The 115,343-nt window shown below is 50.0% G+C and carries 109 protein-coding genes, 2 tRNA genes and 3 rRNA genes (2 of these 114 cut by a window edge); 72 read left to right on the top strand and 42 right to left on the bottom strand.

Features of this window, described 5'->3' with window-relative positions; genetic code table 11:
• The 3 genes in view from dxs to AJ81_RS03545 are tightly spaced (at most 23 nt apart) and all read left to right on the top strand, a layout consistent with a single transcriptional unit that may run on beyond the window.
• On the top strand, positions 1–699 hold the 3' end of the coding sequence (gene dxs / locus AJ81_RS03555; RefSeq protein WP_161687852.1) for a 1-deoxy-D-xylulose-5-phosphate synthase. It extends 1,179 nt beyond the left edge of the window; only the last 699 of its 1,878 coding nucleotides appear in the window; its start codon lies off the left edge, out of view; its stop codon occupies positions 697–699.
• On the top strand, positions 668–1,000 hold the full coding sequence (locus AJ81_RS03550; protein WP_031502211.1) for an Asp23/Gls24 family envelope stress response protein: 333 nt from the start codon (positions 668–670) through the stop codon (positions 998–1,000). Before dxs ends, AJ81_RS03550 begins: the two co-directional genes overlap by 32 nt.
• A gap of 23 nt (positions 1,001–1,023) precedes the next feature.
• Positions 1,024–2,616 (top strand): DAK2 domain-containing protein, encoded by a 1,593-nt coding sequence (locus tag AJ81_RS03545; protein WP_306452430.1) that lies wholly within the window; start codon positions 1,024–1,026, stop codon positions 2,614–2,616.
• Here AJ81_RS03545 and tdh read toward each other — a convergent pair whose 3' ends face one another.
• The gene (tdh, locus tag AJ81_RS03540) at positions 2,617–3,648 is read right to left on the bottom strand and encodes an L-threonine 3-dehydrogenase (protein ID WP_031502214.1); all 1,032 of its coding nucleotides are present in this window, start codon (positions 3,646–3,648) and stop codon (positions 2,617–2,619) included.
• A gap of 97 nt (positions 3,649–3,745) precedes the next feature.
• Here tdh and AJ81_RS03535 point away from each other — a divergent pair, with 97 nt between their 5' ends.
• From AJ81_RS03535 to AJ81_RS03500, 8 genes are all read left to right on the top strand, one after another.
• The gene (locus AJ81_RS03535) at positions 3,746–4,984 is read left to right on the top strand and encodes an aminotransferase class I/II-fold pyridoxal phosphate-dependent enzyme (protein ID WP_031502216.1); all 1,239 of its coding nucleotides are present in this window, start codon (positions 3,746–3,748) and stop codon (positions 4,982–4,984) included.
• A 72-nt stretch (positions 4,985–5,056) separates the two neighbouring features.
• The gene (locus AJ81_RS03530) at positions 5,057–6,889 is read left to right on the top strand and encodes an ABC transporter substrate-binding protein (RefSeq protein WP_031502218.1); all 1,833 of its coding nucleotides are present in this window, start codon (positions 5,057–5,059) and stop codon (positions 6,887–6,889) included.
• A 78-nt stretch (positions 6,890–6,967) separates the two neighbouring features.
• Positions 6,968–8,119 carry an ABC transporter permease gene (locus tag AJ81_RS03525; RefSeq protein ID WP_031502220.1) on the top strand — a complete coding sequence of 384 codons (1,152 nt, stop codon included), beginning with the start codon at positions 6,968–6,970 and terminating at the stop codon, positions 8,117–8,119.
• A gap of 23 nt (positions 8,120–8,142) precedes the next feature.
• On the top strand, positions 8,143–9,114 hold the full coding sequence (locus AJ81_RS03520; RefSeq protein WP_031502221.1) for an ABC transporter permease: 972 nt from the start codon (positions 8,143–8,145) through the stop codon (positions 9,112–9,114).
• Positions 9,114–10,118, top strand: coding sequence for an ABC transporter ATP-binding protein (locus AJ81_RS03515; RefSeq protein WP_031502222.1), 1,005 nt, complete (start codon positions 9,114–9,116; stop codon positions 10,116–10,118). The genes AJ81_RS03520 and AJ81_RS03515 overlap by 1 nt, the downstream gene beginning before the upstream one ends.
• Entirely contained in the window at positions 10,108–11,280 is a 1,173-nt protein-coding gene (locus AJ81_RS03510) for an ABC transporter ATP-binding protein (protein WP_031502223.1), read from the top strand. The genes AJ81_RS03515 and AJ81_RS03510 overlap by 11 nt, the downstream gene beginning before the upstream one ends.
• Entirely contained in the window at positions 11,267–11,686 is a 420-nt protein-coding gene (locus tag AJ81_RS03505) for a hypothetical protein (protein WP_144316872.1), read from the top strand. The genes AJ81_RS03510 and AJ81_RS03505 overlap by 14 nt, the downstream gene beginning before the upstream one ends.
• The gene (locus AJ81_RS03500) at positions 11,683–12,045 is read left to right on the top strand and encodes a hypothetical protein (RefSeq protein ID WP_031502226.1); all 363 of its coding nucleotides are present in this window, start codon (positions 11,683–11,685) and stop codon (positions 12,043–12,045) included. Before AJ81_RS03505 ends, AJ81_RS03500 begins: the two co-directional genes overlap by 4 nt.
• Here the strand turns inward: AJ81_RS03500 and AJ81_RS03495 are convergent.
• Genes AJ81_RS03495 through nagA form a run of 11 tightly spaced genes read right to left on the bottom strand, consistent with a single transcriptional unit; the run spans position 11,974 to position 24,430 of the window.
• Positions 11,974–12,588 carry a CPBP family intramembrane glutamic endopeptidase gene (locus AJ81_RS03495; RefSeq protein WP_161687849.1) on the bottom strand — a complete coding sequence of 205 codons (615 nt, stop codon included), beginning with the start codon at positions 12,586–12,588 and terminating at the stop codon, positions 11,974–11,976. The two genes, AJ81_RS03500 and AJ81_RS03495, sit on opposite strands and share 72 nt — an antisense overlap.
• Complete coding sequence (locus AJ81_RS03490; protein ID WP_031502230.1) at positions 12,572–14,362, bottom strand: TIGR03960 family B12-binding radical SAM protein; 1,791 nt, start codon at positions 14,360–14,362, stop codon at positions 12,572–12,574. The genes AJ81_RS03495 and AJ81_RS03490 overlap by 17 nt, the downstream gene beginning before the upstream one ends.
• The gene (locus AJ81_RS03485) at positions 14,359–16,011 is read right to left on the bottom strand and encodes a penicillin-binding transpeptidase domain-containing protein (protein ID WP_081708875.1); all 1,653 of its coding nucleotides are present in this window, start codon (positions 16,009–16,011) and stop codon (positions 14,359–14,361) included. Before AJ81_RS03485 ends, AJ81_RS03490 begins: the two co-directional genes overlap by 4 nt.
• Complete coding sequence (locus AJ81_RS03480) at positions 15,998–16,411, bottom strand: hypothetical protein (RefSeq protein WP_031502233.1); 414 nt, start codon at positions 16,409–16,411, stop codon at positions 15,998–16,000. Before AJ81_RS03480 ends, AJ81_RS03485 begins: the two co-directional genes overlap by 14 nt.
• Complete coding sequence (locus AJ81_RS03475; RefSeq protein WP_031502234.1) at positions 16,399–17,370, bottom strand: 2-hydroxyacid dehydrogenase; 972 nt, start codon at positions 17,368–17,370, stop codon at positions 16,399–16,401. Before AJ81_RS03475 ends, AJ81_RS03480 begins: the two co-directional genes overlap by 13 nt.
• A gap of 10 nt (positions 17,371–17,380) precedes the next feature.
• Positions 17,381–18,220: a GNAT family N-acetyltransferase gene (locus tag AJ81_RS03470; protein WP_031502235.1), complete on the bottom strand. Its 840-nt coding sequence runs from the start codon at positions 18,218–18,220 to the stop codon at positions 17,381–17,383.
• Between the two features lie 12 nt (positions 18,221–18,232).
• Positions 18,233–18,637: a flagellar export chaperone FliS gene (gene fliS / locus AJ81_RS03465; protein ID WP_031502237.1), complete on the bottom strand. Its 405-nt coding sequence runs from the start codon at positions 18,635–18,637 to the stop codon at positions 18,233–18,235.
• Entirely contained in the window at positions 18,634–19,215 is a 582-nt protein-coding gene (locus AJ81_RS03460) for a hypothetical protein (protein ID WP_031502239.1), read from the bottom strand. The genes fliS and AJ81_RS03460 overlap by 4 nt, the downstream gene beginning before the upstream one ends.
• 5 nt (positions 19,216–19,220) lie before the next feature.
• Complete coding sequence (locus AJ81_RS03455; RefSeq protein WP_031502241.1) at positions 19,221–19,748, bottom strand: NUDIX domain-containing protein; 528 nt, start codon at positions 19,746–19,748, stop codon at positions 19,221–19,223.
• Positions 19,729–23,280: a chromosome segregation protein SMC gene (gene smc / locus AJ81_RS03450; protein ID WP_031502242.1), complete on the bottom strand. Its 3,552-nt coding sequence runs from the start codon at positions 23,278–23,280 to the stop codon at positions 19,729–19,731. Before smc ends, AJ81_RS03455 begins: the two co-directional genes overlap by 20 nt.
• Before the next feature lie 16 nt (positions 23,281–23,296).
• Positions 23,297–24,430, bottom strand: coding sequence for an N-acetylglucosamine-6-phosphate deacetylase (gene nagA / locus AJ81_RS03445; RefSeq protein ID WP_031502244.1), 1,134 nt, complete (start codon positions 24,428–24,430; stop codon positions 23,297–23,299).
• Between the two features lie 87 nt (positions 24,431–24,517).
• Here nagA and thrS point away from each other — a divergent pair, with 87 nt between their 5' ends.
• Both thrS and AJ81_RS03435 read left to right on the top strand, forming a co-directional pair.
• Entirely contained in the window at positions 24,518–26,437 is a 1,920-nt protein-coding gene (thrS, locus tag AJ81_RS03440; protein WP_031502246.1) for a threonine--tRNA ligase, read from the top strand.
• 3 nt (positions 26,438–26,440) lie between these two features.
• Positions 26,441–27,319, top strand: a complete 879-nt coding sequence (locus AJ81_RS03435) for an HD-GYP domain-containing protein (protein ID WP_031502248.1) — start codon at positions 26,441–26,443, stop codon at positions 27,317–27,319.
• On the opposite strand, the gene AJ81_RS03430 is transcribed toward AJ81_RS03435, so the two are convergent.
• From AJ81_RS03430 to AJ81_RS03405, 6 genes are read right to left on the bottom strand one after another with little or no spacing between them, the layout of a single operon-like run.
• Positions 27,296–27,775, bottom strand: coding sequence for a hypothetical protein (locus AJ81_RS03430; RefSeq protein WP_031502250.1), 480 nt, complete (start codon positions 27,773–27,775; stop codon positions 27,296–27,298). The two genes, AJ81_RS03435 and AJ81_RS03430, sit on opposite strands and share 24 nt — an antisense overlap.
• A 2-nt stretch (positions 27,776–27,777) precedes the next feature.
• A complete protein-coding gene (gene ruvA, locus AJ81_RS03425; protein WP_051368797.1) occupies positions 27,778–28,344 on the bottom strand; it encodes a Holliday junction branch migration protein RuvA in 567 nt (188 codons plus the stop codon).
• 4 nt (positions 28,345–28,348) lie between these two features.
• Positions 28,349–29,671 (bottom strand): bifunctional folylpolyglutamate synthase/dihydrofolate synthase, encoded by a 1,323-nt coding sequence (locus AJ81_RS03420; RefSeq protein ID WP_031502252.1) that lies wholly within the window; start codon positions 29,669–29,671, stop codon positions 28,349–28,351.
• Positions 29,668–32,256, bottom strand: a complete 2,589-nt coding sequence (locus tag AJ81_RS03415) for a valine--tRNA ligase (RefSeq protein WP_031502255.1) — start codon at positions 32,254–32,256, stop codon at positions 29,668–29,670. The genes AJ81_RS03420 and AJ81_RS03415 overlap by 4 nt, the downstream gene beginning before the upstream one ends.
• Positions 32,257–32,306: 50 nt before the next feature.
• Positions 32,307–32,687, bottom strand: a complete 381-nt coding sequence (locus AJ81_RS03410) for a hypothetical protein (protein ID WP_031502256.1) — start codon at positions 32,685–32,687, stop codon at positions 32,307–32,309.
• Between the two features lie 16 nt (positions 32,688–32,703).
• Entirely contained in the window at positions 32,704–33,225 is a 522-nt protein-coding gene (locus tag AJ81_RS03405; protein WP_031502258.1) for a hypothetical protein, read from the bottom strand.
• A gap of 263 nt (positions 33,226–33,488) precedes the next feature.
• On the opposite strand from AJ81_RS03405, the gene rplU reads away from it, so the two are divergent.
• The 16 genes from rplU (at position 33,489) to AJ81_RS03325 (ending at position 46,841) form a co-directional block, all read left to right on the top strand.
• Positions 33,489–33,812, top strand: coding sequence for a 50S ribosomal protein L21 (rplU, locus tag AJ81_RS03400; protein WP_031502260.1), 324 nt, complete (start codon positions 33,489–33,491; stop codon positions 33,810–33,812).
• On the top strand, positions 33,809–34,144 hold the full coding sequence (locus AJ81_RS03395; RefSeq protein WP_031502262.1) for a ribosomal-processing cysteine protease Prp: 336 nt from the start codon (positions 33,809–33,811) through the stop codon (positions 34,142–34,144). The genes rplU and AJ81_RS03395 overlap by 4 nt, the downstream gene beginning before the upstream one ends.
• Entirely contained in the window at positions 34,113–34,385 is a 273-nt protein-coding gene (gene rpmA, locus AJ81_RS03390; RefSeq protein WP_031502264.1) for a 50S ribosomal protein L27, read from the top strand. Before AJ81_RS03395 ends, rpmA begins: the two co-directional genes overlap by 32 nt.
• A 13-nt stretch (positions 34,386–34,398) precedes the next feature.
• A complete protein-coding gene (rplM, locus tag AJ81_RS03385) occupies positions 34,399–34,842 on the top strand; it encodes a 50S ribosomal protein L13 (RefSeq protein WP_031502266.1) in 444 nt (147 codons plus the stop codon).
• Between the two features lie 14 nt (positions 34,843–34,856).
• The gene (gene rpsI / locus AJ81_RS03380) at positions 34,857–35,270 is read left to right on the top strand and encodes a 30S ribosomal protein S9 (RefSeq protein ID WP_031502268.1); all 414 of its coding nucleotides are present in this window, start codon (positions 34,857–34,859) and stop codon (positions 35,268–35,270) included.
• 88 nt (positions 35,271–35,358) lie between these two features.
• Positions 35,359–37,035: a DNA primase gene (gene dnaG, locus AJ81_RS03375; RefSeq protein WP_031502269.1), complete on the top strand. Its 1,677-nt coding sequence runs from the start codon at positions 35,359–35,361 to the stop codon at positions 37,033–37,035.
• 91 nt (positions 37,036–37,126) lie between these two features.
• Positions 37,127–38,230 carry an RNA polymerase sigma factor RpoD gene (rpoD, locus tag AJ81_RS03370; protein WP_288052432.1) on the top strand — a complete coding sequence of 368 codons (1,104 nt, stop codon included), beginning with the start codon at positions 37,127–37,129 and terminating at the stop codon, positions 38,228–38,230.
• A gap of 101 nt (positions 38,231–38,331) precedes the next feature.
• On the top strand, positions 38,332–39,549 hold the full coding sequence (locus AJ81_RS03365; RefSeq protein ID WP_039658575.1) for an RNA-guided endonuclease InsQ/TnpB family protein: 1,218 nt from the start codon (positions 38,332–38,334) through the stop codon (positions 39,547–39,549).
• Between the two features lie 118 nt (positions 39,550–39,667).
• Positions 39,668–40,582 carry a PhoH family protein gene (locus AJ81_RS03360; protein WP_051368994.1) on the top strand — a complete coding sequence of 305 codons (915 nt, stop codon included), beginning with the start codon at positions 39,668–39,670 and terminating at the stop codon, positions 40,580–40,582.
• A complete protein-coding gene (locus AJ81_RS03355) occupies positions 40,566–41,990 on the top strand; it encodes an HDIG domain-containing metalloprotein (protein WP_038059691.1) in 1,425 nt (474 codons plus the stop codon). Before AJ81_RS03360 ends, AJ81_RS03355 begins: the two co-directional genes overlap by 17 nt.
• A complete protein-coding gene (ybeY, locus tag AJ81_RS03350) occupies positions 41,920–42,342 on the top strand; it encodes an rRNA maturation RNase YbeY (RefSeq protein ID WP_038059689.1) in 423 nt (140 codons plus the stop codon). Before AJ81_RS03355 ends, ybeY begins: the two co-directional genes overlap by 71 nt.
• The gene (locus tag AJ81_RS03345) at positions 42,332–43,576 is read left to right on the top strand and encodes a DUF1015 domain-containing protein (protein WP_031504061.1); all 1,245 of its coding nucleotides are present in this window, start codon (positions 42,332–42,334) and stop codon (positions 43,574–43,576) included. The genes ybeY and AJ81_RS03345 overlap by 11 nt, the downstream gene beginning before the upstream one ends.
• Before the next feature lie 54 nt (positions 43,577–43,630).
• On the top strand, positions 43,631–44,320 hold the full coding sequence (locus AJ81_RS03340; RefSeq protein ID WP_031504060.1) for a zinc metallopeptidase: 690 nt from the start codon (positions 43,631–43,633) through the stop codon (positions 44,318–44,320).
• Between the two features lie 316 nt (positions 44,321–44,636).
• Complete coding sequence (locus AJ81_RS03335) at positions 44,637–45,467, top strand: DMT family transporter (RefSeq protein WP_031504059.1); 831 nt, start codon at positions 44,637–44,639, stop codon at positions 45,465–45,467.
• A gap of 5 nt (positions 45,468–45,472) precedes the next feature.
• On the top strand, positions 45,473–45,973 hold the full coding sequence (locus AJ81_RS03330; RefSeq protein WP_031504058.1) for a nitroreductase family protein: 501 nt from the start codon (positions 45,473–45,475) through the stop codon (positions 45,971–45,973).
• Between the two features lie 4 nt (positions 45,974–45,977).
• Positions 45,978–46,841, top strand: coding sequence for a pseudouridine-5'-phosphate glycosidase (locus tag AJ81_RS03325; protein ID WP_031504057.1), 864 nt, complete (start codon positions 45,978–45,980; stop codon positions 46,839–46,841).
• Positions 46,842–47,125: 284 nt separating this feature from the next.
• On the opposite strand, the gene pyk is transcribed toward AJ81_RS03325, so the two are convergent.
• Positions 47,126–48,547, bottom strand: coding sequence for a pyruvate kinase (pyk, locus tag AJ81_RS03320; RefSeq protein WP_031504056.1), 1,422 nt, complete (start codon positions 48,545–48,547; stop codon positions 47,126–47,128).
• Between the two features lie 9 nt (positions 48,548–48,556).
• Entirely contained in the window at positions 48,557–49,516 is a 960-nt protein-coding gene (pfkA, locus tag AJ81_RS03315; RefSeq protein ID WP_031504055.1) for a 6-phosphofructokinase, read from the bottom strand.
• A 59-nt stretch (positions 49,517–49,575) separates the two neighbouring features.
• Between pfkA and AJ81_RS03310 the strand changes: the two genes are divergently transcribed.
• The 6 genes from AJ81_RS03310 to AJ81_RS03285 are packed head-to-tail and all read left to right on the top strand — an operon-like array spanning position 49,576 to position 54,740.
• On the top strand, positions 49,576–49,806 hold the full coding sequence (locus AJ81_RS03310; RefSeq protein ID WP_031504054.1) for a putative signal transducing protein: 231 nt from the start codon (positions 49,576–49,578) through the stop codon (positions 49,804–49,806).
• Complete coding sequence (gene gcvT, locus AJ81_RS03305; protein ID WP_231845399.1) at positions 49,781–50,878, top strand: glycine cleavage system aminomethyltransferase GcvT; 1,098 nt, start codon at positions 49,781–49,783, stop codon at positions 50,876–50,878. The genes AJ81_RS03310 and gcvT overlap by 26 nt, the downstream gene beginning before the upstream one ends.
• Positions 50,879–50,891: 13 nt before the next feature.
• Positions 50,892–51,263, top strand: coding sequence for a glycine cleavage system protein GcvH (gene gcvH / locus AJ81_RS03300; RefSeq protein ID WP_031504049.1), 372 nt, complete (start codon positions 50,892–50,894; stop codon positions 51,261–51,263).
• Between the two features lies 1 nt (position 51,264).
• Complete coding sequence (gene gcvPA / locus AJ81_RS03295; RefSeq protein ID WP_031504047.1) at positions 51,265–52,596, top strand: aminomethyl-transferring glycine dehydrogenase subunit GcvPA; 1,332 nt, start codon at positions 51,265–51,267, stop codon at positions 52,594–52,596.
• Positions 52,593–54,029, top strand: a complete 1,437-nt coding sequence (gcvPB, locus tag AJ81_RS03290) for an aminomethyl-transferring glycine dehydrogenase subunit GcvPB (RefSeq protein WP_031504045.1) — start codon at positions 52,593–52,595, stop codon at positions 54,027–54,029. The genes gcvPA and gcvPB overlap by 4 nt, the downstream gene beginning before the upstream one ends.
• 51 nt (positions 54,030–54,080) lie before the next feature.
• Positions 54,081–54,740, top strand: coding sequence for an HAD family hydrolase (locus AJ81_RS03285; protein ID WP_051368798.1), 660 nt, complete (start codon positions 54,081–54,083; stop codon positions 54,738–54,740).
• A gap of 150 nt (positions 54,741–54,890) precedes the next feature.
• Here AJ81_RS03285 and pfp read toward each other — a convergent pair whose 3' ends face one another.
• A complete protein-coding gene (gene pfp, locus AJ81_RS03280) occupies positions 54,891–56,150 on the bottom strand; it encodes a diphosphate--fructose-6-phosphate 1-phosphotransferase (protein WP_031504041.1) in 1,260 nt (419 codons plus the stop codon).
• A 361-nt stretch (positions 56,151–56,511) separates the two neighbouring features.
• On the opposite strand from pfp, the gene dapD reads away from it, so the two are divergent.
• The 18 genes from dapD to rrf all read left to right on the top strand — a co-directional run bounded on the left by dapD (position 56,512) and on the right by rrf (position 75,713).
• The gene (gene dapD, locus AJ81_RS03275; protein ID WP_031504040.1) at positions 56,512–57,234 is read left to right on the top strand and encodes a 2,3,4,5-tetrahydropyridine-2,6-dicarboxylate N-acetyltransferase; all 723 of its coding nucleotides are present in this window, start codon (positions 56,512–56,514) and stop codon (positions 57,232–57,234) included.
• Between the two features lie 5 nt (positions 57,235–57,239).
• A complete protein-coding gene (locus tag AJ81_RS03270) occupies positions 57,240–58,421 on the top strand; it encodes an aspartate aminotransferase family protein (protein ID WP_031504038.1) in 1,182 nt (393 codons plus the stop codon).
• Positions 58,378–59,469 (top strand): amidohydrolase, encoded by a 1,092-nt coding sequence (locus tag AJ81_RS03265; RefSeq protein WP_031504036.1) that lies wholly within the window; start codon positions 58,378–58,380, stop codon positions 59,467–59,469. Before AJ81_RS03270 ends, AJ81_RS03265 begins: the two co-directional genes overlap by 44 nt.
• Positions 59,470–59,521: 52 nt before the next feature.
• Positions 59,522–61,465 carry a sodium-translocating pyrophosphatase gene (locus AJ81_RS03260; RefSeq protein ID WP_031504035.1) on the top strand — a complete coding sequence of 648 codons (1,944 nt, stop codon included), beginning with the start codon at positions 59,522–59,524 and terminating at the stop codon, positions 61,463–61,465.
• A 6-nt stretch (positions 61,466–61,471) separates the two neighbouring features.
• Complete coding sequence (locus AJ81_RS03255; RefSeq protein ID WP_031504033.1) at positions 61,472–62,482, top strand: 6-phosphofructokinase; 1,011 nt, start codon at positions 61,472–61,474, stop codon at positions 62,480–62,482.
• 1 nt (position 62,483) lies between these two features.
• Positions 62,484–63,152 (top strand): L-serine ammonia-lyase, iron-sulfur-dependent subunit beta, encoded by a 669-nt coding sequence (gene sdaAB, locus AJ81_RS03250; RefSeq protein ID WP_306452427.1) that lies wholly within the window; start codon positions 62,484–62,486, stop codon positions 63,150–63,152.
• Between the two features lie 2 nt (positions 63,153–63,154).
• On the top strand, positions 63,155–64,039 hold the full coding sequence (sdaAA, locus tag AJ81_RS03245) for an L-serine ammonia-lyase, iron-sulfur-dependent, subunit alpha (protein WP_031504029.1): 885 nt from the start codon (positions 63,155–63,157) through the stop codon (positions 64,037–64,039).
• On the top strand, positions 64,020–65,036 hold the full coding sequence (locus AJ81_RS03240; RefSeq protein WP_031504027.1) for a DUF2804 domain-containing protein: 1,017 nt from the start codon (positions 64,020–64,022) through the stop codon (positions 65,034–65,036). Before sdaAA ends, AJ81_RS03240 begins: the two co-directional genes overlap by 20 nt.
• Positions 65,037–65,245: 209 nt before the next feature.
• Positions 65,246–66,364, top strand: a complete 1,119-nt coding sequence (locus AJ81_RS03235; RefSeq protein ID WP_031504025.1) for an ABC transporter substrate-binding protein — start codon at positions 65,246–65,248, stop codon at positions 66,362–66,364.
• Positions 66,365–66,411: 47 nt separating this feature from the next.
• Complete coding sequence (locus tag AJ81_RS03230) at positions 66,412–67,290, top strand: branched-chain amino acid ABC transporter permease (protein ID WP_031504024.1); 879 nt, start codon at positions 66,412–66,414, stop codon at positions 67,288–67,290.
• A 5-nt stretch (positions 67,291–67,295) separates the two neighbouring features.
• Complete coding sequence (locus AJ81_RS03225; protein ID WP_031504022.1) at positions 67,296–68,351, top strand: branched-chain amino acid ABC transporter permease; 1,056 nt, start codon at positions 67,296–67,298, stop codon at positions 68,349–68,351.
• A gap of 9 nt (positions 68,352–68,360) precedes the next feature.
• Positions 68,361–69,131: an ABC transporter ATP-binding protein gene (locus tag AJ81_RS03220; RefSeq protein ID WP_096325198.1), complete on the top strand. Its 771-nt coding sequence runs from the start codon at positions 68,361–68,363 to the stop codon at positions 69,129–69,131.
• On the top strand, positions 69,118–69,822 hold the full coding sequence (locus AJ81_RS03215; protein ID WP_031504018.1) for an ABC transporter ATP-binding protein: 705 nt from the start codon (positions 69,118–69,120) through the stop codon (positions 69,820–69,822). Before AJ81_RS03220 ends, AJ81_RS03215 begins: the two co-directional genes overlap by 14 nt.
• Before the next feature lie 245 nt (positions 69,823–70,067).
• A 16S ribosomal RNA gene (locus AJ81_RS03210) occupies positions 70,068–71,615 on the top strand.
• 46 nt (positions 71,616–71,661) lie between these two features.
• A tRNA-Ile gene (locus tag AJ81_RS03205) sits at positions 71,662–71,738 on the top strand.
• Positions 71,739–71,742: 4 nt separating this feature from the next.
• A tRNA-Ala gene (locus AJ81_RS03200) sits at positions 71,743–71,818 on the top strand.
• A 37-nt stretch (positions 71,819–71,855) separates the two neighbouring features.
• Positions 71,856–75,555 (top strand): 23S ribosomal RNA (locus tag AJ81_RS03195).
• Positions 75,556–75,596: 41 nt separating this feature from the next.
• A 5S ribosomal RNA gene (rrf, locus tag AJ81_RS03190) occupies positions 75,597–75,713 on the top strand.
• The 16S, 23S and 5S rRNA genes sit together here with 2 tRNA genes alongside, the layout of an rRNA operon.
• A 251-nt stretch (positions 75,714–75,964) precedes the next feature.
• Here rrf and AJ81_RS03185 read toward each other — a convergent pair.
• Genes AJ81_RS03185 through AJ81_RS03145 form a run of 9 tightly spaced genes read right to left on the bottom strand, consistent with a single transcriptional unit; the run spans position 75,965 to position 84,223 of the window.
• Positions 75,965–76,567, bottom strand: coding sequence for a V-type ATP synthase subunit D (locus AJ81_RS03185; protein WP_031504016.1), 603 nt, complete (start codon positions 76,565–76,567; stop codon positions 75,965–75,967).
• Positions 76,568–76,572: 5 nt separating this feature from the next.
• Positions 76,573–77,949: a V-type ATP synthase subunit B gene (locus tag AJ81_RS03180; RefSeq protein WP_031504013.1), complete on the bottom strand. Its 1,377-nt coding sequence runs from the start codon at positions 77,947–77,949 to the stop codon at positions 76,573–76,575.
• Entirely contained in the window at positions 77,942–79,711 is a 1,770-nt protein-coding gene (locus AJ81_RS03175; protein ID WP_031504012.1) for a V-type ATP synthase subunit A, read from the bottom strand. Before AJ81_RS03175 ends, AJ81_RS03180 begins: the two co-directional genes overlap by 8 nt.
• Positions 79,701–80,021: a V-type ATP synthase subunit F gene (locus tag AJ81_RS03170; RefSeq protein ID WP_031504011.1), complete on the bottom strand. Its 321-nt coding sequence runs from the start codon at positions 80,019–80,021 to the stop codon at positions 79,701–79,703. Before AJ81_RS03170 ends, AJ81_RS03175 begins: the two co-directional genes overlap by 11 nt.
• Positions 80,014–80,880 (bottom strand): V-type ATPase subunit, encoded by an 867-nt coding sequence (locus AJ81_RS03165; RefSeq protein ID WP_031504009.1) that lies wholly within the window; start codon positions 80,878–80,880, stop codon positions 80,014–80,016. The genes AJ81_RS03170 and AJ81_RS03165 overlap by 8 nt, the downstream gene beginning before the upstream one ends.
• Positions 80,880–81,446 carry a V-type ATP synthase subunit E family protein gene (locus tag AJ81_RS03160; protein ID WP_031504007.1) on the bottom strand — a complete coding sequence of 189 codons (567 nt, stop codon included), beginning with the start codon at positions 81,444–81,446 and terminating at the stop codon, positions 80,880–80,882. Before AJ81_RS03160 ends, AJ81_RS03165 begins: the two co-directional genes overlap by 1 nt.
• Complete coding sequence (locus tag AJ81_RS03155) at positions 81,446–81,919, bottom strand: V-type ATP synthase subunit K (protein WP_031504006.1); 474 nt, start codon at positions 81,917–81,919, stop codon at positions 81,446–81,448. The genes AJ81_RS03160 and AJ81_RS03155 overlap by 1 nt, the downstream gene beginning before the upstream one ends.
• 17 nt (positions 81,920–81,936) lie before the next feature.
• On the bottom strand, positions 81,937–83,886 hold the full coding sequence (locus AJ81_RS03150; protein WP_031504005.1) for a V-type ATP synthase subunit I: 1,950 nt from the start codon (positions 83,884–83,886) through the stop codon (positions 81,937–81,939).
• Between the two features lie 10 nt (positions 83,887–83,896).
• Entirely contained in the window at positions 83,897–84,223 is a 327-nt protein-coding gene (locus tag AJ81_RS03145) for a hypothetical protein (RefSeq protein ID WP_031504002.1), read from the bottom strand.
• A gap of 171 nt (positions 84,224–84,394) precedes the next feature.
• On the opposite strand from AJ81_RS03145, the gene AJ81_RS03140 reads away from it, so the two are divergent.
• The 6 genes from AJ81_RS03140 to AJ81_RS03115 all read left to right on the top strand — a co-directional run bounded on the left by AJ81_RS03140 (position 84,395) and on the right by AJ81_RS03115 (position 90,949).
• Positions 84,395–85,693, top strand: a complete 1,299-nt coding sequence (locus AJ81_RS03140) for a DUF1576 domain-containing protein (RefSeq protein ID WP_257008752.1) — start codon at positions 84,395–84,397, stop codon at positions 85,691–85,693.
• Complete coding sequence (locus AJ81_RS03135) at positions 85,693–86,028, top strand: hypothetical protein (protein WP_031503999.1); 336 nt, start codon at positions 85,693–85,695, stop codon at positions 86,026–86,028. The genes AJ81_RS03140 and AJ81_RS03135 overlap by 1 nt, the downstream gene beginning before the upstream one ends.
• Positions 86,029–86,081: 53 nt before the next feature.
• A complete protein-coding gene (locus tag AJ81_RS03130; protein WP_031503998.1) occupies positions 86,082–87,197 on the top strand; it encodes a DUF3798 domain-containing protein in 1,116 nt (371 codons plus the stop codon).
• Between the two features lie 69 nt (positions 87,198–87,266).
• Positions 87,267–88,859, top strand: coding sequence for a sugar ABC transporter ATP-binding protein (locus AJ81_RS03125; RefSeq protein WP_031503997.1), 1,593 nt, complete (start codon positions 87,267–87,269; stop codon positions 88,857–88,859).
• Complete coding sequence (locus tag AJ81_RS03120; RefSeq protein ID WP_031503996.1) at positions 88,852–89,892, top strand: ABC transporter permease subunit; 1,041 nt, start codon at positions 88,852–88,854, stop codon at positions 89,890–89,892. Before AJ81_RS03125 ends, AJ81_RS03120 begins: the two co-directional genes overlap by 8 nt.
• A gap of 1 nt (position 89,893) precedes the next feature.
• On the top strand, positions 89,894–90,949 hold the full coding sequence (locus AJ81_RS03115; RefSeq protein WP_031503994.1) for an ABC transporter permease subunit: 1,056 nt from the start codon (positions 89,894–89,896) through the stop codon (positions 90,947–90,949).
• A gap of 28 nt (positions 90,950–90,977) precedes the next feature.
• Here the strand turns inward: AJ81_RS03115 and alaS are convergent, their stop codons facing one another.
• From alaS to AJ81_RS03075, 8 genes are all read right to left on the bottom strand, one after another.
• Positions 90,978–93,584, bottom strand: coding sequence for an alanine--tRNA ligase (gene alaS, locus AJ81_RS03110; protein ID WP_031503992.1), 2,607 nt, complete (start codon positions 93,582–93,584; stop codon positions 90,978–90,980).
• An 11-nt stretch (positions 93,585–93,595) separates the two neighbouring features.
• Entirely contained in the window at positions 93,596–94,411 is an 816-nt protein-coding gene (locus tag AJ81_RS03105; protein WP_031503990.1) for a phosphatidate cytidylyltransferase, read from the bottom strand.
• Positions 94,408–95,085 carry a polyprenyl diphosphate synthase gene (gene uppS, locus AJ81_RS03100; protein WP_031503987.1) on the bottom strand — a complete coding sequence of 226 codons (678 nt, stop codon included), beginning with the start codon at positions 95,083–95,085 and terminating at the stop codon, positions 94,408–94,410. Before uppS ends, AJ81_RS03105 begins: the two co-directional genes overlap by 4 nt.
• On the bottom strand, positions 95,082–95,636 hold the full coding sequence (gene frr, locus AJ81_RS03095) for a ribosome recycling factor (protein ID WP_031503985.1): 555 nt from the start codon (positions 95,634–95,636) through the stop codon (positions 95,082–95,084). The genes uppS and frr overlap by 4 nt, the downstream gene beginning before the upstream one ends.
• A gap of 62 nt (positions 95,637–95,698) precedes the next feature.
• The gene (locus tag AJ81_RS03090) at positions 95,699–96,625 is read right to left on the bottom strand and encodes an ABC transporter ATP-binding protein (RefSeq protein ID WP_038059682.1); all 927 of its coding nucleotides are present in this window, start codon (positions 96,623–96,625) and stop codon (positions 95,699–95,701) included.
• Between the two features lie 10 nt (positions 96,626–96,635).
• Positions 96,636–97,406, bottom strand: coding sequence for an ABC transporter permease (locus AJ81_RS03085; RefSeq protein WP_031503981.1), 771 nt, complete (start codon positions 97,404–97,406; stop codon positions 96,636–96,638).
• A 66-nt stretch (positions 97,407–97,472) separates the two neighbouring features.
• Positions 97,473–99,116, bottom strand: coding sequence for an Rqc2 family fibronectin-binding protein (locus AJ81_RS03080; RefSeq protein ID WP_031503978.1), 1,644 nt, complete (start codon positions 99,114–99,116; stop codon positions 97,473–97,475).
• Positions 99,117–99,965, bottom strand: a complete 849-nt coding sequence (locus tag AJ81_RS03075; RefSeq protein ID WP_031503975.1) for a deoxyribonuclease IV — start codon at positions 99,963–99,965, stop codon at positions 99,117–99,119.
• Between the two features lie 44 nt (positions 99,966–100,009).
• Here AJ81_RS03075 and AJ81_RS03070 point away from each other — a divergent pair, with 44 nt between their 5' ends.
• Positions 100,010–100,804, top strand: coding sequence for a DUF72 domain-containing protein (locus tag AJ81_RS03070; RefSeq protein ID WP_031503973.1), 795 nt, complete (start codon positions 100,010–100,012; stop codon positions 100,802–100,804).
• Between the two features lie 171 nt (positions 100,805–100,975).
• Positions 100,976–101,218 (top strand): acyl carrier protein, encoded by a 243-nt coding sequence (gene acpP, locus AJ81_RS03065; RefSeq protein ID WP_031503970.1) that lies wholly within the window; start codon positions 100,976–100,978, stop codon positions 101,216–101,218.
• Here the strand turns inward: acpP and AJ81_RS03060 are convergent.
• The 4 genes from AJ81_RS03060 to AJ81_RS03045 are packed head-to-tail and all read right to left on the bottom strand — an operon-like array spanning position 101,202 to position 105,841.
• The gene (locus AJ81_RS03060) at positions 101,202–102,203 is read right to left on the bottom strand and encodes a YncE family protein (protein ID WP_031503968.1); all 1,002 of its coding nucleotides are present in this window, start codon (positions 102,201–102,203) and stop codon (positions 101,202–101,204) included. The two genes, acpP and AJ81_RS03060, sit on opposite strands and share 17 nt — an antisense overlap.
• The gene (gene mraY / locus AJ81_RS03055) at positions 102,200–103,105 is read right to left on the bottom strand and encodes a phospho-N-acetylmuramoyl-pentapeptide-transferase (RefSeq protein ID WP_031503966.1); all 906 of its coding nucleotides are present in this window, start codon (positions 103,103–103,105) and stop codon (positions 102,200–102,202) included. The genes AJ81_RS03060 and mraY overlap by 4 nt, the downstream gene beginning before the upstream one ends.
• Entirely contained in the window at positions 103,102–104,367 is a 1,266-nt protein-coding gene (locus AJ81_RS03050) for a UDP-N-acetylmuramoyl-tripeptide--D-alanyl-D-alanine ligase (protein ID WP_031503965.1), read from the bottom strand. Before AJ81_RS03050 ends, mraY begins: the two co-directional genes overlap by 4 nt.
• A complete protein-coding gene (locus tag AJ81_RS03045) occupies positions 104,360–105,841 on the bottom strand; it encodes a UDP-N-acetylmuramoyl-L-alanyl-D-glutamate--2,6-diaminopimelate ligase (protein ID WP_031503964.1) in 1,482 nt (493 codons plus the stop codon). The genes AJ81_RS03050 and AJ81_RS03045 overlap by 8 nt, the downstream gene beginning before the upstream one ends.
• A gap of 101 nt (positions 105,842–105,942) precedes the next feature.
• Here AJ81_RS03045 and hrcA point away from each other — a divergent pair, with 101 nt between their 5' ends.
• The 11 genes from hrcA to AJ81_RS02990 form a co-directional block, all read left to right on the top strand.
• Positions 105,943–106,965, top strand: a complete 1,023-nt coding sequence (hrcA, locus tag AJ81_RS03040; protein WP_031503961.1) for a heat-inducible transcriptional repressor HrcA — start codon at positions 105,943–105,945, stop codon at positions 106,963–106,965.
• Positions 106,962–107,501 carry a nucleotide exchange factor GrpE gene (locus AJ81_RS03035; protein ID WP_407636272.1) on the top strand — a complete coding sequence of 180 codons (540 nt, stop codon included), beginning with the start codon at positions 106,962–106,964 and terminating at the stop codon, positions 107,499–107,501. The genes hrcA and AJ81_RS03035 overlap by 4 nt, the downstream gene beginning before the upstream one ends.
• Positions 107,485–108,600: a molecular chaperone DnaJ gene (dnaJ, locus tag AJ81_RS03030; RefSeq protein WP_031503957.1), complete on the top strand. Its 1,116-nt coding sequence runs from the start codon at positions 107,485–107,487 to the stop codon at positions 108,598–108,600. Before AJ81_RS03035 ends, dnaJ begins: the two co-directional genes overlap by 17 nt.
• A gap of 145 nt (positions 108,601–108,745) precedes the next feature.
• A complete protein-coding gene (locus AJ81_RS03025) occupies positions 108,746–109,408 on the top strand; it encodes a DUF4912 domain-containing protein (RefSeq protein ID WP_038059679.1) in 663 nt (220 codons plus the stop codon).
• On the top strand, positions 109,408–111,012 hold the full coding sequence (locus AJ81_RS03020) for a glycoside hydrolase family 57 protein (protein ID WP_081836282.1): 1,605 nt from the start codon (positions 109,408–109,410) through the stop codon (positions 111,010–111,012). The genes AJ81_RS03025 and AJ81_RS03020 overlap by 1 nt, the downstream gene beginning before the upstream one ends.
• Position 111,013: 1 nt before the next feature.
• Positions 111,014–111,586, top strand: coding sequence for a 2-oxoacid:acceptor oxidoreductase family protein (locus AJ81_RS03015; RefSeq protein ID WP_031503951.1), 573 nt, complete (start codon positions 111,014–111,016; stop codon positions 111,584–111,586).
• Positions 111,579–111,881: a pyruvate synthase subunit PorD gene (porD, locus tag AJ81_RS03010; RefSeq protein WP_031503949.1), complete on the top strand. Its 303-nt coding sequence runs from the start codon at positions 111,579–111,581 to the stop codon at positions 111,879–111,881. Before AJ81_RS03015 ends, porD begins: the two co-directional genes overlap by 8 nt.
• A gap of 3 nt (positions 111,882–111,884) precedes the next feature.
• Entirely contained in the window at positions 111,885–113,060 is a 1,176-nt protein-coding gene (gene porA, locus AJ81_RS03005; protein WP_031503948.1) for a pyruvate synthase subunit PorA, read from the top strand.
• Positions 113,061–113,072: 12 nt separating this feature from the next.
• Entirely contained in the window at positions 113,073–114,047 is a 975-nt protein-coding gene (locus tag AJ81_RS03000; RefSeq protein WP_031503947.1) for a thiamine pyrophosphate-dependent enzyme, read from the top strand.
• Between the two features lie 28 nt (positions 114,048–114,075).
• A complete protein-coding gene (locus AJ81_RS02995; protein WP_031503944.1) occupies positions 114,076–114,600 on the top strand; it encodes a cysteine hydrolase family protein in 525 nt (174 codons plus the stop codon).
• Positions 114,600–115,343: the 5' portion of a nicotinate phosphoribosyltransferase gene (locus AJ81_RS02990; RefSeq protein WP_031503942.1), read on the top strand. Its footprint extends 558 nt past the window's final position; 744 of the gene's 1,302 nt are visible here — the first part of the coding sequence; its start codon is at positions 114,600–114,602; its stop codon lies off the right edge, out of view. Before AJ81_RS02995 ends, AJ81_RS02990 begins: the two co-directional genes overlap by 1 nt.

Below are 115,343 nucleotides of genomic sequence, written 5' to 3'. Positions count from 1 at the left end.
GATGTGGCGCTTCAAGATCTGAACGTGATCTTCGCCGTGGATCGTGCGGGGTTGGTCGGTGAGGATGGTCCGACGCACCATGGGGTTTTCGATATCGCTTTGTTCAGAACGGTCCCGAACAGTAAAATATTTGCTCCGCGCAGCCTGCAAGACCTTGTGAACGTGCTGAGATCCGTGGTTGAAATGAACGTGAACGGAACTGTGGCGATCAGGTACCCAAAACAGACGGAAGCAGGGATTTTCGAAGAACTTTGGAACCAATCGAAGTTGATCGATCCGTTCCAGTGGGAGATCATCAAAGAGGGAAAGGACGTGGCTGTTCTCGCTGTCGGAACGATGGTGCAGAACGTTCTCAGTGCAAACTTGAACGCCACGGTTGTTCATGTGCGTTGTGTCAAGCCTCTGGACGAAAAAACGCTCTTGAGGATCGCTGAGACTCACGAATCGATCGTCACCGTGGAAGAGGGTGTGATCAATGGAGGTTTTGGGGAATCTGTCTTGAATTTTCTGAACGACAGGGGCTTGGTCAAAAAGGTTCTTCTCATGGGGATCGAGGATGATTTCGTACCGCACGGTAGTAGGGAGGAACTCTTGAAGTTGCAAAAGCTTGATCCAGAGAGCATTCGCGATCGTGTGGTATTATTTTTGAGAAAGGAGGTAGGAACCTATGGTGATCAAGTTGGAATGCGGAGATCTTGAAGTGAGTTTGAAAGCACTCAAGAAACTCGCGTACATAGCCACGCTTCAGAGCTATGGGCCTGTGAACATTTCATCGGAAAGCTTTTTTGGAAAGCTTTTTGGCGAGAAAGAAGAAGAAAGGATCAAAGTCGAGGAACATGACAGCGGAAAGGTCGTTGTGGACATCTACATAGAGGTGGAGTACGGGGTGAAGGTCACAGAGGTGGCCAAGAACATCATGGAAAACGTGTCTCACGTCATGCAGAATGTTGGTGGTTGCGAGGACGTTGAGGTTAACGTGCACGTTACGGGAGTTCGTTGAGGAGGTGTGCTGACTTGCCAAAAGTGAATGGCAAATTCATGAAGCTCGCGTTCGAGAAAGGGACAGAGGAACTCGCACTCCACGTGGATGAGTTGAACGCCCTCAACGTCTTTCCCGTTCCCGATGGTGACACCGGATCGAACATGCTCGCAACCATGCGCGAGGGTTGCAAGTACTTGGAGCAACTGACGAAGACCGATCTTTGTTCTGTCATGGAAGCAATAAAGAATGGTACATTGATGGGAGCACGTGGAAATTCCGGAGTGATACTTTCACAAATTTTCAGAGGTTTTGCGATTTACTGTGAGAAAAAGAAATCCTTAGAGCCCCGAGATATCCTGGGAATGATAAAGGAAGCAAAGAACGTGGCGTACAAAGCCGTCATGAAACCGGTTGAAGGTACGATCCTCACCGTGTTGAGGAGAATCGTCGAACGTTCCGAAGAAGCTGCAAACTTTCAAGATTTTCCGGAAGTCTTGAAGTGGATAGTCCAAGTTGCCGAAGAAGCAGTCAAAGAAACTCCGAAACTTTTGCCGGTTCTCAGAGAGGCAAATGTGGTGGACGCCGGTGCGAAGGGATTGCTCTACATATTCAAAGGTTTCTACGCCGCTGCGCTCGGGGAGAAAGCAAATTTGGAGCTACTCACGAGCAAGGATGGTGAAGTGACGGTCGAACTTCCAATCGAGGAGCTGACCTTTCAGTACTGTACAGAGGTGATGATAAAGAGAGAGAACAACTTTTCCGATGTGGAAGTGGAACTGTTCAGGAGTTTCCTTGAAGGTATGGGAGACTCTGCTGTTGTGGTGCACGACTCGGCCATTCTGAAAACGCACGTGCACACGAACAATCCCGGTCTGGTCATAGAAGAGGCACTGAAGTACGGAGAGATCTTGAAGGTGAAGATAGACAACATGAAACTGCAGCATGAGCACGTTGTGCAACAAGCCGAGCAGAGAAGAAAGTACGGTTTCGTCGCCGTCTCACCGGGCCAGGGTATCAGCACGATACTGAGGAATCTCGGCGTGGACCAGATCGTTCGCGGTGGACAAACTATGAACCCCAGCACGGCGGATTTGAAGATCGCGATCGAGAGGGTCAACGCCGACGTTGTTTTCGTGTTTCCGAACAATCCCAACATCCATATGGCTGCCAAGCAGGCGGCGGAGCAAATCAACGACAAGAAGGTGATCATCATACCGACGAACACCGTCCAAGAGTGTATCTCAGCCATGATGGCCTTCGATCCGAACGAATCGGAAGAAGCGTTGACAAGAAAATTCAAGGAGGCCGCGAGCTACATAATCGCCTTGAGCATCACGCGTGCCGTCAGAGACGCAAAGCACAACGGCACGAAGATCAAGAAAGGTGAATACATGATCTTGAAAGGCAAAGCGCTGATCGCACACGGTCAATCGTTGAAGCAGGCGCTGCACAGAGCGTTGCTCGCACTGGATCTGAGAGGAAGAGAGATCGTCACGATATTCAAGGGTCAAGACGCCAGAGACGACGATGTGGCCATCTTAGAAAATGTTTTCAAGAACGTTATGGACAATCCTCAGATAGATGTTCAAGAGGGAGGTCAACCACACTATCCGTACCTTCTGATGATCGAATGATCAGAGCCTCATGACAACCTTTCCACACTCTCCCTTCATCATCAGTTCGAAACCGTATTTCCATTCATCGAATCTGATAACGTGTGTCACGACCTTCGAGAGGTCCACTTTTTTGTGCTTCAGGAGTCTGTCCGCCACATACCATGTTTCGAACATTCTTCTTCCCGTGATACCGAAGAGTCTGAGAGATTTGAAGGTGATGAGTTCGTCGATGTTGATGGAAACCTCCTTCCCGTAGAGTCCAAGGATCGAGACGGCTCCTCCGTTCGTCGTTACCTTCAGACCCTGTTTGAGCGCTTCCACGCTTCCGGACATTTCCAGGAACACGTCGACACCGTTTCCATCGGTCAGCTGCATCACTCTACTTTCAAGGTTTTCCTTCGTGGGATCTATGACAATGTCCGCACCGTTGGCGAGTGCGAGAGATTTTCTGAATTCCTTTATTTCCGAAGCGATTATGAAAGCCGCACCCGAAGCCTTCGCCACCTGTATCGCCATGGCACCTATGGGTCCGACGCCACTGATCAAAACGATCTTACCCGTGAGGTCCTCGACGCTTGCCGTGTGGACGGCATTACCGAAAGGTTCCATCACCGATGCGAAGGTCGGATCGATTTCTTTCGACAACTTCCACACCACGGTCTGAGGAACCTTCACGTACTCGGCAAACGCCCCGTTGACATCAACACCGAGTATCTTCATGTCCCGACAGACATGCATTCTGTTCGTTCGGCACTGTGCACAACTCAAACAGGGTATGTGCGTCTCACAAGCGACGTAGTCTCCAACTTTCACCGTCTGGACGGCTTCACCAACCTTCTCCACGATTCCTGAGAACTCGTGTCCGATTATGAGTGGTGGTTTTATTCGGCTTTGCGCCCAACTGTCCCATCTGTAGATGTGCACGTCCGAACCACATATGGAAGCCGTTTTTACCTTGATGAGAACCTCCGTCGGACCCGGTTCATCCGGATCCGGCACCTGCATCATCGTGAGACCTTCCGCCATGGATGTCTTCACCAAAGCCTTCATGTGTCATCCTCCTTTCTGTCTCTTCCAAATCACAGTGTACAACAAAGCACTACAAAAACAAAACATTGTATAATGACCATGGAAGGGGGCGACAACGGTGGCGATAGACAGACTGGAAAACGCTTTGTTCCAAGAGCTGGAACAGCTCAAGAGGGAGGGAAGGGCGAAGGGAAAGGAATTCATCATCGTCGATGTGAAGAAACCGTCCGATGGTAAGGGTCCAAGGTATTTGTTGAAGGGCTTCGGCAACAAAGAATTCATAAGGATGAACTCGAACTCGTATTTGGGGATGTCTCTGAGGGAGGACATCATAAAGGTGGAGGAGGAAACCGCGCGCAAGTTCGGTGTCGGACCGGGCGCCGTGAGGTTCATAAGCGGGACATTTCAACCCCACAGAGAGCTTGAGAAAGCCCTCGCGAGGTTTCACGCGAGAGAAGAGGCGATGATCTACAGTGCCGCGTACGTGACGGTGATAGGTGTCATCGCCTCGCTCGTAACTCCAGAGACTATAGTCATCAGTGACGAGTTGAACCACAACTGCATCATAAATGCGGTGAGGCTCGCACGACCGAAGGAAAGGTTCATATACAGACACCTCGACATGAAGGATCTCGAGGAAAAGATCGTTCAAAGCGTCGGTAAGGCAGAGAGGCTGATCATCGTCACGGACGGTGTGTTCAGCATGAGAGGAGATTACGCTCCTTTGAACGTGATACAGAGCCTGGCGGAAAAGTACGATCGACATTTTCCTCAGAACATCGTCACCATCGTTGACGATTCGCACGGCGTTGGAGCCTTCGGTCAGACGGGGAGAGGCACCGAAGAAGTCACAAACGCTAAGGCGGATCTTTTGATTGGAACTCTTGGGAAAGCCTTCGGTGTCAACGGAGGATACGTCGTTTCGAGTGAGATACTGATCACTTACCTCAGAGAGAAGGCGATCACGTACATCTATTCCAATCCCATCACTCCGGCCGAGGCCGCCTGTGCTTTGAAAGTGTTGCAAATCCTGGACAGTCAGGAGGGAAGAGAAAAGCTCTCTTACCTGAGAGGCTTGGCGAGAAGATTCCGCGAAGGTTTGGTCAGGCTGGGTTATGAGACGATCGAGAGCGAACATCCTATTGTCCCACTTCTGGTGAGAGACACGAAAAGGACGGCAGATTTGGTGAACTATCTGATCGAACATGGCGTGCTCGCCACTGGGTTGAACTATCCTGTTGTGCCGAAGGGTGATGAAACGATAAGGTTCCAAGTGAACGCAGACCACACACCCGCTGACATAGACTACGTCTTGAACGTTTTGGAAAAATACAAAAGGGAACGATGGAACGGCTGAAACACTTGTCAAGTCACGATTTTATGATAGTATAATATGAAATGCCAAAACCCAAGAAGGGAGGTAGAGGGAATGAGAAAGCTGTTCGTGTTTGTCAGCATCCTGGTTGTGCTCTCAGTCTTCGCACAGACTATCAACTGGGCGCTGTTGGAGGAACCTAAGACGCTGAATCCATGGAATCACTACGGTCCAAACGCCACAGTGTGGAACTCGTACGTGCTCGGAACTTGGTACGGAGCGCTGTACAGTTATTCTGACGTGAGGTTCGACTGGATTCCAAGCCTTGCAGCGGATCTTCCAAAGATCGAGCAGGAAGGGAATCTGTGGGCGTACACGGTACCTCTGAGAAAGGATGTGTTTTGGTCTGACGGGACGCAGTTCACCGCGGACGATGTTGTCTGGACAATGAACACCGTTATGAAATTGATCAAGGAATACGGTCTTGGTGGAAACTGGGCAAGCATGATCGATCCTGACTACTTCGTCAAAGCAGAAAAAATCGATGATTTCACGGTGAAGATCTACTTCACTCAGCCGAGTCTGGCGAAGGCGAACTTCGGAGCCCTGATGGCCCCCATTCTGTCCAAGAAATACTGGGAACCAAAAGTTGAAGAAGCGTTGAAGACGGGAGCTCCCTTGCAGACTCTCTACAACTACGACAACTTTGATGAACCCATCATAGGCCCGTTCAAGTTGGTCAAATGGGAAAAGGGAGCGTTCGTCCAGCAGAAGGCCAGGCCAGACTACTTCGACAAAGGAAGCACTCTCATCCTCTACAAGAACGGTGCGGTTGAGATCAAGAACCCCAATACCGGTTTCTATTGGGCTGGCTACGGTGAACCCACGGGTGAAAAGATGCTCGAGCTCGTCACTGGTCCCTACGTGGAAGACATCATTTACAGGATATACCTGAACAGGGCGGCTGCGATCACTGCGTTGATAAACGGCGATGTGAGCTTCGTGTTCAACTCTCTCGGTCTGCAGAAGGGTGAGGCAGACCAGCTTGCCAAGGCCAGTGGCGTGAAGGTCATCAGCAACACGACGAACGGCTTCAGGTACATGTGCTTCAACATGAGAAGATACCCGATGAGCATCAAGGAATTCAGACAGGCCATAGCTGCGCTCATCGACAGAGAGTTCCTCTGCTCAAGGGTCCTTGGTGGTCAGGCCTTCCCGCAGTACAGCGTCGTGCCCGTTGGAAACGCCTTCTGGTACAACCCGAAGGTTCCGGAAATCACACCAGGTTACGGTATGAGCTACGGTGAGAGAAGAAAACTCGCGATAGATCTTCTGAAGAAGGCTGGTTTCAAATGGGTTGTCGAACCGAAGATCGAAGGTAACAACGTCGTGAGACAGGGTAGAGGTCTCATCGCTCCGAACGGTCAGAGGATCGAACAGATCGAGTTGCTCGCTCCGGGCACCGGATACGACCCAATGAGAGCCACGATGGCGCTCTACATCGAAAGATGGGCGAACGAAATAGGCATACCCATCAAGGCCAACCTGGTGGACTTCAACTACATCGTCCAGAGGGTCTGGGACGAGCCGTTCAACTTCGACATCTACATGCTCGGTTGGAGTTTGGGCTACTATCCAGACCACATGGCCGACTTCTTCCACAGCAAACGCGCCGGTGTGGGCGACTTCAATGCGGCCGGTTACAACAACCCAGAGTTCGACAAACTCGCCGATGAATTCTTAGCAGCTTCCGACATAAACAAGGCGAAGGAGCTCGGCTTCAAGCTTCAGGAAATCTTAGCAGAGGACCTTCCGTACATCGTTCTGTTCGACACACCAATCGTGGAAGCCTACAGGGTCGATCAAATCGTATTCCCGTACGAACAAACGCTGTCTGGTTTGCAATATGTGGGCGGAGTGCCTGCACTCGTCAAGACTGCTCAATGAAGATGATTTCGTAGCGCTGTAAATGTGCCCAACCGCCCGTCTGGGCGGTTGGGTTTTTCACAAAGGAGGAGATCGAGCGTGCTGAAGTTTCTCGGAAAGAGAGTGCTGCAAATAGTCATACTACTGTTCATCTACGTGACGGTGGTGTACTGGTTGATCGAAGCGATGCCGGGCAGTTTCGTCGATCAGTACCTTCTCAATCCGAAGCTGACGCCGGAGATCAGGGAGAATTTGAAACGACAGTTTGGCTTCGACAAGCCCGCACATATCAGATATCTGATCTATATGAAAAACTTTCTAACGCTGGACCTGGGGATCTCCTTCTCTTACTTTCCCACCAGGGTGACGACGATCATAGCAGAAAGGTTACCGAGGACAGTTTTCCTTTTCGTCACTTCCACGCTTGTTTCTTATCTGCTTGGATACAACCTCGGAAAAAGGGCAGCGTGGAAAAGGAGTGGTTTGCTCGATAAAACGACCACGTTCGTTGGGATCGTCTTTTGGACGATTTTCTTACCATTGCTTGCAATTTTCAACATCTGGTTGTTCGGTGTGATTCTGAAGATCTTGCCCCTCAACCAGTTCATTGACCCGAACCTGTGGAAGACCGCACCTTTATCGGCACAAACGATCTTCATCAGGCTTCTCTTGACGGCCTTGGTGTTTCTCGTAGTTTTTCTGATCGCCCTACTGATCTCAAACAGACTCAAAACGATTCCCGCTAAGAAAGCCGTGCTTTACACTTCTTCAGCTATTACTGTCGTTATTTCAATCGTGATATGGATCCTCTCGGGCTATTCTGTTTACGCCTGGGATATCATAAAGCACATGGTGCTTCCAGTGCTCACACTGACCCTCTACTCTTTTGCGGGTAGTATGCTCGTCATGCGCGACACGATGCTGGACGTCATAAGGGAGGACTACATAACCACCGCTAAGGCGAAAGGTTTACCGGACAACGTCGTCAGGGACAAGCACGCTGCGAGGAACGCGCTCTTGCCTTTGGTCACCAACTTCGTCATAAGCTTGGGATTCACGGTGGGTGGCGGTATCATTACGGAAACGATGTTCTCCTGGCCAGGCATCGGGCGCGCGTATTTGGAGGCGTTGAACACTCAAGATACACCCCTGTTGATAGGCCTTTTGGTCTTCACGGGTATCTTCGTTTTGATCGCGCATTTGGTTGCTGATGTTCTCTACGCGGTCCTCGATCCGCGCATAAGGTATTGAAGGAGTGATCGAAAGTGACTGAAATGGTCGTTGCTGAACCACTATGGAAAATCAGACTGAAGCTTTGGGTCAGATCGTTCAGGACCGGCTGGGAGCTGTTCAAAGAGAAGAAGCTCGCCCTGTTCGGCCTAGGTGTGATCATATTCTTCGCCATCTTCGGCCTGTTGTATCCCCTTTATCCCGTAATAATGAAAAATCTGTTCTGGAAAGATGATCCCTTCGGTTATCAGACCTTCATGCCATACGATCCGATCATAGGTTTCGATCCAGACATAGTGAGTCATCCATCTCCTCCTTCTTTGAGACATCCACTGGGAACCGATCCGCTCGGTAGGGACATCTTATCGATGATCATGTACAGTACACCGAGGGAGTTCGTGCTGGGTATCACTGCGGCGCTCATCACCGTGATCATAGGCACGATCATAGGTGCCAGTGCGGCGTACTACGGTGGCGTTATAGATACGTTCTTCATGAGGCTTGCGGACATCGTCATGCTGTTCCCGAGTCTGGCTTTGCTGATGGTGCTGAGTGCCTTCATAGAGCTGACGTTGTTCAGGCTTGCACTAATAATGGGGGTTTTGGCGGGATTCGGTTCCATAACGCTCGTTCTCAAAGCTCAGGCGTTGACCGTGAAGGTGAGACCTTTCATAGACGCAGCGAAGTCGACTGGTGCGAGCGATGCTTACATCATATTCAGACACATCATACCGAACATCTTGCCCCTCTCTTTTCTGTACATGATGTTCAACGTCACCGGTGCCATTTTCACCGAAGCGGTGCTCTCCTTCCTTGGGTTGGCCAACATACGCATGAGCTGGGGTGTGATCATCCAGATGGCAGAATCCTCCGGATACCTCATGGGCGCCAGCATTGGAATGTACTGGTGGCTTTGGTTACCTGCTGGTGTCTGCATCACACTGCTGTGCTCTTCTTTCTATTTCCTTGGACGCGGACTTGAAGAGATCGTCAATCCAAGATTGCGAAAGAGGTGATGCAGGTGCTTCTGTCGGTGCGAGATCTGAGAATGTATTACAAGACAAAGATGGGCTATGTAAAGGCGGTGGATGGTATAAGCTTCGATCTGGATCAGGGGGAGAGCTTGGGCATAGTCGGTGAATCTGGCTGCGGAAAAACTTCTATATCTATGACGATACTCAGACTGCTTCCCGACAACGCCGAGTTCAAAGGCGGTAGCGTGCTGTTCGATATGGGCAACGGGCCTGTGGATCTGGTGAAGTTGCCCGAATCGGAGATGAGAAAGTACAGATGGCGTGGTATCTCGATGATATTCCAGGCCGCCATGAACTCGTTGAACCCCGTTTACAAGGTGGGCGATCAAATCATCGAAGCCATTCAGAACCATTTCCCCGACATGCCCTTGGACAAAGCCAGAGAGAAGGTTGCAGAGCTGTTCACCCTCGTTGGTCTCGATCCGTCGCGCATGGATCAGTACCCACACCAGTACAGCGGAGGTATGAAACAAAGAGCAGTCATCGCAATGGCTCTTGCGTGCGATCCAAAAGTCATAATAGCGGATGAACCAACGACGGCCCTCGATGTCATCGTTCAGGACAGGATCTTGAAAGAGATAAGGAAGATCCAAAAGAAGCTGAACATGGCGATGATATACATATCCCACGATATCGCTGTGATTGCGGAGGTGAGCGACAAGATAGCGGTGATGTACGCTGGCAAGTTCGTCGAACTGGCCGACGCTGTGACGATCTTCAAACGTCCCATGCACCCCTACACGTACGGGCTGATGCATGCTTTCCCCAGCACCGTCGGTGAGAAGACAGAACTGGTGACGATACCGGGTGAGCCACCAAACCTGTTGAACCCACCGAAAGGTTGCCGTTTTGCTCCACGATGTCCCAAAGCAGATTCCCTTTGCGAGGATGTGGAGCCTGAGTACCGCGAGGTGGAGAAGAACCACTTCGTGGCGTGTCATCATCCTGTTCAGCCCAAAGAGGTGGTGCGTTTTTATGCAGACTAACGATGTGGTGTTGAGGATAGAGAATCTTCGAAAGTTGTTCCCTGCGGAGCGCAAGATCTTTGGAAAGGTGAACCTCTTTGTTCATGCCGTTGACGACATAAGCTTCGAAATACGCAGGAAAGAATCCCTCGCCCTGGTGGGGGAATCCGGTTGTGGAAAGACTACCACAGGAAGGGTGCTGGTCGGTCTTGAAGAACCGACGTCCGGGAGAATCGTGGTCGAACAGGAAGATGTGACACCACTCTTGTACGAGGACGAATCGGCCGCGAAGAGGTACGTGCGCGAGACTTACGTGAAGAGATTCTCGAGTATGAGCGACGAGCAACTGAAATCGCTCACAGGAATCGATGCCATGTATGCGCAGAGATTCATGGACCTCGGCAGGAACGAAGCGAAATTCGTCGACGAACTCCTCCAGAACCGACGTGAACGTGTCTGGCAAATGAGACGCAGGATCCAAATGATCTTCCAGGATCCGTACGAGTCGTTGAACCCGCGTATGACCATATTTGACATCGTCGCCGAACCTTTGAACATACACGGCGTGGGGAATCTGAAAGAGAGAGAAGAGATGGTGGCGAAAATGCTTGCTGACGTCGGGTTGACGCCACCTGAGACCTTTATGTTTCGTTTCCCGCACGAGCTGTCAGGTGGCCAGAGACAGCGTGTGGCGATAGCCAGAGCGCTCATATTGAATCCTTCCTTTGTGGTTGCCGACGAACCGACATCGATGCTCGATGTCTCAATAAGAACAGGAGTCATGAAACTCATGATGAGACTCGCCGAGGAACACGATATGAGTTATCTTTACATCACTCACGATCTCGCGGTTGCCAGGTACATGAGCAACGATATTGCGGTCATGTATCTGGGAAAGATCGTCGAGAGGGGACCAACCGAGGAGGTGCTGAAGAACCCATTGCACCCGTACACCCAGGCGTTGCTCGCCGCCGTGCCGATACCGGATCCTGAGATGAAAAGGGGTGAACCAAACATAAAAGGTAGTGTCCCGAGGCCCATCAATCCACCGCCTCGGTGCAGGTTCTTCGACAGGTGTCCCTACGCGGTCAAGTTCTGCGAGGTTAACGACCATCCTCCTCTGAGAGAGGTCGCTCCGAAACATTTCGTGGCCTGCTATGTTGTCTCCGGTGAAGCGAGTTGATCTTCGAAAACTCGTTTTCTGGATCGCACTGACCCTGGTGGTGATGAACTACACCGCTGGGGTCTTCGTTTACAGAAATTACGCCCGAAAACTCTCCAACGCTAAAGCCCTTTGCACGGTCAGATTCGAGGACGGTTCAATCGCCGGGAAGATCGTGGTTGAGGGTTTCGAGGGATTGAAGATCCGTCCTGTGGATTATCAGGTTTATTTTTACGACAGGAGGGGGAACGTTCTGAAGATGGTATCCAACTCGATGTTCGGCCGATCCGAAGTCGAATTTGTCACAAGCGCCTGGACAGGTTACGAGCAAAGAGACTGGCACGCAGAAGGCTACAGCAACGTTTCGGTCGAATGGCTCTGGTTGAAGCTTAATCTGTTTCTACCTTTAGAGGTGAAGATTGAGTGAAAAAGATCGTGTTCTTTGCGATCGTGATGGTCATCGCTTACCATGCAGCGGTGTTCGAGTTACTCTTGAACAAATTTTCACCTTTGCCGGCGAGTCTCGTCTGGATACTTTCGCTCGTGCTGTCCTGGTGGGCCGGTCATGGGCTTGGACATTTTTCGAAAACTCTGTGGGTTCTGGGGCTTTCCTTTGTTGTCGCAGGAATTTTGAGCTACATTCTGATAGGTCATTACATGAAAGAAACACTGCAGTTCGTCGTTCAAACGCTGACGATGAAGGCTGTTTCCGTTTCATTGCTTCTGTTTTTCACCGCCACGGTCATGTCGGCGTTTTTTGGTTTCATGTTCAAACCAAGGAAGTAGGATCCCCAAGCAGTTGTTGATCACATGGCAAAACACCGCAGAGAACAAACTCTTCGTCGCGAGTGTGGAGTTGGCGAAAACGAAACCCACGGCAAACCTGTAGATCAGATTGTAGAAAGAAAAAGACTCGAACTTCGAAACCACGTTGAACAGATGAAACACAGAAAACAGAATTCCGTTGAAGAACGCGTTCGGGAAAAGAGCGAGCAAAGTTCCCCTGAACAGAAGTTCCTCTGAGACTGGCAGTAACAAACCCAGCGTTAGAAAGTTGATAACTGTGGGCCTGAGCTGTACACTGGCTGCCGCTGCTCCAAGGAATCTTCCCAGAAATATGGTCAGTATGAAAAGCAACGCGAAAGGCAGAAACCCTTTCAGATGCGGTGAAAAATCGAAGATCGGGTTTCTAAGATAGACGAAGACCGCATAGCACACCTGTGCGACAGAAAGCCCCACGAGTCTCAACTTTGGTTTGAAGAATCTGCACAGATTTTGAACGGTGAAGAATCCCACAACGATGATGGTAGCTTCAAGAAGTCTGAACAACATCTTTCTCCAAAACGTTCCTCACCGTGGAATTGCAAACTCCACAAGCCTGACAGACTGACCTACAGTCTAACGTTGTTTCGCCCCGAAGAGCCTTCTCGAACTCTTTCGCGAGGTAGGCTCTATCCACTCCAATGTCGATGTGGTCCCAGGCTAAAGGCTCATCGAGCGTTCTTGCCCTCAGCTGTTGCTCCACGTCCATCCCAATTGTTTCTAACGCCTTCGACCATTTCTGATAGTCGAACAGGTTTTGCCAACTGTCGAAACATGCCCCTAACTCGTACACGCTCAAGACGGCCGAGAACGTCTTCCTATCACCTCGTGAGAGGATCCCCTCGATCAAACTCATCTTCGGATCGTGAAAATCGATCTTCGCAAATCTCTTTGCTTGCAGTAAAATTCTTCTTGCGTGTTCGAAGTACTCCGGACCTTTCTGCTCCGCGAATTGGAACGGCGTGTGGGGTTTTGGGATGAACATCGCCACGGACAGGGTGACGAGGTCGAAACCGATCTGTTTTGCAACCTTACTCATCGATACTATGCCTCTGAGATCCTCGTCCGTTTCCGTTGGCAACCCAACCATGAAGTAGAGCTTCACCCTGCGCCATCCGTTGTTTCTGGCAAGCTGCAGCGCTCTGACGAAATCTTCCTCCGAGACGTTCTTGTTGATCACGTTTCTCAATCTCTGGGTACCCGCTTCGGGTGCAAAAGTCAAACCCGTTCTTCTGGCACCTCCAACGTTGTTCGCCAGCATCACACCGAAGGCGTCCAAGCGTGTGGAAGGTATCGAAACGGAGATCGTTTTGGTGTCGGAAACCTTCTTCAGCTCCTCGACCATCGACGAGATGGCAGTGTGATCGGCACTCGAGAGCGAAAGCAGCCCAACCTCCTCGTATCCCGTGCACGTGAGGGCGTTCAAAATCTCATCGAGGACCTCGGCCGAAGGTTTTTCCCTGACGGGTCTGTAGATAAAACCGGCTTGGCAGAACCTGCATCCACGCGTGCAACCCCTCATGATCTCGACGGATATTCTGTCGTGCACGAGCTGCATGTGCGGTACGATGCGTTTGGTCAACTTCTTAACGAGGATGGGTTCGATCCTCCTCTTCACCCTCTCTGGCACGTCTCGCGAGAGTGGTTTGGGCGGTGTGGAACCATCGTAGAACGAAGGCACATAGACACCTTCGATCTTTGAGAGGGCCTTGAGCCTTTCATGACGTCTCATGCCCTTGGTCTCTATTAGGACCTGTGCGATTTCCCTTGCAATGCCCTCTCCGTCTCCGACCACCATCGCGTCGAAGACCGGTGCGATGGGTTCAGGGTTCACGGTGCACGGTCCACCGGCGATCACGATGGGGTCTGTATCCGCCCTGTGCTCGGCCAGAAGGGGTATCTTAGCCAGATCCAGGGCATGCAACACGTTTGTGTAAATCAGTTCGTGCTGCAGAGAGACACCCAGCATGTCGAGATCTTTCACGGCCGTTTTCGATTCTATGGTGAACAGGGGAAGGTTTCTATCTCTCATCATGTTCATCATGTCGATCCACGGCATGAAAATACGCTCAGCCCATACATCCTGCATATCGTTGAGGACATCGTAGATGATTGCCAGACCGAGGTTCGACATCCCTACCTCGTAAACGTCTGGGAACAGAAGTCCCACTCTCAGCTTCACACTCGAAGGATCCTTGATGGTTTGATTGTACTCACCGCCGATGTACCTCGAAGGCTTCTCGATGCGATCCAGTATTCCATGAAGCATCTTCAAGATCATTCTCTCAGCTCCCAGTAACGTTCAAGAATCTTTCTTGCCATTGGCGCCGCAGCCTCACTGCCAGTACCCGCGTTTTCCAAAAGAACAGTCACAACCACCTGTGGTTTGTTGACGGGACTGAAGCCGGCGAACCAGGAATGCGGTTTTTCACCCGCTTTCCCCATCTCAGCCGTTCCCGTCTTACCGGCCACCTCAAACCTTGCGCCCTTGAACGCTTGGTACGCCGTACCCTCATCGGCGGGACCATCTTTGTACGAGACAACTTCGACCAGGGCTTTCACGAGAAAATCCCAGGTTTTGGGTTTCACATCGACCGTGTAGGATACCATAGATTCGACCTTTTCCATCACTTTGGTGTTCGGATCGAAAGTTCCAAGCAGCACGTGCGGCGTGTAGCACGTTCCCCTGTTCGCTACTGTGTTGAAGAAATTGAGAATCTGTAAAGGTGTCAGAGTTATGAAACCCTGACCTATACCGCAAAGGATCGTGTCTCCGGGATACCAGATCTCTCCGTACCTTCTTTGTTTCCATGCCGGATCAGGGAACAGTCCCTCAACCTCACCGGGCAGATCTATATTGGTGATAGAAGAAATTTTGAATTTGTCCGCCCAGGCCTTCATTTCGTTGATGCCCAGTCTCAGGGCGAGCTCGTAGAAGAAAACGTTGCAAGAGACGCGTAGCGCCTTTCGAAGATCGGTCGTTCCGTGACCCGGTGCGTACCAATCTTTGTACACCCCAGCAATCTTGCCACTTGAGGTTCTGTATTCGTAGTAACCGTGACAATCTATGGTGAGGTCATCTTCACCTGTTTCAAGATAGGCGATCGCATAAAGCGGTTTTATAACGGACCCAACAGCGTAGAGAGCACTCGTTGCCCGGTTCAAAAGTGGTGCATCGGGATCGTTAACGAGCCTGTCCCACTGCCTCGGTTCGATGCCACTGGCAAGAACGTTTGGATCAAAAGTTGGGTGCGATGCCAGCGCGAGGATCTCACCGTCCACCGACTGAACCAGTATCACGCCTTTGGTTTTTGAATCACGAAGGAGCGTTTCTGCATACTGTTGAAGTTTCGAATCTATCGTCAAAATTACATCCCCTCCAGGGAGTGGCGAAGAGGTGAGCAACCTTCCCAGAACCCTGCCGGATGGAGAAACACTGACCAGCTCATAACCTGGCTTGCCCTTCAGAAATGTATCGTACTGTTTTTCCACGCCAGCAACACCGTTTCGAGATGTGTCCACGTAACCAACCACATGCGGTGCCATTCCGTTGTACTTTCTTATGTATTTCTTTTCTACGTAGACGCCAGCGCGCTGAAGTTTGATAGCCTCAGCCTGTGTGACGGTAAGCCGGCCCTTGAGCACGAGTTCTATCTTTCTCTCAGCGCCAACGATTTTTTCGACTTCGTCGAAGTCCGTTGCCAGCGTTGCGTGTGCGATCAACGTTTCTTCGTCCCAAGCGAGAACCACGCCGTCTCTGCTGAGAATGCGTCCGCGGGGTGCTTCCAAACTTTTCACCTGGATTCTCAGCGATTCAACATAGTTTCTGTGCGATTTGTACTCAACCACTTGAAGCACGAACGCCCTGCTGATCAAGATAACGAAGGGTACTATGAGAAGCATGAGCAGAACGGCATCAGACCTCTTCAATTTTGACCCTCCAGAGGACCAGAGACAGCAGTGAGACGAGTACAGAACCTATCCAGTTGCTTTTCATGAACATGAAAGTCACACACAGTGAAAGTGAATAGATGGCAAAAGGGAAGAAAGGTTTCAGGAAGTACTCGCGCCAAAGCAGAGACAGTACATACAGGATGAAGACAACGATATGACCAACGCTCAGATTCGCGAAACAAGCTATCGAATGAAACACGAGTACACTCATCACGCGGATCGGATCAAGACTGGATTCGAACCAGAGGTACTCCAGGACTAAATAGAAGACTATCGACGGAAACAGATCGAAGAATGCTCCATCTACGACGATACAGAGCATTCCAAAACCGAGCAGGAACAAGCTCCGCGAAAAGTGAGACCTCAGTATTCCCACTCTGGATCCACCCTGTTCGTCAGTTCGCCCGTAAGGATGTACTTTTCGAGAATTTCGAACGTTTCGTTCATCAACCCCCTCGAAGCTTCAGGGCAGTATCCTCCAACGTGTGGTGACATCACCACGTTACGCAGCGTGTTGAAAGGAAATCTACTGGGCAGGACGCACTCTTTTTCAGAACTCGGATACACGTACCAAGTATCGATCGCCGCGCCGGCAAGCACACCGTCGCTTAGGGATTCGAACAGAGCTTCTTCGTCCAGAAGCTCACCTCGAGAAACGTTGATCAAGAACTTGCCCTTCATCTTAAAGAGTCTTTCTCTGTTGAACAGGTTCTTCGTTTCTTTCGTCAACGGCAACGTTATGAAAATCACATCGCTCGTTTCGATCGCCCAGTCCAGATCGGATGTCACTCTATCTTTCACTTTTGGTGCAGACCTTTTCACGGCGACAATCTCGCAAGAGAACGGCTCCAGAAGCCTGGCGAGGTTCTGACCGATGTGTCCAAAGCCCACGATACACACACGCTTTCTCTGCAGGCTGGTCCAGTAGTCCTGTTCTCCCCCACGCACGGCATAACCGTGCCAGACGCCGTATCTCAAATCGCGATCGTACTCCACAACTCGCCCAAGCAATGCCAAAGCCAGAGCAATGGCCCTTTCGGCGACGGCGAAAGCGTTGGAATGACAGTTGCAGACCTCTATCTTTTTCTCCCTGATCGCATGCCAGTCCAAGGCGTTGACTCCCGCCATGGGAACGATTATCAAACGGAGGTTCTCCGCTTTGTGAATGTGCTCAGCCGACAGTCTGCCTGTCACTATCACGTGGGCCGATCTCAGAAGATCGTCCAATGTTCCATCCTGACGAGTTTTGAAAGAAACATGGGGATATTTGTTTTTCATCTGCTCCATCTTTTGAAGCCATTCGTCATTCAGCCTGTTCAGAAAGAGGACCTGCACCTTGATCACCTCAGAGTTGAAGCAACATTTCGTACTGTTCGAAGAGCGGTTGAAAGCCAGCCTGCTCGGCTGCACGATAAAGTGGATCGTCCTCAGGAACGTTGCCAACGAAGCAAACAGATCTTTCTTCGACTTGACACACGTAGTTCACAGCTTGCTCGAGAAGTTCTGCGTAGATGCTCTCATCGTTGATCGGTGAGCAATCGACGATGAACGCGTTTTCTTCACCTTTACCCCACACCACGTATCCTGCAAGTCGTTGTCCTACTCTGGCCATTTTGTATCTGTCACCCGAAAGCAAGAGCGTAAGAGGTTCTCTCTGCCAGTTTGGTCGTCTGGAAAGTCTTACCATCGCCTCGAGTGCGCTCTTGTGGATCGATTCTCTCTCTGTCTTGAGAAAACGGATGGATGGCCTGGGATTCGGAACGTTCTTGATCATGGAAACGAGCCTTCTTGTGACTCTGAATCCGAACTTCGAATAGAACTTCACGACCTCTTCCTGGCTTGCGAGAACTTCCAACACGACACTTGAAACCCCTCTGTTCCTCAGCACATCGAGTGCGAAGGAGAGCATCTTTCCACCGAGACCTTTTCCTCTCTCTTCCTTGATCACACCCATCGAGTCGATTCTTCCTCTGCTTCTCCTCACGCAGCACAGGATGAATCCCACGGGTCTGTCATCTTTAAGAAAGACGTAAGAATCAGACAGTGAGATGGAATTCTCACGCACGTCCTGATTGAAGGAAAACAGATCCCATTCGACGTGCAGTGGATAATCTTCAAAAACCTCGTTCACCAAGTTCAAAAGTCTCAAAGTGGGAAACTCGGAAACTTTCACCGTTTCGTACATGAGTTCACCCCATCACACCGAGACGCTGAACCCCCCCTGAGGTTTCTTGTCGACGCTGGCGGACTTCATCGCTGTTCTCCATGCTTCCAGCAGTTCTTCGAAATATCCCAGGATTTCGTCAATTTTCTTGATATCTTTCTTGATGTTCGCTTCCACCAACGTCCTGTACATGTACAGATAGAGTGACCTCAAAGACTCGGCGATTTGGCCTCCTTTTTCCATGTCCAAAGACGCGTTCAGTTCTATCACTATGTCCTGTACCCTCTTGATCCTTTCGTTAGCCTCCAGAAAGAGCTCTTTTTCGATCAATTCTTTCGCCTCTTTCAGCAATTCTACGGATTTTTCGTAGAGCATTTCTACCAACTTCGCCGGGCTGGCGGTCAACACGGCGTTCTCGAGGTACTGATCCTTCATCATGGAATCTTCGCCTCCCTCAATTTCGAGAGAGCCTCTGTGAACAAGTTCGAATAGAAACGCATCACCTGCGGCATGTCGTTCTCCAAACACTCTGCTATCATCGCCATGTTCTGTTGTTCCAAGGCTTGCAGGAAACTCTTCAGTTTGGAAACCACCTGTGAACTGTCGCTGGTCCCCATCGGTACGATCGCCTGAACGCTCTGCCTCAGATCGTCTAACGCCGAAATGGCGTTGGACAGATCCTCGATGTCCTTGAACGCTTGGGGCTCAAGTTCTCTGACCCTTGCCGCCACACCTGGAAGCAGACCAATCACCGTGTCTATGTAACGCAGCACGCTGGGCAACATTTCTTCGAGATAATCTTGAGGGGTTGCGAACTCCATGACGATGTTATCATTGTCCCGCAATGGTTCAGACAGTCTTTCCGAGAGTTTCTGAGTCTCGATTCTCTCATCGTTTATGGTGATCGTCTTCAAGACCATGCCCTTCGGTGCGACGTGTTCGTAGAGCTCACCCAGGTCCTTGAAGTCTTCCTTCGTGAAAACCATTTCCTTGCCGTTCAAAACAACTCTCACCACGCTTTTCAACTCCTTTTCAAAAATGCGATGGACAACAGAGCGATCGTCTTCGCGTCCGTTATCTTTCCTTCCACACACATTTTGAATGCGTCTTTCAACGGTAGTCTGATCGTCTCCACGATCTCGTCGAAGTCGAGTTCCTGCTCCGATTGACTCAGCTGTTCTGCAATGTAAAGGTGGATCTTTTCGTTTGAAAAACCGGGACTCGTGTATATGAAACCGACGTAGTGAACTTTGTCCGCTCTTATACCCGTCTCTTCTCGAAGTTCTCTCAGGGCACATTCTTCTGGATCCTCACCCTGATCCAGCTTTCCTGCCGGGACCTCGATCAACACTTCCCCAACGGGATATCTGAACTGCTTCACCAGAACCACATCGCCGTTTTCAAATACTGGGAGCACGGCCACCGCTCCCGGATGCAAAACGACCTCCCTGAAGGAAGTTCGATCGTTCTCGAGCAACACTCGATCGACCTTGACCGTGATGATTCTACCAGTGAAAACGACTTTGCTCTCAATTGTCTTTTCTTCCATACAACTCCTCCTGAACACTCAGAGTCTCCAACTCTACAGGAACGACGTTTGACACACCATCCACCATGGTCACCCCGTGCAGAACGTTTGCTGCTTCCATGACGACCTTGTTGTGCGTGATCACTATGAACTGTGCACGATCTTTGTTGATCGTGAGCATCCTTTTGAACCTTTCTGCGTTGAACTCGTCGAGCGCAGCGTCGATTTCGTCGAGCACGTAGAATGGGCTCGGATTGACCTCCATGAGCGAAAACAAAAGTGCGATGCCCACGAGCGATTTTTCTCCTCCAGAGAGCAACTGAAGCTTCTGAACCCTTTTTCCAGGTTTTTTCAGGGATATCTCGAGGCCCGCCTCGAGTAAATCCTTTCCGGATTCTAACCTTATCTCACCTTCTGCGCCGGGGAAGAGCTGGGAAATGTAGCGCGAGAAGGCCGCGTTGACTTGCTCGTAAACGTCCATGAATCGTTTCCTCGCTTCCTCGTCGGTTTTTTGAATGAGTTCCTCGATCTTCTTTTTCGACTCCTCGAGATCTTTCTTCTCCACCGCGAGTTCCTCGTACCTTCTTTCGACCTCGTTGTACTCGTCGATGGCTGTGAGGTCCACCGGCCCAAGGTACTTGATCTTGTTCTGCAGATCCTCCATCTCGTTCTTCAGCGATTCGAGAGTTTCTTCAGTGAGTTCCTCGACTTGTTGTGCGGACTCGATATCGATTTCCTTCAAGTGCTGTTCAATCCTGTTCCTGACTTCCTGAATCAGAAGCTCGAGGTGGTGCGAGTTTTCTCTGAGCTTTTCTCTCTCTTCTTTTAGTTCGTTCATCCTCATTTCTATATCGTTCAACTGTGCAAGTTTTTGATCTTTGTCCATCCTCTGCATTTTCATCGATTCGAAGAGTTCTTCCGTTTCTTTGCGTATAGATTCGAGTTCTCTCGAGTTCTCCAGAAGCTCGAGCTTGATTTTCTCTATCTGCGTTTCGAGCTCTACGCTCTGTTTTTGAAGGTTGACTTTCTCCTCCGTTGATTTTTCTATCTGGTTCTTGATCCTCTCCAGTTCCGATTCGTAGTGCAATCTTTTCTCCAAAGCCCCGGTGAGTTCCGCCTTCAGTTCCATGTACTTGCTGGAGATCTCATCCAGTGATTGTTTCTCGAGCTGCAACTCCTTGTCGAAACTCTCGATATTCTTCTGAAGTTCTTCGACCTGACAGCGCACCTCGTCCAGTTGATTGAAAATTTCTTGTTTTCTGAGCTTCAAACCCTCAGAACGGCTTTTGTATTCCCGCTCGAGTTGTTGCAGTGAATCGAGTTCTTTCTTCACATCCTCAAAGGTTCTGGAGAGTTCTTCTATCATCCTTTTATTCAAGCTGTCCTGCGTCAAAACTTCCACGAGTTCCTTCTCGACGAGTTCGTGATGTCTCTTCAACTCATCGAGCTCCTTCTCTATTTGCCTCAACTCGGAATCGAGCTGTCTTTCGACAGACATCAACTGCACTCGTTGCGACGCTATCTCGTTGAGCTTAGCCTTTCTGACAACGAGCGAATCACTCCTGTCGTAGGGTGTTTCTCCACCCGTGATGGAACCGTGTGGTCCGATGAGTTCTCCTTCAAGTGTCGCGATCCTGCACCTCAATCGGTATTTTCGCTTCATGTCTATGGCATCTTCCAAACTCTTGACAACTATGTCGCTTCCAAACAGATAGTTCGGCAGACTCGAGAACTGAGGCGAGACTGTGACCAGCTGTGCGGCGTAGCCCACGAACCCCGGATGGCTCTCCACATCCCTCAACCTTGCGAACTGTGATTCTATCAGATCTAATGGTAAGAACGTGACTCGACCTATTTTCTCTCGCTTTAGCCATTCTATGATCGTTTGGGCGTCTTCCGCACGCTCCACGACCACGTGCTGCACGGCGCCACCCAGGAGAGCTTCGATCGCCCTGGCATGTTCGAGCTGAAAGTTGAGGAGGTTTCCCACCACGTCGTGTACGTTGTTGAACTCTCCCTCAGCCTTTCTGGCGAAGATGGCCCTCACTGCCCGAGAGTAACCTTCGTAACTCGCTATCAAACTGCGGAGCCTTTTCTCCTCTTCGTCCAGGTACCTCAAGTTTCTCTGAACGTTCTCAAGCTTCGCGATCAACTGCTCGCGCTGAACCTTCAACCGATTGGTCTGCGTTTCGATTTCTTTGAGTTCTTCCGAGAGCCTGTTCTTACGATCACTCGTCTTGCTGGACTTTTCGAACAACGTCGAGAGCTCGTACTGAAGTGCGTTGAGTCGTTCCACCTTCGACGTTAACTGTGCTTGGAGCATCGAGATCCTTTTTTTAAGGTCTTCCATCGTTTCATCCAGCTTGTTCAGCTCGTTCTCCAGTGAGATTCTTTTCTTCTCCATTGACGCAAGCTGTTCTCTCAAAAGTAGCGCGTTCTTTTCCTTTTCTGAGTATCTGGAAAGTATGTTCTGCCTCGTTTCTTCGACCTGTTTCAGTTGTTGTTCCTTCTGTTTCACTTCCTCAAGAAGGGCTTTGAAGATGAGACTGAGTTCATCTTTCCTTTTTTTGAGCTGGGACACTTGTTCGTCGATCAGGTAAGTCTTGGTCGTGAGTTCAACGTAATGAGCCTCCATCTCACTCAATTTTTTGCTGTAGATCTCCCTCATTTCAGTCAGTGCGGTTTGTCTCTTCTTGTAATCTTCGAGCAAATTCGTGAACGTTTCTATTTCCTTGTCCACGTCGGCAAACTCTTCTTTCAGTGCAGACCACTGCGATTCAAGTTCTATGATTTTTTTCTGAACCTGGTTGATCTTTTCTTGGTTTTCGCCGAATTGCGTTTCGAGATTTTCCAGTCTCTTGAGGTCTCTCTTCAGGACGTTTCCGAAGAAGAATTTTCTTACCTGTTCAAGCCTTTGCGAGTACTCCACGTAACGTTCGGCCCTCTTGGCCTTGAGGTAGAGGGATTTTCTCTGTTTGTCCAGCTCGATCAACAGATCCTCTATGCGCGCCAGGTTGTTGGAGACGTTCTCGAGTCTCACGAGGGCTTCTCTCTTCTTTTCTCTGTAGAACGAGGTGCCCGCCGCCTCTTCAAAAAGCATCCTCATCTCCTGTGGCATCGCGTTCGTGATGCGTTCTATTTGTCCCTGTCCGACTATCGAGTACAGTTCTTTGCCCACACCGGTTCCCGCAAACCTTTCGTGGATATCTTTCAGTCGAACAGGTTCGCCGTTGAGCATGTAGACGTTCTTTCCGTCAGAGGAGAGAGAGCGCGCAACGCTGAGCGTATCACCGTCGTGCTCGAAAACGAGTTCAACGTAGGCGAAAGAGCCAGCGGGTGTGCTGCTCGATCCTGCGAAGATGATGTCGAATTTCTCTTCCGCACGGAGCTGTTTCATCGATTGTTCTCCAAAGACCCAGCGAATCGCATCGACAACGTTTGATTTTCCCCCACCGTTCGGGCCAACTATCGCCGTGATCCCCTCCGAGAAGTTCAATCGTGTGGGCCTGGCGAACGATTTGAAACCGTGCAAAAACATGCTCTTGAGTCTCACCGTCTTTCCCCCTCATTCAACGCCGATGAACCAACTGGCCATCCACGTAAAGTGCCAGCGGTGTGAGTTCTTCATCCAGTGCCACGATGTTTGCAGCCATCCCTTCCGCGATCAGGTTGGGCTTCATCCCACTCGCTTTGCTCACCGTGAAACTCGCCATGACGAGAGCAGACCTGAGCGGTATTCCAAGACCGAAGACAAGATTCTTGACCGCACGATCGATCGTCAACGTGCTTCCCGCAAGAACGTTTTGCCTGCAGAGCGTGGCAACACCCTGTTTGACCTCGACCTTCATTTGACCGAGTTCGTAGATGCCATCTTCGAGTCCCGTGGCGGAAATGGAATCGCTGATCAACAGGGTCTTGAAAGGCCCCTTAGTTTTGAGAACGATCTCGATTGACGCTGAATGAAGGTGCACCAGATCGCATATGATCTCACAGTGCACGTTCTTGTTCGTCAGAATGGCTCCAATCACGCCGGGTTCTCTGTGATCAAACGGTCTCATCGCGTTGAACACGTGCGTTGCCCGGTTCGCTCCTGCCTCTATCGCTTGCAGAGTCTCTTTGTAGGTGGCGTTCGTGTGTGCGATGCTCACGACTATTCTATGCCTTCGCAGTAATTGGATCGTCTCTTTTGCACCCTCAAGCTCCGGTGCGATGGCGAAAATTTTGACGACATCGCCGTACTCAGAAACGAACCTTGAAAGCTCCTCGAGATCAGGTTCCTTGAGCAAATCTTTCCTGTGTGCCCCGCTCTTCACCGGACTCAGATAAGGTCCTTCGACATAGAGGCCACCGATCTTCGCTTTCAGCATATCACTTTTCATTGCTTGTCTGACAGTTTCCGCCACTTTTGACAAACTGTTGAACGTGTCAGACACGGTCGTTGGAAAGAAGAGTCCAACGCCATGCTGCGCGTAGAATGCGGAGAGTTTCAGAAAATCTTCGACTGTCGCGCTCATCACATCTATGCCGACCGCACCATGCGTGTGGCTGTCTATGAATGCGGGGGCAAGGATGGGATATCTCTGTTCCGCCACGAGCCTGCTTTTCCCTATGGATGTGATTCTGCCGTTTTCGATCGTGACACAAACGTCTTTGAACTCTCTCAGCGGTGTGAACAGCCGTTTGGCCCTTATCCTCAACCTCATCACTCCGCAATCGAAAAATTTCTTGGTACATCACTAATTATGATAGCACCTGTGTGGTAATATTAACTTAAAAAGGGAGGTGTCGGAATGAAGCTTTTCATAAAAGACGTTGGAGAATTGGAGCTTCAAGCTCCCATCAGTGTCGGATCTCTTGCCGAAAAGCTTGGACGCAAGACGGTGATAGCCGCAATCCACGATGGAAAGCTTATCGATGTACGTGATGAGGTGGAGGAAGGTCAGATCGAGTTCGTCACACTCGACCATCCCGTGGCGCCACAGGTGTACCGGCACACCATGTCTCACATCATGGCGCAGGCGGTGATGAGAATCTTTGGTGAAGATAAGGTTTTACTCGGCATAGGTCCGGTCATAGAGAACGGCTTTTACTACGATTTCGAAATCATCTCCGGGAAGATCGTAGAAGAGGATCTTCCGAAGATTCAAGAAGAGATGAGAAAGATAATCGAACAGGATCTCCCCATAGAACGCTTCACGATGAAGAAAGATGAAGCCGTCGAGTTCATGAAACAAAGGGGGCAGAAGTACAAGGTGGAACTGTTGAGCGAGATGCAGGAAGAAACGGTGACGTTTTACAAGCAAGGAGAGTTCGTGGATCTGTGCAGGGGTCCTCATCTACCATCCACCGGGATCGTGAAACACTTCAAGTTGTTGTCACTCTCCGGAGCTTACTGGAGAGGAAACGAGAGCAACCCCATGCTCCAGAGGATATACGGAACAGCCTTTGCGAGTGAGGAAGAACTGAACAAGTATGTGGAGATGATCGAGGAAGCCAGACGGAGGGATCACAGAAAACTCGGCCCTGCACTCGGCATATTCTTCATCGACCACGATCACGCACCGGGCATGCCCATTTTCACACCGGCAGGTACGGTGATCCTGCGCGAACTGATGAATTTTTCGAGGGAACTACACTTGTCGAGTGGTTATCAAGAGGTCATGACACCCCTGGTGATGAGTGAGAAGCTGTGGAGGATGTCTGGTCACTGGGACCACTACAAGGAGAACATGTATTTCACCTCGAAGGAGGATCAGAACTTCGCCATAAAGCCGATGAACTGTCCAGGGCACATACTCATCTACAAGAACAAACCAGTGTCTTACAGAGATCTGCCGATCCGATACTTCGAGTTCGGTAGAGTCCACAGGTACGAGAGAAGCGGAGTACTTCACGGTTTGCTGCGCGTGAGAAGCTTCACCCAGGACGATGCGCACATCTTCTGCAGAATCGATCAGATAGAACAAGAGATCGTTGGAATCATCAGACTCATAGAGCGTATCTACGCGCAGTTCGGTTTCGAATATTCGGTTGAGTTGAGCACGATGCCAGAGGATCACATGGGTGACGTGGAAACTTGGAACATGGCCACAGAATCGTTGAAGAACGCGTTGGAATCGATCAAACTTCCTTACGTGATAAAAGAAGGAGAAGGAGCCTTCTATGGACCAAAGATAGACTTTCACGTGAAAGATTCCATCGGCAGGATGTGGCAGTGCGCAACCGTACAACTGGATTTCCTCATGCCCCAGAGGTTCGACCTTTATTATGTGGATGCCGATGGCTCGCAGGTCAGGCCGGTCATGATACACACGGCCAAATATGGAAGCTTGGAAAGATTCTTGGGCATACTCATCGAACATTTTGCTGGAGCTTTTCCCACCTGGCTTGCTCCAACGCAGGCCGTGGTGCTACCAATCTCCGATCGGCACAGACACTACGCGGAGCAGATCGTTGAGAAGTTCTCGCACAGTGGGGTGAGAATCAAACTCGACGCACGGCATGAAACACTCTCTTACCGAGTGAGGGAATCTCAGACGATGAAGGTGCCTTACATGTTCATCGTGGGTGACAGGGAGATGAACGAAAAGAAGATCTCCGTGAGGACGAGAAAGGGTGTGGATCTTGGAGCGAAGGATATCGATGAGGTGTTGAACACCGTCATTGAGGAAATCAGAACGCGTTCGTTGAAGAATTTGTTAGAGGGATGAAGGATGGTGTGCACGGTGCTGAAAGAAAAGGATGATCTGACTGAACGATTCGAAAAGCTCTGTTCTGCGGAGGAACCGTTGTCCAATAATCTGTTCATAACCGATGCGTTTCAACCAGATTTGTCGCCACAGTTGGTCGTGCGAAAAGATTTCGTCGAACTGTACGACTCTGGAAAACTCGTGGCACGATTCGCGAACGACCCAAATGCTTACGATTCGATCTGGACGTTCGTCAAGTCTTACGTGGACAAAGAAGACGGCAAGGCCGCTTTCACAAGCTACAGGTTCGCAAGGAAGGTGGTCAGCGGGATCTTACAGGCGATGGTCGTGTTGATGGAAGTGGAAGATAAGGAGGGTTTCAGCCATTCCCAAAGGGTCACACGCTTGTGTGTGGAGATGGGTAAAGAACTGGACCTGGACGAAAAGGAACAGGCGCTTCTTCGAGAATCAGCAATGCTTCATGATGTTGGCAAGATAGGCATCGAGCAGCTCATGATGTACACGCCAACGCGGATCAGGATCTTCGAAAACATGCCCCAGGATCACACCGTGATGGGGGCGATCTATCTCTCGTCGATCGAGTACCTCTGGGACGTCGTTCCTGCGGTGAGGTCACACCACGAACGGTGGGACGGAAAAGGTTATCCGGATGGACTCAAGCAAGAAGAGATACCGTTGTTTGCAAGGATCATAGCCATCTGTGATTACTTTGACGAACTCACGCACTTCGTGACCTCCGAATGGGGCACAGGTCCAAAGACAAAACAGGAAGCCCTCGAGATGATAAAAGTTCAGAGCGGAAAAATGTTCGATCCGAAGTTGGTTGAAATCTTCCTCAAGATGATGGAAAAAAAAGAATCAAGCGATCGCGTTGAGAAATAGTCCCAGTGGTTCGAGCAGCATCTGAACGAGCTGGAGCGGCAGGTTCATGGCCATCTTGAGCAACTGGATCTGCTGCTCCAGTTTCTCTCTTTCTTCTGGTGTTGCGAAGGTCAGCTGATTTTCAAGTTCCCTTATTTTTTCCTGTATGTGCTGTTTGTACTGATTGTCTGCTACGGCATCGTTTTGCGTTCTCTCACCAGGATAGTACACCCAGACGGTAGTCCTACCCGCCACCGCTGCGAGGAAAGAACCTCTCTTTCTCAGATCGAGACTGATACCGCCCTGTATGATGACTCCGCCTTCTCGTTCAACTTTTCGCTTGAAATAAAGCCAGTTGCTGATCTCCTGAGTGAGCACGCGCAAAACGCTTCGACTGGCCGAAGCGGTGTTCCATAAACCAAGCTCTCCAGGATCGAGTCTGTAACCAAGCGTTGGGTTCGACACAGGCTCGAGCATGCTCACACCTTCTTAGAGAGCAGTCTCAACGCCTCCTTGACGATCTGCTCAGCGTTCATGTTCGGTTTAAAAACTCTTCTCACCGCATCTCGGGCCTCGGATCTCGAAAAACCCAGCACCGTTAGAGCCTCAACTGCATCGAGGTACTCTCTGTTCATCGTGAAAGTGATCGAAAATTCCTCATCTTTCAATTCCGAAACGAGTCTCTCAGCCGTCTTTCTACCGATTCCGGGTACCTGAGACAGTCTTTCGATGTCGCCACTCTTGATCATGTAAACGAACTCATCAGGCTCAACCGAAGACAGAATCTTCAGAGCCGTCCTGTGACCCACTTTTGAGACCCTGGTGATTTTCTCAAACACCTCAAGTTTCTCTTCGTCGAGAAATCCGTAGAGTGTGAACCCGTCCTGATTGAACTCGAGATGTGTGTGAAATCTGACTCTTTCACCAGCCTTGAGTGATTGTACTGTTTTGCTGTCGCAGTGGATCTGGAAAACGAAATCCGTCACACGCAGCAGCACGACGTTTCCTTTTATCCCTTCAACCTCTCCGTAGACTGCGACAAGCAAGGGCTCACCCCGCAATCGTCCACTCCGGCTCCAGTTTGCCGTCCAGAACGTAGTCTCTCACATAACCCACCAAGTACAGTGAGCCTGTGATTATTATCGTCGACCAGCCCTCTTCTTTTAGTGTTTCCAAAGCTTTTACAGGATCGGGTTCGAAAGAAACGTTGTCGTTGTAACTTCTTGCTATCTCGTAAGTTTCTTGAGGATTGGTGGCACGGTGAGAAACAGGTCGAGTGATCATGAGCCGTTCGAACAACGGAGCGATCTGTGAAAGGACACCAACTTTATCCTTGTCATCCAGTATGCCCACCAGACCAGCCAACCTTTCACCTTGCAAATACGTGTTCACGGCTCTTTTCAAACTCGCCGCAGCTGGTGCGTTGTGTGCGCCGTCGAAGATGTACCTTGGTTTCTCACCAGCAACTTCGAACCTGCCAGGATGAGTTGTTTTCTTGAGCGCCCTTCGAACAGCTTCTTCTTTCACTTCGAAACCCATCCGGTCTGCGAACAACAAGAACGTTTGAAGGGCCACGGAGGCGTTCAAGAACTGATGTTCACCGTTCAGCGTGAGTTCGAGTCCTTCAAAGTTTTTCAGACCTTTGAAATCGAACCTGTTTTCGTTGAGCTTCATCTGCATGTTCTCATAAATGAAGTCCCTGCTGAGAAGATGAAGCTCACTCCTTTTCTCCTCGCAGACTTTTTTTATCACCTCAACGGGCCCGGGTTTGGTCTCACCACATACGGTTGGGATCGAATCCTTTATGATACCGGCCTTTTCGAAGGCGATCTTTTCGAGCGTGTCACCGAGGATATGCATGTGATCGTAACCGACCGTGACGATGACGGCCACGTCACTCTTGAGAACATTAGTCGCATCGAACCTTCCGCCGAGACCAACCTCTATCGCACCCGTTTCGACCTTCGTTCTTTGAAAGATACAAAAGGCCATCGCGGTCGTGAACTCGAAGAAGCTGGGTTTGTGTGCCTCTCCTTTCTGATCCATCTGCTTTGCAAATTTTTGAACTTCCTTGAAGCATTCCAGATAGAGCTCGTCTGGGACAAATTCTTCGTTCACGAGAATTCTCTCTTTGAAGCTCGACAAATGTGGTGAGTAGTAAGCGCCAGTCTGGAAACCATGTTCGATCATCAAATTGCTCAGCAGTTTTGTCACTGAGCCCTTACCGTTGGTCCCGGTGACGTGAACGCTGCGAAAACTGTGCTGTGGATTGCCCAGAAGTTCGCATAGCTCTATGATTCTCTCGAGTCCCAGTGTGATTTTACCCGAAGGCCTTTCTTTGTAAATGTATTCGAGCATTTCAAGGTAAGTCATGATAGATCATCCAGAATCTGTCTGAGAATCTTCAACCTTTCCTCTGTTTGCGACAGCTTTTGCTTTGCTTCGTTCACAGCGTTTTCCGGCGCGCGTGTCAGGAAGTTTTCGTCCGAAAGCTTCTTCAGCAACCATTCTCTGTCCTGCTCGAGCTTCGAGATGTTTTTCTCGAGTCTTTTGATCTCTTCTTCGATGTTCATACCTTCTACGTCCACATACACGTGTAAATCACTCGAGATAAAGGCTGTGGCACAGCGTTGGGGTTTCCTTTCTGTGTAGATGATGTCTTCAACGAATGCAAGATGCTTCACATACAGTGCTTCCTCATTTAAGAGCATTCTTCCGACGACGAAAAGTTTTACGGCCTGTTTGGCAGGTATGTTCAGCTCAGCCCGTATGTTCCTGACACCTTTGACGATCTGCTGGATGGTTGAGAAGGATCTTTCGGCTTCATCGTTCAGGAAGTTTTCCTCGAACTCAGGCCACGGTGCGATCACGATCGACTCCATAGCGATGGGAAGGCGTTGCCAGAGTTCCTCCGACAGGAAAGGCATGAAGGGATGCAGCAACCTGAAACTCACATCGAGCACCTTGACGAGCACGTTCTGGACGATTCTTCTGGCGTCCGAAGAAAGTCTTGGTTTCGCACATTCTATGTACCAATCGCAGAATTCGTCCCAGAAGAAGTCATAGAGTGCTTTCGCTGCCACGTTGAAATCGTAGTTTTCCAAGCCGTTTGTGACTGTCTGAACTGTCCTCTGAAGCCGAGACAGGATCCATTTGTCCGCAGTGTCGAGCCCGTCCAGACTGAGAGGTTCAAAACCATCGAGGTTCATGAGGACGAACCTGGTTGCGTTCCAGATTTTGTTTGCGAACTTCTTGTAAGTGTCGAAGTATTTCTCGTCCAGTTTTATGTCGACTCCCTGAGCGGCAAGGATGGCGAGTGTGAACCTGACTGGATCGGTCCCGTACTTCTCGGCCATGTCTATCGGATCGATGCCGTTGCCAAGGGATTTGCTCATCTTCCGTCCATATTTGTCGCGTATGAGTTGATGGATGTAAACGTGGCTGAAAGGTTTTTCACCCATGAACTCATAACCCATCATGATCATTCGAGCAACCCAGAAGAAGATGATGTCAAAGCCTGTCACAAGAACCGAGGTAGGATAATATCTCTTCAGATCTTCTGTTTCATCCGGCCAACCGAGAGTGGAGAAAGGCCAAAGGGCGGAGGAAAACCACGTGTCGAGCACGTCTTCATCCTGCTTCAGATTGCTCGAACCGCATTTTGGACAGTTCTTCGGTTCTTCCTCCTCGACTATCGTTTGCCCGCAATCTTGACAGTACCAGACGGGTATCCTGTGGCCCCACCACAACTGTCTACTTATACACCAATCCCTCACGTTGTACATCCAGTGCAGATAAACCTTCTTCCATCTTTCGGGAACGAACTGCACCTCGCCAGTTTCAACGGCTTCTATCGCTTTTTCCGCCAATGGCTTCATGCGGACGAACCATTGGTCCATCAACCTTGGTTCCACGGCCGTTTCGCACCTGTAGCAATGACCTACAGAGTGCGTGATGTTCTCGACTTTCAAAAGATAACCTTCGGCTTGCAGGTCTGCAACAATGGCCTCTCTGGCTTTATACCTGTCCAAACCTCTGTACTTTCCACCGTTCTCGTTCACCACCGCGTTGTCATCGAAGATGTCTACCATGGGCAAGCTGTGGCGTTTCGCAACTTCGAAATCGTTCGGATCGTGAGCCGGTGTGATCTTCACCGCACCGGTCCCGAACTCTGGATCAACGTACTCGTCCGCCACGATCTGCAAAACCCGGTTCACGAGTGGCAAGATGGCTTTTTCCCCGACCAGATGCTTGTACCTCTCGTCTTTCGGATTGACGGCAACGGCGGTATCGCCGAGCATCGTTTCCGGGCGCGTTGTGGCTACCACGATGTAATCGGATGAGTCCAGCAATGGGTACTTGACATAGTAGAGCTTTCCCTGGGTTTCTTCGTGTTCAACCTCATCGTCTGCGAGCACCGTCTTGCACCTGGGACACCAGTTCACCATGTACTTGCCCCTGTATATCAAATCCTTCCTGTAGAGCTCGACGAACACCTTTCTAACCGCGCGCGAAAGGCCCTCATCGAGCGTAAACCTCTCCCTGGTCCAATCCACGGACGCACCAAGCGTTTCAATCTGTTGTCTGATCTCTTTTCTGTACTTTCTGGCCCATTCCCACACGACCTCGAGGAACTTCTCTCTTCCAAGTTCTTCACGAGTCAAACCTTGCGAAGCCAGATGTCTCTCAACGGCGTTCTGTGTGGCTATGCCTGCATGATCTTCCCCGGGAAGCCAGAGTGTGTCGTAACCTTTCATCCTCTTGTAGCGAACGAGGATATCCTGCAAAGTTATGTTGAGGGCGTGTCCCATGTGGATGCGCCCTGTGATGTTGGGGGGTGGAATGACTATGACGAACGGTTCCCCGACTCCAGTTGGAGTGAAGTAGCCTTTTTTTAGCCAAAAATCGTACCATTTTCTCTCGATCGCTTCGGGAGTGTAGCGAGTACCAAGATCCATGTCCCTTCAGCACCTCCAGCGTTCTCTGCTCTGCAAATTTTACCACAGTATCAGCCGATGAACAGTCGAACGATTGTCCCATCCTCGCTGGATATGTTCACGATGTCCCCTTCCAGTTCTTGAAGACTTCCTAAGGCCTGATCGATCTGTTTCGAGACCATTTCGAGATCAACGCCCGGTAGTCTCTCCTTCAACGCAGGCAAAGTGAGTTTCAGAAGCTGTGCCATGCTCAGGGGTATCTTCACGTCGACCTTTTCTCCCTTAGGGTCCCTGATCTGAACGTAGAGCATCTTCTTAGCGGACGCTCCTTCCTTCGTTGGTTGCTGAGGCTGAGAGAAAATTCCAACCGTTTCTGCTATTTCCAGCGCTTCTTCTGGACTCAACTTTCCGTCTCTAACCAGCCTGAAAAGCTTGAGAAGTTCTTCCCTCATTTCTTCCATCCTCCCTTCACATCAAACCGATCCTGATTGTGGCGTCCTGAGTTTCGATGTGTAAGAAATCTCCCCTGTAAGTTGAGATCTCGTCGAGACAGGAATTCAACAGCTTGATTATCATGTTGAGATCGTCTCTGGATAGAGAAAGCGGTACCTTCTTGTCGAGAAACCTCACCAGCAGCGGTGTGAGCGAATTCAAAAAAGGCCGCAAGAGCATCACGAGTGAGACAGGTATGGAGATCCTGACGTTCGTGTTCTCGCTTCTGTCCTGGACCCAGATGATGAACTTTCTACCGATCGGGGCTGTGAAAAAGCTCATGATCCATTCCATGTCCTCTTCACTGAGTTTGTCTTTGAGTTGTTCCCTCAGAAAAGAAAGCTCCTGTTCACGCCTCTTTCTGGACTTCACCTTGACGTTCAAGAAGGAAACTATCAGGTATACTCCCACAGCTAAAAACAGCACACCGAAGAACACTCTGGCACCGAAGATTATCAATCCGAGACCAGCAAGGATCAGAACCACAGCCAACAGCATAGGACCACCTCACAAAAATTGTAAACCATTTCTTCAGATTTTTCAAGTTATACTTTCACATTTTTGGAAGCGCTCGGGTTGTAAGGCTTGGCGACAATTTCCGCAAGGAACGTTTGTGTAAAGTTTTATTTTCTAAACCTTAATGATGTCGGTGATAGAATATTCACGCTGACCAAAGACTTGGCACGTGAAAAACGTCGAAAAGGTTCCACGCGGGTGTGGAACTACGTTTTTCAGTGCCTGTTTACCAAGGAGGTGCGATCGTGTACGCCATCATTGAAACCGGTGGAAAACAGTACCGAGTCACTGAAGGTGACGTGGTAGCTGTGGAAAAGCTTCCACAGACGGAAGGTGAAGCGGTTGTCTTTGATCGCGTGGTCCACGTCTCTACCGAACAGGGAGTCAAGATAGGTCAACCCTACGTAGAAGGTTGCAGCGTCAAAGCTACGGTTTTGAAGCACGAGAAAGCCAGGAAGGTCATGTCCATAAGGTATCGGCCGAAGAAGAACGTTCGAAGGAGAAGGGGCCACAGACAGTGGTACACTCTGGTCAAGATCGACAGAATCGATCTTGGTGAAAGCTCGTGATAAAGGCGAGCTTTGCCTCGACCAACGGTCATTACGTCTCATTCTCTTTCGAGGGCCACAGTGGACTCGATGTGAAGGGCAAGGACATCGTTTGTGCTGCGGTGAGCACGCTTGCGCAACACACGGCGCGTATGCTCGAGAAACGTTGCGGAGCAATCGTTGAGAAAAAACGTGCTCGACTGACCGTGCAGATACCCTGCCCCAGTGAGCTATCGGATTTTCTGGTCGAAGAGCTTCACGAAAGTGTTGAGGACATCAGGTCACAGTATCCGCGAAACCTGTCTGTGGAGGTGAAGGTCAATGAGGATCGACATACAGTTGTTCGGTCATAGAAAGAGCGGTTCGATAGGAAACAGAGACAGCAATCCGAAGTACCTCGGTGTGAAAGTCGGCGATGGTCAAGTCGTGAGGGCTGGCAACATACTGGTGAGGCAGAGAGGAACTAAGATACATCCGGGAGAAAACGTGGGCTGCGGCAGGGATTTCACGCTCTTCGCTCTCAAAGATGGGATCGTGAAATTCTACGAGAAAAGGAACAGAAAGTTTGTCAAAGTTGTTCCACAACAACAATGAGGAGGGTCAGAAAATGGCGCGTCCTTTGCCCATACAGAAAACAACGATCGTGAGAAATGCGGGAGGAAAATGGTACCTCGTCGATGCATCGGGTAAGGTTCTGGGTAGACTGGCGACTCAGATAGCCAAGTACTTGATGGGAAAGAACGAACCGACGTTCTTTCCTGGTGTTGACAACGGCAACTATGTGGTGGTCATCAACGCAGACAAGGTCGTGTTGACGGGCCGCAAGCTCGAACAAAAGATCTACTATCGTCACAGTGGCTATCCTGGTGGATTGAAGATGCAGACGGCCAAGCAGTTGCTCCAGACGCATCCTGAAAGGTTGATATACCTGGCGGTCAAGAGAATGCTTCCAAAGAAGGCACTCGGGGACAAGTATTTGAAGAGGCTTAAAGTGTACGCATCAGACAAGCACCCGCACGAGGCCCAGAAACCCGTGCCAATCGAAATATGATGGGAGGGTGAACGATGCCTGTAGTTAACCAGCAAGCTGTGTATCATGGTGTTGGAAGAAGGAAGACGTCCGTTGCTCGAGTTTATCTGAGGCCTGGCAGCGGAAAGTTGATCATAAACCACAAAGAGTACAGCGATGCCGAAGAATACTTCAAGGATGCTGTGAGAGCACGGCATGCCATGGAACCACTCGTTGTCACGAACATGGTTGGGAAATTCGACATCTTGATTACCGTCGAAGGCGGAGGCCTTTCTGGACAGGCCGGAGCAGTCCGGCTTGGATTGGCGAGGGCACTTGTTCAGTTTGACGAGAATCTGAGACCTACGCTGAGAGAAAAGGGAATGCTCACAAGAGATCCAAGGATGGTCGAAAGGAAAAAGTACGGACTGAAGAAAGCTCGCCGGGCACCGCAGTACTCCAAGAGATGAAGCTTGTGGGGGCCTGTGCCCCCTTTGAACTTTTACGCGTTCGAATCGGTCCAAGGAAGTTGGTGGTGTTTCCGCGAACGACCTCACGATGGTGAGCAAGGACCTGATAGAAAAAATCAAGCAGTCTGTCGACATCGTCGAACTCGTTTCTCAGTACGTATCTCTACAAAAGGTTGGTTCCAGCTACAGGGGGTTGTGCCCGTTTCATGTTGAGAAGACCCCGTCTTTTTTCGTGAACCCGGTGTTGAAGCTCTATCACTGTTTCGGTTGTGGCGCATCCGGTGATGCGATAAAGTTCTTGCAGGAGATAGAGCATATATCCTTTCAGGAGGCACTGGAAAGGCTCGCAAAAATGGCGGGTGTGGAACTGAAGATCTCAACGGGCCGTTCTGAAAAGGATCTGTACGTGGAATACCTGACGAGGGTTTTTGCAGAATACAGGAAACAGTTCAAACAAAGTGCAGCTGCCGTTGAGTACATCACCAGGAGGGGGTTTTCGGAGAGCGAGTCGAATTTGTACGAGTTCGGCTTCAGCCCTGAGAATTCTCGCATCGCACAAAGGGTGGCACGCTCGATGTCTCTGCCGGACGAGAAAGCTTCACAGTACGGGCTTTACAAACCAAGCAACGGGATTGACCTGTTCGAAGGCAGGTTGATAATGCCCATAAAGGACGAAAACGGCAAAATAATCGCCTTCGCCGGTAGAAGTCTGGACGATCGGGAACCGAAGTATCTCAATTCGCCCGAGACGAAGTTTTTCTCGAAGAGAAGTGTTCTGTTCATGCTGGACAGAGCGAAGAAAGCGATCAAGTCACTGGACTTTGCAGTGATTTGCGAAGGTTACTTCGACGCCATAGCGTTACACAGGGCTGGGGTGACGAACGCAGTCGCAGTCCTTGGAACCAGCCTGACGAGGGAACACGTTTCGAAATTGATGCCGCTTTCCAGAAACGTCATCCTGGCTTTTGACAACGATGAAGCTGGTATCAGGGCAACCCTGAGATCACTGAAAGTTCTGGTTGAGGCATCCTTCGATGTTGCGGTGGTGAAATTACCCGAAAAGGATCCGGACGAAACTTACAGAAAGCGAGGAGCGGATTATTTGAAAAAGCTCCTTTCTGAAGCTTTACCCTTTGAGAATTACCTCATCGAGGTCTATGAAAGATATTTCGACGTTACGACAAGCGCAGGTTTGGAAAAATACATCGGCGCCTTGAGGGGTTGGGCGGAGATCCTTTTGAGGAACAAGAGGATAGACAGGTACGAAAGGCTTGTTGAAGCTGTCTCGCAAAAGACAAGGCTATCCACATCGCAGGTGAACGAGATGTTCAGACTTCAAGTCACACCGACGACGATGGTTTCGAAGTCGACGCTCCCAACCGAGGACGATTACATAGTCTATCTGTACATAACTTGTGAGGAACTGAGGGACAGGATCGATGAAATAGATCCGGAACTTTTTGCCGATAGGACCAGAAAACTGATCTCTTTCCTGCGCGAGAAAAAAGATTTGTCGGAGCTGAGCCCCGAACTGAAGCAGTACGCATTTGCAGTCTTGGCGAAGATACCTGAGGGAGATCCATGGAAGGTGTTCAGCGACTTAAAAAAACGCTTCGCAAGAAAAGCGGTTGAAAGGGAATTGTCACAGATTGACAGTAAACTGGCTTTCTGTCGGGACGATGAAGAACGTGGCCTTCTTTTGAAAAGGAGGCTTGAGCTGGTTTCTCAGCTCAGATCACTGGGAGGTGATCAGAGTGGAACTTGAAAACGAAAAGACGATCGAACAGGAAGAAAAAGTTCTCGATAACGAAGAAGAAAAAGAAGAGAGGCGCCTCAAGACCCTCTCCCAAGAAGAAATAGAGAAGAAGATCAAGAACCTCATCAAACTTGGTAAGAGGAAGGGTTTCATCACCTATGATGATATAGACAAAGCCTTTCCTCCAGATTACGATGGCTTCGATTCGTCTTTAATAGAAAGAATTTACGAAGAGCTTGAAAAGAACAAGATAACGATTCAGGACGCCGAACCCGAATCTCTCGACGAAGTCGAGTCGGATGTTGAAGAGGTCGCAACCGTGGAGGAGGAAGGACCTGAAACGTACGACAACGTATCGCTCAAAGACCCGATTAAGATGTACCTCAGAGAGATCGGAAAGATACCTCTACTGACACCGTCTCAAGAGAGGGAACTGGCAAGACGTGCGCAGATGGGAAACGAGAGGGCAAAGAAGAAGTTGATCGAGTCGAACCTGAGACTCGTGGTGAGCATAGCCAAGCGTTACATAGGCCGTGGTTTGTCTTTCCTGGATCTCATTCAAGAGGGTAACATCGGGTTACTCAAAGCAGTGGAAAAGTTTGACTGGCGAAAGGGTTACAAGTTCAGTACGTACGCGACGTGGTGGATCAGGCAAGCCATCACACGTGCCATAGCGGATCAGGCGAGAACGATAAGGATCCCGGTGCACATGGTCGAAACGATCAACAAGTTGAACAGGGTGAGCAGGGAGTACTATCAAAAGTTCGGTGAGCAACCGACGGTGGAAGAACTCGCAAAGTTGATGAACAAACCTGTAGAAAAGATAGAAGAAGTGCTTCAAGCTTCACGCGAGACCGTATCTTTAGAATCCCCGGTCGGTGAAGACGAAGACTCGGTGATGGGAGATTTCATTGCCGACGAGAGCATAGCGTCGCCCAAAAAAGAGGCCATGAGAATGCTCATCAGAGAGGAACTCGAGAAAGTTCTCAAGACGCTGAACCCCAGAGAAGCCATGGTTTTGAAGATGCGTTATGGCTTGCTCGATGGGAAGGCGAAAACCCTCGAAGAAGTGGGCCAGTACTTCAACGTGACTAGAGAGAGGATCAGGCAAATAGAAGTGAAGGCACTCAGGAAACTCAGGCATCCTTCCAGAAGCAAGTATCTGAAGTCTCTCATAACCCTGCTCGATGACCAAGAAAAATGATCGTGACAGAAAATAGTGTCCCGCAAGCCCTTCTCCTTCAGGGGATGGGTAAAAAGCTTGTTCGTTATTAGCATGTGTTATAAATTGCATAGGGCGAAACAATGTCAAGATATATAGTCAGAACTTACAAAGTGCCTGTTCCGAGAGAATTGTATCCTCTGTGTTCTGAACTGAACAGACTCGCTGGTCGAATCTACAACAAAACCATGTCGCTGGTCAAGAAAGTAAAAAGCAAGAAAGGTTTCTGGCTTTCACCAGGAGCAACACAAAAATATATCCTGCGTTGGAGTAGCACTATCAATATCCATACCCATTCCAAACAGGCTATAGTTCAGCAATACTTTCAGGCGCTTAACAGTTACTTTACTGCAGTCAAGACAAACCCGAGCTTGAAACCACCACATAAGAAGAAAAGGTTTATGCCGTTCATCTGGAAAGATACTGCTATAAAACTTTCACCAGAAGGGGTTCTGAGACTTTCAATGGGTAGTAGTCAGGAGCCAATTTTGATACAAACGACACTGCCAGCCGGTACAACAATTAGGCAAGTAAGACTTGTGTATGAGGCTGAGAAATATTATCTTCACCTTGCAATAGAGGTGAAGAATGAGCATGAGAAGAAACAGTCTGTTGAAGTTATGTCTGTAGACCTTGGGATACTCCGTCCAATAACTTGCTTTGATGGCTCTGAAGTGATTTCGTATCACGGTGGTATTCTCAACAGTCTAATCAGATATCGCAACAAGAAGTTGGCAGACTTTCAGCGAACGTTAAGCAAATGCAAGAAAGGTTCCAAGAGGTATAGAAAACTGTTGAAAGCAAAGCAGCGAATGCTGAAACGAACAAAGCATCAAATAACGGACATACTGCACAAGATAACCAGCAACTTTCTTAAGATGTGTTTACAGAAAGGGTATGGGACTATTGTAATTGGTGATGTCACAAATATTCGAGAGCGTGTAGAAGGGAACGATAACTTTAATCAAAAAGTTCATCAGTGGTGTTTCAGGAAGATGGTGGACATGATAACCTACAAAGCACAGCTACTGGGGATTGAAGTGAAACTTGCTTCAGAAGAATATACGAGTCAGGTCTGTCCTGTATGTGGTAGCAAGAATCATGCGGTTGGTCGCAACTATGAGTGTAAAAGTTGTGGATTTAGTTATCACAGGGACGGAGTAGGAGCGATAAACATCTGGCAGAGGTATCTTGGGAAGAAGTCCCAAGTAGTAGCGGGATTGGCACCCGTCAGAGGTGTAAGGTTCAAACCGCACCTCTGTGGCCATGGAGTATCAAATGCTCCATGGAAGGCAGCCTAAATGAGCTGCTAAGAATCCCATCTCTCCTTCAGGGGATTGGGAGTGTCAAGGTTATAATCGAACTGGAGGTGGTGTGAAACTGGCAACGAGGACTGTTGAAATTCCCGACAGTGTTGATATGGTCATTGTGCTTGGCCAGTACGACAACAGACTGAGATTTTTGAAGAAACGTTTTCCTGTGAGCATCGATGTTTCAGACAAAAGGATTGTCGTGGCGGGCAACGACGAATCAACTGTCGAAATCGTTGAGAACATCATATCTCAAGTGATTGCAGCCGCAAAAAGGGGTTACGCTCTGGACTGGCAGGAGTTCGAAGCTTTGGTGAGCCTATATTCGGACTCAACGAAAGCCGTAGAAACTCTACAATCTTCACCGCTCGTGGGAAGGATACGACCCAAAACCAAAGGACAGATGGAATACATCGAGGCTATGAAGAAGTACGACGTGATCTTCGTGATAGGGCCGGCCGGAACGGGCAAAACCTACCTGGCGGTGGCTATGGCACTGGAGTATCTCAAGAGTGGTCTGGTTCAGAGGATCGTTCTCACAAGACCTGCTGTCGAGGCTGGTGAAAAACTGGGCTTTCTTCCGGGTGATCTCGTCGAGAAGGTGGATCCTTACTTGAGGCCCATCTATGATGCGATCTTAGACATGATTTCCGCTGACAAGTTCTACACGTACAGACAGAGGGGCATCGTTGAGATCGCTCCACTGGCTTTCATGCGTGGAAGAACTTTGAACAACTGTTTCATCATCCTCGATGAAGCACAGAATGCCACGCATCAACAGATGAAGATGTTCCTGACGCGCATAGGTTTCAACTCCAAAGCCGTGATAACCGGTGATGTGACCCAGGTGGACATAGACAGACAACAATCAGGTTTGATCGAGTGCGAAAAGATACTCAAAGGTATTGACGGGGTGGGTTTCGTTTATCTGAGCGATGCAGACGTTGTGAGACATCCCGTTGTGAGGAACATAATAAAGGCTTACGAGGAATACGAGAGGAAAAAGAATGGCTCCGATAAATAGGCTGTTGAAAAAGTGGTACCATCTCTTGGTCGTTCTCGTCTCGTTGTTCTTGGTACAGTTTCCCAACCTGCACGCTCCTGCAAAGTTCCTCGCTGAATACGTTGGGCTTGCCGCACTTTGGTTGACTGTTGTTTCTACAGAACTGGATAGAAAACCGTTCTCTTTACATGGTGCATACCATGCTCTCGTTCTTTCCACCTTAGTTGCTGGTTCCTTTGTTTCAAGGCTGGTACTGAGAAGGTTCGGAATCTTCTCTTCTCCGTTCTTTGCACCGATACTCTTGCTTGGTCTGCTGACTGACAGGAGACTGACGATCAGTGTGGCCGTTTTTTCTTCGGCTTTGCTTATCGTCAGTATCGAACCTTCATCGTTCGACTTCAGCCTACTTTTAGTCTGCAACATCGTCACCGCCGTGGCAAGCTCTGGCCTGAAGAAGAGACTTCAGATCGTTAGACCGGCGTTCTTCGCGGTCATCTGCAACGTCTCGTTCTTGTTGCTGGGTCTGTTTTCGAAAGAAAAGGTTTTTCTCGATCGAAACCTGTTGCTCTCACTTCTCGTGCCCTTTTTGTTTTCGGTGGTGGACCTCGGGCTGCTTCCTTTCGTGGAGTATGCGAGCTTGATCTATTCGGACATCGATTTGGTGGAGCTTGGTAACATGAACCATCCACTGATCAAGCTCCTATCGCTCAGAGCACCAGGGACATACTACCATTCAGCCGTCGTTGCGAACCTTGCGGAAGCGGCCGCTGAGAAAATTGGAGCGAACCCCATACTTGCGAGAACCGCTGCGTACTTTCACGACATTGGTAAGGTGAAAAGACCTTATTTCTACACTGAGAACATAGAAGACAAAAATCCACACGATGAACTCAATCCAAAGCTCAGCCATTTGATCGTCCTCGATCACGTGAAGTATGGACAGGAACTGGCGCGTCGCCACAGGTTGCCGCTCCTGGTTCAGGATGTGATACCACAGCATCATGGAACACGCGTACAGAAATACTTCTACCACAAAGCAAAGGAAATGGGTGACAATTTGAGCGAGGATGAATTCAGATACATTGGGCCAAAACCTCAATTCAAAGAGGCAGGTATTATCATGCTCGCAGATTCCGTAGAGGCGGCTTTCAGGAGCGTGAAGAATCCTACGGCGAGTAGGATCAGATCTCTTGTGGAAGAGATAGTCTCTGGTATATACAACGAGCGCGAGCTCGACGAGTCGGGTTTGACGCTCAAGGATTTGGAGGCAGTGGCCGACGAATTCGCAAAGGTTCTGCTGAACATGTTCAAATCGAGGATAGAGTATCCCAAAGAAGAGATCAAGAAGGTGATCGTGCTTGCCGAAAGTCCGAATCATAAACCGAACAAGGTGCAATCTCCCGATCAAGAGAATTCGGAAAATTCTTGAAAAAATAATCCTGCAAGAGATCGGAAATGTCACAGTCGACGTGTTTTTCGTTGGTGAGAGGACTATACGCAAGTTGAATGAAACTTTCAGGAACGTTACAGGACCAACGGACGTATTGACGTTCGTTTACAAAGACGGAGATCTGTACGGCGAAGTTTTCCTGTGTCCTAACGTGATAGCAAAAAATGCACGAGAGTTTGGCTGCGGTTTTGAGGAGGAACTGCTGAGGGGCGTGATCCACGCCGCACTACACCTTGCAGGTTACGATCACGAGTTCGATGTGAGTCAATCAGAGATCATGTTCGAAAAACAGGAGGCATACCTAAAGGAGGTTGAACGCTATGACGGTTAGACCCTTCAGGGCCCTCAGACCGAAGAAAGATTTCGTGGCGAGAGTCGCGGTGAAACCGTACGATGTTGTGAGCTCCGAGGAGGCAAGAAAGATAGTTCTTTCAAACCCTCTGGCCTTCTACAAGGTCACCAAACCGGAGGTGAACTTCGACGAACCTGTCGATCCGTCCAGCGACGAAGCGCTGGAAGTGGCTAAGAGGAATCTTCAGAGGTACACAGAAGATGGCATCCTCTTTCAGGACGATCAGGATTGTTTTTACGTCTACAAGCAGATCTCACACGATCACACGCAGACTGGTCTGGTCGCGACCTTCTCGGTGAGAGAGTACCTCGAGTCGAAGATCAAAAAACACGAGCTTACAAGAAAAGACAAGGAAGAAGAGAGGGTCAAGCACATAGAGTATCTGGGAGCACAAACTGGACTGGTTTTCTTGTTCTATCGTGCTGAAGGACGTTTGAACGAGCTACTGGATTCGATCACACAGGCAGAGCCCGAGTACGATTTCGTGGACGAAGACGGCGTGAGACAGATCGTGTACGTCGTGAAAGACCGCAGCAAGATCGAAGAAATCGAGCGTGCGTTCGAAGAGGTGCCCGCCTTCTACATCGCGGATGGTCATCACAGGGCTGCCGCCGCTGTGACGGTCGCACAAAGGATGGCCAGTCGAAATCCGAACCATACGGGTCTGGAGGAGTACAATTACTTTGTAGGTGTAGTTTTTCCGCACGATCAGCTGAAAATATACGACTACAACAGGATCGTGAAAGATCTGAACGGTCTCACCGCGGATCAGTTTTTGAACCGCCTGGAAAGAGTGTTCAACGTTGAAGTGGCACCCGTTCGACCTTACAGACCGAAAGAAAAACACGAGTTTGGTATGTTCCTCAACAACGTGTGGTACAGATTGAAGGTGAAGGATTCAGTCCTCCACGAAGTCAAGACTGATCCAACTGCAATTTTGGACGTTTCGATACTGCAAAGAGAAGTTCTGGACAAGATCTTGAACATAAAAGATCCAAGGAGGGACAAGAGAATCGATTTCGTTGGTGGTGTGCACGGACTCAACGCGCTTGAGGACTACGTCTTGAGAAAGGGTTGGGCGGTAGCGTTTGCTCTCTATCCGACGTCCATCGAAGAGCTCATGAACGTTTCGGACGCAGGGCTCATAATGCCACCGAAGTCGACGTGGTTCGAACCGAAACTCAAGAGTGGCCTGTTTGTTCACCTGATTTGAACATGATGTCTTGCCGAACCGTCTTACAATTGGTGTGGAAGAGGAGGTGACAGTATGTTCTTCTACGATCCAACGTTCTTGTTGCTCATACCTGCCTTGATTCTCGCGTTCTGGGCGCAGATCAAAGTGAGTTCGGCTTTCTCGCAGTACTCGAGGATCAGGGCCTCAGTAGGGCTCACAGGAAGCCAGCTCGCCATGAGATTGCTGGAGATTGCGGGCATCTACAACGTGCGTGTTGAGGCGATGCCGGGCCACTTGACCGATCACTACGATCCAAGAAACAAGGTTGTCAGGCTATCTTCTTCGACCTACGCAAGTCAGTCGATCGCGGCGCTCGGCGTGGTGGCGCACGAGATAGGTCACGCAATACAGGATGCGCAGAAGCATCCTCTGCTCGTGTTTCGAACAATCCTGGCTCCCGTCGCAAGCTTGGGTTCATCGCTGGCGTGGATACTTTTCATCATGGGCATAATCTTTGCGTTGCCAAGTCTGTGGCAGTTCGGTATCCTTCTCTTCTCACTGGCTGTGCTCTTCAGTTTAGTGACCTTGCCAGTTGAGTACGATGCGAGTAGGAAGGCGCTGAAGCTGTTGAGGGAAAATCTGTTGATGGACGAAGAAGAGTTGAAGGGTGCCAAGAAAGTGCTCTCTGCGGCTGCTTTGACGTACGTTGCGGCCACGGCGATGGCAGTCCTGCAGTTGCTCAGGATGCTTCTGATCGCCGGGGCGTTTGGCAGGAGAGACTGACAAAGAAGTAGCCCCGCAAGTCCTTCTCCTTAAGGGAGATGAAGGGGCTTGAGCACGATTAAACTTTGTGGTACAAGTACATAGAACGTGGAAAGGTACCAAGTATTAGTGAGATTGTCCCGTCAGAGTGTGAGGTTTAATCCACATCTTTTTGGTTATGGAGTATTCAACGCTCTGCGGAAAACAGCCTAACGAACTGACAAGAATCCTATCCCTTTAGGGAGTTGGGAGTGTCAAAGAAAAAAACTCTGCGAGCCACACACGAGTGTGGCTCTTTTTTTGGTAGGATTTCAGTGGAGGTGAACTTGCAAAGATCATGAAGAGAGTCAGAGCGATCTTGGCGCTTCTTTTCGTGACCGTGGCGTGGGGACTGACCTTTCCGGTTCAAAAGATGGCTCTGACAGGTTCGAACCCGTTCTTCTACAATTTCTTCAGGTTTCTCCTCGCCAGTTTTTTCACCCTGTTCTTGTTCAGAAACAAGCCTCGCTGGAGAGAAGGGCTCATACTGGGACTCTTCATAGGAATAGGGTACGCAACACAGACGAGTGGGTTGAAACTGACCAGTTCAACGAAGAGTGGATTCATCACTTCTCTGTACATACCCTTCGTGCCGATTTTTTCTTTTCTCATCGAAAGGATCAAACCGACCCGCCTTCAACTTGTTTCCTTCTTCTTGTCGATCGTTGGGCTATACCTTTTGAGCAGTCCTTCGAGTGATGTCTTCAATGCAGGCGATCTTTTGACTCTGTTTTGCGCTGTGGCCTTCGCAATTCAAATAGTTCTCGTGACTCGCTATACGAGTCAGGAAGGATGTGAGGAGTCCAGCCTGTTGTTTCCACAATTTTTTCTCACTGCGCTGTTCAATCTCGTTCTGTCACCGCTTGGGGGGCCGATAGGATTCAAACTGAGTTATCTTCTTGCGCTCGTCTTCACCGCACTCGTTGCGACCGTTTTGGCCTTCTGGGTGCAGGTGAAGTTCCAAAGAGATGTTGGGTCAAACTCGGCAGCACTCATCTACACTGCAGAACCAGTGTTCGCATCCTTGTTCGCCTTTTTGATGTTGGCAGAGCGTGTAACAACGTCACAAGCAATCGGTATGTGCATACTCGTGGTTTCATCGATCATGGGGAATCTGAGGAGGGGGTGAAGAAGGTGAGCATCATCTATTTGAGGAGGAGCGTGAGGAAGTATCAGCAAAGAGAGGTTGAAGACGAACTCGTCACAGAACTTCTGAGAGCTGCGATGCACGCACCTTCTGCTGGGAACGCGCAACCTTGGCACTTCATCGTGATCAAATCGGCAGAGAAGAGGCAAGCGGTTGCGCAGGTCCATCCTTACGCCCAAATGGTGTTGCAGGCTCCCGTGGCGATCTTGGTCTGCGCTGATCTCAACCTTGAGATCTACAAAGGTTTCTGGGTTCAAGATTGTTCTGCGGCAACGATGAACATTCTTCTGCGGGCGGCTGAGCTGGGTCTTGGGACAGTTTGGTGTGGAGTGTATCCGAACGAGGAACGGGTGAAAAACTTCAGAAAGCTTTTCGATTTACCGGAGAACGTGGTACCTTTTTCACTCGTGCCAGTGGGTTATCCTGCCGAGACACCAAAGCCAGTCGATAGGTTCAAAGCTGACAGGATTCACTTCGAAGTGTGGTGAGATCATGATCAAGGCGGTTGCGCTTGAATCCACAGTCATAGCGCATGGGCTTCCGAGGCCTCTGAACGTACAGGTGGCCCAACAGTTGGAGAACCTTGCACGGCAAAAAGGTTGTGAACCCAAGACCATCGCCATAATTGAGGGCCAAGTGAAGGTTGGTATCACTTTAGAGGAACTGGTCCAACTCGGTATGAAAAACGATGTGATGAAGGTCGGTGTTGCAGAGATACCTGTAGCGATGGCGAAGAAAGCTTGGGCGGCCACCACGGTGAGTGCCACGATGCGCATAGCCTCTAAACATGGTGTGGAAGTCTTCGCAACCGGGGGTATCGGAGGTGTACACGCCATTGAGGAGTGGGACGTTTCGCAGGACTTAGTGGAACTTTCAAGGACACGGATGATCGTCGTGTGTGCAGGCCCGAAGTCGTTGCTGGACCTGAGAGCAACAATGGAGATGCTCGAGACTCTGCAGGTCACGGTTTTGGGTTACATGACGGACAGACTTCCAGCCTTCTACGTTCGAGAGGTTGATATTCCAGTACTCAGAGTGGACGATGTTTCAGAGATCGCAGCCATTTACTTTGCAAAGTGCAAACTGGATCTTCCAGGTTCCGTGCTCGTGTTGAACCCCGTTCCCGCTGAGTACGAAATAAGCGCCGAGCAACTGCTCGAGTGGGACAGAGTCGCCAAGGAGGAGCTCAGAAGAGCAAAAATAGAAGGTAAAGCAGTGACACCTTTTTTACTGGCGAAACTTGCCGAGATTTCAAATGGTAAGACCGTCAGGAGTAACATCGAGCTCCTGAAAAACAACGTTTCCCTCGCATGTGACATTGCGAACGAACTGGCACGGTACAAGACATCATCCTGATGGACCATCGAGATGGATGCTCCAACTTACCAGATGAGACAGGCTGCGGCGAAGACGATCAGTCATCTCTTTTCACTCAAGGAAAGAACGAGGTGGGTGAATGAAGAAAACGAGTTCATCTGGGAGAGAAAGACAGAGAGATCGTAGGGTTGAACAAGTCCGAAGTGGCGCCTGTGGAGTGGCTTGTAAGAACTTTCAAGCCACGAAAAGGTAGGAAGCCCAATTCCTGATGGATTCGCTCAGTTGAAAATCTCACTCTCAGAGAACTGGTAGGATGTCAAGTCTCACTCAACGATGTGAATTTTCAACATGTTCGTGGTTCCTACGACACCACAAGGAGTTCCGAGCGTAATCACAACTGTATCGGACGATTTCACATAGCCCAGTGCCTTCGCCTTTTCGATCGCCACGTGTAGCATGATGTCCACCGAGTACACCTCGGGCACGAGTACGGGTACAACACCCCAGATGATCGGCAGCTGGTAGTACGTCCGTTCTCTTGGCGTGGTCGCCAGAATGGGACAGCTCGGCCTGAAGTAAGATACACGTCGCGCGGTACTACCCGAGGCGGTGGAGGCTATGATGAGTTTTGCGCGAGTTTCTCTGGCGATCTCGTAAGAACTCTTCGCGATGGCGTCCGAAGAATCAACTGAGGATTCCTTTCGTCTGACATCAAACCACATCCCGAGTTCGTCCAAATGCTCTTCCACACTCTCTACGATCTTTTTCATAGTTTCAACCACGAGAACGGGTCTTTCTCCTATCGCCGTTTCAACCGTCAACAGCAGCGCGTCAGCACCATCAAGAATAGCGTTCGCCGTGTCTGTAACCTCGGTGCGTGTCGGATGGTCTTTTTGAACCATCGACTCCAACAACTGCGTGGCGACGATGACTGGTATTTTGAATTTTGACGCCCTCATGATCAGCATTTTTTGAAGAACTGGTAGTTTCTCAAGGGAGGTCTCTGCTGCGAGATCACCCCTGGCAACTATAATTCCATCGCCCAAACTGCATATCTGCTCGAAATAGTCGAGCGCTTCCTTGGTTTCTATCTTCACCAGGATTGCTGACTTCAGATCCAGCGAATCGAGAAAGTTCCTGGCTTCCTGAACGTCTTTCGGGGATCGGACGAACGAAAGGCAGTAATAATCCACCGACAGATTCGCCGTTGCTTCGATTATATCTTTGTCCCTGTCGGTGAAGGAAGGGATGGAGAGCTTGATCGTGGGTAAGTTCACCCCAGCATTTTTCTTGATCGTTGCGCCCCTCTCCACAACGCATTCAACGCTTTTTTCCTGTTTCCTGACAACTCTCAATATTGCTTTACCATCATCCAAAAGTACTTCGTCGTCTTTACCGAGCTGTCTTATCACTGTCGGCTCGCTCAGAAATATCTGTTTCTTGCTCGTCTGAAGTTCGTTCTCTGCCAAAAGAACAGTCTCGCCCTCTGTGAGTTCCATGGATTCCAGGTTTGAAGGCAGTTTCGCTCTCAGCTTAGAACCGGGCAGATCGACGATGATTGAAAAGACCTTTGACGAATCGCTCCTGATTTCGTTCAGCAGCGTGATCAACTGGATGAGCCTGTTGAGCCCATAGTGTGCTGCGCTCAACCTGAAAGCGCTCGCACCGGCATCCAGCAACTGTTTTATGGTGACAGGATCTTCACTCTTCGGACCCAAACTGCACAGGATCTTAGTTTTCGTCATACGTATCCCTCACGACAGTATCATGCTGATTTCGTACAATGAAAGATCGAGCTGCTTTTTGGTGGACAAGATCTTCTCGGTGTCCATGACCTCGATCTTTCCAGCACTGAGAACCGTCGTCACGCATTTCTCACCGTCCAGCAAGGCCTGAACTGCTCTGACACCCATCCGGGTGGCCAAGAGTCGATCGAAAGCCGTCGGGCTTCCCCCTCTCTGGATGTGGCCAAGTAGCGAGATTCTTGTCTCGTAGCCTATCTTGGCGGAAATTTTCCGCGCAACGTCTTCTGCTTTCGCCGCACCTTCAGCCACAACAATGATACAGTTCAGTTTTCCTCTTTTCCTTTCTTCGAGCAACCTTGCGGCAAGTTGATCCAGGTTCACGGGTACCTCGGGTATGATCGCGGCTTCTGATCCTGTAGCGATTGCAGACATCAACGCGATGTATCCAGATTCTCTTCCCATGACTTCAACGATGAACGCGCGCTCGTGCGAGGTTGCCGTGTCCTTGAGTTTCTGTATCGCATCGACCACCGTGTTGAGGCACGTATCAACTCCAATGCACATGTCCGTGTAGGCAATGTCGTTGTCTATCGTTCCGGGTATGCCCACCACAGGCACACCGAATTCTTTATGAAAGACCACCGAACCCGTGAGACTTCCCTCGCCACCTATCACCACCAGGCCTTCTATCCCCAGCATGGCGAGATTCTTAGCAGCTTTTTCCCTGCCTTCCTTCGTCAGAAATTCACCACACCTGCTCGATCTAAGTATGGTTCCACCTTTCTCCATGATTCCAGCGACCGAAGCAAAATTCATTTCCTTGATCGCTCCGTCGATCAGACCACAATAGCCTCTCTCGATTCCGAAGACTCTCAAACCGTTCTTGACCCCATACCTCACAACGGCCCTGATCGCCGCATTCATCCCAGGTGAATCTCCACCACTCGTTAGAACTCCTATGGCTTTCATATTCTCCCTCCATAGTGTTAGAATTATCACGGAAAGATTATACAACTGAAGGTGATAACTTGTGGAAGGTACTTATTGAGGGCGTCAACGTTTCGCTTGCAAACATTCTGAAGTCGATGCTTGAACAAAATGGGATCGAGGTTCTTGTAAGAGCTTCGAAGTTGTTCGATCCCGTCATATTCGGCCAAGGAGGGTTGGTAGATCTTCTTGTGCCTGAAGAAGAAATCGATCGGGCGCGTTCCGTGGTAGAGGAGGCTCGAAAACATGGTGAAGAAAACACCACTTCATGATGAGCACATCAAACTGGGGGCAAAGATGATCGATTTTGCAGGCTGGATGATGCCTCTTCAGTACGAGGGCATCGTGGCCGAGGTCGAAGCGGTGAGGAAGAACGTCGCAGTGTTCGATGTTTCTCACATGGGAGAGATACACATAAGTGGATCGGACACGGCCACGTTCCTCGACTGGTTGCTGACCAACACGTTCAGTGCGCTCAGTGTGGGTCAAGCGGTGTACTCTGTCATGTGCAACGAAAAAGGTGGGATCATCGACGATCTCATCGCTTACAGGACTGGCGAAAACGAGGCGCTACTCGTTGTGAACGCAGCCAACACGCAGAAAGATTTCGACTGGATCAAGCTTCAGTCGAAAGAGTTCAACGTGCGGGTGGATGATCTTTCCGATCGCTACGGTCTGATCGCCGTGCAGGGACCAAAGAGCGAGAGCTTGCTCTCTTCGGTGGTTGAGGAAGTATCTTCTCTGAAGTATTACCATTTTGCTGAATTCACGATCTTCGGTAAGAAATGCATGGTGAGCAGGACGGGTTACACAGGCGAGGATGGGTTCGAGATCTGCTGTTCGTGGGAGGATACCCCGCACGTCTGGAGGAGTCTGTTTGAAATAGGCAAAAATTTTGGACTGAAACCTGCAGGACTCGGCGCAAGGGACGTGTGCAGGTTGGAAGCTTCTTATTTGCTTTACGGAAGCGATATGGACGAAAGCGTGACACCGTTGGAAGCCGGGCTTGGCTGGGTTGTGAAATTCGAAAAGGATTTCGTCGGGAAGGATGCGTTGCTCTCACAGAAAGAACGTGGGATTTCAAGGCGCATCAGGGGTTTGAGGCTCGAAGGAAAACGCATTGCGAGACACGGAATGGCAGTTCTGAAGGATGGCAAGCAGGTGGGCACGATCAGTAGCGGGACCTTCTCACCAACGCTTCAGAGTTCCATAGCCCTCGCCATGCTCGATGCATCTTTGAAGATTGGTGAGAGTGTGCTGGTCGATCTGAAGGGAGCAACAGTCGAGGCTCAGATCGTTAAGCTCCCATTCTACAGAGGGTCTGTAAAAACCGCATCTGTCTGAGGAGGTGTTCTTTGTGAAGAAGTTTGCTAAGACTCACGAATGGGTGAAAGTCGACGGAAAATTGGCAGTGGTGGGCATATCGAATCACGCCCAAGAAAAGCTCGGTGACGTGGTCTACGTTGATCTGCCACAGGTGGGCAAGGTTGTGAAAAAGGGTGAGGTGTTCATGAGCGTCGAATCTGTCAAAGCCGCAAGTGACATCTATGCACCCGTGAGTGGGAAAATCGTTGAGGTGAACGAGAAGCTTTCAAACCAGCCGGAACTCATCAACAAAGATGCCGAAGGAGAGGGTTGGCTCGTTAAGATCGAGATGACCAACCCAGATGAACTGTCCGATCTTCTCGACGAGGAAGCATACAGGAGGTTCTGCGAGGAGGAAGGTTAACGTGTTCCCCTACATTCCGCACACCGAACAGGAAGTTCAAGAGATGCTTAAAGTAATCGGTTTCGAGTCGATTGAGGATCTCTACAGAGATGTCCCAATGACTGTGCGCAGATTGAATTTGCCGAAAGGCCTGGACGAGTTCACTGTCGCCAGGATGGTGAAAGAACTTTCCGAAAAGAACGTGGTCGTTGAGAAGGAAAAAGTTTTTGCGGGTGCGGGCATCTACGTCCATCACATACCTTACGTTGTGAAATCGATTGTTTCGAGACCCGAGTTCGTGACTGCCTACACCCCTTACCAGGCAGAGGTATCTCAAGGAACGCTTCAAGCCCTTTTTGAATACCAAACGATGATCTGCGAACTCACAGGCATGGAGGTCGCCAACTCGTCGATGTACGATGGAGCTTCTGCACTTGCTGAAGCGGTGCTAATGGCGCACAGGATAAACGGCAGGACAAAGGTGTTGATGAGCGAAGCCGTTCATCCAGAATACGTACAGACCTGCAAGACTTACGCGAGAGGTTTTGATCTGCAGTTCGTATCCATAGCTGTGGATGAAAACGGTTCGACGGATTTGAAATTGCTTGCGAACTTCATCGACGCAGAGAGCTGCGCCGTGGTCGTACAGCAGCCAAACTTCTTCGGGATCATCGAGGATCTGAGGCGTGTCCGAGAAGTCGCCAAAGATCTGGTTCTCATAGTCGTTGCTGAACCAATTTCGCTTTCGCTGCTTGAACCTCCGGGAAGCTTTGGGGCGGACATCGTGGTCGGCGATGGTCAACCGTTAGGTATACCACCGAACTTTGGAGGACCGACGGTGGGCTTTTTCGCAACGCTCGAAAAATATGTCAGAAAAATGCCTGGCAGGATCATAGGACAGACGAAAGACGCTGAGGGCAAGACAGGTTACGTGATGATTCTTCAAACGAGGGAGCAACACATCAGGCGTGGGAAGGCTACATCAAACATATGCACGAACCATGCGCTGATGGCACTCACCAACGCCGTCTACATGAGTCTCATGGGTCCCGAAGGACTTCGCGAGATCGCTGAGAGGAGCTACGCGAACGCACATTACTTAGCCCAAAGACTTGAAGAGAAGGGTTTCAAACTGAAGTTCAAAGGCCCGTTCTTCAACGAATTTGTTTTTGTCGTACCTGAGGACTACGAAAGGCTCTGGAGAGACCTGTTCAACGAAGGATTCTTGGCTCCCTTGCCCCTTGCATGGTTCGACGAACGTTACAGAGGACTTGCTCTCGCTTGCGCAACAGAGGTCAACACGAAAGAAAGCATAGAACGGTTGTTAGACGCGATGGAGCGTGGTTTGAAATGACGATCTTTGAAAAATCGGTCAAAGGAAGAAAAGGTTTCAAACTTCCTGAAGGTTCAGTTTCCTTTGAAGGGAAAGATTTGCCAGATCACCTGATCAGAACCAGGAAATTGGCATTGCCCGAACTCAGTGAGCTCGATGTGGTGAGACACTACACCGAACTGGCTTCGAAAAACTATTCGGTTGACAAAGGTTTTTATCCTTTGGGTTCCTGTACGATGAAGTACAACCCGAAGCTGAACGAGTTTCTCGCTTCACTGGAGGGTTTCACCGAAATACACCCTTACCAGCCCGTTGAGACGGTCCAAGGTGCTCTGCAGCTCATGTACGAACTCAAAGAAGCGTTATGTGAGATAACCGGGATGGACGAGATTAGCCTGCAACCGGCCGCGGGTGCGCATGGTGAACTTACGGGGATGCTCATCGTCAGGGCGTATCATCTTTCGAGAAACGACACGAAAAGAAACGTCGCTTTGGTACCTGACTCCGCTCACGGGACAAATCCTGCCTCGGCGGCAATGGCGGGGTTCGAGGTCGTGGAGTTGAAGTCCACGAAGGACGGTCTTCTTGACGTGGAAGAGTTGAAGAAACACTTGAACGATAGGGTTGCCGTACTCATGCTTACTAATCCCAACACGTTGGGTTTGTTTGAAAAGGACATCCTCGAAATTGCGAAACTCGTTCACGAGGCAGGGGCTTTACTCTATTACGACGGAGCAAACTTGAACGCGATCATGGGAAGGTTCAGACCTGGCGACATGGGTTTCGACGTGGTTCATCTGAACTTGCACAAAACCTTTTCCACTCCACACGGCATGGGAGGGCCGGGCAGTGGACCGGTGGGTGTCAAACAGTTTCTCGCCCGGTTTTTACCCGTTCCGCTCGTCAGGAAGTCCAAGGACGGATCTTATTATCTTGACTACGATCTGCCGGAGAGCATCGGTAGAATGAGGAGTTTCTATGGGAACTTCAGCGTTCTTGTCAAGGCGTACGCGTACATACTGACCATGGGTGAAGATGGACTAAAGCGCGCAAGCGAGATGGCCGTGCTTAACGCGAACTATCTGAGAAAATTGCTCTCCAAGTACTTTAAGGTCGCTTCTGAGCGGACTTGCATGCACGAATTCGTTGTTGATGGGAGTGAATTTGTCAAGAAAACGGGTGTACGAATTCTGGATGTGGCCAAGAGACTTTTGGACTACGGTGTTCACGCTCCAACCGTGTACTTTCCACTGATAGTACACGAGGCGATGATGATAGAACCCACAGAGACGGAAAGCAAACAGACACTCGATCAATTTGCCGAGATCATGGGTAAAATAGTCGATGAAGCCATCAAGAACCCTGATCTGGTCAAAAGTGCACCACACAACACGCCAGTGAAGAGGTTGGACGACGTTACGGCCACAAAGAATCCCATCTACAGGTATCAGTGATCCGGTCAAAAGGATCACAAGAGGGGGCGAGAGATGAGTGAGGTGATGTGAATGAAAGCGTTGATGTTCGATTACGATGGCACACTCGCGCTTGTGAATGAGGAACGGTTCGCGGAGGAATACTTCTTTTTGCTCAACGTCTTCATGGTAGAACGGTACAAAATGGCTTTAGATCATTTCAACATACTCGACTGCATTGCCCATATAACCAGATGCGCGGACGGTGCGATCAACAACTACGACAGGTTCCTGAAATGTTTCTCGGACAGGTTCAGCAAGTTTGACTGGAAAGGCGTGTTTGAGAGTTTCTATGCCAGTGAAGAATTTGATAAGCTTCGTAAGTTGGTTAAGCCTAACAACAAGGTCATAGAATTGTTGAGAAGAGCCAAGGAATCTGGACTGCTGGTAGTTCTGGCGACGAATCCAATCTTTCCAAGGAACGCCACGGAGAAGCGTTTGAGATGGATCGGTCTCAGTTTGTCAGATTTCAACCATGCGACGTTCATGGAGAACTCTCACTTCTGTAAACCTGATCCAAGGTATTTTCTCGAGATATGTAGAACCATTTCTGTAGAACCGAAAGACTGTCTCATGGTCGGCGATGATGATCTGTTCGATGGAGCTTGCACGAGTGTCGGTATAAGGTACAAACCTGTTGAGCTCATTTCAAAAGATGGAAAGAAGAGTTTGCAGGAATGGTTGTTCGAGTGAAGGGATATTGGGGTGAAGTTTACTGTGGATTGACTCCGGAAAGGGGGGAAAGAATGGGTTGCGGTCAGAAGAAAGAAGGGAAGAAAGGAGCTCCAAAGAAGGAAGAAAAGAAGAGTAAGAAATGAGCAAACCCCGGCACGGTGCCGGGGTTCAGTCTGCCACCTTCGAGAATTTCTCTAAAAACTGTTGCGGGGTCATCTTCGCCGCATTTGCGAGTTTTGCGAGCATCGTAGGATCTTCCAGATCTTTTTTATTGAGTCTTATCATGTAACTCTTTGCGACCTTGTAGTGTTCGGAGTTCAGATCGACCAGACGCACCTTGCTCCGCCCTGTCTTGGGATCGGTGAATTCCTCGAAAGGCAGAATCGTTATTTTGCCCTGGTCTACACAGACCATGCCATCCTTCATGCCGGGGGCGATTTTTCCGAGCAGGAACTGCACAGCACCGTAGCCTAAGGTTCTCGTGTAATCGATGTCGAAAGGAACGGGTCTTGCGCATCTCAACTCGTAGCCGAGCGTCACGTCGACGATGGTCATCTTCTCTCCGCGCTCCGCGAAACGTCTTTGTATCTCTCTCTTCAGTATGGTCGCGAGCGGTATCTCACCCAGTCGGATGTGACCGTGCGGATCTTTTTCAACGATCACACCAGGTATGCTGGCGAGCTCGTTCTCATCCATTATTTCACCTATGCCTTCGGCGATCACTGCAAGTCCATCGTTTCTGCCGAGAGCCCTGCGCTTTATGATGGCTGCCTCGAGCACATCGCACACCTCGGCCAAACTCACCTTGTCCTTACGGAACTCTTCCGCAATGATCGTGATGGTCGCGCTCGCTGCCTTGCCTATACCGAGTGCGAGGTGTCCAGCCTTCCTTCCCATGACGACGACGAAGTACCATCTGTTCGTGGTTCTCGAGTCCTGTAAAAGGTTGTAAACCAATTCTGCCCCGACGTGACGGGCGGTTTCGTATCCGAATGTGGGCATGCCACCTGGAAGAGGCAAGTCGTTGTCTATCGTTTTCGGCACGTGGGCCACACGAATCGAATCACCAGCTGCCTTTGAAACAGCAGAAGCGGAAGAGGCGGTATCATCTCCACCTATGGTCACGAGGTATTTGACGTGAAGTTTCTTCAAAGCTTCGACAACTTTTTCCACGTCCTCTTTGTTCTTCGTGGGATTCGCTCGCGAAGTTCTCAGGATTGAACCACCTTCGGTGTGGATTCTTGAGACATCCGCGATGCCGAGCGGTCTTATCATGTCTGTTCTGCCTCTCATGAGGTGCTCGAATCCGTCGTAGATTCCTATAACCTCAAGACCATTGTTGATAGCCTCGATCGTCGCAGCGTTTATGACGCTGTTGATCCCGGGAGCGGGACCTCCTCCAACCAAGATTGCGAGACGCTCCGCCATTCCTGACACCTCCTCTTGAAGATTATAAACGTCGCTCGGATCGCACGGTGGCGTAACATTTTCGTCAGAGAGTCTTTCCTGTCTGTTCAGATTATGGGCTTTTGATGATATTAGAATTCAAAGCAAGAGGGAGTAGATCAGTCGTGGGCACGAAATTGTTTGTGAGAAGCCTCAAATGTGAAGCGAAAGTGGAAAAGAAGGAGAAGAAGTGCAACCGCCCGGTGATCTGTGGCGGTGTGCACTCATTGTAGCACACCGATCGGAGAAAAAGATCACCGGGCTACCGAAAAGGTAGCCCGGTTTTTTTAGGAGGGGTGAGAGCATGCAGGGTGAAATTCTGGACAGTACCAGTACGGAGAGCATGGATTTTCAGAGCACGGAACAGTTGATCGAGCTGATCAGCAAGTCCAAGAAGCGAACATCTGTGTTGGCCTTCGTGAAAGGCAGGCTGGACGAGGTCGACTTCTCTGCGGTCCGCTTTTTCGGAAACAGAGATTTCGGTATCGTCGTGGCAGACTACGAAGATTTCAAAAAGCTGATCGAGAACCATCGCGATCAGATCGAAGACTTTTATGTGCAAGTTTCAGCGCGAAACTCTGCTTTACCGTTGGCCGACCTAACAAAGTACAATGCGAGGATAGAACCCGGTGCGATCATCAGGGACATGGTGAAGATCGGTGACGGTGCAGTCATCATGATGGGTGCGGTCATCAACGTCGGTGCCGTGATCGGTGAGAGGACCATGATCGACATGAACGCGGTCATTGGTGCGAGAGCCATAGTCGGAAGGAACTGTCATGTGGGTGCAGGGGCAGTGATTGCGGGTGTGTTGGAACCTCCGAGTGCGACGCCTGTAATCGTTGAGGACGATGTGATCATCGGTGCGAACGCGGTGGTCCTCGAAGGCGTGAGGATCGGCAGAGGAGCGGTTGTGGCGGCGGGAGCTGTGGTGATAAACGATGTGGAGCCTTACACCGTCGTTGCAGGTGTTCCAGCGCGATTCGTCAAAAAGGTCGATGAGAAAACGAAGGAGAAGACCAAGATTGTCGAAGCTCTGAGACATCTGAACACGCTGCTCGGGTGATCATGATGAGTCATATTTGTCGTGTTTATGATCCTTTCCCCATTCAAATCGAACGTGCCAAGGGGTTGTACATTTACTCCAAAGATGGAAAGCGTTATCTCGATTCTTTCTCAGGGATAGGCGTCCTCGCTTTTGGACACAACGATGAAGACATAAAGAAAGCCATGATCGAAAAGATGGAACGCTACACGCACATTTCGAATTTCTTCCTCGATGAGGACGCAGAGATCGTGTCTGAAGAACTGATTCGACGAACTGGTAGAAACGGGAAAGTGTTCTTTGCGAATTCCGGTGCCGAGGCCAACGAAGCAGCATTGAAGGCCATCAAGAAGTTACGAAAGGGTTTGATCGTGTCCTTTGAAAAGAACTTTCACGGCAGAACCGTTGCCACATTGTCTTTGACCGGCTTTGAAAAGCTGAAAAAACCTTTTGAACCCCTCCTTCCAGACGTCGTTTTCCTGCCTTACAACGATGTTCGAGCTTTTGAAGAGTTTGTCAAAAAGAATGGCAAGAAGATCGCCGCTGTCTTTGTTGAGTGCGTTCACGGCAGCGGTGGTTTAAACGTGTTGAGTCATGAACTTTCCAAACTCATAATGGAGGCAAAACAAAGCTTCGGGTTCCTCTTGGTGGCCGACGAGGTCCAAGCGGGACTCGGTAGAACGGGAAAGTTCTTTTCTTATCAACACTTTGGATTGCAGCCTGACATCGTGACCGTGGCAAAGGCGCTGGGTGGAGGCTTACCACTCGGTGCGGCGATCTTTCTCGATGACATCGCTGACGTGTTTGGCCATTCGGAACATGGTTCGACGTTCGCACCGAACCCGGTGGCACTGGCAGGAGCAAGGGTTGTTCTGAGAAAGCTCACAGAAGAATTCATCGAACTGGTTGCCAGAAAAGGTGTGTTCTTCAGAGAGAGATTGTCGCGGATGGATTCGGCACGGGTCAAGATCAAGGGGCTCGGCCTGATGATCGGAGTCGAAGTGGATGTGGATGCGAAGTTGCTGAAAGAGGCTGCGTTCGAAAATGGACTCCTGTTGAACATAGTTTCTAACAACGTTGTGAGATTCCTTCCAGCCCTCAACATCAGTTTTGAAGGAATCGAGGAGATGGTGGATTTGTTCGAAAGGAGCCTGAAGGAAGCGTATGGACGAAATCATGTTGAGAAGGTTGATTCACCAAAATCCTGAGTTGGCGTTCGAGGAACACAACACACAGAAGTTAATAATAGAGTTCGCTCATGGCCTCGGGTTGAATAACATCGTCACAGTCGGTACGGGTGTGTTGGTTTTGGTGGGTAGAAACAAAGACGAACCTTTCGTTGTTCTGAGGGCCGAGCTGGACGCGTTGCCCATTCCTGAAGAAACGGACTATCCCTTCCGTTCAAAGAACGAAAACATGCACGCTTGTGGTCACGATTTTCACATAGCCGCAGCCTGCTGGGCAATGAGAAGGATAGTCCAGGAAAAGCGAAAGGGAAATTTCTTGTTCGTTTTTCAACCAGCAGAAGAGAGTGGCGCGGGAGCAAAAACGATCGTTGAACACATTTTGCGCTGGGATTGTGAGGTCAAAGCTGCCATAGCGATGCACGTGGCGGATGAATATCCGATGGGTATCGTCGCAAGTAGATCCGGATCGCTCTTCAGTGCTTCATGTGAAGTGAACGTGCGCGTGTTGGGACGTTCGGCCCATGTGGCGAACCACCAGCTGGGTAAGGACGCACTGCGTGGGTGTGTGGCGTTTCTGAATCAAATCTATGGGAGAGATTGGAAAGAAGATTTGGTTTGGTTCGGCAGGATCCTCGCGGGTCATGTCAGGAACACGGTGGCCGGCGAGGCTCTCATCGAAGGAACTGTGAGGGCGAGCGATTCCAAGGGTGTTCAAGATATCCTCGTCGCACTTCAGGAGATTGCGAAGAAAGTCGAAGAAGAAACCGAGCTGAAAGTTTCCGTCATACCCGGCGCGGAATATCCAGAGGTAAAGGTCGATGAGAAGTTGTTGGACGTTTTGAGAGTCGTCTCTCAGCGCAACGGTTTTGAGTTCATCGAATGTGAAAGAAAGCTCACCGCTGAAGACTTTGGTTACTTCTCCAAACATTTCCCGAGTCTGATGTTCTGGTTCGGTGTTAGACACGGATCACGTGTGGAGGGTTTACACTCTTCGAAGTTTTTACCCCCAGATGAGTTGATACCTGTTGCGGGAAATCTTCTCACACACCTCCTTGATTCGATCGGTTGAAGTCGGCTATGATATAACTATCAGGAAATGCCAGACGAGGAGGTGTGATACTTTGTTGTTCGTACTCGTTACTTCGGTTCTGGGGATATCCTATGTTTTGCTTTTGTCCATGAAGATTCTTGACAGCAGTCCCGGTAACGAGAAGACGATACAACTATCGGAGATCATCCAAAGAGGTGCCAGATCTTTTCTGTTGCACGAGTATCAGGTGTTCCTCCCCATCGTGGTCGCTCTCTCTTTGGTGCTCGGATTCCTCTTGGGTTGGAACATCGCGGGTGCTTTCCTTGTCGGTGCACTTCTCTCAACGCTCAGTGGCTTCTTTGGTATGACGATAGCTACGAAAGCGAACGCACGTACGAGCTGGGCGGCGAGGTATGGCCTGGGAAAGGCGTTGAAAATAGCTTTCAGTGGTGGAGCCGTCATGGGCCTGACCGTTTCGTCTTTGGGTCTGCTCGGCTTGGTCTTTGTCTATACCTTGACCAAGGATGCGTCCAAAGTGAGCTACTATTCTCTGGGAGCATCCTTCGTGGCGCTCTTTGCCCGTGTTGGTGGAGGAATATTCACCAAAGCGGCGGACGTCGGTGCCGACATCGTTGGAAAGACGGAAGCGAACCTCCCTGAAGATGATCCAAGAAATCCTGCGGTGATCGCAGATAACGTGGGAGACAACGTGGGAGACGTGGCTGGTATGGGTGCGGACTTGTTCGAATCCTACGTTGGTTCGATATTCTCCGCGCTCGCTCTGGCCTTCGCCCTCAACGATGAACGCAAGTCAAGCTTTGCTCTTTTCACAGTTTCTGTAGGCCTTCTGGCTTCGATGTTTGCTGTCGCCGTGACGAGGTTTCTCAGTGACAAATCCAAAGACGCTGCGTCCACACTGAGAATGGGTACGATCTTAGCCAGCAGTGCGCTTGTTGCGTCTTTGCTTTTCTATTCTCTCTTTCAAAAAAGTTTTGTCGAGTTCCTTGTCGTGCTCACGGGAGTAATCATAGGCATCGCGATAGGACTGCTCACGGAGTTTTACACGTCCGGTGCCCGTGTTGAAAGGCTTGCAAAATCAGCACTCATGGGTCCGGCGAACTTTCTCATCAACGGCTTGGCGCTCGGTATGGAATCGACCTTGGTGGTCACTCTCATGATCGCACTCGGAGTCGTGTTCTGCCACCGTTTGCTCGGTCTATACGGTGTGGCACTCTCTGCCGTTGGCATGCTCGCAACCTTGGGCATGAGTCTCTCCATAGACGCTTACGGTCCCATTGCCGACAACGCGGGAGGCATAGCTCAGATGGCGGGGCTCGGAGAAGACGTGAGAATGATCACCGATCAGCTCGATGCGGTTGGTAACACCACGGCAGCGATGGGAAAGGGTTTCGCGATAGCTTCCGCAGCGATGACGAGCTTAGCACTCTTTGCCAACTTCGCAAGCGTTTCGCACTTAGAGAGTTTCGACATCAGACAGCCGGCCCTCTTTGTTGGTGCTTTGATCGGTGCGATGCTTCCGTTCTTCTTCAGTGCCCTCACCATGAAGGCTGTTGGTTATGCCGCAGACGAGATGGTCGAGGAGATCAGAAGACAAATAAGGGAAATTCCAGGTATCATATCGGGTGAGAGTCTGCCTGATTATGCGAGATGTGTTCAGATAGCTACGCGGGGTGCACTCAAAAGAATGGTAATTCCGAGTTTGCTGGCTGTAGGTTCGCCAGTCTTGACGTACCTCAGTTTGGGCGCCGTAGCGGTCGCAGGACTTTTGATCGGTGCCACAACGTGTGGTGTGATGATTGCGATATTTATGTCCAATTCTGGAGGCGCTTGGGACAACGCGAAGAAGTACGTCGAAGAAGGTCACTTCGGAGGGAAAGGTTCTGTAACACACAAAGCGACCGTCGTTGGAGACACGGTGGGCGATCCTTTCAAGGACACCGCGGGTCCTTCGATAAACATCTTGATAAAGCTCATGGCGGTCACGTCCGTCGTGATTGCTACGATGAGGAGGTAGGAACGAATGAAGAGAATAGCGATTCTCTGTGTTGGTAACGATTGTCCCGGCTTGAACGCGGCCATTAGGGCGGTGGTGGTGAAATCCTCAGAGGTTGATATCGAAGTGCTTGGGGTGAAGGATGGGTTCGAAGGGCTCATGAAGGATGAACTCGACGTGCTGTCGAAGGCGAACGTTTCAGGCATTCTGCACCGGGGTGGGACGATCCTTGGAACCTCACTTCTGATTCCGGAGGATGAAGAATCGATCAAAACGGTTCAGAGAAAAGTGGAGCAGTACTCGATCACTTCTTTGCTCATACTGGGTGGTAGACTGGGCGCCAGGGCGGCGCTGAATCTGGCGAAGAACAATGTGGCCTCGGTACTTGTTCCTGCAACGATAGACAACGATCTTGCGTTCAGCGATTTTTCGATAGGCTTCTTTACGGCCGTCGAAAACGTCAAGAACGCGCTCGATGTCTTACATTCCACTGCCGAGTCTCATCACAGGGTTATGATCGTTGAAACTATGGGAAGACCTGGAGGTTGGATTGCGACCGTTGGAGGGCTCACTGGAGGTGCGGACTACGTCGTTTCGAGTGCAGAAGCTTTCGATCCCATGGATCTTCTCAAGAAAATCAGGATGCGTTATGAAGGACACAAGAGGTTCTCCATCATAGTGGTGGAGAGTGGAGTTAAACTGCCCGATGACTTCTACAAAAGCCTGGATCTCTCGCCACAGACTCCAGCCGCTCAGGCGATAGGTACGTTCATCGAAAGGAGTTTTCGAGAGTTCGGCGTGGAGTGGAGGTACACGAACCTCGGTTATTTACAACGTGGAGGAAGTCCTGTCTCCATGGATCGTCTCATAGCCACGCTCATGGCGACCAGGGCCGTTGAGATGATCAAAGCGGCAAAAGTGTATCACGCCGTTGGCATGAGAGGCTTGACCGTAACGGAAGTACCTTACAGTGAAACGATGCTGAACGTGAGGGCAGTCGAAGAACATTTGAGACTCCTCGTCAAACTCTTCTATTGAGGTGATCCTTCTGGGATTACTCGACATACTTGGACCTGTTATGGTTGGTCCTTCGAGTTCCCACACGCTTGGGGCTATGAGAATCGCCAGATTCGCACGAAGATTTGCGGCGACGATGCCGAGAAAAGTCGTTTTTGTTCTTCATGGATCGTTTACCAGAACGTGTGAAGGTCATGGTACCAAAAAGGCCCTGCTGGCTGGCATTTTAGATCTGAGCTACGACGATGAGAAAATCTCCAAATCATACAACCTCGCTCGTCAGAATGGATTGAAGTTCACGTTCGAATCTGCTGATCTGGGCGATGTTCATCCAAACACCGTACGGGTGAGGTTCTTCACCGATGAATGGCACGAGATAGAGGGTTGTTCCATCGGCGGTGGGGCCATAAAGATAACGAAGGTGGACGAGGTTGAGTGCGAGCTCGATTGGAAGTACGATACCTTGATCGTCGTCAACCGAGACGAGCCGAAGGCACTCATGAAGATCTTGAACTGTATTGATGTCAACATAGCGAACCTGTATTTAAGAAGGGTAAACTTACTCCAGCAGAAGGCTGTGACTATCATTGAATTGGATGGATCGAACTACGACGTTGAGAAACTCCGAAAGCTGGATGTAGTTCTTGAATGTTACTTCGTGCCAAAGGACCAGTTTTTGGGGAGCTGGTAGAAGTGAAGTTCTCTGAGCTTCTCGAACTGTCGTGCAGAGCCAATCAACCTCTCCATGAAGTCATCTTAATCCAACAGATGTTGGAAGATGGATCAGATCCTTTCGAAACAAGGGCCAAGGTTCGATTTCTTTTGCACACCATGTTGGAGATCGTGGAGTCCAATTACGGTAAGCGTCAGCGGGCGTTGGTCGGACTCTGTGGAAACAACGCACGTTTACTTTCGAAACATGAGCCGAAATTCGTTGGTGAGTTCATACACGCGGCGATGGTGGCAGCGCTGTCAGTCTCGGAAGCTAACGCCTCGATGAAGAGAATTGTCGCATGCCCAACGGCTGGCTCTTGTGGTGTGATGCACGGTGTTGTGTACGCACTCAGCAAGGTAACCCACATAGAAGAGGAAAGGCTCATTGAGGGATTAATAGTGGCTGGAGCCATAGGCGATGTTGTCGCCAGAGTAGCCTCCGTATCGGGTGCCAAGTCTGGTTGTCAAGCAGAAATAGGCACGGCGGCAGCCATGGCGAGTGGAATGATGGTCTACGCTCTCACTCGTGACGGAGAGAAGTCTTCTCATGCGGCTGCGATCTGTTTGAAATCTTTGATGGGTCTGGTGTGTGATCCAGTTGGAGGATTCGTGGAGGTGCCGTGCGTCAAACGAAACGCAACGGCCGTCGCTGTCGCCGTATCGGCTGCTGAGATGGCTTTGTCGGGTATAAAGAGTGTCATACCGTTCGACGAGGTTGTGGAGGCCATGGCGAAGGTGGGAGGATCCCTGCCGGAGGAACTGAGGGAAACGGGTCTTGGTGGTATCGCAGCCACGAGGACTGCCCAAAGTCTACTGCGCCGTTTTATGAACAGGGGTGATATGAATGGAATCGTCGAGCAATGAAATAACTCAAAGCGTTGATCTTTGCGTCGGCTGGGGGAGACTCAATCCAAACGCACTTGGTTGGAGTAGGAAACCGTTGATCCGGGCGAACTTGAGAGACCATTTTCTCAGGAAAAAGAAATGGAACTACTGGGCCGTGATGAATCAAGATTGTCTCTTCTCAGCGACGATCTCGAACATAGATTACGTCGGCATGGTGTTTGTCTACTTTCTCGATCTGGAAAGTAAAGACTTCTTCGAAGAGACTGTAATTACACCCTTTGGTGCCGGTTGCGATCTGTCCGAGACGTTTCACGAGAGTGTTTCTTTCCACTCGAAAAAGATGAGTGTAAGGTTTGAGGTGGTTCACGAGAAAGTTCTCATAAGTGTTTCAATTCCACACACAAGCCTTGGACGGGTGGACGCGCAAATCAAGGTTTATTTCTCCTCTCAAGAATCTCTGACAGTTGTTGTGCCATGGTCTTGGAGAAGGTTTCAGTTGACCACCAAATGTGTGGGGCTTCCCTGTGAGGGTACTCTGCTGGTCGGTAACAGAACTTACGAGTTCAACGTGAATGATTCCTTCGCCACTTTCGACTTTGGTAGAGGAGTTTGGAAATACAGGACTTTCTGGAACTGGGCCAGTTTTTCAACCGCGCTCGAGAATCACATCATCGGTGTGAACCTGGGTGCCGGTTGGACAGATGGAACGGGTGCAAACGAGAATGCGGTCTTCGTGGATGGGAAACTTATCAAGATAGACAGTGACGTTTCGTTCGACTATGACAGAAAAGATTTGTTCAAACCTTGGCACATATACACAAAATCGAGCGATCAGGTAGAACTGGAGTTTCACCCCTTCTTTGAAAGGATAGCGAAGAGTAACCTCTTAATCGTTGCATCGAGTGTGCACCAGATGATAGGTAGGTTCAAAGGGTTCGTGAGGGATGCTGAACACAATCTCTACATTGTGGACGGGGCGCTCGGCTGGGCAGAGGAGCACCGGGCGCGATGGTGAATGCGCCTGTACTCAACAACCTGGGATGAAGCGTGGGTACAAACGAGAGCTGACAGGGTGATGATCATCCACTGACCTTTGCCTTCATCTAACGTTCGCCCATACAGTGTGCTTGATTTGCATTTTTTCAAATGTTTATGTTATAATTCAAATGTGAGTAACAGTTGGTGACAAACGCACGATTTTTTATCACGCGAGGGGGTGTTGTTATGAAGTGGGTAATGTCTCTGTTGTTGCTCGCAACTTTAGTTATCGCAGCAGAGCCCATCGTGATAGGCGTTTACGAACCGATGACCGGTCCGTACGCTGCAGGCGGACAGATGACCATGGAAGGCATTTATCTGGCTCACGAGCAAGTGAAAGAAGTTCTTGGCAGACCGATTGAACTCGTGCTTGTGGACAACAAGAGTGACAAGGTAGAAGCTGCTAATGCCGTGGCGAGGTTGATCGAGTATCACAAAGCGGTGGCAATCATAGGTAGTTACGGAAGTGCTGTGGCTATACCTGGCAGTGAGGTTGCGAACAAACTTGGGGTGCCGATGGTTGGATGTTCCCCAACGAACCCACTTGTGACTCTTGGCAAGCCGTATGCTTTCAGAGTTTGTTTTATAGACCCGTTCCAGGGTACGGTCATGGCGCAGTTTGCCGTTGAAGAACTTGGAGCGAAGACCGCTGTCGTAATTCAAGACATCGCTTCAGACTATTCGGTTGGTCTGTCACACTATTTCCAGGAGGCTTTCAAGAAACTCACCAACAATAAGAAATCTGTTTTAGGGGTTATCTCCTACCAGACAGGTGATCAAGATTTCACGGCGCAGTTGACGTTCGCAAACAGCAAAAATCCTGATGTGATCTTTATACCTGCTGCTGCATACGGTGAGGCTGCCCTGATCATAAAACAGGCACGTGAACTTGGAATGAAACAGATCTTTTTGGGTGGTGACACATGGGAAGCTCCAGAGTTCCTCGAAGTAGGTGGCAAAGCAGTTGAAGGTTCTTATTTCAGTACACACTTTGATACCGAGGCTACGACAACCCCCAGAGCTGCAGAGTTTATCAAGGCATTCAGAGCAAAGTACGGCAAGGATCCAAGTGCCTTTGCCGCACTGGGATATGACGCCTACATGCTTGTTGTTGACGCGATTAGAAGAGCAGGATCAGCTGACCCGAAAGCAATAAGAGATGCACTCGCCGCTACGAAGAATTTCGAGGGCGCAACAGGCTATATAACACTCGATCAAAACGGAGATGCGATTAAGGATGCAGTTATAAGGGTTGTCAAGGATGGGAAGTTCGTGTATGTGACAACGGTCAGACCGAGTGAATGAGTGACGCGCAGGCTTCGTGCCTGCGCGTTTTTTCTGGAGGTGTCTTGATGAACTTGACCTTGTTTCTGCAGCACTTGGCAAACGGAGTAGCACTTGGATTCGTTTTTGGGCTTGTTGCAATTGGGTACACGCTTGTCTATGGTGTTGTGAAATTAGTCAACTTTGCTCACGGTGATATATTCATGATGGCGGCGTTCTTTGTTTATTACGGGATAGTTCTCTTTTCGTTTCCGTGGTGGTTGTCGTTTCTTTTTGCAATATTTCTTACAGCACTCCTCGGAATTTCAATTGAAAAGGTTGCTTATAAGCCACTGAGAAATGCACCGAGAATCTCTTCCCTCTGCTCAGCCATAGGAATGTCTTTCTTGCTTGAGAATTTCGCAATCGTGGTTTTCGGTGGCAGGCAAAAACCTTTCTATCAGCCACCGGTGTTGAACAGAACTCTGAATGTGTGGGGAGTCAGAATCCAGCTTGTAACGATAATCACCATCGTTGTGTCGATAGGAGCCCTTTTTTTCTTGAGTTACTTGGTTTATAAAACAAAAATGGGACTCGCGATGAGAGCTCTTGCGTACGACTTTGACACAGCAAGGTTGATGGGAATTAATGTAGACAGGACGATAACCTTTACCTTTGCAGTTGGTTCAAGCCTTGCGGCCATCAGTGCCATATTCTGGGCGCTACGCTATCCACAGATATGGCCATTCATGGGAGTTTTCCCCGGGTGGCGCGCTTTTACTGCGGCCATAATAGGCGGTATTGGGAGCATCAAAGGAGCCATGGTCGGGGGTTTCTTGATTGGCATGATTTCAATCTTGCTTGTTGCGTTTCTTCCCGATCTGGCAGGATACCGAGATGCTTTCATTTTTATTATGTTGGTCTTCGTTTTACTCTTTAAACCAACTGGTCTGTTTGGTGAAACTTAGGGGGAATGAGTGTGTACAAGCAACCTTCGTTCTGGCTGACGTTGATCGCACTTGTTGTGTTTTTCGCTTTCATCAGCTATGCACAGAAGAATTTCGATGCGTACATAATTCGAATCATGAACGTGGCGGCGATATATGTGATTCTCGGTGTCAGTCTTAACTTGATAAATGGATTCACAGGGCAATTTTCCCTTGGTCACGCTGGATTTATGGCAATAGGTGCTTACGCGTCTGCTTTACTTTATATGTCGCCCGAGCTCAAGGCAATGAACTTTTTCATAAAACCGCTGATATGGCCGCTGAATCGAATTCAAATTCCGTTTTTCCCGGCGTTGCTAATTGGGGGATTGCTTGCCGCTGGTGCGGGTTTTCTCGTTGGTGCTCCCTGTATGAGGGTGAAAGGTGATTATCTCGCGATAGTTACCTATGGTTTTTCTGAGATAATTAGGGTTCTTTTCAACAATTTGCAGAGTGTGACAAACGGACCTTTAGGGCTTAAAGGTTTGCCAACGTACACGAATTTGTGGTGGAGCTGGGGATGGGCTGTGTTCACCGTGTTTTTCATAAAGAGGCTGATTGATTCCAGCTATGGTAGGGCGCTGAAAGCGATCAGAGACAACGAAGAAGCGGCCGAAGCAATGGGTGTTGATCTGTTTTACCACAAGACTCTTGCTTTTGTCGTGGGTGCATTTTTCGCAGGTATTGCAGGTGGCCTGCTGGGTAGCCTTGTGATGACGATCGATCCGAACGCATTCAACATAATGCTCACTTTTCAGATTGTCTTGATAGTTCTCCTGGGAGGGCTTGGCAGCATAACCGGGACGGTGATTTCTGGCGTTCTGATCGCCGTTTTGATGGAGTGGCTCAGGATTGTGGAAACACCGATGAAAATTTTCGGGATAACGATACCTGGTATCTCTGGCATGAGGATGTTGATTTTCTCCATCATACTGATGATATCAGTTCTGTTTTTCAGACACGGCATACTGGGCGATAGAGAGTTTTCATGGCAGGGTGTCATTTCGTTTTTCAAAAGGCGTCAATCAAACCGGGGAGGATGAAGTGTGGCGATCCTGAGATTGGACAGGGTGACCAAGAAATTCGGCGGCTTGGTAGCTGTTAACAACGTCTCTCTGGAACTTGAACAGGGTCAACTGGCAGGTCTTATTGGTCCAAACGGTGCTGGCAAGACAACCATTTTCAACGTTATAACTGGCGTTTATCGTGCGGACTCTGGAAAAGTATATTTTATGGGCATCGACGTAACAAAGAAAAAACCCCACGAGATCGCAGCACTGGGAATAGCAAGAACCTTTCAGAACATCAAACTCTTTCACCGAATGAGCGTGCTCGACAACGTTCGTGTGGCATGTCATTTCAGACTGAAAGCATCTGTTTTCTCGGCTGTCCTGGATTTGCCCAAGTATGCAAGAGAGGAGCGAGAAATGACAAAAGAGTCGCTCGATCTTCTTGAAGCCGTTGGTTTGAAGCAGCTTGCGAATGAGAGTGCAGCTTCACTTCCGTATGGCTATCAGAGAAAACTTGAGATAGCAAGAGCGCTGGCAACGAGACCAAGAATTTTGTTGCTCGACGAACCTGCAGCTGGTATGAATCCGGAGGAAACCGCTGAATTGATGAGATTTATAAAGAGAATTCGTGATGAGTTTGGTCTCACAATACTTCTGATCGAACACGATATGAAAGTTGTCATGGGAATATGTGAGAAAATAACAGTTCTGGACCATGGTTGTGTTATTGCAGAAGGCTCCCCCAAAGAGATACAGAATAATCCCGAAGTGATCAAGGCCTATCTGGGAAGTGGTGCCTATGCTCGAAGTTAGGGACCTGCACGTGAGTTATGGCGCAATAAAGGCATTGAAGGGGATATCTTTCAAGGTGGAAAAAGGGAAAGTCGTGACCTTGATTGGTTCGAACGGTGCAGGTAAGACGACTACCTTGAAAGCGATATGTGGTCTCGTCAAAGTACAGGCTGGAAATGTCTTTCTGAATGGTGAGAACATTACGAACAAACCGACCAACGAGATTGTTTCAAAAAAGGTCGCAATGGTTCCAGAAGGCAGGAGGATTTTCCCAAATCTGACGGTTTACGAGAATCTGTTGGTTGGGGCATATCAAAGGAATGATAAAGATGGGATTCAACAGGATATGGAGTGGATTTTCTCGCTTTTTCCTGTTTTGAAGGAAAGACTCAGCCAGAAAGGTGGGACTTTATCCGGCGGAGAGCAACAGATGCTTGCAATAGGCAGGGCCCTAATGAGCAGACCCGATCTGTTAATGCTCGACGAGCCTTCTTTGGGGCTTGCACCTATAATAGTGGAACAATTGTTCGAGGTGATTCACAAGATTCACAGTGAGGGTAAGACAATACTTCTGATTGAACAGAATGCTTATGCGGCCTTGAACATAGCAGATTACGCTTATGTACTCGAGACTGGACGGATAGTCTTGCAGGGTACCGGAAAAGAATTACTCGCCAATGAGGAGGTTAAGCGTGCTTACCTGGGTGGTTGAACGCTGAGTTTTCTTTGGCCTTAACTTTTTCGTAACTTGACACGCGTTTTGACAGGTGGTACCATGATATACGGTCGCTCGTGTGAGAGCAGTTGTAAGAAGCAGGGTCTTGGAAAATGAATAGAACGACAGAGGGTCTGAGGAAGACTCACATTGTTTTGTCGTCGGGTCATTGAAAAATGGATAGCAGTCCCGCCAATCATAAAGAATCCAAAGGGTCAAGGATCTAAACCTTCTGCTTAGATTTCGTGGAGGGTTTGATCCTGGCTCAGGGTGAACGCTGGCGGCGTGCCTAACACATGCAAGTCGAGCGGGTACCCGCAAGGGTACCAGCGGCGCACGGGTGAGTAACACGTGGGTAATCTACCCCTCGGAGGGGGATAACCGGGGGAAACCCCGGCTAATACCCCATACGATCCGGCAACGAAGGTTGCTGGATGAAAGGGGCGTTTGCTCCGCCGAGGGATGAGCCCGCGGCCCATCAGGTAGTTGGTGGGGTAATGGCCCACCAAGCCTACGACGGGTAGCCGGCCTGAGAGGGTGGTCGGCCACAAGGGCACTGAGACACGGGCCCTACTCCTACGGGAGGCAGCAGTGGGGAATCTTGGACAATGGGCGAAAGCCTGATCCAGCGACGCCGCGTGGGGGATGAAGCCCTTCGGGGTGTAAACCCCTGTTGCGAGGGAGGAATAAGGCCTGGAGGAAATGCCAGGCCGATGACTGTACCTCGCGAGGAAGCCCCGGCTAACTACGTGCCAGCAGCCGCGGTAATACGTAGGGGGCGAGCGTTACCCGGATTCACTGGGCGTAAAGCGGGTGTAGGCGGCTCGGTAAGTCGGGTGTGAAATCCCACAGCTCAACTGTGGAATTGCGCCCGAAACTGCTGAGCTTGGGGCCGGTAGAGGGAGACGGAACTGCCGGTGTAGGGGTGAAATCCGTAGATATCGGCAGGAACGCCGGTGGGGAAGCCGGTCTCCTGGGCCGCGCCCGACGCTGAGACCCGAAAGCTAGGGGAGCAAACCGGATTAGATACCCGGGTAGTCCTAGCCGTAAACGATGCCCACTAGGTGTGGGGGATTAATTCCTCCGTGCTGTAGCTAACGCGTTAAGTGGGCCGCCTGGGGAGTACGCCCGCAAGGGTGAAACTCAAAGGAATTGGCGGGACCCCGCACAAGCGGTGGAGCGCGTGGTTTAATTGGATGCTGAGCCAAGAACCTTACCAGGGCTTGACATGCAGGTGGTACCGACCCGAAAGGGGAGGGACCCCATCCTTTTGGATGGGGAGCCTGCACAGGTGGTGCACGGCCGTCGTCAGCTCGTGCCGTGAGGTGTTGGGTTAAGTCCCGCAACGAGCGCAACCCCTGCCCTTAGTTGCCAACGGTTCGGCCGGGCACTCTAAGGGGACTGCCGGCGACGAGCCGGAGGAAGGAGGGGACGACGTCAGGTACTCGTGCCCTTTATGCCCTGGGCTACACACGCGCTACAATGGGTGGTACAATGGGTTGCGACCCCGCGAGGGGGAGCCAATCCCTAAAACCACCCCCAGTTCGGATCGCAGGCTGCAACCCGCCTGCGTGAAGCCGGAATCGCTAGTAATCGCGGATCAGCCACGCCGCGGTGAATACGTTCCCGGGGTTTGCACACACCGCCCGTCAAGCCACCCGAGTCGGGGGCACCCGAAGACGCTCATCCTAACCCGAAAGGGAGGGAGGGCGTTGAGGGTGAACCTGGTGAGGGGGGCTAAGTCGTAACAAGGTAGCCGTACTGGAAGGTGCGGCTGGATCACCTCCTTTCTAGGGAGTGAAGCGGGACTGCTATCCGTTTTTGAGTGACTCGAGAGGGCTCGTAGCTCAGGTGGTTAGAGCGCACGCCTGATAAGCGTGAGGTCGGAGGTTCGAGTCCTCCCGAGCCCACCATGGAGGGGACGTAGCTCAGCTGGGAGAGCGCCTGCTTTGCAAGCAGGAAGTCAGGGGTTCGAATCCCCTCGTCTCCACCAAGGGAAGGGTCTTTGAAAACTGCATAGGAAGCGAAGAGGTCAAGGTACTAAGGGCATGCGGTGGATGCCTTGGCGGCGGGAGGCGACGAAGGGCGTGGTAAGCTGCGATAAGCCCCGGGGAGCCGCAAACAGGCGTTGATCCGGGGATTCCCGAATGGGGAAACCCAACTGGTCGTGAGACCAGTTGCCGCCGAAAGGCGGTGCGACACCGGGGGAAGTGAAACATCTCAGTACCCCGAGGAAAAGAAATCAAACGAGATTCCCTGAGTAGCGGCGAGCGAAAGGGGAGGAGCCTAAACCAGTGCAATGCTCAAGCCCGTGGGCGTTGTTGCACTGGGGTTGTGGGGCGCAACCGGGCGAGGCCACGGACTCGCCGGGAAGTTACAAATCCTCTATCTAGCCGAAGTGCCTGGGATGGCACGCCAGAGAGGGTGAAAGCCCCGTAGGCGAAAGGTAGAGGACTTCCTGGGTTGCGACCCCGAGTACCGCGGGACCCGTGGAATCCTGCGGGAATCAGGGGGGACCACCCTCCAAGGCTAAATACTACCCGCCGTCCGATAGCGCACTAGTACCGTGAGGGAAAGGTGAAAAGAACCCCGGGAGGGGAGTGAAACAGAACCTGAAACCGCATGCCTACACTAAGTCGGAGCCCGTAAGGGTGACGGCGTGCCTTTTGCTTAATGAGTCCGCGAGTTGCCGTCAGTGGCGAGGTTAAGCCGAACAAGGCGTAGCCGTAGCGAAAGCGAGTCCGAATAGGGCGTTAGTCACTGGCGGCAGACCCGAAGCCGGGTGAGCTACCCCTGGGCAGGATGAAGGTGGGCTAAACCCCACTGGAGGTCCGAACCGGTGGACAGTGAAAAGTCCTCGGATGACCTGGGGGTAGGAGTGAAAAGCTAACCGAACCCGGTGATAGCTGGTTCTCCCCGAAACGCATTGAGGTGCGGCCTCGGGTGGTCTGTGCAGGGGGTAGAGCACTGATAGGGCTAGGGGGGTAACCTCCGAACCCTGTCAAACTCCGAATCCCTGCACATAAAGCCCGGGAGAAAGACTGTGGGGGATAAGCTCCATGGTCAAAAGGGGAACAGCCCAGACCGCCGGCTAAGGGCCCGGAGAGGTGGCTAAGTGGTAAAGGATGTGGCGCACCTAAGACAACTGGGAGGTTGGCTTAGAAGCAGCCATCCTTTAAAGAGTGCGTAACAGCTCACCAGTCGAGGTGCGCTGCGCCGAAGATGTAACGGGGCTCAAGCCACCCCCCGAAGCCGCGGGTCTGCACCGACGAGGTGCAGGCGGTAGGGGAGCTTTCCGCTGTAGGGCGAAGGCAGACCCGCGAGGGCTGCTGGACGAGGCGGAAGTGAGAATGCGGACATGAGTATGCGAGAGGAGAGTGAGAATCTCTCCCCCCGTAAGCCCAAGGGTACCTGGGGAAGGGTCGTCCTCCCAGGGTTAGCCGGTACCCTAAGGTAAACCCGAAAGGGGTAGCCGAAGGGAAGCTGGTTAATATTCCAGCGCCACCTGCAATCGAGGTGCAAGGGGTGACGCAGGAGGGTAAGCGCCGAGGGTAAGTGGCATTCCCTTCCAAGCGGTTAGGGCGTTGATGGGTGTAGGTAAATCCGCACCCGGAGCCTGAGCCGTGATGGGGAGGGCCCGTGAGGGTCCAACGGTGCTGACCCCACACTGCCGAGAAAATCCTCGTGCACCGTTTGAGATTGCAGGTGACCGTTCCGCAAACCGACACAGGTGGGCGGGCTGAGAAGGCTCAGGGGAGCGGGATAACCCTCGCCAAGGAACTCGGCAAGTTGACCCCGTAACTTCGGGAGATGGGGTGCCGCGGTAGGGTGAACCCAGGGGAAGGGGCAACCCGGAAACTGGGGGAGCCCGAGGCGGTCGCAGAGACCAGGCCCTGGCGACTGTTTACCAAAAACACAGGCCTCTGCAAACTCGTAAAGAGGATGTATAGGGGCTGACGCCTGCCCAGTGCCGGAAGGTTAAGGGGAGGGGTGAGGCCGTAAGGCGTAGCTCCGACCCGAAGCCCCGGTAAACGGCGGCCGTAACTATAACGGTCCTAAGGTAGCTGTGCTGCCTGCCTGCAGGGTAACCTGCAGGGCAATACCCGGCTGTATGCGGGAAAACCCTTAGAGCTCTTCCTACTTGGAGAAGGATTTCTCCAAGTAAAAATGGAAGAGATTGGGCAACCCGCAGGAAACCCCGAAAGGGGGATCCTCAGAGACTGTACGCCGGGCATCCAGCTTTCCAGTGAGGTGCAGTGTGGTGGAACTTCATCCAGAGTGGGTCGTCGGATTTGTCGATGGAGAAGGATGTTTCTATGTAGGTGTGAACAAGAACAAGACGATGAGCGTGGGCTATCAGGTGTTGCCTGAGTTCAGAGTCGTTCAGCACCAGCGAGACATCCAGGTTCTTTATGCGCTCAAGCGCTTCTTTGGATGTGGTACGGTCAGAAGAAACCACGAAGACAGATACGAGCTCAGGATAAGGAAAATCGAGTGCTTGAAAAAGGTCGTTGAATTTTTCCAAAAGCACCCACTCAAAACGAAGAAGAATGTTGATTTCAGGAAATTTAGCAAGATCATCAAGATGATGGATGAAGGAAGGCACCTCACAAAGGAAGGCCTGATAGAAATCGTTCAGATAGCTCTCGAGATGAACACGGGAAAACGCGATAATCTGAGGCGAATACTGGACGATCTGACAGGGAAAGCTGGATGAAGATACAGTCCACCCTTGGTTCGAAAGACCAAGATGATGGTGAGCGAAATACCTTGTCGGGTAAGTTCCGACCTGCATGAATGGCGTAACGACTGGGGCGCTGTCTCGGCGAGGGGCCCGGTGAAATTTCAGTGAGGGTGAAGATGCCCTCAACCTGCGGCTAGACGGAAAGACCCCGTGGAGCTTCACTGCAGCCTGGTATTGGATTCTGGCACACCGTGTACAGGATAGGTGGGAGGCTGTGAACCCGGCTCGCCAGGGTCGGGGGAGCCACCGGTGGGATACCACCCTCGGTGTGTCGGAATTCTAACCTGAACCTGTGAAGAGCAGGTTGGGGACAGTGCCAGGTGGGCAGTTTGACTGGGGCGGTCGCCTCCTAAAATGTAACGGAGGCGCGCGAAGGTCGGCTCAGGTGGGTTGGAAATCCACCGTTGAGTGTAAGGGCATAAGCCGGCCTGACTGTGAGGCCGACGGGCCGAGCAGAGGGGAAACCCGGCCCTAGTGACCCGACGACTCCGGGTGGAAGGGTCGTCGACAACGGACAAAAGTTACCCCGGGGATAACAGGCTAGTCTCGCCCGAGAGTTCACATCGACGGCGAGGATCGGCACCTCGATGTCGGCTCATCCCATCCTGGGGCTGAAGCAGGTCCCAAGGGTTAGGCTGTCCGCCTATTAAAGGGGTACGTGAGCTGGGTTCAGACCGTCGCAAGACAGGTCGGTCCCTATCGGCCGCAGGCGCAGGAGGTTTGAGGGGGGTCACCCCTTGTACGAGAGGACCGGGGTGAGCGGGCCTCTGGTGTACCGGCTGTCCTGCCAAGGGCATTAGCCGGGTAGCTATGCCCGTGAGCGATAACCGCTGAAGGCATCTAAGCGGGAAGCGCGCCCCAAGATTAGACCTCCCATCCCGTTAAGGGAGTAAGGCCGGTCCGAGAACAGGACCTTGATAGGCCGGTGGTGTAAGCGCCGTAAGGCGTTGAGCCAACCGGTACTAATCGGCCGAGGCCTTGACCTCGTAGCTTCCTGTGCAGTTTTGAAGGACTCTTCGAGATTTCCTCGGGTGCCGATACCAGAGCGGGAAACACCCGGTCCCATTCCGAACCCGGCCGTTAAGCCGCTCTGGGCCGATGGTAGTATGGGGGCAGCCCCATGCGAGAGTAGGTAGTGCCCGGGGATTCAAGGGGGAAGCGTAAGCTTCCCCCTTTGTTTTTGTGGAATGGTGTTTTGGCGAAATCTTCTCTTTGCTGGACAAATTTGAATCGAAGCTTTTGATTCAGTGCTTTGAGCGTTGAAAACGTGTTGAACGAACCCTGAAAAACAGCACGAGCTAACCGATGGATGACTTTGAAATTTTCAGGCAGGTTCTCTCAAAACTCAAAAAAGGGATGACTCGAGGTCATCCCCAATCAGTAACGGCTTTGTTTTCATTCCTTCAACCTCAACAACCTGAAGAAGTTGCTCCTTTCGAGTTCCTCGAGCTTCGTGCTGATGAATTTTATCGTTTCCTGAAGCTGTGGTATGAGTTTGTACTCGAGTGCGTTGACCCTTCTTTTTGTTCTCTCGATCTCCATAGCTAAAGCGATCAAATAATGCTCTCTGTTGGATAGCTCAACCATCTTTTTGAGCAACTCCTCCCATTTTCTCGTGATCTCATCCAGAACCGTTGGCGTTTCAACAAGGCTGTAGGTCGGCAGAGAAACTTCCTCTACGGACAAGACTTCAACCGGTACGTTCATCCTTTTCTCTGTGCGATGCTTGAGCTTGACACTGCCTTGCGAGGATTGCACGATGAGTTGCCAGGACTCATCCCTTATTCTGGTTCTTGTGTAGGCACCGATTGCGAGGAACGTGAGGAACTCCGATTCCACCTGGTCCCTGAACGTTCTGTAATCCTTGGACTCCTGAAGGAATCGTTGTATCAAGCCCTCGAGTTTATCCTCGAGAAGCTTGTGGCCCCTCCGCGCGAGCACCAAGCGCTTCTTGAGCTTGAGAAGCTCCATTCTGTTTGGATTGACCCTCAGAGGCATCTTACTTATTGCTCCTTTCCAAGGAATTCTTCAAGAAACTCAGGTCTAATACGCTTCAAGCTCGCTCTCGGGAGCATTCTCAAAAGCTTCCAGCCTATCTCGAGTGTTTCGAAGATGCTCCTGTTTTCGTACTCTCCCTGCTTGATGAACTCCTCTTCGAACCGCTGCGAGAACTTCAAGAACAACAGATCTTCCTCCGTCAAAGCTGCCTCACCGAGGACGACTGCCAGTTCCTTTGCCTCCAAGCCTCTCGAGTAGGCGGCGTACAGCTGGTTGGAAAGATCTCCATGATCTTTTCTCGTTCTTCCTTCACCTATTCCACCACGCATGAGCCTGGACAGAGACTGCAGCACGTCTATGGGAGGATAAATACCCCTTCTGTAAAGATCTCGACTCAAAAAGATCTGCCCTTCGGTGATGTAACCTGTAAGGTCGGGAATCGGATGGGTTCTGTCGTCCTCCGGCATCGTCAGGATCGGTATGAGGGTTATCGAACCCTTTCGGCCTCTGATTCTGCCGGCCCTCTCGTAGAGTGTTGCGAGGTCTGTGTAGAGATATCCAGGATAACCACGTCTTCCGGGAACTTCCTTTCTCGCCGCGGAGATCTCTCTGAGCGCTTCGGCGTAGTTGGTCATGTCCGTGAGAATCACAAGCACGTGCATGTCCAGCTCGAATGCCAAGTATTCCGCAGCAGTGAGTGCGAACCTCGGTGTGGCGATCCTCTCTATCACCGGATCGTTCGCGAGGTTCACGAACATAACAGTTCTCTCTATCGCACCCGTTCTTCTAAAATCTTCTATGAAGAAGTTCGCTTCTTCGAAAGTGATTCCCATCGCACCAAAGACAACCGCGAATTTTTCTTCTTCTTTTAACAACCTGGCCTGCCTCGCAATCTGAGCAGCAAGTGCTGCGTGGGGCAAGCCCGCTCCAGAGAAGATCGGTAGTTTCTGCCCCCTCACGAGTGTGTTCATGCCGTCGATGGCAGATATGCCAGTCTGAATGAATTCGGATGGATAAGCACGCGCGTACGGATTTATGGGGCTTCCGTTTATGTCAAGTCTCTTTTCTGGAACGATCTGTGGACCACCGTCTCTCGGTCTTCCCAAACCGTCAAAGGTTCGACCTAAGACGGCCGGAGAAAGATTAGCTTCGAGCACTCTACCGAGGAACTTCACACGCATGCCTTTGAGCGACAAATCCTGCGTGCTGGTGAACATCTGCACCAATGCTGCGCTTTCGTGTGCCTCGAGCACCTGACCCTGTCTTATCTCACCATTGGCGAGTTTAACTTCAACGACCTCACCGTACTTCGCACCTTCGACACCTTCCACAAGCATGAGAGGGCCACTGATTCTTGAAACGGTTGTGTATTCCTTAGGCAACTTCTTCAGCCCCCTTCTTCAGAGACAAAAGCTTTTCTTCAACCTCTTTAACGAGTTGTTCGATTTCAGAGATCCTTCCTTCGCTCACGAACTTCATTCTCGCGATCTTCTCGCGTTCGGGTAGTTTGAGGATGCTTTGTAGCGGAACACCCTCTTCGAGCAACTTGGAAGCGACTCTGTAGAAATTCATTATATTCTTGAGCATCAGATATTGCTTTTTCGGAGACGTGTAAGTGTCGACCTCGTGCAGAGCGTTCTGGTGTAAGAAGTCTTCCCTGATCGAGCGGGCCGTCTCGAGCACCAGTCTGTCCTGTGGCGAGAGCGCTTCCATACCTACCAACCTAACGATGTCCTGCAGTTCGGCTTCCCTTTGAAGAAGACTCATGGCTTCTTGTCTCAGCTCGTACCAGTCTGGTGACACGTGTTCAGACCAGTAATCTTTTATAACGTCCAGATAAAGTGAGTAACTGATCAACCAGTTGACAGCCGGAAAATGCCTACTGAACGCCAAGCTCGCATCCAGCCCCCAGAACACCTTGACAACCCTGAGCGTAGCCTGGACGACCGGATCGGACAGGTCTCCACCCGGGGGTGACACGGCGCCTATGATACTGACAGATCCCATTCTTTCGTCACTACCAACGCATTTCACGTAACCGGCGCGTTCATAAAAACTCGCTATTCTGGACGCCAGGTAAGCTGGATAACCCTCCTCGCCAGGCATTTCGGCGAGTCGACCCGAGATTTCCCTCATGGCTTCTGCCCACCTCGACGTCGAGTCGGCCATGAGCGCCACGTTATAACCCATGTCCCTGAAGTATTCGGCTATCGTTATGCCGGTGAAAACCGAAGCTTCTCTTGCAGCCACGGGCATGTTGGACGTGTTTGCGATGAGTATCGTCCTTTCCATGAGTGGCTTACCCGTCCTCGGGTCGGTGAGTTCCGGAAATTCTATGAGAACTTCCGTCATCTCGTTACCGCGTTCCCCACAACCGACGTAGACGATGACATCTGCGTCAGCCCACTTTGCGAGCTGGTGCTGTATGATCGTCTTACCGCTTCCGAAGGGTCCTGGTACGCAAGCTGTTCCTCCCTTAACGACGGGAAAGAAGGTGTCAAGAACCCTTTGACCGGTTATGAGTGGTACTCGCGGTGGAATCTTTTCTCTAACGGGCCTTTGGTATCTGACGGGCCATTTGTGCATGAGCTTCAGTTCGATCTTCTTACCTTCCGGATCCAGAAGGATTCCGATGGGTTCTTCGATCGTGTAGGAACCACTCTTTATCTCAAGGATTTTTCCTCGCAAATTTGGAGGTACCAATATTCTGTGCTGGAGCGCCGAAGTTTCCTGAACCACTCCCAATATGTCTCCACCGACGACCTCGTCTCCAGCTTTCACCAAGGCCTCGAAGTCCCACTTGATGTTCCGATCGAGCGCGGGTAGCGAGAGCCCCCTGCTGAGAAAATCTCCGGCTTGTTCCGCAAGCTTGTTCAGCGGCCTCTGGATACCGTCGTATATCTGTCCAACGATGCCCGGGCCGAGCTCGACGCTGAGAGGCTCACCGAGTGCGTACACTGGCTCTCCAGGTCCGATACCCTGGGTTTCCTCGTACACCTGTATGTAGGCAATGTCCTTGTCCAAACCTATGATTTCGCCGAAGAGTTTCAATTCTCCGACTCTTACCATTTCGTACATCTTGACGTTCTGAAGGCCTTTGGCTACTACAAGGGGACCGGCGACTCGGATGATTTTACCTTCCATAGTATCCCTCTCCTTCGGCAAGCAAATCCACCCCGAGGATCTTTTCGAACAGTCTTCTCAGAGCTTTCTCGCTCTTCTTTTCATGACTGAAGGTATCTGGAAGTATCAATGGCAGATTTTCCTTGACGTTCTGTAAGATCTTCTCCGCCACACTCTCGAGAACAACGATCAGGGAATATTCGTTCTGAACTCTGATGAACACCTCGAAGGCTTCTTTCGCATCAGAAACTGGACGTACTTCCACTCCAAATACGGCAAAAATACTCACCAGTTTTTCAGGACCTATAATGATCATTTTGGCTTCAGACATTCAGTTTCAACATCCTTTCTTGCCAAACTTGCTTGGGCACATTGTTCTTCTTACACTCGAGCAGGCTCATCAAATCCTCGATTTCCCAAAGCTTGTGATAGAAGTAATACACGAGCACTTCAGGACCACTCACGATCGTCTTGAAGGCCCTTTGCGCGAAGCGATAGAGTTCAGCTCTGATGGCAAGATCCACGTCTTTTCCTTCGATCATTCGTAGTAGAGGCTCTTTCAGCTGTGATGGAACCAAACTTGGCCAGTCTTCAACTGGCCTCGCGATGAGATCCTTCGTCTTGAACCATTCAAACTTGCTCAACTCGTCGCAAGGCAGGCTGAGAGTTTTACATCTCAGAATTAACTTCAAGAGCAACAGTTGGTTTCTCAGTTTCCAAAAAGATCTAATGTTTTCACTTTTGAGAGAACTTTCGTATTCGAAAGAGACGTTCAGATTGAGAACATCGATTTTCAGCTCTGTTGTAGATGTACGCGACGACCAGATTTGTTCGAGTGTCTTGAGCAGTTCCTTTTCGAACTGCCACTGCATCTTTTCTGCGAAGATGATCAGTGGATTTTTCAAACCTTCTCGCCTGTATCTGAGCGCATGGAACCAGCTGTCCCAGACGAGCAACTTCAGGTACGTTTCTTCCAAATTCCTCGAGAGAAAACTCAGCTCATCCAGAAGCATCTGATGGAAAGCGATTTCTGGCGCTTGGTCAACGATTGGCTTGTACCAGGTGGTTTTCAACCAATCGACGCAGTCCTCATAACTTGCATCCGCCAACCACTGCCACTGCGCCTTATCGATGAACTTGGTTGCCTTGGCTTTCAAGTTCGTCGATGAGAACAGATACCTTTCGTACATCATGCCTCACCGCGCAAGATCTTTGCGATCTGAGACAAATTATTCTCCACAGTCTCGTTGACAAGGGTGTCGAGGGTTAGATCGATCACGAACCGTTCTTTTTCAGCCACGAAACCACCCTTGGCTTCGATCTTCTGTTCCGCGACCGAAAGATTGTACTTGCGACTGAGTTTTTCAATATCGAGCTTCGATTCACCCTTGGCCAAGGTGATCCTCGCCTCGGACAAGTTTTCTCTTTCCACGAGCTTTTCCCATATGTGCGTATAGGCATCGTTTGGTAGGTTGAGAACGGCATCGATCAGTTTCTGTTTTACCTGCTCCAGAACCTCGTTCTCAATCTTCGTGAGCTCGTTCTTGAAGAACAACCTCTCCTTCGACAAGATTGCGTATTCTTCGTCGGCGATGGTTTGCTCCATTTTTTTCAGTTGTTCTTCTTTCCAGGAGTTGAACTTTTCCCTCTCAACTTTCGCCAACTCTTGGAATTTTTTCTCGTACTCTTCCTCTATTTGTTTTATTCGTTCAACTTTTTCGCGTTCGAGCCTCTCGAGGATTCTTTGGAGAGACATCACAGCTTCACTCCAAAGAACAGCAAGATTATGGAAGTTATCAACGAGAGGATCGCATAGGTTTCAACCAGAGCCGGTATTATGATAGCTTGACCAGTTGTCTGTGGTCTTTGGGCGACCATCTGCAGCGCAGCTACACTTGCCTTACCCTGCCAAATGGCGCTGACGAACAGACCGAATATCAAAGGTACGCTGACGGCGAACACGGTCAGTCCCTGGGCAATGGTCAGTTCCGGGAAGTTTCCGCCCAGTATACCCAGGCGCAGCAATATCAAGAAAGCACCTATGAAGCCATAGAAACCCTGTGTTCCGGGAAGCGCCTGAAGGATCAAGACCGTTCCAAAGAGCTCCGGTTTCTCTGCGAGAACGCCGGCTGCCGCTTCGCCTGCCATTCCTACACCCTTGGCAGATCCAATCGCACCAAAAGCTGCGCCGAGCGCTGCACCGATCAAAGCGATAGACAATCCAAGCATCTTATCTACCTCCTCTTCTACTTCCTAACCCTGAAGTATTTTCCTTCAAAAACGTGAGGAACGAAAACCCTTCCACCGCCACTGTAGAACTTGCCAAACATTTCGAGAAACTGTAACCTCGTAGAGTGCACGAAGGCAGACAGGGCACTGAGTACGTAGTTCAAAAGCTGTCCTCCAATCCAAATCAGTGCGAAGATAACCCATCCGAGCACAGGTAAGTCCTTCACCATCTGTGCCAGTTGGGTTATGACGGAACCAAAAACGCTACCAACCAGATTCAATGCGAACAACCTGGAGTAGGACAACACATCACCCACGAACGACGAAATTCCGTAAGCACCGACAATGCCATACAAACTGACGACACCAACCACGATGCGGGAAAAGATGTTTTTCCTGTCACGACCTTGCGTGAGTATCAAACCGAGTGCAGATCCAACCAAAGTGTAGAGGAAGATCTTGTAAGGTCTGCCGGTTAGTAACTGCAAGCCAAAATAAGCAAGAAGCGATGCGAAGAAAACGAGCCAAAACAATCCATCGTAGATGGCCGTCTTGTAATCCTTCGTCTTGAAGCCACTTATCATTCTGAGCACGAGTGCGTACATCTGTGAGAACACACCAATGAAGAGCGCAATGCTGAGGGCCTTCATGAGCTCGCCAGTCGGGTTCACCAGCGGTAATATCCCAAGGAATTTGCCGTCCGGTCCAAGGAATGGCTGGCTACCGAAAAAGCTCCAAGTTAGAAGTCCGACAAGGATCGATGGGAAGCTCAGAACCTGTAAAAGATCGAGCAATTCCTTCGCACCACGCTCAGGTTTGAAGGCTTTCTTGATCCAGCTCGACAAGATTAGTTGTACCAAACCGTAGCCCACATCACCCAAGCATATGCCAAAGAATATCAGGTAGAAGGGTGCGACGTAGGGAGTGGGGTCCACTCCGTTGTACTTGGGCATGCCGTAGAGCTTTGTCAAGAACTCGAAAGGCTTTATGAAACGAGGGTTGTGCAGTATGACCGGCGGTTCTTCGTCTTGCAATGGCTCTCGGCTTTCGAAGCCATACTGAGAGATCTTTCGCTCGAGCAAATTGATGAACTGCTGCTTGTCTATGACTGGAATCCAGCCCGTGTAAGCGACAAAGTACGTTGTCGTGTGCTGAAATTCGACCGTCTTCTCTTCGAGGGACCTGGACAGAAAATAATCGTACCAGGCCTGCAAATTCTTGATCTTTTCGTTCAGCACGGAAGCTTTCTTGAGAACACGTTCCTTCGCTTTCTCAACGTTTTCAAGTGCTTTCTCGACTCGCTTTATCGATTCGATCGGGTTGGTCTTCAGATAAGGTATCCTTTTGAAGTTGAACTCAAATTTCTGCAGAGTTCTTTCGATCTTTTCGGCGTTCTCCTTGTTAACCAACAAGATGCATTTGACGTCTTTCTTGTCCTGAGTCGACCAAACCCAGCTCTCCTCCAGAAGATCACCGGCTTGCTTCAAAAACGCCTCGAAGTTCTTTTTCGTTATTGTTCCGGAGATCAAATGGTATCGCTCGAACTTTCTTGGAAAGTCGAGGGGACAGTCCAGTTGACTCCAGAATTTTATCTCGGGAACGAGTTGCTCCAATCTTTCCTTACGTCTTTTCAGGTTCTCCAAAGCTCGCTCGGCCCATTTCGCAGTTCTGTAGAGCTTCTTCCAGCTGATCTCTTTCAAAAGCGCACGGAACTGTTTTTCGTCGATTTCCTCTCTGCCTGCGAAGAAGCTTTCCAGCAAGCCTTTCTTGTTTGGGAAAAGCTCAAGGGTGATCCTGAAGGTTTCTTCTATCCTGCTGAGGTGAGCGCTGTATTTGCTCGACTGCGTTTCGATGTGCCTCGACCTTTCCCAGTGTATCTTGGGGAAGGCCTTAAACAGCTCGAGAAGTTTGGATTCCTCTTCTTTTGGAACGACGAGCCAGAAGCGTTCGACTCTGAGTATCGCCATGCCTTTTCACTCACTCTTTTGTTATCAATTTTAACGCAACGTCTACGGCTCTATCGACGTTCCCCAGCAACAGTTTTCTGTGAGACTCCAACTGTTTTTGATGGTCTTCGTGCAACTGTTGTTTTTTTAACTGTATCTGCGTTCTTCGCTCCCTCAGAGTTTCAGCCAGCCAGTTTTCGAAGGTTTCCTTTTCACGTTCAATTTGAAGGCGCAACTCCTCGACGCGCTTTTGGAGGTTTTGCTTGGCACGTTCTTCAGCTCTTTGAAATTCGTTCTGTACTTCTTCTTCCTTCTTCTTGATGAGCTCCAGTACGTCCTTCACCTTTTCCTGCGCCATATTCTTCCTCCACCTACAGTTGTTTTTACACGATAAAATTCTACCTGGAAGGTTCTTAATTTAGTTATTAAGAGAAGGTTACGGTATGACGCGTGTGACCAGAATTCACGATTCGATACCGACACCGTTAATCTATAATTTGGGTCAGAAAAAACAAGGAGGAAAGGGACGATGATGAAATTCCTCGATTCTTTCTCGTCAACTCTAAAAAGGCTTTTCTCGGATAGGGAAAGGTTCAAAGCGCTGAGCCTATACTTCTTCGGGTGGTCTTTTTTGGCTTTCGGGCTTTTGTCTGGTGGACTTTGGCATCCTGTGAAGTTCATGAAGGATTTTTGGGAGATAATCCGCACTCCTGATTTTTTGCTCACAGACTATATAAAGGTGGGAAGTATTTCAGCAGCTTTTTTCAATTCAGGTGTTCTGATGTTTCTGTTCACATTGATTTTGAGACTTTTGAAGGTACCAATCAATGGCCTTTCTTACGCTTCCATCCTCACGGTGGGTGGCTTTGCGTTGTTCGGCAAAAACATCTTCAACGTTTGGCCAATTCTCATAGGAGTGTTCCTCTATTCGTTTTGGCGAAGAGAACCCATACAGAGGTACATCTATGTCGCATACTTTGGTACGGCGATCTCACCGTTGGTATCCTTCGTTGCTTTCGATTTTCCTGCAACGAACATGCCGAGGTTCATGCTCTCTTACATTGTTGGCATTCTGGTTGGCTTCCTTTTGCCTTCGATGGCTGGTTATTTTCTTACGTTACACAAAGGGTACAACCTGTACAACGTGGGCTTCACCTGTGGTTTGGTTGGTACGGTTGCGGCCGCTTTCTTCAGAGCTTACGGTGTTCAGATTCCCGTGCAGAGAATCTGGAGCGAGGGGAACAACCTCGTTTTTTCGCTGTTTCTGCTTCCACTGTTCTTGTTCGTTATGCTCTCTGGTTGGTTGTTGAACGACAAGAGTTTGCGAGGCTACAAGAAATTGATGAGACACTCTGGAAGATTGCTCACAGACTTCGTCATCCTCGAGGGTGTGCCGCTTACACTCGTTAACATCGGAATCTTGGGCACGATTTCAACAGTTTATGTTCTGCTCATCGGAAGTCAATTGAATGGTCCAACAATTGGTGGGATAATGACCGTTGCAGGTTTCGCGGCGCTCGGAAAACATTTGAGAAACGTCATACCTGTTATCGTCGGTGTGACCATAGCGAGCATCTCGAACAGTTACGAGTTGGGAAGTCCGAACAACGTGCTCGCCGCTCTCTTTGGAACGACGGTCGCTCCCATCGCTGGAGAGTTCGGAATCGTTTGGGGTATCATAGCAGGCTTTCTCCATAATGCGATGGTGAACAACGTGGGTTTTCTGCATGCGGGGTTCAATCTCTACAACAACGGTTTTGCTGGGGGTCTGGTTGCCATCGTACTGATTCCGATCATAAAAGCAGTTCATAAAAGGGAGGATTTATGATGACCCTCGATAAGGAGATCGTTACTCGAGTTTGTGCACAACTCGCAAAGTATCTCCTTGAAAGATCTGCAGAAAGTTTGAACATCTCGATTACGAAGGCCGAAAAATACGAGGTAAGAATAGTATCAAAAGTCTTTCTCGAAGATGAAGAGTTGAATTTGCTCAAGAGTTACCTGAATGTTCAACCACAGGAAGTTGGTTACTACTATCTTCCACTCGTCGGTGAGTATGGCTCGGAAGAGGATCTCGCAATCATCGCGATGTTGCTGGAAGAGCTCAAACTGAATTACGATGAGAGCAAACATGAACTGACGATTTCATTTCGAGTGCGCTGAACGTTGTGGTAGAATTATGTAGGGTAAAATCTTTCGAGGGGGTGTTTTTGGGTATGAGGAAACTGCTCGTGGTCGCCATTTTAATGCTCGCACTCCTGAGCTTCGCTGCACTGGGATTCAAGATTGGGCTTGTAACAGGAACGGTCTCGCAGGGTGAGGACGAGTACCGCGGAGCTGAGAACGTCGTGAGAAGGTACGGTAACGAGATCATCCACGTGACGTATCCGGACAAGTTCATGCAGGAGCAGGAAACCACGATCGCAAGAATCGTGGAGCTCGCTTATGATCCCAAGGTCAAGGCAATCGTGATCTGCCAAGGAGTTCCCGGAACGGTTGCCGCGATCAGAAGGGTCAAGGAGTTCAGGCCAGACATGATCTTCGTTGTCGGTGTGCCACACGAAGACCCAGAGGTGGTTGGTTCGGTGGCTGACGTGTCGCTCGAGACAGACACTCCGGGTCGTGGTATCACGATAGTGGACCTCGCGTACAAAATGGGCGCAAAGAGGCTCATCCACTACTCCTTCCCACGACACATGAGCTACAAACTCCTGGCCGAGAGACGGAACATCATGGAACAGCGCTGTAAAGAGCTCGGTATGGAATTCATTTTCGTTTCCGCACCAGACCCACTTGGAGAGCAAGGATTGACCGGCGCTCAACAGTTCATCTTGGAAGACGTTCCCAGACAAGTTGCGAAGTACGGGAAAGATACAGCCTTCTTCTCCACGAACTGTGGTATGCAGGAACCTCTGATCAAAGCGATCCTGCAACACGGCGGGATATATCCAGAACAGTGTTGTCCATCACCGACGCACGGTTATCCAGGAGCACTTGGAATCGAGATACCTGCGGACAAGAAGGGTGACTACAACTACATACTAAAAGCCATCAATCAGAAAGTTGTTGAGAACGGTGGTGCGGGGAGGTTTGCGACCTGGCCTGTCCCAGTCAACATGGTGTTCACTGAGGCTGGCGTTGAGATAGCCATCGAACTCGTTCAGAAAAAGATCAAGGCCAATGACATTGAGGCTATCAAGGCTGTTCTTGACAGGGTGATCTCGGAGAAGATCTCTGGATACGGTATCAAGACAATCACGAGGTATCCAAACGCTGGCAATTACTACATGATCACCATGGGTTCCGTCATATTTGGAGTCACCCAGTTCTGAGTTGTATGAATGAAACAATAGGAAAGATGTCGGCCTCGTGCCGACATCTTTTTTACGAGGAGGATGATCATGCAGTACGCACTGGAAATGCGAAATATAAGTAAATCTTTCTATGGCAATCAGGTGCTGAAGAACGTGAACATCAGTGTGGCTGCTGGCGAAGTACATGGCTTGGTTGGTGAAAACGGTGCTGGTAAGACGACGTTGATGAACATACTCTTCGGTATGCCCGTGATTCATTCGACCGGTGGTTTTGAGGGGGAAATCCTCATCAACAATGAGCATGTGAACATCGACAGCCCGAGAAAAGCCATGGAATATGGAATAGGCATGGTACATCAAGAGTTCATGCTCATACCGGGCTTCACCGTCACCGAGAACATAAAACTCAACAGGGAGATAACCAAGGACAACTTGCTGAGCAAGGTGTTCGGAAAACCTTTGAGAACTCTGGATTTTCCGGCCATGAGAAAGGAAGCCAGGCAAGCGATAAGTACGATAGGCATGTCTATCGAAGAACTCGCCGTGGTCGCTGGCTTGCCTGTTGCACACAAGCAATTCATAGAGATCGCTCGCGAGATCGATAAGAAAAATTTGAAGATACTGGTTCTTGATGAACCGACCGCTGTGCTGTCCGAAGCCGAGGCGGAAAAGCTGCTCGAAACAATCCGGTATCTCACCAAGAAAGGTGTCGCAATCATCTTCATCTCGCACAGACTGAGCGAAGTTTTGAAGGTTTCAGACAGGATCACGATACTGAGAGACGGCGCCGTTGTGGATAGCAGACCTTCCTCGTCTTTCACCGTTTCTGAGATCGCCGAAAAAATGGTCGGCAGGAAACTCGAAAACGTGGTTCTTCCACCCCACCCGAAGGAACCTTCCGATGAAGACATCATCATGTCCATAAGAAATCTGAAGGTCTACATGCCTGGTGAGATGGTGAAAGATTTCAGCATAGACATTCGACGGGGCGAGATACTCGGCATAGGGGGTCTTGCCGGTCACGGCAAGCTCGGTGTGGCGAACGGCATCGTGGGAATGTTCCCCGCCGAAGGGGAAGTCTATTTCGAAGGGAAACCTTACAGGTTGAACGATCCTTCCTATGCCCTCAAAAACGGCGTCGTCTACGTCTCGGAGGATAGAAGAGGGGTCGGCTTGCTCCTGGACGAGTCTGTGGAAATGAACATCGCTGCCACAGCAATAGAGGCCTTCGGATTGTTCACTAAGAAGTTCCTCTTCATGACCGTGTACGATCGAAAAAAGATCAGGGAACATGCGTTAGAGATGATCAAGAAGCTGGACATACGTTGCAAATCTCCAGCACAAATTGTCAGAAGGCTCAGTGGGGGCAACCAGCAAAAAGTGTGTCTTGCAAGGGCGTTCACGCTGAATCCAAAGATTCTGTTCGTGTCTGAGCCGACGAGAGGTATAGACGTTGGAGCGAAAAAGCTCGTGCTCGACTATCTGGTCCGCATGAACAGAGAACATGGCATAACGATCGTCATGACATCGAGCGAGCTCGCCGAGCTCAGGTCCATCTGTGACAGGATCGCCATAGTCGCGGAAGGAAAACTTTCCGCGATTTTGTCACCGAAAGCGAGCGATACAGAGTTCGGTCTTGCCATGGCTGGAGAGTTTCAGGAGGTGTTACAGCATGGATAAACTTCTGGAATGGCTCAAAAGAGTGGACATACCGACGCTCATCATCTTTCTGTTTCTCGTGGCTCTGTTCGTCCTCGCAGCCTTCACCGAGGTTTCGATACCCTCGCTTCTGAGTGATTCGATAAGACGTATCGGTATGAACGGGGTTCTCGTGCTCGCCATGGTGCCGACGATCCGGGTGGGAACGGGGCCGAACTTTGGTTTACCTGTCGGGATCATCGGGGGACTGCTTGGAGCGCTCATAAGCATGCAACTCGGACTTGCTGGATTCACTGGATTTTGGGCTGCGATCCTGTTCGCTGTATTGATCTGTCTTGGTATCGGTCTGGGTTACGGTTGGCTTCTTGAGAGGGTCAGAGGACAGGAGATGATGGTTGGAACTTACATGGGATATTCCGTGGTCGCTTTCATGTCCATCATGTGGTTGATGCTACCTTTCACCAATCCCGACATGGTTTGGGCCATCGGTGGAAAAGGTCTGAGATACACTTTGGCGTTGGACAAATACTTTGGTCGTGTGCTCAACAATTTCCTGAAGTTCAAAATCGGAGGGTTCGAGTTTCCAACAGGTTTGTTGCTGTTCTTCGCTGGTGTTTGTTTTCTGGTTCATCTCTTTTTCAGAACCAGAATTGGTCTTTCGATAGACCTGGTTGGACAGAACGAACGTTACGCGATCAGTTCAGGTGTGAACCCCAACAAGGCCAGACTCGTCGCGGTCATTCTGTCCACCGTTCTGGCTGGTGTTGGTATCATCGTTTACGCTCAAAGCTATGGGTTTCTGCAGTTGTACCAAGCCCCGCTGTTCATGACATTTCCCGCGGTTGCTTCCATACTCATAGGCGGTGCGTCCATAAGACGAGCGAGTGTTCGTAACGTCATCATCGGTACGGCAATCTTCCAAACGCTCTTGACGATTTCCCTTCCCGTGCTGAGCCAGGTGACTCGTGGTGATATCACGGAAGTCATGAGGCTCATCGTGAGCAACGGGATGATACTGTACGCGCTCACGCGAACCCCAAAGGAGGCGAGATGAGATGGAGAAACTGAAGAAGATCTTGATCTCTTACGCTGTGCCGATCGCTTTCTCGATACTGTGTGTTTCCGGCGTTTTGGTAGCCCAAATTCCTCCGATCTTTCTGGCGAGTGAAATAGTGAGAAGGTTGAGCAGGAACACATTCCTCGTGTTGTCCTTGATCATTCCCATCATCGGGGGACTGGGCCTCAACTTTGGAATCGTTCTGGGCGCGATGGCGGGTCAAGCGGCATTGTTTTTCGTCGTGGACTGGAAAATCAAAGGTCTGGTTGGAATTTTGGTGGCGTGTTTGATGGCGAGTGCGATGTCGATAGTTCTTGGGTGGCTCGCGGGTTTGACACTCAATAGGGCCAAAGGGAGAGAGATGATAACATCGATGATCCTTGGCTTCTTCGCCAACGGTATCTACCAGCTCATCTTCCTGTTTTTCATAGGCTCTCTGATACCGTTCGGAACTAAGCAATTTTTGCTGCCCGAAGGCGTTGGACTGAGAAACACCGTAGATCTTTATGGTACGGTTGCGTCCGCACTGAACAACGTTTGGATGGTTCGCATAGGAACGGTCAGGGTATTCGTCTTGCCGTTATTAATAGTCGTCGGTCTGTGCCTGTTCATAACATTTCTCTTCAAAACAAAACTGGGTCAGGACATAAGGGCCGTGGGACAGGACATGCATATCGCCGAGGTCGCAGGTATAAACGTCAACAAGGTGCGAATTATAGCGATCATCATGTCGACGGTCCTCGCCGCTATAGGCCAGGTGATCTATCTTCAGGATATAGGAACGATCAACACTTACAACAGCCACGAGCAGATAGGTCTCTTCTCCATAGCTGCCCTCCTGGTTGGGGGAGCCACCACGAGGAAGGCAACCATCTGGAACGCCATACTGGGTGTCGTGCTCTTCCACACACTGTTCGTCGTGGCACCGAGCGCGGGAAACAAACTCTTCGGTCAACCACAGGTGGGCGAATTCTTCAGAGAATTTCTCGCATATGCCGTCATCGCGTTCGCTTTGGCTATGCATGGCTGGAGGGCAAAGAAGATACTCATGTGAGAGAAAGGGGGCCACAACGGCCCCTCTTTCAAATTTTCTGCATTATGAGCTGTTTCATCTGCGATACGACCTCGTCGATCTTTTTTGGATCTTTTCCTCCTGCTTGCGCAAAGTCGGATCGTCCTCCTCCGCCACCACCAAGCAGATTCGCCCCGATTCGCGCCAGTTCGTTCGCGGTGATTTTGTCCGTGATGTCTTTTGTCACTCTCACGATGAGGTTCACCTTTTCCTCTTGAACGGCGAACAAGGCGACGATCGATCTCTCTTGACCTGCGATCGCAACGTCGGAAAGGTTTCTGAGTGTTGAAGAATCAACGTTTTCGAGTTTCAACATTTTGAAATTGACGTTCCCCAATCTTTCGAAAGGTAACTGTTTGATGTACATGGTCAACGTTTTCATCTTCAGTTGTTCGATCTCTTTTTCGAGCTGTTGGTTCCTCTCGATCAGGTTCTTTACACGATCTGCTATTTCATCCGTGGAAGAACCGAGCAGTTCTGCTGCCGTCTGGAGTGTGCTTTCGATCTTTCTTACGTATTTCAGTGCATTGAAACCTGTCACCGCCTCGATCCTGCGAACGCCTGATGAAACTGCAGTTTCAAAGATTATCTTGAACAAACCGATGTTTCCAGTGTTCGAAACGTGTGTTCCTCCACAGAGCTCTTCGCTGAAGTTTGGTACTTTCACAACCCTCACGACGTTTCCGTACTTCTCCCCGAAAAGTGCTATGGCTCCTTCCTCAACGGCTTCTTTATAACTCTTTTCCTCGACGATCACAGGCAGGGCTTCGAAGATCACCTGATTCACGAGATCCTCTATTTTCATCAACTGATCTTTGCTCAACGCCTCGTAGTGGGTAAAATCGAACCTGAGTCTCTCGGGCGCCACGAGCGAGCCGAACTGCCTCACATGGTCACCCAGAAGTCTTTTCAAGGCGGCGTGTAGCAAATGTGTGGCAGTGTGGTTGCGTGCGGTGGATTTCCTGCGTTCTTCGTCAACGATCAACCTGACGTTTTGTCCCAGTTTCAGTGTTCCCTTCTCAACTCTGACTATGTGTGTGATGACTCCTTCGATCGGTATGAACACGTATTCCACGAAGGCTTCTCCATCTTCCCACTTCATCCAGCCGACATCGCTGACCTGACCGCCTCTCTCAGCGTAAAACGGCGTCTCTTTCACCACGACCTCTACTTTTTCGCCGGCAGAGACCGAGTCTACACTCGTATCTTTTCGAAGCATCAAAACCGTGGATTCGTGTGTGAGCGTTTCGTAACCGACGAAGGAGATCTTTTGAGTCTTCGCGAGTTCCTCGTAGTCTCTCACAGCCCTTGCGTACTCGACATCGGATCTGGAGATCCTCGAACGCTCTCTCTGCTGTTCCATGAGACGCTCGAATCCTTCCAAATCTACTTTCAATCCTCTTTCTTTCGCTACGTCCACGACTATGTCCGGCGGGAAACCGTAGGTGTCGTAGAGTCTGAACAAGCTTTCTCCATCTATGATTTCCTTCGACTGTTCGAGAATCTCATTTAACATCTCAAGACCTTGAAGGATCGTTTTGAAGAATCTCTCTTCCTCCGCTCTCGTCACGTCCCTGATGAGATTCCTCTTCTTTTCAATTTCTGGGTAAACCTTTCCCATTCTCTCAATCACCATATCACAGATTTCGTACAGAAAAGGCTTGCTCGCACCGAGCAGAACACCATGCCTGACAGCCCTGCGCAGGATCCGTCTGAGCACGTATCCTCTCTCTTCGTTCGATGGAAACACACCATCTGCGATGAGGAAGGTGACCGCCCTCGCATGGTCTGCTATGACGCGCAGAGAAACGTTCTTCTCCTCGCTCTCTCCGTACTTCACGCCGAAGAGCTCTTCCTCTCTTCGAATGATGGGTTTGAACAGATCTGTTTCGAAATTGCTGGACACACCCTGAACAACCGCGGCGATCCTTTCCAAACCAGCTCCAGTGTCTATGTTCTTCCTTGGCAGTGGGTGCAACTGACCCTTTTCGTCCTGATAGAACTCCGTGAAGACCAGGTTCCAAATTTCCAGAAATCTCTTGTCGCTGTTTGCAGGCGTGCATTCCACACCCTCAGGACAATCTTCCACGATACCGAGGTCGTAGTGTATCTCCGAACATGGACCGCACGGCCCGGTGGGACCCGCAGGTCCCCAGAAGTTCGTGTCTTTTCCCATGCGAATGATCTTTTTTTCTGGCACACCAACGAGATCTCGCCAAATTCCGTAGGCTTCATCGTCATCTTTGTAAACGGTGACCCACAGCTTCTCTTCCTCCAGCTTCAGCACCTGCGTGACGTACTCCCAAGCCCAGAGTATGGCCTCCTTCTTGAAATAATCTCCGAAGGAGAAATTACCCAGCATCTCGAAGAAAGTGTGGTGCCTCGGGGTACGTCCCACGTTCTCTATGTCGTTCGTTCTGAGACACTTCTGACACGTGGCTATGCGCCTGTAGATTGGCTCCACCTTGCCCCAGAATATGGGTTTGAACGGGACCATTCCCGCAACCGTGAACAGAAGTTGTGGATCATCCGGTATGAGCGATGCACTGGGTAAAACTTTGTGACCCTTAGTTTCGAAAAAACTCAGAAAACTCGATCTGATTTCGTCGCTGTTCAAATCTTCTCACCTCACAGAACGCCGATTGACAAAAGAAAGTAAGTAACGGGTGTCACGAACAGTAATCCGTCTATCCTGTCCAGCATACCACCATGGCCCGGTAAAACACTGCCTGAATCCTTGACCTTGAAGTATCTTTTCAGCGCCGATTCGAAGAGATCACCGAACGTGTCGAGGATGGTTATGACCGCTGAGAAGATCACCAGGGAAGTGAATGGCATGACCTTCGCCTTGAAGATGAAACCGAACACGATTTTGTAAAGGAAAGAAAAAGCCAGCGCAGTGAGAAAGCCACCGATCATACCTTCCAAACTCTTGTTGGGGCTGAACTTTTTCGAGATCTTGGTTCTCCCCCATTTCATACCCACAAAGTATGCGCCGGTGTCGTACAACCACACCGCCGTCAGATTGAGCAAGGCGTTCGCTGCGCCGAACTGAAGATAGATCGGGAAGAAAAAGGAGAGACATCCGGCCACATAAACGAGTGAGATACCCGTCGCGACAACAATGGGCCAGACAGCCTCGATGTTCTTCTGAGTCAATACAGCGAGCACGTTCGTTAGGACAAAAGCCAGACTCAACAGCAGTAAACCGTTCTGGGCTCCCATAATACCGTACACGACCACGAATCCAACGCATATCGCAACGGCGTACTTGACGAAATCCTTATCGTTCTCCTGGCTCGCCAGGTTTAAGAGCTCGTAAGATGCCAGCAGGACCACAGCCGCCACCAAACCTATGAGACTCTTATAGTTGACGAAGCACAGCACCACAAAAGGTGCCACAATCAAAGCCGTTACCAGCCTCGTCTTCGTCTCGACAGTCACAGCCCCCCGAACCTCCTCTGACGCCTCTCGTAATCCTCTATCGCTCTGAGAAAATCTTGCTTGGTGAAATCGGGCCACAACACCTTTGTGAAGTACAGCTCGCTGTAAGCAATCTGCCAGAGCAAAAAGTTGCTTATTCTCAGTTCACCCGAAGTCCTTATCACAAGGTCCGGGTCCGGAACGTCTGGAAGATAGAGCCAGTTTCTAAGCTGTGCTTCGTCCAAACGGGTTATACCGTTTTCTATGGCTTTGTTAAAAGCATCCACGATTTCGCGTCTGCCACCGTAGTTCAGAGCCAATATCGCGTGAATCCTATCATTGTGCCTGGTTTTCTCTTCACATTCTCGACAGAATTCTACAACTTCCTTCGGAAGGTCTTCGATCGCACCGATGAACCTGATTCTTACTCCTTTTTCGAGCATCTTCTTAAGCTTTTGTCTGAGCAACTTCAAGAGTAACGAAAAGAGATATTCGACTTCCTCCCTCGGTCGTTTCCAGTTCTCGGTCGAGAAAGCGTAGAACGTGACATACTTGATCGATAGTTCTGCTGCCCACTCGACGACCTTTTCAGCTTTCAGGGCACCTCTCCGATGTCCCTCGATTCTTGGCAGGCCTCTCCGCTGGGCCCACCTGCCATTACCGTCCATTATGATCGCTACATGGGTAGGTCTCAAACTTCCATGATCTCCTTTTCTTTTTTCTCGAACAGCTTATCTATTTCTTCGATCTTCTTGTCTGTAAGATCCTGTATCTCTTTCTCGAGTCTCTTTGCGTCGTCTTCAGAGATCTTTCCATCGTCTTCCAACTGTTTGAGCTCTTTCAGGACGTCCCTTCTTATGTTTCTGATCGCTATCTTTCCCTGCTCTGCGATCTCCTTCGCTTTTTTGACCCACTTCTGCCTCTGTTCCGTGGTTGGAGTTGGGAAGACGAGTCTTATAACGTTGCCGTCATTCATGGGTGTCAGACCTATGTCAGAGGCGAAAATGGCCTTTTCGATGGAAGAGAGTACGGATTTGTCCCAGGGTTGTATGATGAGGGACCTTTCTTCGACCTTGATCGTCGCGAGCTGGTTTATGGGGGTGGGAGCACCGTAGTAGTCGACTTTGATCTCTTCGAGAATTGCCGGACTCGCACGACCAGTCCTTATCTTTCTGAGTTCTTCGGAGATCTTCTCGATGGATTTGTTCATGCGATCCTCGGCACTCTTCACGATGGGATGACGCATACGTTCCCCTCCTCGCACTGAATCGCTTACCCTCGAGGATTATACCATGACGCTGGCAGGCATCATTCGCGCGTGTAGCTGATGAAGATCTTTTCGAAATTCACCATTTCCTTTTCGATGCTTTCTATCTCGATGTTGTTCGATCTGAGGGTATCTATCAGTTCGTAGAGTTTCTGCGAGGAGGTGAGATTGACTTGCAGTTCAACAAGATTTCCGTCCTCGTTCCAGCCATTGAAGCCAAGCTCTTTGAGTCTTTTCTTGGATTCTTCGTCGCAGACGAGCCTCAGCTTGTAGGCACGGGCAGTGAAGACGTCTATGAGTCTCTGCTTTTTCTCGCACACGACGATGCGCCCTTTGTTCATTATGGCTATCCTATCTGCGACGGCTTCGACCAGGTTCATGTCGTGGGTCGAAAGCAGAATGGTCTTACCCTTTTCCTTCAAGGATTTCAGTATGGACCTGAACTCCACCGCAGAATGTACGTCGAGTCCGAGCGTGGGTTCGTCCAGGAGCAGAACGTCCGTATCACAGGCCAAGCAGACAGCGATGGCCGCTTTTTGTTGCATCCCGCGCGAAAGCGAGTGTACAAGTTGGTTCGCCTTATCCTTGAGCCCAAGACTTTCAAGGATCTCGAGTGCGTGTGATTTGTTCAGTTTCTTACCGCGTATACCTGCAAAGTATCTCATATTTTCAAGCACACTCATGCGCCAATAAAGGTTTCTGTTGCCTTCCAAAACTGCGCTGATCTGTGACAAGGCTTTGGATCTTTCTTTCAGTACGCTGAATCCCTTAATTCTTACCTCACCGGAATCTGGAATGATTAGGCCGCAGATGCTCTTGATCGTGGTAGTTTTCCCCGCACCGTTTGGACCGAGTAGGGCGAAGATCTCACCGTTCTTTACGTTGAAACTCGCGTGGTCCACAGCTACGATCTTTTCTTTGGAGTTTCTCTTCGGATAGAGTTTTACAAGATCCATCACTTCGATCATCCTCATCACCTCAGTATTGCGAAAGACTTCCAACGATCATCGCGCGTCGTTCGAAAGCGCGGAAAACGATGAAGCCTATCGAGAGATAACCGATTGCGACCAACCAGAGGACCACGTGATCGGAGAACTGAAATTGATAGAACTTCGTATTGTTGATCGCAAGTGCTCTCATCATCGAACTCGCTTGCGACATGGGAAGGAGTCTGTGCCAGAGGGATTGCGTTTCGAACATCGTGAAGGAGAGCGAACCAAAGGTCACGATCTGAATGAACGAGGAAACTCTCTTGAAGATCAACGCAATTCCACCGAGTATCATACCGATACCCAGCGCGGAGATGGTTCCACCGATCATCAAATAGAGCAGCGTGGCAAGATCGAAACCTATCTTCCTTCCGGTGGTGAAGGCGGCAAAGTACATGAGAGGAATTGCGAGAAGAACGTTGTTGAAGAGAAACTCGGACACCATCCTGAACAACATCTGATATTCGAACGCGATCGGGGATGCGAAAACCTGTTCCAGTGTTCCACGCTGGGCTTCCTCTATGATACCCCATGCGACACCTTGGAACGAGAAGATGAACACGATCCACATGAAATACCCCACTATGATGCCATCCAATGTGGAGGACAAATTTATGCTCGGACCACCGACCGCTTTCACGCCGAAGAAGAGTAAATAAAAGAAAATCAAGAGTGTGGCGATGCCAGAGATGGAGTTGAAGTAATAGCGTCTGATTTCGATAAACGTTTTTTCAAGATTTGCGAGAAATGCTCTCCACATTTTTGAACCCCCTCTTTCAATTCTGAAAATATATTACCATGACTATCAATTTTGTCAAGTAGTGGTTTAAATTTTCTTCGCTGGCTCGGGATCGAGGGGGTTCACAAAGACAGTTTCATAGTTCGTGTAGAGTACCATCCCTGGAGGAGAACCCTTGGGTTTGTGCACGTTCTTGACGAGTGTGTAATCGACTGGCACGTTGGACGAGTAGCGTGCCTTGGAAAAGTGTGCCGCAATTGAAGCGGCGTAGAGCAAAACGTCTTTTGGAACTGTTCTTCCATCAGTTCGTATCACCACGTGTGCTCCGGGCGATTGCTGAACGTGAAGCCACACGTCGGAATCACTGGCCTTCCTGACGAGCGCTTCGTTCTGCTTGTTGTTCTTGCCGACGAGGATCGTGAAACCATTGTAGATGAATTTTCTGAAGTTGGCCTCTTCGAATTTTCTCTCCTTTGGTGCACCCTTCTGTATGAGTCCAAATTCGGCAAGTTCTTCTTTTATCTCTTCGAGATCTTCCAATGTCTCAGCAGATTCGATGTTGTAGAGCGTTTGTTCAAGGTAACTGTTCTGTTCTTGAAGTTGTTCTATCCTGACCTTCAGTATTTGGGCTTTTTCTTTCAGTTTCTTGTACTGTTCAAAGTAGTACTGTGCACTCCGTTTGGCGTCTTTCCCCAAAACGAGTGGTACGAGTACTTTCTGGTTCGTTTCCCAATCGAAACATTCGACGACACCCTGAGCTGAATCTTGCACGTCGGCGTACTTCAGAAGTTCCCCATAACGTTTGTACTCTTCTGCCTTTTCGCAACGTTTCAGATCTTCGGTGAGTGTCTGAAGCAATCTTTCCTGTTTCTTAAGGCGCTCTCCAACGATCGACAAAAGTTGTTGGCGGAGCTTGTCTGTCTGGATCTTTCTTGAATTCCAATGGTAGGCTTCGTCCACCGCATGTGAGACGGAATCGTAACGTTCCGTGGGTTCACCCAGCATCTTCAAAGGATACGCAAAGACATGACGTCGTCCTTGAATTTCGTAGACGTAACAGGTGGGTTTCTCGAAGTCATCGAGGATTGAGACCAAGGCCAGTTTGAGAGAAACTTTTTCTCTGTCGTCGAGAGCCGAAAGGGGTCTGTCCTCAATCTTCGCACGGTAAAGAACTTCCTGTGCGGTTAATTTGGAGAAGCCTGCGATCTTTTCAACGATGAATCTGGAAAGCATTTCGTTACCTTCGAACTTCAGCTCGGACCCTTCGAATGGATTCATCTTGTCCGTTGTGTGAACGTAAGAAGCGTTCTTACCGAGGAACGCTCTGAGATCGTCCAACACCAACTCCTTCTCGACCAGCACGACGTTGGATTTGCTGCCGAAAAGTTCCACGTAGAGTTTGTATTCGTGTTTTTCTCCGGTTTCATCGACCTTGTCGAAGACGAAGTACAGAACTCTGTCGAGGTCCAACTGGCCTACTTCTTTGAGTCTCGCGTTGCGAAGACGTGCTCGTGTGAGCGTGACGAAGTTCGAAGGGTTCTGTCCTGACAGATCCTCTCTGTTTGTCAAACACACGTGGGCTAAACCCGGTTCAACGCATATTCTAATCGTGGCTCGATGAAAGATCAGTTCGATACAGAATTTTCCACATTGATGGATCTGTCTCAAGGCTTCACCTGTCAGTTCAGAAAGCTCTCTTACGAGCTTCTTGAGAACGAACGCGTCGATCATTCACATCAACCCGAGTATCTCTTTGACCTTGGCTATGTCCTGGGCATGCTCGACTTCGTCACCCGGGGTTTCCAGTATCCAGGCTACACGTCGGATTTCTTCAAAACTCAGAAACACTTTGAAACCCTTTTCACCGATGAATCCTTTGCCTATGTTTTCATGCCTGTCGGTGGGCCTGCCGAGAGGAGCTTTGGAATCGTTCAGATGAATCATCCGAAGCTTTTCAAGACCGATCTTGGAGTCAATCTCGTCCAAAAGCCTTCGAACTGCATCTTTCGTTGTAATATCGTATCCTGCATCAAAACCATGGCAGGTATCATAAGTGATGCCCAGCCTTGAAGGATCTATTGAAGAGTCGATGATACGCTTGATCTGATCAAAGTTATAGCCAATGTTTCCACCTTTGGGGGAAACGTTCTCCAAAAGGAGCACGACGTTCTTCGTACCGCTAAGAAACTCGTTGATCGCCGTGATTATCCTCTTAAAACCAAATTCTTCACCTGCGCCGGTGTGACTACCCGGATGCACGTTCAGATACTTTATTCCCAAAGCTTCGCAGATTCTGCCCTCGAGCAAGAGAAGCTGAACGGACTTTTTCCAGTTCTCGTCGTTCGGACTCGCCAGATTTATGAGATAACCTGTGTGACAAAACGCCCCCTCGTAATCGATCTGATACTTCTCCATCATGCTGCGAAAGAGATCGCACGTTTTTTTGGTAGGCATCTTTGCGCTCCACGTTCTTGGGCTGTGTGGGAAGATCTGAAAGCAGTTTCCACCGATCTCCACGGTCAATTCTGGAACTTTCTCAAACCCATGGCTTATGGGCATGTGTGCACCAATCTTTATCATTTCGATCACCGTGAAAATGATAGCATAGTCCTGGGAGTGGTACATTGATCTACGTTGGCACGAGCGGTTATTCGTTCAGCGATTGGATAGGAGAAGTTTATCCTGAAGGTATATCCAGATCAAACATGCTGAGATACTACGCGAGCGTGTGGAGGTTCAACGCTGTTGAGCTCAACTTCACGTACTACGCTTTACCCACGTACAGAACGATCGTCTCGATGCTGAGAAGAACTCCAAGCGATTTCGTCTTCAGTGTGAAACTGCCAGCTTCTGTGACACACCAAGCCTGGAAGTCCAACACCTTCCCCGAAGAAGATGTGAAGAAGACACTTCAGGCCCTGACGCCTATGTTCGAGGAAGGAAGACTCAAGATGTTGCTCGCTCAGTTCCCATATGCCTTCAAGGACACTCCGAGCAACAGGCAGTACTTGCAGTTGCTCCGAGAGAAGATAGACGCACCCGTCGCGATTGAATTCAGACACGCTTCTTGGAACAACGAGTCGGTCTATGGATTCCTCAAAACGCTTGGCTTCACCCTCGTGATCGTTGATGAACCGAATCTTCGCGATTTGTTTCCTTACGTACCGAAGGTGACAAGCGCCGTTGCTTACTTCAGGCTCCATGGAAGAAACAAAGATTGGTTCAATGCACCAGAAGGGGAACGATACAACTACAAGTACAGCGATGAGGAGATGTCGATCTTTGCCCGTGATATTTTCAATCTCTCACATCAAGTCGTCGATACTTTCGTTTTTTTCAACAACTGCTATCGCGGTAACGCTGTCAGAGATGCGATGAAACTGCGTCAGATGATTGAAAGAGCTCTTTTGGGAAGTTGAATCACCCGCTTTTGCTCGCTCATCCTTCGTAAAACCTCCCAAGAAACGACTGAATTCGATCGAACACCGATGTGATCTGAAAAACACAAAGAAAGAAAATAAGGCGTTTGACGCAAACTCGGTTCCAGTCTATAATGTCAGCAGACCACTGCGCACAGGGAGGTTGAAAAAATGGATCGCAAAGAGGTTTTCGAGAAGGTTACGAGTATACTCTCCGACAAACTCGGGGTCAAACAGGATAAGATCGAGGAAAACAGCAAGCTCATAGACGATCTCGGGGCAGATTCGCTCGATTTGGTTGATTTGGTGATGGCGTTGGAGGAGGAGTTCGATGTAAAAATAGCGGACGATCAGCTCCAGAAGATCTCGACGGTGAAAGACGTCATCGATTACATCGTCAAAGTGAAGGCGTGATCAAAAAGAGTTGTCCCGAGTCCGAGCACAGGACGATGAGCCTCTCATCTGCTGTTTTACACATTTCCACAGCGTACTCACCGACCTGGACAACGTCGATTTTTCCTGTCTGAAGTTCGATGAGGTAGACTTCACCAGGGACGTGGTTCAATGCGACTATGAAGTTCCCGATTTGTTCCAGTCGGTGAACGGTGTTAGGCAGAGGTAGGTATTTCACGATTCTACCCAAAAAGTCAACGAGCGTCAATCTTGGTTCAACCAAACTGCCGACCACCACAAGATCATCCGTGACGAGCATGTCCCTTGCAAGGTCATCCAGGTTTTGTTGCCAGAGAATTGTCCATGAAGAGTCCAGACAGGCGAGCTTACCGTCCATGTAGCCGAGCAGGTAAGCTCGCCCGCCCTTTTGGACGTACTTGAGAGGCGTTCTGAAGCCTTTGATCGTCAAAGACTTCCTTTGCGCGCCCACGAACTCGAGGGTTTTATCCGTCGCGTAGTAGTGAAGGTAGACGATTCCATCGTGAGTTGGTTCGAAGTAGAGCGTAGGTGAATCGAACACGAACGTGTTCTCGACTTCGAGTTTCTCAAGATCGACCTTGTAAATCGACGGATTCTTGGAACAGAGCACGTAGAGTTTTCCACCGAAGGTCTTCAAAACTGTTGGATAACTTCCCACCTGGATGCGTTTCACCAGCCGTCCGAAGATGGTGTAGACTGCGACGCTTGCTCTGTGATAGTCACTCACAAAGACGTTTCCTGCGTGGTGCACCGCCCAGACCGGGTACGAAAGACCTACAGATATCTCCGAAAGGAATTGCCCGGAATCCGTCAGAACCAAGACCGAGGCTGGTTTCGGCCTGATCAAACACACGATACCTTCGTTGAGCGTCATCTTCGTGTACCCGTATCCCACACCGATCGACTCGATCCTGTGTGCAAGCAGCGAGCAGGTCAGCAAGAGATAAAGTAGCAAACTTTTCTTCATAGCGCTCTTTCACCGAGAAGGACGAATATTGAAACTGTTAGGTTGGTCAGTGCGAAGATCTGAACGATTCTTTCTTCACTCCAGCCGAGCAACTCAAAGTGATGATGAATGGGAGACATCTTGAACACTCTCTTCTTGAAGAGTTTGTAACTGCTCACCTGTATCATCACGCTGAGTGTTTCAACAACAAAGATGCTCGAACACAGTAACGCTATGATCTCCGTGGAGGTTCTTATCGAAACCACGGCGATCAACGCACCGAGTGCGAGTGAACCGGTATCGCCCATGAACATTTTCGCAGGTTTGATGTTGTAAAACAAAAAAGCCGTCACACTAAGCGAAAATAGAATCAGTGAATCTGCACTCTTTCCGAGCAGGAACCAATAAGGTATTGCGCTCGTCAAAAACACGCTCGCTGCGAGCCCGTCGAGCCCATCCGTAAGGTTTGTAGCGTTGCTCAGCCCGGCTATCAAGAGAACAGCGAAGATCCAATAGAGCCTGCCAAGATCCAAATCCTTCTGTAAGAACGGAATCTGTAGTTTTGTATCAGGTCTGATCAGTATCAACAGAACCGTCGCGAAAATGATCTGCAGGGAGAACTTCTGCCAAGCTCTCAGACCAAGTGATGTCTTTTTGATCACACTCAAAAGGTCGTCCAGAAAACCGATCGACGAAAACAGAAAGATCGTCAAGCCGTCGATCGTGTATCCAAAAGCGAAACACGAAAGTGCTCCGAAAATCGAGAACAGTACGCCTCCCATCGTTGGCGTTCCAGTCTTGTAACCATGAAGATCCGGACCTTCTTCCCTTATGAACTGGCCTACGCGGAGTCTTTTGAACAATTCTATGAGGAATGGATAAAGCACGACACAGGGAAGGAATGTGATGGCAAAATATCTCATGCCTTCTTTCCCCCCAGAAACAGTTCGAGCACCTTCTCCATGCCAACTGCGCGCGAGGCTTTGAACAGAACCGCATCTTTCGGCTCGAGCAGGTTCCTCAACTGTTCAACTATGGCCTTTGGCTCATCGCTCTTCAAGATGATCTTGGAACATTCCATGGCATCTATCTCGTGGTCGATGTTGTAGACCAAGACCCCGTCCAGTTGCTCGAGGATCCTTCCGAGCTGTCTGTGAGTTTGCTCGGAGTAGATACCCTGTTCCTTTATCGAACCGACAACGGCGTAGGCTCTCTTACCAAGTTTCTTGAGCGTTTCAACAGCGATCCTGAAAGATTCCAAGCTCGCGTTGTAAGTGTCATCCACCGCGTAAACGTCATCAACTTTTATAACTTTGAATCTTCCATCCACCGGAATAAAAGTTTCGAACTTCGAAAGATCAACATCCAGACCAAGCACATCGAACACCGCTAAAACTGCGGCAACGTTCACCAGCTGTCCCAAGTTTAAGATCGCCGAGAAACGTACTTTTTTCTTTCCTTCAGGCGTTTCATAATGAGCTATCGTTGAGAACTCTTCATATTTGTAAGATACGAGTTTATAGTCGCCGCTGTAAAAACCAAAAGCCAGGAATTTCTTTTCTTTGATCTTCTCCAAGATCCTTGGATCGCTGTGAACTATGGCGATGCCATCTTCTCTCATGTTCTCAACGATCTCCAACTTACCTCTGAGTATTTGTTCGTCTCCACCCGCCACACCCCTGTGTGCGGTGCCAACGTTCAAGAGGACGGAAACGTGGGGTCGAGCGATCCGGCACAGCGTGGATATATCCCCCGGTTTGTTCATCGCCATTTCCAAGATCGCGTACGGTTGACCGTGATAATCGTTCAGAATTGACAAAGGAAGGCCAATTTCCGTGTTGAGATTGCCTGGGTTTCTGAACGCGAGCTCCTTTCCAAGACAGTGATGTATCATCTCTTTTGTGGTCGTCTTGCCGTTCGAACCAGTTATACCGACGATTTGAGGATCATACATAGCAAGTTTTTGTGCTGCCATCTGTTGGAGAAAATACCTGGTGTCCTTCACGAGGTACAGTTTTTCTTTGGGCACGTCGACGTCTCGTTCCACGACAGCCAAGGACGCACCTTTTTCGAGTGCTTGGCGTACGTAAAGATGTCCGTCCGTCTTCTCTCCCTTGAGTGCGACAAAAACACAACCATCGAATGCTTCTCGAGAGTCAATCACAAACTTCGCATTCTCAAACATGCCTTCTTTCCCTCTGGTACTCCTGAACGATTATTTCTCTGGCCACGTCCGCATCTTTGAAGGGTATTTTTCTCTCGTCCGAGAAGATCTGATACTCTTCGTGCCCCCTCCCCGCGATGACGACCATATCTCCTCTGTTTGCAAGAGTGATGGCCGTTTCGATCGCTTCACGCCGATCCGGGATAACGAGGTACGCCGCCCCTGATGGCACACCGCTTTCAACTTCGTTGAGTATCTCGATGGGATCTTCACCCCTGGGATCGTCCGTCGTTATGATCGCAACGTCCGAGTATCGGCACACGATTTGAGCCATCATCGGCCTCTTACCTTTGTCCGCTTGTCCACCAGCCCCGAACACCGTGATGATCCTACCACTGGTCAAATGTCTCGCGGTGACCAGAGTTTTTTCCAGTGCGTCTGGACTGTGTGCGAAATCCACAACCACGTCTATCCCAAGCAGGGAAGCTTCGGGAATGAACTGGAAACGACCATCGACACCTTGGAAAGAAGCTATGGAAGCGGCAACGTCGTTTGGATCATAACCAAGTTCCACCAAACCGGCAAACACCAAAGTCGCGTTCATGGCGTTGTGGTAACCGGGGATCCTGATCCAGAGTTTGTACTTTCCTGCAGGGCACTCTATCTCAAACCTTGTCCCCCGTTTGCTGACCTCAAGGTTTTGAATCCGATAATGGCTCTGCCGGGAAATGCCATAGACGATTTTTCTCACCTTTTTGTTCAGCAGGTGCGAGTACTCATCACTTATCAATGCGATGCCATTCTCTTTGAGCAGATCAAATATGTGCAGTTTCGTCTGCGTGTACTCTTCGAAGGTTTGATGAAAGTCCAGATGATCCCTCGTTATGTTCGTGAGCGCGGCGATGTCAAATCTAACGGTTTCAACACGTTTTAGAGAAAGCGCATGTGAGGAAACTTCCATCACGAAGTGTGAACCAGCCTTATCGACAGTCTTACGCATTGCCCTGAGGATCTCGATGGCACCTGGCGTCGTGTTGTCATGATGGAACTTGGGCTCGCCGAGAATTTCATAATGAACGGTTCCGAGCAAACTGCCACGACTCGAAAAACTCTGCAACACATGGTGAAACAGATGAACACTCGTGGTCTTACCGTTGGTCCCTGTGACACCAATGGTAAGAAGCTTCTTGTAAGGCTTTTCAAAGAACGCGTCCGCCAGCATGGCCTCTGCGAGTCGCGTGTCGCTGACAATCAAATGGGGGATGCTACCGTTCAGGGGTCGTTCGGAAACGAGCAGGGAGGCTCCCTTGTTGTATATTTCCTGTGCTATCTCGTGTGAGTCGAACTTTCTACCCCTGTGGCACACAAACAGACAATTCGGTCTGACTTGACTCGAGTTGTTCACAATGTCGCTGATCCCATGATTCATGTTCCCGTCCAAATTGGCTACGACGAGTATGGGTCTCAGTGATTCGATCACTTTTTCAATGTGCATTGGATCACCTCTATGAAGATTCTAATACCACCTTGCAGTCTTGACAAGGACGACGAACTGTGCTATGCTGAAATTAGCACTCGAATGTCGAGAGTGATAATATGAGACGGGACGCGCGGGTCAACGAGAGGCAGAAGAAGATCCTTTACTGCGTGGTCAGGGAGTACATCATCACGAAAAAACCTGTGAGTTCGGAGCACGTCTTGAACGTGTCGAATCTTTCGTGCAGTGCTGCGACGGTCAGAAACGATTTGAGAAAGCTGGAGTATCTGGGTTATCTTTATCAACCGCATACCTCTGCTGGGAGAATCCCTACGGACAAAGGCTTCAGGTTTTACGTGGACGAAACCTTGAAGCTCGCCAAAGACTACGCGCAGAGGTCTCACCAGATAAACGTGCGCTATCCTCTGACGTACGGCGACATGGAAAGAATTCTTGAAGGAGCGGCGATCGCTTTGGCACGCATGACGAAAGGAGCCGTGGTGCTGGAAAAACCTGACACAGGCCGTTTGAAGATCCTGAGAGCTATCGTGACGCCGATCACAAAAAACCATTACTTGATTTCCGTTGTAACGGAACTGGGTCTCATGAAATTCATACCTTTCAGGAGTTTCACTGATGTGGATCATTCCATGCTTGAAAATCTGCTGAACAGATTGCTCAAAGGCAGAAGCATCGACAGCCTCACGGGCGAAGTGTTCGAAAGTGACTGGGACGAGTCCCTGATAGATTTGTCTGAACAGCTCATCAGTTCGTTGAAGGACGATTTGAGGAACAGCATGATAAAGTTCGGCCTCGACGTTCTCATAAGTGGTGAGACGTTCAACATAGACGAAATAAGGAATCTTTCGCGTTTCTTGTCTGACGACGGATTGTTGAAAGCTTTCATGGATAGAGTTCAGGAAGTCCCCGCAGTGTTTATAGGTAGTGAGCACGGTTTGCAGGGACTGGAAAGGTTCTCAATTTTCGTTGATTCTTATCGCAAGGAGAATGAGCCAATGGGTAAGATAGTTGTCGTGACGTCAAAGATCATCAAGTACGAGGAGATAATGAACGTCCTGACTTACGTCACCAGCAGGTTGACGGAGTACTTCACAGTGGTCACACGGGAGGTGGAAAGATGACTGAGAACGAAAAACTCAACGAGATGGTTGAGAATAAACCTGAAACGGTCGAGGAGGACCTGATCGAAAAGCTCACAAAAGAGAAGGAACAGCTCACAAAATATCTCAAGCAGCTGAAAGCCGAATTCGAGAATTTCAAGAAGGACACGCTCAGGGACAGAGAAATGATCCTCAAAAATGCAAACGAGTATCTTCTGACCAAACTCATCCCCGTGCTCGACGATCTCGAGCGCGCTTTCAATGCTGTTGAACAGGGTGCAACGTTTGAGGATTTCTACAAAGGGATGAAGTTGATCTACAAGAAGCTCTGGAAACTGCTCAACAACGAGGGATTTTTCAAAATAGAGGTCGGTCAAAAGTTCGATCCGTTCGAGCATGAAGCCGTTGAGAGAATCGAGACCAAAGAAAAGGAAGAATACGACGTGCTCGAAGTCGTTGAAAACGGATACAAGTATCATTCTAAGGTTCTAAAGCCAGCGAAGGTCAAGGTGGCTGTGAAACCTTCGAGAGGTGACAACGGTGCCCAGACAGTATAAAGATTACTACGCGATCCTCGGTGTTCCGAGGGACGCGTCTGAAGAGGAAATAAAGAAAGCGTACAAGAAGTTGATAAAACAATGGCATCCCGATCTGCACCCGGAGAACAAGAAACAAGCCGAGGAGAAATTCAAGGAGATCCAGGAAGCGTACGAGGTCCTGAGCGATCCACAAAAACGGGCCATGTACGACAGGTTCGGTTACGTTGGAGAACATGAGTTTTCACAGCAGACTTCGTCCACCACGTTCGAGGACATATTCAGAGATTTCGAAAGTTTCTTTGGCCGGGATGTCTTCGATATTTTCTTTGGCGATAGGGGTTCAACGCAAGAGGCCCAGAGGACGGCGAGGCGCAGAGCGGGTGAGGACATCAGTGTAACGGTCGAAATAGATTTCATAGAATCGCTCCTTGGTAAACAAATGCCCATAGAGTACGACAGGTACGAAGTATGTGACCACTGCCATGGCGATGGGATCGAGCCGGGGAGCGGTTATCAAACTTGTCCCAGGTGTCACGGTTCGGGGATACTGAGAGAGGAGAGAAGGAGCATCTTTGGTGTTTTTGTGAGCACGAGAACGTGTCCCACCTGCGGTGGAACTGGGCGTGTGGTCAAAGAGAGATGCCACATTTGTGGTGGCACCGGCAGGTTGAAGAAGAAAGTCAGAACGACAGTCAACATACCTGCGGGTGTTATGGATGGGACCAGACTCAAGATAGAGGCTGGAGGTAATGCGGGATATAACGGAGGACCTTACGGTGATCTCTACGTTATCGTCCATGTGCGACCGGACAGAAGATTCAAACGTCAAGATGACGACATATACACCGAGATCACGATAGACTATCTGCAGGCCATCCTTGGAACAACGGTGCGCATAGATTTGCCAGACGGAAGCTCTACGATGCTCAGAATACCCGCAGGTACACAACCTGGCACGGTGTTCAGGCTCAGGGGAGAAGGCGCTCCATCTCTGAGAACTGCGAAACGCGGAGACCTCTACGTCACGGTGAACGTGAAGATACCTGAACGGCTTTCCATGAAAGAAGCACAGTTACTGAGGGAAATAGCGAAGGAGAAGGGCATAGACGTTTCTTGAAAATTTTAGGTGATTTTTGGAAAATGTGACGATTGTGACCGTTTATACTCCGCAAGTGCGGAGTTTTTTTCTTTTTTCCCCGTTTTACAACGAGATGAGAACATGATAGAATAGTTTGTGAAAATTTCAAAAAGGGGGCAAGAACATGACCTGCGAAGAACTCGAAGTCTTCCTCTCAAAGAACCCCACTATTCAGGAAGCCAAGGCTCTTGCGAGGAAACTGGGCTTGAAGGTCAAGAAGCGGATGAAGAAAAGCGAGGTCCTCAAACTCCTTCAAGATTTTGCGAAATCGCTGGTTTCTCAAAAAAAGGAAGAAAAAGCCAGTCCGCCGCAAGAGATCCGTGAAAATGGACTGCCACAATCGTACGGTTCTGACAGGCTCGTGTTGCTCTCGGTCAACCCGAATCTGGTTTATGTATACTGGGATCTTTCGAGCGAAACTCTCTCAAAGCTTTCAGCACAGAAAGAGGTGTTGCTGCGGCTCTACGACGTGACCTACATCGTCTTCGATGGAACCAACGCCCATCGGATCTTCGAAGCGGGCGTTCATCTTTCGATGACGAGGAATTATTATTTCCACGTTCCGATGGCAAACGCCGATTACCTTGCTGAACTCGGTTTCAAGGCGGAAGGAAAGTTCGTTCCCGTTCTCAGATCCAACGTTGCACGCACCCCCTCGAACACACCTTCAACTTCTGTCCGCCAGAGATGGATCATCAAGGGCAAGCGTACTGTGAAGATTGGTGAACCTCCCTTGAAACCAGTTGAACGAATACACATATCGTCTCAAGTGGAGAGTGGTAGATGATGAACGGATACTTCTTGCTCGTGTTGCACACGCATCTTCCGTATGTGAACCATCCGAATCACGATCTCTATTTGGAAGAGAGATGGTACGTGGAAGCGGTCTTAGAATCCTACGTGCCGTTGCTGATGATGTTCGACCGGCTTCAAGAAAAGAAAGTACCGTTCAAGGTTACGATCTCACTCAGCCCTCCGCTGCTCGAAATGTTCAGAAACACAACACTCACCGAGAAACTGAAGAAATATGCTGAGAAACTCGTTGAGCTGTGTGAGAAAGAAATTGCAAGAGCGAACACGCAGCAAGAGAGAGATCTTGCGGGTTTCTACAGAGAAAGGTTTCTGGCGTGTTTGAATTACCTCGACTCGCTGAACGGCAACTTGGCGAATGGTTTCAAGAAACATGCCGAATTCGGTAATGTTCAGTTGATAACCTGCAACGCCACTCACGGTTTTCTCCCATTGATGCGTCATCAACCGTTCGCGGTCGACACTCAGATCAAAGTCGGTGTGGAGACCTTCAAACGCCATTTCGGTTTTGAGCCTAAGGGCATATGGCTGGCCGAATGTGGTTATCACTCGGGTCTCGATGAAACACTCAAAAAATACGGTGTGGAGTTCTTTTTCGTTGATTCACACGCATTCTGGTATGCGGATGAGCGACCATACTTCGATGTGTACAGACCCGTAATGACTCCTTCTGGTGTGTTCGCGTTTGCCAGGGATCCAGAGTCGAGCGAACAAGTGTGGAGCGCAACCTTGGGTTATCCGGGCGATGGAAGGTACAGAGAATTCTACAGGGATCTCGGATTTGATAGGGATTACGACTACATAAAACCCTACATAGACAAGAGCGGTGTGAGGGTGAACGTGGGTATAAAGTACCACAAGGTCACGTCGCGGGAAACACCACTCGAAAAAAAAGAGTTGTACAACCGTGATGAGGCACTCAGTGCTGCTAAGGAACACGCTCTGGATTTTCTGAACAAGAAAATCTCCCAGATAAATAGCTTGACTGACGTGTTCAATCAGCCTCCCGTCATCGTGGCACCGTTCGATACGGAGCTTTTCGGACATTGGTGGTTTGAGGGTCCTGAATTTCTCGAGAACTTTTTCGTTGAGGCTTCCAGATACAGACAGATCAAGTTCGCAACACCATCCGAGGTGCTGGAAAAGTTCGACAGCTTCCAGATCGTTACTCCCGCAGATTCTTCGTGGGGTAACGGAGGCTATTTCGATACCTGGTTGAATGGTAAAAACGACTGGATTCAGTTGCACTTAGTCGAGATCAGAGACAGGATGAAGAGGCTCGCCGAGACATATTTCGAGGAGAAGGACCCGCTGAAAACGAGGGTTCTCAACCAGATGCTGAGAGAACTGCTCCTGGCTGAATCGAGTGACTGGCCCTTCATCATGACTACGGGCACCAACGTTGAATACGCAGTTAACAGAATCAAAACTCATGTGAAACGCTTTTTAGACCTTGAGACACAACTTGTGAAGGATAATATAGATGGAGAGTTCCTTGCGAGGCTTGAGCAAGAAGACGACGTTTTTCCGTGGATTGAATTTCGATACTACGCAGCTTTTCAAACCCGGAAGGAGGGATAAGGTGCCTACAAAATATTTCGAAATCAGGTGGCATTCAAGGGCTGGCCAGGGTGCCAAGAGTGCGGCTCAGTTGGTGGCGGAGACGGTTCTCGACGAAGGTAAGTACGCTCAGGCTTTTCCAGAGTACGGTGCAGAAAGATCTGGAGCACCCATGAGGGCGTTCAACAGGATCAGTGAAGGCAAAATCAGGGTACACTACTCGGTCGAGAATCCCGATGTGGTTGTGGTCATCGATGACACTCTGCTCTCACCGACTATAGTTTCAGGGCTAAAGGAAGATGGAGTTCTCATAGTCAACACGAAACACTCCTTTGACTTTGTGAGGAAGAAGACGAATTTCAACGGAAAAGTATGCATTGTGAACGCTACGGACATAGCGTTGCAGGAAATCAAAAGAGGTGTTCCCAACACGGTCATGATCGGCACGCTCGCACGTGTTACAGGATTGGTGAACCTTGAAGTGGTGGAGAAGAAGATCAGAGAGATGTTCGAACGGAAGCTTCCAGAAGAAATGATTCAGGCGAACATCAGGGCGCTCAGACGCGGCTACGAGGAGGTGCAGTGCAGTGGCTGAGTTGAAAAAATGGCATGAGTTGCCTATAGCGGGCTTGATAGTGGAACCAGGAACTGCACGAAAGTATAGAACCGGTGATTGGCGTGTCAAGAGACCCGTATACGATAGATCCAAGTGCATAGATTGTATGTTCTGCTGGTTCTATTGTCCTGATCAAGCGATCATCCAGGAAAAAGGTGTAATGAAAGGAATCGACTATTTTTACTGCAAGGGCTGTGGTGTGTGTGCGAACGTCTGTCCAAAGTCCGCCATCGAGATGCGCCCGGAGACAGAGTTCGTAGGAAAGGAGGACTGAGCGATGGAAACGAAGAATTTAATGGCTATAACTGGAGCAGAAGCAGCGGCGTACGCGATGAAGCAGATAGAGCCAGACGTCGTTGCGGCCTACCCGATCACTCCTCAGACGCCCATCGTGGAATACTTTGCCAAGTACGTTGCCGACGGCGAAGTTCGAACTGAGATGATACCCGTCGAAAGTGAGCATTCAGCGATGAGCGCCGTCGTTGGAGCCGCTGCTGCTGGCGCAAGGGCAATGACTGCGACGAGTGCTCAAGGACTGGCTTTAATGAGCGAGATAGTTTATATTGCCTCTTCTTTGAGACTGCCCATCGTTATGGGCCTGGTGAACAGGGCGCTCAGTGCACCCATAAACATACACTGCGATCACAGTGATGCGATGATGGTGAGAGATTCGGGTTGGATCCAGCTCTTCTGTGAGGATGCTCAGGAGGTCTACGATCTGACGATTCTCGCGGTTCGTCTCGCCGAGCACGACGACGTGAGACTGCCTGTCATGGTTAACCAAGATGGGTTCATCATCTCGCACGGGGTGGAGCCCGTTGAAGTCCTGCCGGATGATGTGGTCAAGAAATTCGTTGGCGAGTTGAAACCCATCTATCCGTTACTTGACACCGACCATCCCGTGACCTACGGTGCACTGGACCTGTACGATTACTACTTCGAGCACAAGAGACAGCAAATAGAGGCAATGAAACACGCCTACAGGGTATTTCCACAGATAGCCGAGGAGTTCTACAAGATCAGCGGTCGAAAGTACGATTACGTTGAACCGTACAGGATGGAAGATGCCGAGTACGTCATGGTTGCTCTGGGATCTTCCAACGGAACGATCAAGGATGTTGTTGACGAGATGAGGAGCGAGGGCAAAAAGGTTGGACTCTTGAAGATATGGATGTTCAGACCCTTCCCGAAGCCGGAAATTCAGAGGTATCTGACGGCGCGGAAGGCAGTTGTGGTGCTCGACAGGGCCGCATCTTTCGGCGCGGAAGCCCCGCTCTACGAGGCTGTGAAGTCAGCCCTTTACGAAGTCGCCGTGAGGCCGTTGATGGGCTCGTTCGTGTACGGTCTTGGAGGAAGAGACCTCAAGCCGGAGCACGTCAGATACGCGTTCGAGAGGGCCATGGCACTCGATTTGGTTGCCGACCGAGAAGAGTATCTCGGCCTGAGAGAGTGAGGAGGTGATGACATGCCTTTGACAATGAAGAAACTGGCAGAGGTTTTCACAGATAGAGAAACAGGTTTGACTCAAGGACATAGAATGTGTCCTGGTTGCGCCGCACCGATGACTGTGAAGATTGTGCTCATGGTCGCTAAAGCTTTGGGTTATGAGCCGGTCATAGGTTTCGCCACAGGTTGTATGGAGGTTTCCTCCACCATATTTCCATTCACCTCGTGGAGCGTGCCTTACATACACAACGCTTTCGAGAACGTTGCAGCCACCATCAGTGGTGTGGAGACAGCTTACAGGGCGTTGAAGAAGGCCGGAAAGATTCCTTCGGACAAGAAGTACGCGTTCATTGCTTTCGGTGGGGACGGCGGTACGTACGACATAGGTTTGCAGGCACTCTCTGGAGCTTTGGAAAGAGGACACAAAATGTTGTACGTTCTGTACGACAACGAAGGTTACATGAACACGGGTAACCAGCGTTCAGGATCCACGCCTCCCGGTGCCGACACCACAACGGCGCCCGTTGGTAAAGCCGTTGCTGGTAAACTTCAGTTGAAGAAAAACATCGTTGAGATAGTCGCCGCACACGAGAATGTGTACGCCGCCACCGTTACTCCTGGAGAACCCATGGATTTCATAAACAAAGTGGAGAAAGCCTTGCAGTTCGACGGGCCAGCCTTTATAGCCTCTTTGAGCCCGTGCGTGAGATTCTGGAGAATAGACGAGAACAAATCTGTTGATATAACAAAGCTTGCAGTTCAAACCAAATACTGGCCTTTGTACGAGGTTGAGAGGGGTGTTTACAGAGTCACCAGAAAACCCACGAGCTTCAAACCGGTTGCCGAGTTCGTCAAAGCACAGGGTAGGTTCAGGCTCTTGCTACAGAGACCTGACGCTGAACAAATAATAAACGAACTTCAGAACTACGTTGACAGACGCTGGGAAAGGTTGCTCGCGTTTGAGGAGGCCACGAAGGACAAGCCAGTGAGATGACGGTCCCACCGAAGGCGGGTGGTGTGCCGTGCGTGCTTTATTGTTGATCGATTTGCAGAGAGATTTTGTGGAACCAGGTGGGGCACTGTATTTCCCGGGTGCGGAGTCTGTGCTCCCACCTGTTCTGGACCTGGTCAAAAAATACAGGGAGCAAAGCCTGCCGATCATCACCACGCAGGACTGGCATGAAGAAAACGACGCTGAATTCCAGATCTGGCCCAAGCACTGTGTTAAGGACGGCGCCGGTGCCGAGCTTGTGAAGGCCTTGAAGGAATCCCTTTCAGGTTATGAGAAACATTTAACTGTGCGTAAGACCCGTTACAGTGCCTTCTACGGGACGAACTTTGAGGAAATAATCGAGTCTTATGGGATAGACGAAGTTGAGGTTTGCGGGGTCGTAACACACATATGTGTGCTCTTCACGGTGGAAGAGCTGAGAAACAGAGGCATCAGGACGATAGTGAGGAAGGACGCCGTTGCCTCTTACGATGAGGGCTTCCATGCCTGTGCGCTGAAGTTGATGCGTGAGGTCCTGCGTGCCGAGGTGATCTGATGAGAAAAAAAAGGCTCGATCCCAAGGTTTTCAAGGTTCCAATAGACAGGATTCGGGGCCACTACTATTCGGACATATATTTCGTCAGGTACGTGGAGGTTCTCAAGAAAGACAACAGGCATCCAAGGGTACTGTACCAGTTCTTCCCGAGGAAAGATTGTGTGGTTGCAGGCGTGGATGAAGCGCTCGCCATACTGAGGTTCGCCACGGGTTATTACAAAGATGAGGAAAAAGCGAAAGAACTGTTCAAGGAGATCCTGAGTCTGGACCGGATGATCCAAGCGGCTGCGGTGGAGATGGATACGGACGCAGTCATCAGCTGCACGAAAAGAAAATGGGATCTGAGACTCAAACTCGATAGCCTCTGGGTCGACAAATGGGAAGAGATAGAGGTTCGTGCCCTCTACGATGGTGAAGAGGCCAAAGAGTGGGAACCGATCATGGTCATAGAGGGTGACCCGACTTACTTTGGCTATCTGGAAACGGTTCTGCTCGGGGTCATATCGCGAGCCACGAGCACGGCCACGGCTGTGAGAGAAGTGGTCAAAGCTGCGCGTGGAAAGCCTGTGCTGTATTTCAGCGCCCGGTTCGACCATTACTGGGTGCAGGCTACCGACGGTTACGCCGCACTCTGCGGAGGCGCTTTCGGTGTCTCCACTGATGCGAACGCCGATTATTGGGGCGTGGAATCCATGGGTACGATGCCTCATGCGCTCATTGCTGCTTACGACGGGAGCACGGAG

The organism is Pseudothermotoga hypogea DSM 11164 = NBRC 106472, from assembly GCF_000816145.1.
Lineage (GTDB): Bacteria > Thermotogota > Thermotogae > Thermotogales > DSM-5069 > Pseudothermotoga_A > Pseudothermotoga_A hypogea.
Note: the sequence above shows the minus strand (reverse complement) of the source record. Positions and strands in the feature narration are given on the sequence as shown.

Bases quoted from the DNA above. Each gene is read 5' to 3' on its own strand.
- AJ81_RS03550 (WP_031502211.1), top strand. From the start codon at position 668: ATGGTGATCAAGTTGGAATGCGGAGATCTTGAAGTGAGTTTGAAAGCA.
- tdh (WP_031502214.1), bottom strand. From the start codon at position 3,648: ATGAAGGCTTTGGTGAAGACATCCATGGCGGAAGGTCTCACGATGATG.
- AJ81_RS03530 (WP_031502218.1), top strand. From the start codon at position 5,057: ATGAGAAAGCTGTTCGTGTTTGTCAGCATCCTGGTTGTGCTCTCAGTC.
- AJ81_RS03520 (WP_031502221.1), top strand. From the start codon at position 8,143: ATGGTCGTTGCTGAACCACTATGGAAAATCAGACTGAAGCTTTGGGTC.
- AJ81_RS03515 (WP_031502222.1), top strand. From the start codon at position 9,114: ATGCAGGTGCTTCTGTCGGTGCGAGATCTGAGAATGTATTACAAGACA.
- AJ81_RS03510 (WP_031502223.1), top strand. From the start codon at position 10,108: ATGCAGACTAACGATGTGGTGTTGAGGATAGAGAATCTTCGAAAGTTG.
- AJ81_RS03490 (WP_031502230.1), bottom strand. From the start codon at position 14,362: ATGATCTTGAAGATGCTTCATGGAATACTGGATCGCATCGAGAAGCCT.
- AJ81_RS03470 (WP_031502235.1), bottom strand. From the start codon at position 18,220: ATGTACGAAACGGTGAAAGTTTCCGAGTTTCCCACTTTGAGACTTTTG.
- fliS (WP_031502237.1), bottom strand. From the start codon at position 18,637: ATGATGAAGGATCAGTACCTCGAGAACGCCGTGTTGACCGCCAGCCCG.
- AJ81_RS03455 (WP_031502241.1), bottom strand. From the start codon at position 19,748: ATGGAAGAAAAGACAATTGAGAGCAAAGTCGTTTTCACTGGTAGAATC.
- nagA (WP_031502244.1), bottom strand. From the start codon at position 24,430: ATGAGGTTGAGGATAAGGGCCAAACGGCTGTTCACACCGCTGAGAGAG.
- thrS (WP_031502246.1), top strand. From the start codon at position 24,518: ATGAAGCTTTTCATAAAAGACGTTGGAGAATTGGAGCTTCAAGCTCCC.
- AJ81_RS03435 (WP_031502248.1), top strand. From the start codon at position 26,441: ATGGTGTGCACGGTGCTGAAAGAAAAGGATGATCTGACTGAACGATTC.
- AJ81_RS03430 (WP_031502250.1), bottom strand. From the start codon at position 27,775: ATGCTCGAGCCTGTGTCGAACCCAACGCTTGGTTACAGACTCGATCCT.
- AJ81_RS03420 (WP_031502252.1), bottom strand. From the start codon at position 29,671: ATGACTTACCTTGAAATGCTCGAATACATTTACAAAGAAAGGCCTTCG.
- AJ81_RS03415 (WP_031502255.1), bottom strand. From the start codon at position 32,256: ATGGATCTTGGTACTCGCTACACTCCCGAAGCGATCGAGAGAAAATGG.
- AJ81_RS03410 (WP_031502256.1), bottom strand. From the start codon at position 32,687: ATGAGGGAAGAACTTCTCAAGCTTTTCAGGCTGGTTAGAGACGGAAAG.
- AJ81_RS03405 (WP_031502258.1), bottom strand. From the start codon at position 33,225: ATGCTGTTGGCTGTGGTTCTGATCCTTGCTGGTCTCGGATTGATAATC.
- rpmA (WP_031502264.1), top strand. From the start codon at position 34,113: ATGAGGATCGACATACAGTTGTTCGGTCATAGAAAGAGCGGTTCGATA.
- rplM (WP_031502266.1), top strand. From the start codon at position 34,399: ATGGCGCGTCCTTTGCCCATACAGAAAACAACGATCGTGAGAAATGCG.
- rpsI (WP_031502268.1), top strand. From the start codon at position 34,857: ATGCCTGTAGTTAACCAGCAAGCTGTGTATCATGGTGTTGGAAGAAGG.
- dnaG (WP_031502269.1), top strand. From the start codon at position 35,359: ATGGTGAGCAAGGACCTGATAGAAAAAATCAAGCAGTCTGTCGACATC.
- AJ81_RS03365 (WP_039658575.1), top strand. From the start codon at position 38,332: ATGTCAAGATATATAGTCAGAACTTACAAAGTGCCTGTTCCGAGAGAA.
- AJ81_RS03360 (WP_051368994.1), top strand. From the start codon at position 39,668: ATGGTCATTGTGCTTGGCCAGTACGACAACAGACTGAGATTTTTGAAG.
- AJ81_RS03355 (WP_038059691.1), top strand. From the start codon at position 40,566: ATGGCTCCGATAAATAGGCTGTTGAAAAAGTGGTACCATCTCTTGGTC.
- AJ81_RS03345 (WP_031504061.1), top strand. From the start codon at position 42,332: ATGACGGTTAGACCCTTCAGGGCCCTCAGACCGAAGAAAGATTTCGTG.
- AJ81_RS03340 (WP_031504060.1), top strand. From the start codon at position 43,631: ATGTTCTTCTACGATCCAACGTTCTTGTTGCTCATACCTGCCTTGATT.
- AJ81_RS03335 (WP_031504059.1), top strand. From the start codon at position 44,637: ATGAAGAGAGTCAGAGCGATCTTGGCGCTTCTTTTCGTGACCGTGGCG.
- AJ81_RS03325 (WP_031504057.1), top strand. From the start codon at position 45,978: ATGATCAAGGCGGTTGCGCTTGAATCCACAGTCATAGCGCATGGGCTT.
- pyk (WP_031504056.1), bottom strand. From the start codon at position 48,547: ATGACGAAAACTAAGATCCTGTGCAGTTTGGGTCCGAAGAGTGAAGAT.
- pfkA (WP_031504055.1), bottom strand. From the start codon at position 49,516: ATGAAAGCCATAGGAGTTCTAACGAGTGGTGGAGATTCACCTGGGATG.
- gcvT (WP_231845399.1), top strand. From the start codon at position 49,781: ATGGTGAAGAAAACACCACTTCATGATGAGCACATCAAACTGGGGGCA.
- gcvPB (WP_031504045.1), top strand. From the start codon at position 52,593: ATGACGATCTTTGAAAAATCGGTCAAAGGAAGAAAAGGTTTCAAACTT.
- AJ81_RS03285 (WP_051368798.1), top strand. From the start codon at position 54,081: ATGAAAGCGTTGATGTTCGATTACGATGGCACACTCGCGCTTGTGAAT.
- pfp (WP_031504041.1), bottom strand. From the start codon at position 56,150: ATGGCGGAGCGTCTCGCAATCTTGGTTGGAGGAGGTCCCGCTCCCGGG.
- dapD (WP_031504040.1), top strand. From the start codon at position 56,512: ATGGATTTTCAGAGCACGGAACAGTTGATCGAGCTGATCAGCAAGTCC.
- AJ81_RS03270 (WP_031504038.1), top strand. From the start codon at position 57,240: ATGAGTCATATTTGTCGTGTTTATGATCCTTTCCCCATTCAAATCGAA.
- AJ81_RS03265 (WP_031504036.1), top strand. From the start codon at position 58,378: ATGGACGAAATCATGTTGAGAAGGTTGATTCACCAAAATCCTGAGTTG.
- AJ81_RS03255 (WP_031504033.1), top strand. From the start codon at position 61,472: ATGAAGAGAATAGCGATTCTCTGTGTTGGTAACGATTGTCCCGGCTTG.
- AJ81_RS03240 (WP_031504027.1), top strand. From the start codon at position 64,020: ATGGAATCGTCGAGCAATGAAATAACTCAAAGCGTTGATCTTTGCGTC.
- AJ81_RS03235 (WP_031504025.1), top strand. From the start codon at position 65,246: ATGAAGTGGGTAATGTCTCTGTTGTTGCTCGCAACTTTAGTTATCGCA.
- AJ81_RS03230 (WP_031504024.1), top strand. From the start codon at position 66,412: ATGAACTTGACCTTGTTTCTGCAGCACTTGGCAAACGGAGTAGCACTT.
- AJ81_RS03225 (WP_031504022.1), top strand. From the start codon at position 67,296: ATGAGTGTGTACAAGCAACCTTCGTTCTGGCTGACGTTGATCGCACTT.
- AJ81_RS03215 (WP_031504018.1), top strand. From the start codon at position 69,118: ATGCTCGAAGTTAGGGACCTGCACGTGAGTTATGGCGCAATAAAGGCA.
- AJ81_RS03185 (WP_031504016.1), bottom strand. From the start codon at position 76,567: ATGCCTCTGAGGGTCAATCCAAACAGAATGGAGCTTCTCAAGCTCAAG.
- AJ81_RS03175 (WP_031504012.1), bottom strand. From the start codon at position 79,711: ATGGAAGGTAAAATCATCCGAGTCGCCGGTCCCCTTGTAGTAGCCAAA.
- AJ81_RS03170 (WP_031504011.1), bottom strand. From the start codon at position 80,021: ATGTCTGAAGCCAAAATGATCATTATAGGTCCTGAAAAACTGGTGAGT.
- AJ81_RS03165 (WP_031504009.1), bottom strand. From the start codon at position 80,880: ATGTACGAAAGGTATCTGTTCTCATCGACGAACTTGAAAGCCAAGGCA.
- AJ81_RS03160 (WP_031504007.1), bottom strand. From the start codon at position 81,446: ATGTCTCTCCAAAGAATCCTCGAGAGGCTCGAACGCGAAAAAGTTGAA.
- AJ81_RS03155 (WP_031504006.1), bottom strand. From the start codon at position 81,919: ATGCTTGGATTGTCTATCGCTTTGATCGGTGCAGCGCTCGGCGCAGCT.
- AJ81_RS03150 (WP_031504005.1), bottom strand. From the start codon at position 83,886: ATGGCGATACTCAGAGTCGAACGCTTCTGGCTCGTCGTTCCAAAAGAA.
- AJ81_RS03145 (WP_031504002.1), bottom strand. From the start codon at position 84,223: ATGGCGCAGGAAAAGGTGAAGGACGTACTGGAGCTCATCAAGAAGAAG.
- AJ81_RS03140 (WP_257008752.1), top strand. From the start codon at position 84,395: ATGATGAAATTCCTCGATTCTTTCTCGTCAACTCTAAAAAGGCTTTTC.
- AJ81_RS03135 (WP_031503999.1), top strand. From the start codon at position 85,693: ATGACCCTCGATAAGGAGATCGTTACTCGAGTTTGTGCACAACTCGCA.
- AJ81_RS03130 (WP_031503998.1), top strand. From the start codon at position 86,082: ATGAGGAAACTGCTCGTGGTCGCCATTTTAATGCTCGCACTCCTGAGC.
- AJ81_RS03125 (WP_031503997.1), top strand. From the start codon at position 87,267: ATGCAGTACGCACTGGAAATGCGAAATATAAGTAAATCTTTCTATGGC.
- AJ81_RS03120 (WP_031503996.1), top strand. From the start codon at position 88,852: ATGGATAAACTTCTGGAATGGCTCAAAAGAGTGGACATACCGACGCTC.
- AJ81_RS03115 (WP_031503994.1), top strand. From the start codon at position 89,894: ATGGAGAAACTGAAGAAGATCTTGATCTCTTACGCTGTGCCGATCGCT.
- frr (WP_031503985.1), bottom strand. From the start codon at position 95,636: ATGCGTCATCCCATCGTGAAGAGTGCCGAGGATCGCATGAACAAATCC.
- AJ81_RS03090 (WP_038059682.1), bottom strand. From the start codon at position 96,625: ATGATCGAAGTGATGGATCTTGTAAAACTCTATCCGAAGAGAAACTCC.
- AJ81_RS03085 (WP_031503981.1), bottom strand. From the start codon at position 97,406: ATGTGGAGAGCATTTCTCGCAAATCTTGAAAAAACGTTTATCGAAATC.
- AJ81_RS03080 (WP_031503978.1), bottom strand. From the start codon at position 99,116: ATGATCGACGCGTTCGTTCTCAAGAAGCTCGTAAGAGAGCTTTCTGAA.
- AJ81_RS03075 (WP_031503975.1), bottom strand. From the start codon at position 99,965: ATGATAAAGATTGGTGCACACATGCCCATAAGCCATGGGTTTGAGAAA.
- acpP (WP_031503970.1), top strand. From the start codon at position 100,976: ATGGATCGCAAAGAGGTTTTCGAGAAGGTTACGAGTATACTCTCCGAC.
- AJ81_RS03060 (WP_031503968.1), bottom strand. From the start codon at position 102,203: ATGAAGAAAAGTTTGCTACTTTATCTCTTGCTGACCTGCTCGCTGCTT.
- mraY (WP_031503966.1), bottom strand. From the start codon at position 103,105: ATGAGATATTTTGCCATCACATTCCTTCCCTGTGTCGTGCTTTATCCA.
- AJ81_RS03050 (WP_031503965.1), bottom strand. From the start codon at position 104,367: ATGTTTGAGAATGCGAAGTTTGTGATTGACTCTCGAGAAGCATTCGAT.
- AJ81_RS03045 (WP_031503964.1), bottom strand. From the start codon at position 105,841: ATGCACATTGAAAAAGTGATCGAATCACTGAGACCCATACTCGTCGTA.
- hrcA (WP_031503961.1), top strand. From the start codon at position 105,943: ATGAGACGGGACGCGCGGGTCAACGAGAGGCAGAAGAAGATCCTTTAC.
- AJ81_RS03035 (WP_407636272.1), top strand. From the start codon at position 106,962: ATGACTGAGAACGAAAAACTCAACGAGATGGTTGAGAATAAACCTGAA.
- AJ81_RS03025 (WP_038059679.1), top strand. From the start codon at position 108,746: ATGACCTGCGAAGAACTCGAAGTCTTCCTCTCAAAGAACCCCACTATT.
- AJ81_RS03020 (WP_081836282.1), top strand. From the start codon at position 109,408: ATGAACGGATACTTCTTGCTCGTGTTGCACACGCATCTTCCGTATGTG.
- porA (WP_031503948.1), top strand. From the start codon at position 111,885: ATGGAAACGAAGAATTTAATGGCTATAACTGGAGCAGAAGCAGCGGCG.
- AJ81_RS03000 (WP_031503947.1), top strand. From the start codon at position 113,073: ATGCCTTTGACAATGAAGAAACTGGCAGAGGTTTTCACAGATAGAGAA.